A 115,343-nucleotide genomic window follows, 5' to 3' on the forward strand; every position below is an offset into this window, starting at 1 on the left:
TGTATATCCTATATAAATTTTTTTAAACTTAGAAGAGTAAAGTACATAAACTGTATACATAAAAAAATCCCTCAAGTAATTAAACAAAAGGGATGATTTTTAGTAGCGGGGAGCAGAATCGAACTGCAGTCCGCCAGCTGGCGGATATGAATCCTGCGCTCATGTCTTAAATTTACAATATTAATGGGTCTATTATTTACTTAGAATTAATAAGTTCCCAAATAAATAATCTCCCTTTAGCTGTTTTTAATTGTTTTTCCCTGATAATAGCCAAATTTTTAAGATCGAATATCTCAGTGTAAATCACATTCCATGGTCTGAATTTAGTAGTATATCCTTTATTTGCAATTAGATTATGAGATAATAACCTTTGTTGCAAGTTGCTTGTATATCCTATATAAATTTTTTTAAACTTAGAAGAGTAAAGTACATAAACTGTATACATAAAAAAATCCCTCAAGTAATTAAACAAAAGGGATGATTTTTAGTAGCGGGGAGCAGAATCGAACTGCCGACCTCAGGGTTATGAATCCTGCGCTCTAACCATCTGAGCTACCCCGCCTTTTTTTGGAGTTGCAAATATAGAAATAAGATTTAGATTTTAAAAAACCTTCATGATAATAATTAATAGTTTTTTACTTAAAATCTCTTATTTGAAGTTTTTTATTAAAACTGCTATTTCGTTGATAATTTATTATTCTCACAAAAAATCGTCTTTTTATACCATATTATAAACTGGTTTTCTATCAGATTTACAAAGAGTTGCAAATTTAGATTTAATTCACTTTCTTTAGGAATAAATCGTTCGATATGGCGGTTGGAATAAGAGCAAAGGAATAATGTCAGAAAAGAAAAAATTTAATTTAGAATACGCTTTGAGATCATCTCCACGTATTCTATTTAGCTTTATAAGCGAGCCTAATGGTTTAGCACAGTGGTTTGCAGATGATGTAAACGTAAGAGACCAAGTTTTTACTTTTACTTGGGATGGAGAAACTCAAAAAGCGAAACTGGTTTCGCTTAAAGAAAATAAATTGGTAAGATTTAAATGGGTAGACGACGATCCGCAGTACTTTTTTGAGATGGAAATCGTTCAGGATGAGCTAACCAACGATGTTGCACTCAATATCACCGATTTTGCTACCCCAGAAACTTTATCTGAAAGAATTTCAATTTGGGATAACCAAATCGACTATTTAATGAGTGTATTGGGTGGCGGATAGTATTTTACTAAAAATTTATATTTCATAAACTTCAAATTCAGTTCTGTTTGGCTTCTTTTTCTTAACTTTGAGTGTTGAAAAAGATTCATTTACTTATTATAAATGCTTTTATCAGGCCATTTATCGTCACTTTTTTGGTGGTGATGTTTATCCTGTTGATGTTTTTTTTATTTAAGTATGCCGATGATATTATTGGTAAAGGGTTTGAATGGTATGTTATTTTAGAACTGATGTTCTATTCGTCGGCAACAAATGTTGCGATGGCATTACCACTTTCAATTTTACTTTCTTCTATTATGACCTTTGGATCATTAGGAGAAAATTACGAATTGGTAGCCATAAAATCAGCAGGAATCTCTCTGAGGACGGCTATGATTCCTCTTTTTATTTTAATTCTTGCCATTTCGGTTTCTTCCTTTTTCTTTTCAGATTATATTTTACCTAAAGCCACTCAGAAATATGGGTCACTTCTTTACGACGTAAGGAATAAAAAGCTTTCATTTTTAATAAAGGAAGGTGTTTTTAATACCAGTATTCCAAATTATGCTATTAAAATTGATCGTAAAGATGAAAAGGCAGATTCATTGTTTGGGATTATGATTTATGATCATTCTGTAAATAATGGAATTTCTAGGATTATAATGGCCGAAAAGGGGAAGATGTATAAAACCGATGATGGCAATTATTTGATTTTAAAGCTAATTAATGGCATTCGGTACGAAGAAAGCAATGGTAGGTCGGGTTATGATCCTCGTCAGGTTTTCTCCAGAATGAGGTTTGCAGAAACGGAGCAAAATTTTGATTTTTCAAGTTTTCAGATGAGCCGTTCAAACGAGGAATCATTCGCTAATGTTACTGAAATGCTCAACCTTAAAGGACTTGAAAAGAAGCGAGATTCTTTAACCAAGGAATTAGATAGCGTTGTAAAAGCTAACAAAGTAAATGTTGAGAGTTATTATAAACAAACAACTATCGCTAAAGGTTATTCGAAAATTCCTTCCAAAACAATAGAGTTTAAAGATAATATTATAACGGAGCTTCCAAAAAATCAACGATTTGCAATTGCGCAGAATGCCTACCAGCAGGCTTCAAGTGTTAGACAAGTTGTGCTTAATCAATTAACGGATTTCGATTTAAGGATGAAAGATATTCTAAAAACAAAGATTGAATATCAGCGAAAATATACTTTATCGGTTTCCTGTTTGGTGCTTTTCTTTATTGGTGCTCCGTTGGGTGCAATTATTAGAAAAGGCGGTTTGGGCTTACCTGTGGTAATTTCTGTTTTATTTTTCCTGATTTATCATATCATTATAACAGTTTCTGAAAAATCTATTATGGATGGTGGATTAAGTGTTGGGTTGGGTATGTGGTTAGCTGCCATTATTTTATCGCCCGTTGGCGCATTCTTAACTTATAAAGCAAGTGTCGACTCAGCTTTATTTGATATAGATTATTACAAACAATTAATAGTAAGTAAATTTAAAAAGAAGGATTAATTTACAATCGTTACGTTGTAATGATGATGTAATTCAATATTTTAAAAGTGGTTGTGTACCTTTGCACCATCTTATCTAGATAAAAAAATGCAAATCGAATTGAATAAAATTGCTGATGCAATTGAAGATATAAAAGTTGGGAAAGTTGTAATTGTGGTTGACGATGAAGATCGCGAAAATGAAGGTGATTTTGTTGCTGCGGCAGAATATGCAACTCCAGAGGTTATAAACTTTATGGCTACTCATGGAAGAGGATTAATTTGTGCCTCTTTAACAGCTGAAAGATGTAAGGAATTAGACTTGAATTTAATGGTTGGAAACAATACAGCGGTTCATGAAACTAATTTTACGGTATCTATTGATTTAATTGGTCATGGATGTACTACAGGTATTTCGGCATCCGATAGATCTAAAACGGTTATGGCTTTAACTAATCCAGCAACTTTACCAGCTGATTTAGGTAGACCTGGTCATATTTTCCCGTTAAGAGCTCAAGAGGGAGGTGTTTTGAGAAGAGCTGGACATACCGAAGCTACTGTAGATTTGGCTCGTTTAGCCGGATTACAGCCAGCAGGTGTATTGGTTGAAATTCTTAAAGAAGATGGAGAAATGGCTCGTCTTCCAGATCTAATTGAGATAGCTAAACTACATAATCTTAAAATTGTATCCATTAAGGATTTAATAGCCTATAGGTTAGAAAAAGAATCTTTAATTAAGGAAGAAGTAACCGTTAATCTGCCAACAGAATGGGGAGATTTTAAAATGACTGCTTTTACTCAAGTAAATAATAAAGCGACTCATTTGGCGATTTTTAAAGGTACATGGGAAGAAAACGAACCTATTTTGGTTAGGGTACATAGTTCATGTGTTACAGGTGATATTTTTGGTTCATGCCGTTGCGATTGTGGTCCACAGTTACATAAATCTATGGAGATGATTCAAAAGGAGGGCAAAGGATTAATAGTATATATGAATCAAGAGGGTAGAGGCATTGGATTGATTAATAAGCTGAAATCTTATAATTTACAAGATGAAGGTTTTGATACAGTAGAAGCCAATTTAGAGCTTGGATTTAAAAGTGATGAGAGAGATTATGGTGTTGGAGCACAAATAATTAGAGCCCTAGGTGTTAGAAAGATGCGCTTGATGTCTAATAATCCTACAAAAAGAGCGGGTCTAATTGGCTATAATTTAGAAGTAGTGGAAAATATTCCGATAGAAATAGAAAGTAATCAACACAACGAATTTTATCTTAAAACAAAGCGAGATAAAATGGGACACCAGATTATGAAAGGATAAAATGATTACAAAAACCGAAATTTATTTCGGTTTTTGTTTTTTAAGCTCTGTTGGAGAAATTGTTGGTACTAACCTCGGAACTATGGGATCCGTTAATTTTCTTCGCTGATCTTTTTTATACTTGCCCGATATTTTATCCAGGAACTCCTTGAAATTATCAAACTGTTGGGTGTAAATTATTCCGAATGAAGTAACATTCGCATTTTGATCTATTCCGGGATTAGCAAATATATTCTGTTGGGTAGGCGGCTTATTGGCAAGTTTGCCAACTAAGGTACCATCTTTCTTAATTAAACCTAAAATCTCTACTTCTCTACCAATTGCTTTACTGTTTAAATCAAGTGGCGTGAAACTATTAGTTGTTCTGTTGTCAACAATACCTGCATTAATTACAATCCTATCGTTAAAGAAGTTAAAAGTAGCATTGGCCTCACTAAATGAGCGTACATTAATATCAACGAAGTTTAAGTTTAGTGAAGATAGGATATTGTTAAATTGATTAAAAAACAATTCTTGCGCAGTATTTTCTATTCCTGAAGTTAATTGTTTACCAATAGCTTCTTTCCCTGTTCCAGGAGCAAAACTTCTTCTAACAATTAAACTTACAGCCTGGACTTCTCTGTTTTGTTGGTCGCTAAAATAAACTTGAAATTCTTCCTTTACAGCGGGGTTGGCAGGGAAGAAAATGTCTAGTTTTATGTCGGGTTGTAATAGTGAACCCGATAAGCCCATTTCAACTTCTGTTAAAAGTGATGCATTGGCATTTGTTGTAGCTTCTCTGTTGGCAGCTGTATATAAATCGGTGAGATTTGCTCTTAAAGCATAAATAGCCTTTAAATTTATTTGTGCACCAGTTGGGTCGCCCGTCCAGCGGATGGTTCCACCTTGACGAATAGTAAATCGTTTGTTTATTACTTCTTGCGCTGTAAAATCAAAGTTTCCGCTTTCAATTATATAATCTCCTTTCATTTCAAAATCACCTAAACTATTAATGTTTAGTTCTAATTCTGCATTACCTCTTCCGCTCAAATTTCCGATTACTGTATAAATGTTTGCGGTGGTATTTGGATCAATTAATAATTTGAAATTTAGGGTCAACCCTTCAAAAGTCTGCTTTTTAACATTCTGAAGGGAATCTTTACTTACAAATCTGATAAAGTCTTTTTCTGAAACAGTTTCAGAGCTATTTAATGGAAGGTTAAATACGGTTCCTTTTTCAGTTTTGGCATTGATGTCTATATCCATTGCGCTGGTTGGTCCGCGAAATGTAAATCTTCCCGTAGCGTACGCTTTTCCAAAATAAATAGAGTTATCTCTAGATGTTGTGTTTAAAGCCATAAAATTATCAGCTTCAAGCTCTGCATCAATATAGGGGTCGTTTATATTGTTTAAATCAACTAATCCATTAGCAATTGCATAATGACCATCAGGGTCTACTAGTCTTACACCATCTAATTTAATTATACTGTTTTCTACACTTAATTTATCATTTAAGGTAATAGGTGTTTTTAAGTAATTAACGGTGAGCTGACCTTTGTCGAATGATATACTACCATCAATATCTGGTTTTTCGAACGGGCCTGTAACCTTTAAATCAGCACTTAATTCACCTTTTAAATTAGATACCAAGTTATTTAAGAAGGGTTCAATAATAGCAAGTTTACTTCGGTCTAAATCAATATCCACATCAAGCTGTTTTGTAGCTAAATCAACTAAACCCGTTGCGCTTAATGATTCCTTTCCAAAGTTTTCTACTTTGGTATAGATATTAATATGTTTTAATTCTCCATTGTAAGAAGAGGTATCTCTTAAATTTCCAATGAGATTATTGTTTAAAACTAATGAATCTATTGTGATATTGTCACTTATTTTGGGCGATTTAAATACTCCATAAATAGAAGTATTTCCGTTGAGGTTACCAGCCAATATTACCCCAAAATTTCGCGTAAATGGGTTAGCGGTTAGTAAATTGAAATTTTTAAATCCAACTTTTAATAAATCGGATTTATCGGCCGATAAAATTCCATTAAGGGTGAGCATTTGAGGCCCATTACTTAGTTCGAAATTATTAATTTCGGTTTTTCCTTCATTAAAATTAATCTGGACTTTGTCTTGTATTTTCCATTCTTCGCTATTAATTTTTACAATAGAAGGGAGAATACTAATTTTATAGATGTCGCCAAACTCCACCAATCCGTTTAAGTCTAATTGATTGTTTTCATCAATATTTGAAAGTTTAACGTTGAGTGCTAAGCTATCATTCCGTATTATATTGGAAATGTTGAGGTCTTTTAAAAACAAGCTGTCATTGAGCAAAATTTGACCTGATGTAATAACGGCTTGTAGTTCCGTAGGTGTAGTACTTTCGTCAATAATTATATCGTTTGCTGTAATATTGTCGTATTTCAACTTTTTAATAAAACCGTTTAGGGTGGCTGTATTATTTCTGGAGTCGAAATTGCCTATCAGTAAAGCTTGTTCTGGTATAGATAATGATGGATCTATGAGCTCTGCAATGGGCTCAAACTTTTTAACCCTAAGGTTGAATTGGAAAATTTGGGTATTGTGTTGGGCATTTTTAACCTTAATAGAAGGTACATAAGTTTTAGCTATGGCTTGATAATAATTAGCAATAGTATTTAAATCGTATTGTCCGGTTATACTCGCATCTAAAATATCTGATTTTATATTTAGGTTACGATCAATTCCGATTCCAGTAGCTTTTAACTGTACGCTATCTACCGTATAACTTCCTCTTAAATTGGTAAGTTTAACTTTGGATAATAAAAAATCTCCCTGAATATTATTTAAGTTTTTTCCTGAGAAGTTGGCACTTAGATCGGCATCAACCATTAAAGAATCTTTATAAACTTGCAGGGTTTTAAGTTTAGCTCCTCTAACATTAGCCTTGAAGTTAAAAACAGGTAATTCGGGATTTAAATTAACGCCACCTGTAAAGTTTAATTTGACATTTGGATCATTGATGTCTAAATTTCCATTGAAATTTTTCTTTTCAAATATGCCGTCGACTTTAACATTTGTATATCTATATCCGTTAAAGTCTAAATAATTAACATTACCTTCTAAAGACTCATATAATGAATTAAGTTCTATTCCTCTGCCTTTTATATTTAGTGTAGATGTAATTCTATTCAATAATGGTTCGTCTATCAATGAGCCGATATCAAAATCAAAAGTTTTAACATTTCCGGTATAAGAAGGAACGCCATTCTTATCAATTTTCATGTTAACATCGGAAACCAAACGACCTAACTTGGTTTTAAATTCACCAAATGCAACAAAATCGTTTTGAAAACCAGTGAAATTACCGTTAAAGTTTACATCACCAAATTTAGAAACGATATCAGGTATAACTTTAATATTGCTGCCAGTTGTATTTCCCAAAATTTCATCTAAATCTTGTTTGTTGGTTCCTGCCATTTCAATTTTCATATCAATGAAAGTTTCACTGATAACAGGTAAACCTTTTAAGGCAAGATCTCCTTTAATATAGGTTGCTTTTCCAGCTTTAATGGAGATTTTTCGGGCCTTAATATCATCTACAGTTCCAGAAACTGCACCATCTATATCAATATCTAGTTTCATTTTAGATAAATCTGATGCAAAGAATGCAATATCTGAAGAAGCTAAATATGAAGATTTAAAATTAACCTTCATTCTAACTTTATGTATGTAATCCTTAAAATCTTTAAATGATTTAAAACTCAGCTTCACATAATCACCAAGTTTACTTTTATTGGTTTCAAGTGTAAGGTTTTTTAATTCTATTGCATTCGAATCTATGGTTGTAGCGGCAGTAAGATTTCTTAAAATAAATCCACTTTTTTCTCTGAAACTTAAATTTTTGATTTGAGTTTTTACCAGATGATCTTTGGTGTCTAATCCTTCAAAAATTCCATTTAGATTAGTTAGTTCTACATCTTCGAAGTTTATGCCAGACATTATGGTATCTGGAAATTTGAAGTTTTTGTATTTAAAATTTAAATTATTTAAAATAACCCTATCAAATTCAATTTTAAAAGGTTCTTTTGTTTTTTTGGGTTTTTTAGGACTACCAGAATCAAAATAATTGATAATAAAATCTAAGTTGCTGGTATTGTCTTTATTTGTCTTCAGATAAATATTGCCATTATTTATTTGTACGGTATTTACATCAAGAATTCTTTTTTTAAGAGAGAATTGATTTATGTCGACAAGAAACTTAGGGGTATTTAATAGTGTATCTTTGTCAAGATCAAGTACCAACAAATCTTCTAATACTATAGATTTGAAAGGTTTTATGTAAAGACTTTTTATAGATATCGTGGTGTTTAATTCTTTGGAAAGGTATGCGGCAGCTTTTTTTGCAGCGTAAGTTTGTACAGATTTAAACTGTAATGAAAATATTATAACTGTGAATACTAGAATCACAGTTAATACCGCCCAAATGAATATTTTAAATAGTTTTTTAATAATTTTGTATCTTTAATTTACTATGAGTATTATCCTCGCAATTGAATCATCCTGTGATGAAACCTCTGTTTCTATTTGTAATAACGGCAAAATTACTGCCAATGTAATTGCAAATCAAACAATTCATCAAAATTATGGTGGTGTAATTCCGGAATTAGCTTCCAGAGTTCATCAACAAAATATTGTTCCGGCTGTTGAACAGGCATTATCTGATTCCAAAGTTAATAAAAAAGACATTGATGCAGTAGCATTTACTAGAGGTCCTGGATTATTAGGCTCTTTATTAGTTGGTGTTTCATTTGCAAAGGCATTTGCCTTGGCTCAAGATTTGCCATTGATAGCTGTAAATCACATGCATGCGCATATTTTAGCCCACTTTATTGGTGAAAAGAATCCTACTTTTCCTTTTATATGTTTAACTGTTTCGGGTGGACATACGCAATTGGTTTTGGTAAAGGATTTCAATAGTATGGAAATAATTGGCGAGACCATAGATGATGCTGCGGGTGAGGCATTTGATAAAACAGCGAAAATTTTGGATTTACCTTATCCAGGCGGGCCTATGATAGATAAATTTGCCAAAGAAGGGGATCTACTAAAATTTAAATTTGCTGTTCCAAAAATTGATGGGTTAAATTTTAGTTTTTCAGGGTTTAAGACTTCAATTTTATATTTTTTGAAATCAGAAATTGCTAAAAATCCGAATTTTATCACGGAGAATTTAAATGATTTATGTGCATCAGTTCAACATAATATCGTGAATATCCTTTTAAATAAACTAAAGAAGGCAGCTGATCAGTATAATATTAAAGAAATCGCAATTGCAGGTGGCGTTTCTGCAAATTCTGGTTTACGAGATGGATTAAATTCTATGGCTGCAGTAGAAGGTTGGGAAGTATATATTCCGGCTTTTGAGCATTGTACTGACAATGCGGCTATGGTTGCTATAACTGGTTATTATAAGTATCTTGCAGGGGATTTTGTAGATCAAACTATTACACCTGCAGCAAGAATGGAATTTTAATGTAGATTTTTTATGGGAACAATGAGTTATGTTTTTATGGGATTAATGGTTATTCCATTGGTTGCTTTTTTAATTTGGGTAGTAAAACAAGATAGGAAGAGATCTTATTTTGGATTAATTTTACTAGCCTTGGGAATAATTGCTGCTTCTTTTGTGATTATTAAGTACGATAGTAATTTTAGATTACCAGAAAATTTGCATCAAAAGGATAAAAAATAATAAATGAAATGCCCCTAATTTGATTTAACAACTTAGGGGCATTTTTATATAAAATAAGTTATAACGATTATTCTCCGCTCGTTAACTCTTCTAATTTCTCGCCGGTAACTTCAGCTCGTATTTTTGCTTCTATTTCATCTGCTAATTCTGGATTATCAGTTAACAATTGTTTTACCGCATCTCTACCTTGACCTAATTTAGTATCTCCGTAAGAGAACCAAGAGCCAGCTTTTTTAATGATATTAAAGTCAACTCCCAAATCTATAATTTCACCGTTCTTAGAAATTCCTTCGCCAAACATAATATCAAATTCAGCAATTCTAAAAGGAGGGGCAACTTTATTTTTTACGATTTTAACTTTAACTCTGTTTCCTGAAACTTCATCTGTATCCTTAATTTGCGATGTTCTACGAATATCTAAACGAACAGAAGCATAGAATTTTAAAGCATTTCCACCAGTTGTAGTTTCTGGATTTCCAAACATCACTCCAATTTTCTCTCTCAATTGGTTAATGAAAATACAGCAACATCCTGTTTTAGCAATTGTACCTGTTAATTTTCTTAGCGCCTGGCTCATTAATCTTGCTTGAAGCCCCATTCTGCTATCGCCCATTTCTCCTTCAATCTCAGCTTTTGGTACTAAAGCAGCTACTGAGTCGATCACAATTACATCTATCGCGCCAGAACGAATTAAATTATCAGCAATTTCTAAAGCTTGTTCTCCATTATCAGGTTGAGAAATTAATAGATTATCTGTATCTACACCTAATTTTTTAGCATAAAATTTATCGAAAGCATGCTCAGCATCTATAATTGCAGCCATGCCACCTGCTTTTTGTGCTTCTGCTATGATATGCGTTGCTAAAGTAGTTTTACCAGACGATTCTGGTCCGTAGATTTCAATAATTCTTCCCTTTGGAACCCCACCAATACCTAATGCAATATCTAAACTAATTGAACCTGTTGATATGGCTTCAATCTTTTCAACTGCATTATCACCTAGTTTCATAATGGTACCTTTACCATACGATTTTTCTAGTTTATCTAATGTTAACTGAAGTGCTTTTAATTTCTCTACGTTTGGATTCATATGCTAAATAATTTTTTATGATCGGCTAAATAATATACTAATATTTTTAGCAAATATACAATATGTTTTTAATTATACAAGTGTTTTTATTTTTTATTACTAATTGATTTAGTTTTTGTCAATTGAAGCTTGTTGTAAAACTTACAAATACTAGTTAAATGGCAAATATCACATTTTGGAGAACGGGCAACGCAAACATATCGCCCATGCAAAATTAACCAATGATGAGCTACATGTACATAATGTTCGGGTATGTATTTAACCAGATCTTTTTCTACAGCTAATGGTGTTTTACCATCACTTAATCCAATCCTTCTACTTACTCTAAATACATGTGTATCTACAGCCATAGCAGGAGCGTTATATACTACTGAGGCAATTACATTAGCTGTTTTTCTACCTACTCCAGGTAGTTTTTGTAAGTCGTTTATTTGTTCAGGTACTTTACTGTTAAAGTTATTGACCAGCATATTTGCCATACCAACCAAATGTTTTGCCTTATTATTTGGATAGCTTACTGTTCTTATATAATCGAATACTATATCTGAACTAACTTCTGCTAAACTTTCTGGTGTAGGAAATCTTTGAAATAAAGCGGGTGTTACTTGATTTATACGCTTGTCTGTACATTGTGCAGATAAAATTACTGCGATTAATAATTCAAAAGGATTATTGTAATGTAATTCGGTTTCAGCAAATGGTTGTGTCTTTGAGAAATGTTCTACAAAAAAGGAAAATCGGTCTTTTTTTCGCATCCCTAAAGATAGGTTTTAAAAGCAAAAGAAGCCTTTACATTTTGTAAAAGCTTCTTCAAATTTTAGTCCGATTTTTTACTAAAATCCAATATTTTCTCGATGGTTTCATCAGATGGATTTCGCATAAGTCGGTTTAATGGTTTTTTAATCGACTCGAAAAATAATTGATCCTGAATTGGGTCTGGGTCCAAAGTTTCTTCTTGTTCGATTAATAAATTGTTTGTAGAGGTTTTTATCATAAGCCTTTTATTTTACTTATTAATGTTAGAATAAAACGAACATTTAATTCATTTATTTTATTATTCTGTAAAAAAATAAAATTCTGTAAAATAAAAGTACCTGTCGCTTAATTATTTCTTAATCATGTTGTTAGATTCTTTTATTTTCATCATCTTTCTTAGGTTAGTTAAAGCATATCTCATTCTTCCCAATGCGGTATTTATGCTTACGCCTGTAATATCTGCAATGTCTTTAAAGCTTAAATCGCCATAATGGCGCATAATTAAAACTTCTTTCTGATCATCAGGTAAAAGATGTATTAAAGCCCTTAACTCGTTATTTTGTTGAGTTCTTAACAATTGATCTTCAATACTTTCTTCGTGTAGTTGGATGTAGTTAAGGATATCTGTCCCATCAGAACCGGTAATAATAGGATTTCTTTTTTCCTTTCTAAAATGGTCTATAACTAAATTATGAGCGATACGTAATACCCAAGGTAAAAATTTACCTTCTTCGTTATATCTGCCAGATTTTAGTGTTCTTATAACCTTTATAAAGGCTTCCTGAAAAATATCTTCGGCCAGGTAAGTGTCTTTTACCAATAAATAAATAGAGGTATAGATTCTAGATTTATGTCGTTTTAGTAATTCTTCAAGGGCAAATTCATTCCCATTGAGGTAATTAATTACCAATTCTTGATCGTTAATAGCGGTTAGTTTCATAGGAATTCCTATACTAAATTTTTTGATTAGAAAAATAATTAGTAAAAGTTTCTATCGATAGCTAATCTCCTGTCTTTTATAAAATTGGTTTGAATTATTGTGTGTATTAAAACCAAATTAAAGATTTTTAAAGTATATATCCAACTTATTAAATGTTAAATATTTTAAATTTTTAATATTCTGACACAAAAAAAAACTTATTATCAACTTAACAGCTTAATTTAGCGTAGAATTTAGCCAGGTTTTAGATGAATAAAATTTCCGATCAAGATCCACATAAAAATATATTGATTAAAGGGGCCAGAGTCCATAATTTAAAAAATATTGATGTTTCTATTCCCAAAAATAAATTGGTAGTAATAACAGGAATGTCGGGTTCTGGAAAATCATCGCTGGCATTTGATACATTATACGCAGAAGGCCAGCGTAGATATGTAGAAAGTTTATCGGCATATGCCCGCCAATTTATGGGGCGTATGAATAAGCCAGATGTAGATTATATAAAAGGAATAGCTCCTGCCATTGCAATAGAGCAAAAGGTAATAACCTCCAACCCACGTTCTACAGTGGGTACTTCGACCGAGATTTATGATTATTTAAAACTTTTATTTGCTAGGATTGGGGTTACTTATACGCCAGATACCAATCAAGTTGTAAAAAAAGATACAGTTTCTAATGTGGTAGATTTTGTGAAAAGTAAGGGTGATGGAGTTACTTCTACAATTTATTGTCCGCTTTTCCCTCATAACAATAGAACCATTAAGGAAGAACTGGCTGTTTTATTGCAAAAGGGCTTTATCCGAGTAAAATATAATAATCAAATTTTTAAAATTGAAGATATTTTAGAAGACAAGGATTTTAAAGATTTTGAGCTAAATGAGCACAATTTAGTGCAGATTTTGATAGATAGAATAGTTTTTTCGGACGATGAAGAAACGTTGAGTAGGCTGGCAGATTCTGTACAACTTGCATTTTTTGAAGGTAAGGGCGATTTATATATTGATGTGGAAGATTCTACTTTTCACTTCTGCGATAGGTTTGAATCGGATGGGGTAAGATATGAAGAGCCAACGCCTAATTTTTTCAGTTTTAACAATCCATACGGGGCTTGCAAGCGTTGCGAAGGTTATGGGAATGTAATTGGTATTGATGAAGATTTAGTTATTCCTGATAAGAGTAAAAGTGTTTACGATAATGCTATTGCTCCATGGCGTGGTGAAAAAATGCGTGATTATTTGACCAGGTTATTGCGCTCAGCTGATAAGTTTGATTTCCCAATTCACAGGCCATTTAAGGATCTTACTGAAAGTGAACAAAGGTTGTTGTGGACGGGAAATAAATATTTTACAGGCTTAGATGAGTTTTTTGTAGAACTAGAGCAGCAAACATATAAAATTCAGTATCGCGTGATGTTATCTAGATACAGAGGCAAAACGGTTTGTCCGGATTGTAAAGGATCTAGGTTACGCAAGGATGCTTCTTATGTTAAAATAAACGATAAAAGTATAATCGATATTGTTTTGATGCCAATATCTAGTTGTTTAGATTTTTTCGATAATTTGGAATTATCACCCACTCAACAGAAGATTGCATCTAGATTATTGTTAGAAATTAGAAATAGAATCTTGTTTTTAAATAATGTTGGCCTTGGTTATCTAACATTAAATAGGTTGTCTAATACTTTATCAGGCGGAGAAAGTCAACGAATAAATTTAGCTACTTCTTTAGGTAGTAGTTTAGTTGGTTCTATTTATGTTTTAGACGAACCGAGTATTGGTTTGCATCCCCGAGATACCCAAAAGTTAATTTCTGTTTTAACCGCTTTACGCGACGTCGGGAATTCTGTGTTGGTGGTAGAACATGAGGAGGAGATGATGCGTGCGGCAGATTATATAATTGATATAGGTCCTGAAGCGGGAACGCATGGTGGACAATTAGTTTTTAGTGGCGGCTTTGATGCTTTATTAAAATCTAAAGAGAGTTTAACAGGCGCATACCTTTCTGGAAGATTAAAAATTGAGACGCCTCAGAGCAGACGAAAATGGAAAGATCATATTTTTATTAAGGGTGCAAGAGAGAATAACTTAAAAAATATCGATGTAAAGTTTCCTTTAGGTGTATTTACTTGTGTTACCGGTGTTTCTGGTTCAGGAAAAACCAGTTTGGTAAAAAAGATATTGTATCCTGCTTTGCAAAAAGCGATCGGAAATTACAGTGGCGAGCAAACTGGAGCATTCGACGAGATTTTAGGGAATATAGACTTGGTCAGTCAGGTGGAGATGGTAGATCAAAACCCTATTGGAAGATCGTCGCGTTCTAATCCTGTTACGTATGTTAAGGCCTGGGATGATATAAGAGCATTGTTTTCTGCTCAAGCTGCTGCAAAAGCAAATGGATTGAAACCAGCTGCATTTTCTTTTAATGTTGAAGGAGGAAGATGTGATGTTTGTCAGGGAGAAGGAGAAGTTAAAATTGAAATGCAATTTATGGCGGATATATTTTTGCCATGTGAAACTTGCGAAGGAAAGAGATTTAAGCAACAGGTATTAGATGTAACTTACAAGGGTAAAAATGTTTCTGATATTTTAGATCTTACCATTGAGGAATCTGTTGAGTTTTTTAAGGATGAACCTAAAATTTTAGCCAAACTTAATCCTTTATTGGATGTTGGATTAGGTTATGTGCATTTGGGGCAGTCTAGCAATACCTTATCGGGAGGAGAGGCGCAACGTATAAAATTGGCTTCGTTTTTAATAAAGGGAAATCATACTCAAAAAACATTATTTATATTTGATGAGCCTACAACAGGATTACATTTTCACGATATTTTGAAACTGTTGAAGGCATTTAACACATTAATTGAGCAAGGAAATACGATTTTGGTAATAGAACATAATGTAGAGATGATTAAATCTGCGGACTGGGTAATTGATATTGGCCCTGAAGGAGGAAATAAAGGAGGTGAAATTGTATTTGAGGGAACTCCAGAAGAATTAGCAAAGTCGGGAAAAGGGTACACTTCTCAATTTTTAAAACCCCATTTAAGTTAATAAAGGATGTTGGTTTTAACATTTTTTCTTGGAGTAGTTTTAAATGCAATCGGTTATATTCCGCCAGGAAATATAAACTTAACTGTAGTTCAAATCACCATATCTAAAGGAATAAAGCAGGCTTATGCATTTATAATTGCTTTTTCTACAGTCGAAGTACTGTTTACATTTGCTATCATGCGGTTTGTACGCTGGTTAGAGAGTGAAATTCAATTTGGAAATGTCATCGATTTTCTAATGATCTTAATGTTTACCGTACTGGGTATCATTACGTTTAGAAGTAGAAAGAAATTGCCAAAGCCAGATACCAGTCATAAAGATAGTATAAAATATGGGGCATTTTTGGGCGCAGTAAATCCGATGCAAATTCCTTTTTGGTTGTTTGTGGGCACTTATTTAGTAACGCACGAATGGATAGAGATAACGTATCTATCGCTCATTATCTTTAGTTTGGGCTCTGGAATTGGAGCTGGTTTAGCGCTTTATGGTTTCGCTCATTTTGCGAAATTTATCCAAGAAAAATTTGAGTTGAGTAGTTATATTATAAGCAAGGCTATTGCCTATTTATTTTTTGCATTAGCCTTGTATCATATTGGGAAATTAATCTATATCTATTTTATAAAATAGGCTTATTTTACTGGGATTTGGATTAATTCGTTTATCCTCTTTTTATTACCTACTACCCAAATTACATCACCAGTGTCAAAAACAAATTCGGATGATGGATTTAAAATACGCTCATCTCCACGTTCTATTCCTACGACTAAAGCTTTTGCTTGCTCTCTAATTCCAGTATTTCTAATACTTTTACCGTAGACAGGTGAATCAGCATGAACCACAATTTTTTGAAGGTTCATATCTTTATCTGGGAAAATATTTTCACTTTCTTCCTCAGTATAATTTACCTCAAGCAGTGCTTTTACAGAGGCCAATTGGTCGTCGGTACCAATTAACAGTAATTTATCATTTGGAAATAATCTTACTTCTCGGCCTGGGGTGGGTATAATGCTTTTACCTCTTTCTATCATGACAATATTTACTCCGAATTTTTCTCTGAACATTAATTCAACCAAAGTTTTTCCTACAACTTCAGATTCTGGAGAAACTATAAGTTCAGTTAAGTGGGTATCCCATGGAAGAATATCTGGTTTACTTTCTTTAATTTCTCGAGCATTTAAATTAAGTAAGAAACGCTTTTCGAGTTTGTCATAAAATAATTGAAGTCTTCTAGAAAAGACAAACATCACCCCAATTATTAGAAAAAGTGCAATTCCTGATGCCACCCACGTGTCAAAAAACTTGTACATTAAGAATCCAACATAAAAAATACCCAAAGAAACTCTGAATAATTCCATTGCTATGAGTGGGCCACGGGTATATTTTTTATTTAGCCAAAGATGACCATAAGCAGTCTTTTGAATTCTTCTGATAGATAAAGCCCAAAGAAATGGCGCCATTAATAAAAATGATAATATAACACTAATAATTAGTCCTTGTTTGCCATCGATATGTTCAGATATAAAAGGTTGTAAGAATTCGGATGTTAAAATTACAATGGCAATTATTATTACTGAGTGAATAATGGTATTAAAAATATAAGATTTTAATAAAATTTTCCAATCACTTAGTTTTGTAATTCCTTCGGTACTTGAGCTATACCTGCTTAAGGAATCCAGCCATTTTTTAGGTAAAATTTTAACTAGAAATTCATAAAATGGTTCTGAATATTTAATAAGATAAGGCGTTGTAAAAGTTGTTATGGCAGAAACAGCTACGGTTATGGGGTATAGAAATCCACTTGTAACGTTTAAAGTTAATCCGAGTGTAGCAATAATGAACGAAAACTCTCCAATTTGGGTTAAACTTAAGCCTGTTTGAACCGAAGTTTTTAAAGGTTGCCCAGAAAGTAATGCTCCACCACCTGTAGTTACGAGTTTACCTACAATAGTTAATCCGGTTATAATTAATATTGGTTTCCAGTATTCGAGTATAATTTTAGGATCTATTAGCATACCTACAGAAACAAAGAATACTACTCCAAATAAGTCTTTAACTGATTTTGTAAGGTGTTCTATCTTCTCTGCTTGAGTAGTTTCTGCCAAAATAGAACCCATAATAAATGCGCCTAATGCAGGAGAAAAACCAACTTCTACAGCCAATAAAACCATAATTAAACATAATGCCAACGAAACGACCAATAAGGTTTCTTCGTTCATTAGTTTTTTTGTGAGCTTTAAAAATGTAGGAATAATAAATATTCCGCCTAAAAACCAAAGAATTAAAAAGAAGCTTAATTTTAGGATAGAGGTAATCATTTCTAAACCAGCAAACTGCTGACTTACTGCTATGGTTGTAAGCATTACCATAATTAATATGGCGGCTAAATCTTCCACAATTAAGGCTCCAAAAACCAGTCCTGCAAACTTTTTATGTTTTACACCGAGTTCATCAAATGCTCGGATAATAATGGTTGTAGAAGAAACAGATAATACTGCCCCGAGAAAAATACTATCCATTACTTTCCAACCCATAAGTTGTCCGGCTGCAAAACCTAGGATACTCATACCGATGATCTCCACTAATGCAGTAATAGAAGATGAGCCACCTACTTTAACTAATTTTTTAAAACTGAATTCTAGTCCTAAACTAAACAGAAGAAATATTACCCCAATTTCTGCCCAAATGGTAATGCTTTTTTGATCTACAACAGTAGGTAGAATATCAATGTGTGGGCCTACTAATAAACCAGCTACAATATAACCCAATACAAGAGGTTGTTTAATTTTTTTAAAAATTAAAGTAAATATCGCTGCTGCGGCAAGTATAAGTCCTAAATCGGCAATAAGAGGTGGTAAGTGAATCATTTTTTAGAATTAATTAAAGATATAGTAATGCTTGGTTTTTTAAAAGGCATTATTCATCTAAAAAAATGATCTGTAAAAAGTAACTTTTGAAGTGTTTTTCCATAGCTCAAAGGTTTTAAGCTGTTGGAAGGTAAATGTAAATTTAAATGGGTTGTCCAATTATTAAAATATGGGACACGAAAAATGGGTTGCGAAAGAAAAAATACTATTCGCGATTGGGCTGAAGATATTAAAGATAGTAATCTTGATAATAGATTAATCAGCTTATTCATATAGGTAAATATACGAAAAAAAACTAAATATTAATAGAATCGAGGCGGTTTTTGAACTCGGAAATCTAAAAAATTAACCTATATCAAGGGCTTTTTTTAAAGGCTTAATGGATTGTTCTTAAAATAACTTATGGTGTTTTCCTTATCTAACTTTAACTGTTCGGTCATAGTTTCTAGACTAGGGAATTTATAATCGGCTCTTAAAAACTCATGAAATTCCATAGTTAAGCGTTGCCCGTAAACCTCTTGGTTAAAATCAAAAATATTTACTTCAATATTTCTAGTCATCCCATTTATGGTTGGTCTTTGTCCAATATAGGCCATTCCGATATAGGTTTGGGAAATAGAATCTAAATTGTCTTCCTTGCTTAAATGTAAAGAAACGGCATAAATTCCATCTGCTGGAATAAGCTTATAACTTTCTTCAACAAATAAATTGGCTGTTGGGAATCCAATTGTTCTTCCAATTTTATCGCCTTTAATTACACTTCCTGTTAAAGAAAAATTATAGCCTAAATAATGCGAAGCTAGCTTTACATCTCCATTTAAAAGTGCTGTTCTAATTTTGGTAGAACTTACGGCAACATCATCAATATCTTGTTCTGCAATTTCCTGAACTTTGAAGCCATAAATTTCTCCGCCATCTATTAGTTCTTTTAATCCGCCCTTTCTGTCTTTACCAAATCTATGGTCGTAACCAATTATTAATTCCTTTGTTCCAATGGTATCAACCAATATTTGTTTGATGTATTGATCTGGACTTAGGTTAGAAAAATCTCTGGTAAAAGGGGTAATTATGAGGTGATCTACACCTAATTTTTCTAAAATTTGAGCTTTTTCATCGATCGTGTTAATCATTTTTAAAGCCGCATTTTCAGGATCTATAATCATCCTCGGGTGAGGAAAAAAGGTTAGGATTACACTTTCGGCATTTGCCAATTTAGCACGTTCTACTACGGTTTGTATTATTTTTTGATGGCCAAAATGAACCCCGTCAAATGTCCCAATAGTAACAACAGCATGTTCTATTTTATTAAATTCAGATATGTTATGGTAGATATTCACTGTAACTTAAATAGATTCTGGTCTATGAGGTTGATTAGCTCTAATATAATTAACAAGTTCCATTATTTCGTAGGCATCTTTTAAATGAAAGTCGCCACTTCTAGTTCTTGTAAGCGAAGATAGGTAGGCACCATTATTTAATTTCTTGCCTAGATCAGAAACCAACGAACGGATATATGTTCCTTTACTACAAACTATTCTAAAGTCAACTTCAGGAAGTTCAATTCTTGTGATTTCAAATTCAGGTACAGAAACATAACGTGGTTTTAATTCAACTTCTTCACCAAGTCTTGCTTTAACATACAGCCTTTCGCCATTAACTTTCACTGCAGAGTGTGCAGGAGGAAATTGAGTAATATCTCCGGTTAATTCTGACGCGGCTTTTAAAATGTCTTTTTCTGTTATATTTTCAATCGGGAAACTAGCATCAACTTCTGTTTCCATGTCAAATGAAGGCGTTGTAGCACCCAGAATTAATGTCCCAGTATATTCTTTTTCTTGTGCTTGAAAAGAATCTATTTGTTTGGTCATTTTGCCCGTACAAATTATTAATAAGCCTTTTGCTAGAGGATCTAAAGTTCCAGCATGTCCAACTTTTAATTTTAATGGTTTAAAGGCATTTCGCAGTTTTCCAACCACATCAAAAGAAGTCCACTTATAAGGTTTATTAATTAATAATAATGCACCTTCTACAAAATTTAATTGAGCTAATTTATTTTCTAAACTATGCTCATTTTTAGGTTCAGTATTCAATATTTTTATAATATTTCGAGTGTTTTGCCCGATAGAATTAAGATAATAAGAATTAATCCCACTACAATTCTATACCAGCCAAACATTTTAAAACCATACTTATTTAAAAATCCAATGAACGATTTTATGGCAAGCATGGCAACAATAAAGGCAATTATATTGCCAAAAGCCAGCACCTTTAATTGGTCGCTGGTAATGATATGTCCTTCTTGATAAAAGTCTAATAATTTTTTCGATGTAGCAGCCAACATTGTAGGTACAGCTAGGAAAAAAGAAAACTCTGCTGCAGCTTTACGGGTTAAATTTAAGCCCATACCACCAACAATACTTGCACCGCTTCTACTTACTCCAGGAATCATAGCTAAACATTGGAAAAAGCCAATTTTTAATGCAGTTACATAGCTAACTTCAGATTCATCTTTTAGTGTTCCTTTGTTAAACCATTTATCTACAAACAATAAAATAACACCACCAATAACTAACGATATTGCCACGGTTAAAGCACTTTCTAGCATCGTGTCTATTAAATCGCTTAATAATATACCTAGGCAGGCTGCAGGTAAAAATGCGACAAAAAGTTTAAGGTAGAAATCAAACGATTTAAAGAATCTTTTGAAATAGAGTACCACAACAGATAAAATTGCTCCAAGTTGAATAACAATAGTAAAAAGCTTCACAAATGGGTCTGCCTGGATACCCATAAACGACGAAGCAATTATCATGTGACCGGTACTTGAAACAGGAAGAAATTCTGTTATACCTTCAATTATGGCAAGAATAAATGCCTGAAAATAATCCATTTTACTTGGTTAGAATTTGTGCGAAAATTTATTTTTTTAAAATTGCGTAAATTCCAAAAGCGAAACCGGCTAATACCGTTACTGGAGCTATTAAGGTTTTACGAATATCATAAATATTCTCGTCCCCAATCATCAATAAAAAGCCTACAACCACAATGGCCATGCTGATCAATAATAATTGATAATTTTTGCGTGTAAACGCCATAGGCGATTTTGAATTGTCGGTTGGATTCTTTTTTACCATTATCTATATAAATTGTAACTTTTTAATCTTAAATATTTGCTTACCGCAAAGTAAGTGCTTAAGCAGGTAATAATTATTCCTATTGCTATCATGGCAATAAGTACTATTCCGAACTCAGAATAGCTTTGTAGAATTTTAATTTCCTCAATTTCTTGTTGAGCGAAATATAATGTAATCAATAAAATTATAATTGCAATAAATGCAGCGATTAAGCCATGCAATCCAGCATACAATAAAAATGGTTTCCTAATGAAGTTTTTAGTTGCACCAACCAATTGCATACTTTTTATTAAAAATCGTTGAGAATAAATAGCCAGTCTAATGGTGTTATTTATTAATGCAACAGATATTATGGTTAGGATAACAGCAAAGGCTAATATAATTAAGCCAATGGTATTTATGTTTTTATTCACCATATCAATTAATGATCGTTGGTAAATAACTTCTTTAACAAGCGGGTTGGTTTCAATGGTTTTCTTTAAAGAATCTACTCCAGCATTGTTTGCATATTCTGCTTTTAAGTAAACATCAACAGTACTTAATAGAGGATTATAACCTAGGAAGTTTACAAAATCTTCACCTAAATCTTTTGCTAAATTATGAGCAGCTTGTTCTTTATTAATGTATTGCGTTTGTTTTACCATCGCATTGGCGTTCAAAGTTTTTTGAAACGCAAGAATATCTGCTTCGTTAGCGCCTTCATCAACAATAATATTTAAGACAATATTCTCTTTTACATAGTTGCTTAAATTTTTTGCGTGAACAAGAATTAACCCTAACAACCCTAACATCAATAGAACTAGAGTGATGCTAAATATTGTTGAGATGTAAATGGTCTTGGTTTTTTTGGCCGCAGCGCTATCTTCAAATTCTTCCATAAAACAAGTTATCTGTCATTGCGAAATTAAGGATTAATGAATTAACTCACAATAGTAAAGCATATGATAAACAGGTATTATTAAAACAAGATTAAAATTATTACAAGAAATTATTCTAGCAAACTTGTTTTTGTTTTGTCTATAACGCTAGATAAGAATGCAATAGTATATTGAGTTTAGCGAAAATTGATCATAAAAATTCTCTCATTTTTGTTTAAATTCGCCATTTCACAAGAAACAAAATGGATTATCAGTTTAAAGATATTGAGGAGCGTTGGCAAAAGTTTTGGGCCAGTAATAAAACCTTTAAAACAAATACTACATCAGAAAAGCCAAAGTATTATGTGTTAGATATGTTTCCTTATCCTTCGGGAGCAGGATTACACGTAGGTCACCCGCTGGGGTATATTGCGTCAGATATTTTTGCAAGATATAAAAGACTAAAGGGATTTAATGTTTTACACCCTATGGGCTACGATTCTTTCGGTTTACCTGCCGAACAATATGCCATACAAACAGGTCAACATCCCGCTATTACAACCGAATCCAATATTAATACTTATCGTAAGCAATTAGATAGAATAGGTTTCTCATTTGATTGGGATAGGGAAGTGAGAACAAGTGATGCAGGGTATTATAAATGGACGCAATGGATATTCATGCAATTATTTAATTCATGGTACAACATTGATGCTGATAAAGCAGAACCTATTTCTACCTTAATTGAAAAGTTCTCAACCTCAGGTACTTTAAATGTAAATGCAGTTAGTGATGATGATACCATAGATTTTCAACCTTCAGATTGGGCTAATTATTCTGAAACACAAAAGCAGGAGATTTTATTAAAATATAGACTAACTTATTTAAAGGAAAGTACAGTAAACTGGTGTGCTGCATTGGGTACTGTTCTTGCCAATGATGAAGTTAAAGATGGGTTTTCTGAGCGTGGCGGTCATCCCGTTGAGCAAAAGAAAATGATGCAATGGAGTATGAGAATCACAGCATATGCTGATAGATTATTGCAAGGGTTAGATACGGTTGATTGGCCTGATCCTGTAAAGGAGATGCAGAAAAACTGGATTGGAAAAAGTGTAGGAGCATCGGTACGTTTCAAATTAAATGAAAATGATGCATTAAGTTCAGAATTATCAAGTCAGCAAATTGAAGTTTTTACTACACGAATTGATACCATTTATGGTGTGTCTTTCTTAGTACTTGCGCCTGAACACGAACTGGTTTCAAAAATTACTACGCCTGCACAGAAAGCTGATGTAGAAAATTATATTGAGCAAACAAAGAAAAAGTCTGAATTAGACCGTATGGCAGATACCAAATCTACCAGCGGAGCATTTACAGGTAGTTACGCAATAAACCCATTAAATGGGGAATTAGTTCCTATTTGGATTGCTGATTATGTATTGGCGGGATATGGTACGGGTGCCGTAATGGGCGTTCCAAGTGGAGATCAGCGCGATTGGCTTTTTGCAACAAAATTTAATTTACCTATTCAGCAAATTTCCGATGCACAGGTAGATTTAAATATTCAAGCAGATCCTACAAAGGAAGGAAAATATATAAATTCAGGGATTATTAATGGTATGGATTACAGTGCAGCTGTAGCTACACTAAATCAATGGATTGAAGAAAATAATGTTGGTAAAGCTAAGGTTAATTTTAGAATGCGCGATGCTATTTTTGGACGACAAAGATACTGGGGAGAACCAATCCCAGTGTACTTTAACGATGGCTTACCTTATTTAATTGATGAAGAGGAGTTACCTTTATTATTGCCAGAAGTTGATAAATATTTGCCAACTGAAACAGGCGAGCCTCCTTTAGCAAGAGCAAAAGACTGGAGTTATAGTGCCAATAAATATAGTTATGAGCTGTCTACCATGCCAGGTTGGGCAGGAAGTAGCTGGTATTGGTTTAGATATATGGATGCAGATAATAATCAAGCATTTGCTTCTAAGGAGGCGATTGATTATTGGAAGAATGTAGATTTATATATTGGTGGTTCTGAGCATGCTACAGGTCACTTATTGTACAGCAGATTTTGGAACAAGTTTTTAAAAGATTTAGGATATACCCAGGAAGAAGAGCCATTTAAAAAGCTAATCAACCAAGGGATGATTCAAGGTCGAAGTAATTTTGTGTACCGTGTTGCTGATGCAAATGGAAAACCAACCAATACTTATGTCTCACATGGCTTAAAGGCTCAGTACAATTGTACTGCTATTCATGTTGATGTTAATATGGTGGTTAACGATCAATTAAATATCCAACAGTTCCGTAATTGGAGAGAAGAATTTAAGACAGCCGAATTTATTTTAGAAGACGGGAAATACATTTGTGGGGTAGAAGTAGAGAAGATGTCTAAATCTAAATATAACGTTGTTAATCCGGATGATTTAATCGAACGTTATGGAGCAGATACTTTGCGTATGTATGAAATGTTCTTAGGACCATTAGAGCAAAGTAAGCCATGGAATACCAATGGTATTGAAGGTGTTTTTAAATTCTTACGTAAGTTTTGGAAATTATTCCACGATAATGAATTTAATTTTGTGGTAAGTAACCATGAACCTACTAAAGCAGAATTAAAAGCATTACATAAAATCATTAAAAAGGTACAAGATGATATTGAACGTTTTTCATTCAATACATCTGTTTCTAGCTTTATGATTGCGGTAAATGAACTTACCGATTTAAAATGTAATAAGAGAGCGATTCTAAAGGATTTAGTGGTTATTTTATCTCCTTACGCGCCACATATTTGTGAAGAACTTTGGGTGTTATTAGGTGAAGAAGCGGGTAAATTATCTTATGCACAATTCCCAATGTTTAATCCAGAATATTTAGTTGAAGATAGTTTTTCTTATCCTGTTTCTATTAATGGGAAAATGCGATTAAACTTAAATTTAAGTCTGAATTTAGATGCTAAAGAAGTAGAATCCATAGTTTTGGCTGATGAAAATGTTCAGAAATATTTAGAAGGAGCAATCCCAAAAAAGGTGATTTTTGTAAAGGGAAGAATTATAAATATTGTAATATAAATTTTGAGGGGCTTAATTGGCCCCTTTATAATTTACTTAAAAAGCGAAATGGATAGTCAAACCGAAAATACCAGTTTAGAAACCAAGAAAAAAGGCAAGACGGATATTCCGGTTTTGTTCATTTTAGCCTATATTTTAACGAGCATGACTAGACGGTTGGAATTAAACCCATTATTGTTTATAATTCCTGCTATTATTTACTTCTTTATTATCTATAAAAATATCCAAAACGTTAGTGCGGAATTAAAAAACAGAAAAAATCCTGACCATATTAAAGTGTCTTTTTTAAGTCAGATTATTTATTTTGCGCTTTGTATTTTAGGTTTGTCTGTGATAGTGAGCGATTTCTATCTTAGATTTCCTGAGGCAATTAATTTCAATTAAGCTGTAACAAACTTCTATATATAAATTCTAACTCAAAAGAAGGGAAATATTTTTCCTGAGATAAAAAATTGTTAGAAATATATATGAAAAGATTACTACTATTTACATTATTTATTTTCACGGTAATATTTGGGGCGAATGCTCAAAATGCAGTTGTTGGGCGCATATCGGCTACGGTTATTGATAGCTTAACCAAACAACCTGTTGAATATGCTGTGGTTGCGCTTTATCCTAAAGACAAAACCCAATCTATAAATGGAGGTGTTACAGACGAAAAAGGTAAATTTACTTTACAGAATGTAGCGCCTGGAGAATATAGGGTGGTAGTTGGATTTATGGGTTATAAATCTAAAACCATAGTTGCAATAACTACTGGTGCAAAATTAGATTTAAATCTAGGCAATGTAGAATTATTATCTACCGAAACAAAAATAGAAAGTGTTGAATTTGTTGGTACAAAGCCATTGGTAGAGAATAAAATTGATAAACTGGTTTATAATGCAGAACAAGATATTACCAATGTTGGCGGCGATGCATCTGATGTAATGCGTAAGGTACCTATGTTAACGGTAGATGCCGATGGTAATATACAGTTAAGAGGTAGTTCGGCGGTTAGGGTTTTAATTAATGGTAAACCTTCTGGTACTATGGCAAATAGTGTTGCCGATGCTTTAAAAATGATTCCTGCTGATGAGATTAAAAATGTTGAAGTTATAACTAGCCCTTCAGCGAAATACGATTCTGAAGGTGCGGGTGGTATAATAAATATCATCACCAAAAAGAAAACTGCTGAAGGAATTAATGGAAGTGCAACTGTATCTACAGGGACACGTCAAAATAACGGAAATTTTAGTTTAAATGGTAAAAAAGGAAGATTGGGTGTAACCAGTAATTTAGGTGTAATGTACTCAATTCCTCAAGACACTAGAATTATTTTAGAGAATATAACTACAACATCTAATATTACTCAAAACGGTTTAAACAGAGCAAATAGATGGGGTTTAAATGGTGGAGTTGGTGTGGATTATGATTTCAATAAATATCATAATTTTTCTACGAATGTTCGATTGAATAAGTTTTTAATGTCAACCGATGGTTCATTCCAAAGTACTACTGTTTTAAACGGAATAAGTACAGCTTTTACGCGTATCACTGATAACGAAACCCCGATTAATAATTTAGACTGGAGTGCTGATTATAGATTAACGACCGATAAACAAGGTGAAGAATTTAGTATCTCTGGTCAAGCTAGTTTTGGTAGAAACACCAATAGATTTACTTCATCTGTAGTACAACCTGGAGTGCCTACCTTTTCTACTATTGGCGATAACACAGGTAAGAACAACGAATATACTGTACAAACGGATTATGTTTTGCCAATTGGAGCAAAAATGAAATTCGAAACTGGATTAAAAGGTATTTTTAGAGATATTATGAGTAAATATCAGAATACCAACCAAGATTTCGATTATAGTCAGAATGTAGCCTCTGCTTATGTAGTATTTACGGCGCCAATTACTGAGAAAATTACGGCAAATGCTGGTTTACGTACTGAGTATACAGATATTAAAGGATTGTCAGGAAATTCTGTAAGTTACAAAAACGATTATTTTAACTTATTTCCAAGTGTAGTATTATCAAGAGCATTTAGTCCTTTTACTATGTTAAAGGTAAGTTATAATAAGCGTATGCAACGTCCTAGTTTATTTTACTTAAACCCATTCTTGAATGATTCAGATCCTCAAAACCAGTTGCAAGGTAATCCAAATCTTGCCCCAGAGATCAGTGATAATATAGAATTAGGCTATTCAACATTTATAAAAGGAACTGTGATTAATGCTTCAGTATTTTACAGAAATACCAAGGCTATTATTGAGCAATACTATTTTCCAGCTCAAAAACTAACCACCTACTTAAACTTAGGGAAAAGCGAGTCGTACGGAATGAACGTTTTTGCATCATATAGTCCAATTAAGAATTGGAATTTAATTACCAATATCGGTGTAAATAGTTATGAAGTTAAAGATCCATTAACCAATAAAAGTTCTGGTACGCATTTGAACTATAACATTATGGGACGTACTTCATTAATATTGAAAAAAGGTTGGAATACAGAAGCATTTATGGTGTTAAACTCTACACGTAGAACATTCCAAGGTGAGTCTGGCGGTATTAAAATTTATGGCGCTGCTTTAAAGAAAGAAATTTGGAATAAAATGGGTAGCGTAGGTATCAATGTTTTAAATCCATTTGGTAGAGATTTACACATTGTAAATAGAAATTCAGGAACTAATTTCGTTCAGAATATGGATATCTATTTCCCTATCAGATCATTTGGTGTTAATTTCAGCTATAAATTCGGTAAATTAAAATTTGCTGAAAACAAAGGAAAAATTAAAAATGACGACTTAAAAGCTGGTGAACAACAGCAAGGTGGAATGGGTGGAATTTAATTAAATCCTATAAAATAAAAGATGCCTCTCAATATAAATTGGGGGGCATTTTTTTTGAAATTAACTGGTTAAATTGTTTAGATTTTATTTCATCAACTCATGTTACCTTGTTTAATTTCCCCCTTTTCTACTTACCTTTGTTGCATGTCGCATGAAACTATATTACAAGGCGTAGATAACGCGGAATTAAGGGAAGTATTTACCGAGCGTTTAGAGCTTGTAGAGCATAAATTAAAGTTTATTGAATCGATGCCTGTTGCATTTGTAGGAATGTCTAATGAGGCGAATCTCGCATTGTTGCCTTATGTTGAAGCTGCGGGAGGTATGTTAGTAGATGCGGCAAATCTAGGCGTTTATGTGATTTATGGTGAAGAAGGTGCAGGGCTAAATAAATTAATGTCGCAAGTGCCTGCTTTGATAGATCAAGAATGGCAAGCTGTTAAGAACAACAGGGTAGCCTTAATAAATTTAGATTTTTATAATTTAGAAGAAGTAAAGGATAGAGTAAGTTTTGTGGAAGACTTAGCAGAAATTCTGCATCCCGGCTTTTTTATATTCGGCAACGAAGGAAATGCTTGGATAAGATTTGGAAACTAAAAATTAATGAATTTATCCATCTGCTGATGGGTAAATTTTACGGTATCTTCTTTAAACAAATCGCCTTGCTCATTTATCTCTGTTCTAATATTGGGAATGTGTAATTTTAGATTCATTACCTGAAGATGAATATAATGGCAAATACCGGTGAAGTGTTCTATTCCTCTAATATTTCCGTATTTTCCTGAAGATATGCCAACTAATGCGGCTTTTTTATCATAAAAACTTTGAGGAAAATCGCAGGCATCAATAAATGTTTTTAATACACCTGGGAAGCTTCCATTATATTCAGGAATTATAAAAATGAACTTTTCTGCTTGTGAAACTTTTGATTGAATGGATAAAAAATCTTCACTTCTTTTTCCATATAAATCTGTAGAAATTAAGTTTTCTGGTAATTCCTCTAAACTTAGAATAGAAGTGTCTAAGCCTTTGATTTTAAGTTGGTTTTGATAGTATTTGGCGATTTTAAGGCTATTACTGTCGGGTCTATTTGTTGCCGAAATAATTAAATTCATAAAAATTTGTTAATAAGATGTGCAAAACGCATTCATGAATGATAAAGTTTTCAGCATTTAGTTTGTATCTTAGCTTTTTGTAAAAAGCGCCTTTATGATTACAAATATACGCTTTTTAAGTTATAAAAATCTTTGCAAATAGATAAATATTCCTGAGATCAATGAGTAAAATAATTGCTTTAGCAAATCAAAAAGGTGGTGTGGGGAAAACTACTTCATCCATTAACTTAGCAGCAAGCCTTGCCGTTTTAGAGTATAAAACTTTATTGGTGGATGCAGATCCACAGGCTAATTCTACTTCAGGAATTGGCTTTGATCCAAGAAATATAAAGAACAGTATTTATGAATGCATTATTAATGACATTGATCCGTTAGATGCTATTCAGAAAACTGAAACTCCAAATTTAGATTTACTTCCTGCACATATAGATTTAGTTGGTGCGGAAATTGAGATGATTAATTTGGCAAACAGAGAATATAAAATGAAGACTGTATTGGAAAAAGTAAAAGACCAGTACGATTTCATTATAATAGATTGTTCTCCATCGTTAGGGTTGATTACAATTAATTCATTAACTGCTGCCGACTCAGTAATTATCCCTGTACAATGCGAATATTTTGCATTAGAAGGATTAGGGAAATTGTTGAATACCATAAAAATTGTTCAGAACCGTTTAAATACTGAATTAGAAATTGAAGGTATCCTTTTAACCATGTATGACGTTAGATTACGTTTAAGTAATCAGGTGGTAGAAGAAGTAAAAACTCATTTCCAGGATTTAGTGTTTGAAACAATTATTCAGAGAAATACCAGATTAAGTGAAGCTCCAAGTTATGGGGTATCGGTAATTATGCACGATGCGAATTGTAAAGGGGCTATTAATTATTTAAATCTGGCGAGAGAGATAGTTAAAAAAAATGGTTTGATAAAAGAATCTGAAGCAGCAACTTCAGCTCAAATATAAGTATTTCAATATGACATCATTTCACCGTAAAACAGGGTTGGGGAAGGGTTTAAGTGCGCTTTTAGATGATTCGGATGTGGTTCAGTCTACTAAATCTGAAATCCCCGCTCAGGAAATTAAGGCGCCAGCCGGTCAGTCTATTGGGGAAATTGAAATAAGTGCCATTGAGATAAATCCTTATCAACCACGTACAGAATTTGACCAAGTTGCCTTAAATGAATTGGCCGACAGTATTAAAGTTCATGGACTTATCCAGCCCATTACTGTAAGAAAGATGGATGGTGGGAAATTTCAGTTAATTTCTGGTGAGCGAAGATTTAGAGCTTCACAGTTGGCTGGCTTAACTCAAATTCCAGCTTATATTAGAACGGCCGATAATCAGCAGATGTTGGAAATGGCTTTAATTGAAAACATTCAAAGAGAAGATTTGAATGCAATTGAGGTAGCCTATAGTTTTCAACGTATGCTTGATGAGTGCGATATTAAACAAGAGCAATTGGGTGAGCGTGTGGGTAAAAATAGAACTACCGTTTCCAATTACCTGAGGTTGTTAAAATTACCCGCTTCTATACAAACTTCTATTCGTGATCAGAAAATTTCTATGGGTCATGCTCGTGCATTAGTTAATGTTGATGATTTAGAGAAGCAACTTTTTATTCATCAGGAAATTATTGATAAAGGGTTGTCGGTAAGGAAAGTGGAAGAATTGGTTAGAAATTTGCATGAAATTCCTGTAAAAAAGACTCAATCTAAAACTCCTTCTTTTGAAGTTAAAAAATTGCAAGACGATTTATCGTCAAAGTTTGCTTCTAAAGTACGTTTAAAGATTGGACAGCAAGGTAAAGGGGCCATCGAAATCCCATTCAGATCAGAAGACGATTTAAATAGAATTCTTGAACTTTTAGATTGGTAAATGAATAAATTTTTTGTTTTCCTGGGCGTTCTAATTTGCTTTTTTTTAAATAGCAGTGCTCAGGTTACACAGAGTTCTCGTCAAGATTCTTCAATAACTGATACCGTAAAGACTCAACCTTATGTAAATAAGGGTAAAATTGCTGCAAAAAGAGCCGCAATTCAATCGGCAATATTACCAGGATTAGGTCAGTTAACCAATAAGGTTTCTGTATGGAGCATTGGTAAAGTTGGATTAATTTATGGAGGTACAGCAGCTTTGGCAATATCTTATGCAGATAATACAAAAAAGTATAATCTGTTCTTAGATGAATTAAAATACAGACAGCAGAACAATAACGTTCCAAATCCTAATAGTCCGTATGCATCTTATCCTACACCAAGTTTAATTACGGCCAAAGATGTGTACCGTAGAAATAGGGAAATTATTATATTTTCGTATGTTGGTGTTTATGCCATCAATATTATTGATGCTTATGTGTCTGCACGATTAAAATATTTTGATGTTGGTGATAATTTATCGGTAAAAATATCACCAGCTGTTGTTATTCAAGAATATTACTTTGCACAACAATTCACACCAGCCCTAAAATTAACATTAAAACTATGAAGATAGCATTATTAGGTTACGGTAAAATGGGACAAATGATAGAAAAATTTGCTACCCAAAGAGGGCATTCTATTGTCTTAAAAATCGGAGCAGGAGAGGTATTTGAGTTAGATGAAACGATGTTGAAAGATGCTGATATGGCGATTGATTTCTCAGCGCCAGATGCTGTTTTAAAACATATAGATGTTTGTTTAAATGCTAATGTGCCTGTAGTAGTGGGTACAACAGGTTGGTATAGTCAGTTGCAAGAGGTAAAAGATAAGGTTATGGCGAGTAACAATTCGCTGCTTTACGGGTCTAATTTTAGTGTAGGGGTAAATTTGTTCTTTGCAGCAAATAAGTATCTAGCTAAGCTGATGAATAATTATCCAGTTTATGATGTTCAAATTGAAGAAATTCATCATACTCAAAAATTAGATTCGCCAAGTGGAACTGCAATTACGATTGCAGAAGGTATTATTGAGGAGATAGAAAGAAAAAACGAATGGGTAAACCACTTGGAAGATGAAATTCCTCAAAATGTAGTAAAACCAAATGAACTACTTATTCAAAGTTTAAGAATAGATGAAGTGCCGGGAACACATACCGTTATTTACAGTTCTGAGGTTGATGAAATAACCTTTCAACATACAGCGCATAATCGTGCCGGTTTTGCATTGGGAGCTGTTGTAGCTGCAGAATGGTTAGAAAACAAACAAGGATTCTATTCTGTGGAAGACGTATTTAATTTTAAATAAATGGTGTACATTGCCATAATAAATTATAAAAATGAATTTTAAATTCTGGAAAAAAAGAGATAATTCTAAAAAGAAGAAAAAATCTAAAGGAAGAGAATGGGTTGATGCTATTGTGTTTGCAGTTGTTGCAGCAACCTTAATTAGAGTGTTTTTTATTGAGGCTTATGTGATTCCTTCTGGCTCAATGGAAAGATCGTTATTGGTTGGCGATTACTTATTTGTGAGTAAAGTAAACTATGGAGCTAGAATTCCTATGACTCCAATTTCATTTCCATTTGCACATCATACCATGCCCATTTTAAATACAAAGGCTTATTATGATGGAGTTCAGTGGAAATATCGCCGTCTGCCAGGTTTGCAGGAGATTAAAAGAAACGATGTTGTGGTTTTTAATTTTCCTGAAGGTGATACCGTTGCACTGGAAAATCAGGTACCAAGTTATAGATCTTTAGTTAGAGCTAGCGGTAAAGAGGCAGTAGATAATATGTACACAATTGTTTATAGACCTGTTGATAAGCGCGAAAATTATATTAAAAGAGTTGTTGCTATAGGTGGCGATACTTTAAGTATGGTTGCTGGTTTGGTGATGATAAATGGAAAGCCTTCTCCGTTAATTGAAACTGGACAGATGCCTTATCGTGTGACTTTTAAAACTGCTGATGTAAATTTAGAAGCGGTGGAAGCTCTAGGATTTAGTATTCAACGAAATGAGATTTTCCAATATTCGGAAACAGAATATATGTTGAAGGGTTCTTCTAAAATGATTAATCAGTTGAAGGAATTGGATTTTGTAGCTACGGTTGATCCTCTAGTGACAAATGAACAATCTTTTAAAGAAGAAATTTTCCCGCACGATAAAAACAGACCTTGGAATGTAGATAATTTTGGACCTATCATTGTTCCTAAAAAAGGGTGGACAATTGCTCTAGATAGCGCTAATTTGGTTATGTACGGTAGAGCTATTCAGGCTTATGAGAAGAATACTTTAGAGAAAAAAGGTAATGATTATTATATAAATGGGAAGAAAGAAACCACTTTTACTTTCAAAATGAATTATTACTTTATGATGGGCGATAACCGCCATGAATCTGCTGATAGTAGATATTGGGGTTTTGTTCCAGAAGATCATATTGTTGGGAAGGCTTTATTTATTTGGATGAGCTGGGATAGTTTTGGTAGTTGGTTTAACAAAATAAGATGGAATAGATTATTTAGAGGAATTGATTAATCTAATTAATCCCTTTTTTAAATATTGAAATCCTCGAGCGCTTTGCTCGAGGATTTTTTTTTATAAATTATTTGCGAAATCAAATGATTGCATTTATATTAGCAATTAAATAGTTGCATATTGAAAACAAGAAGAGATATATTTCAGGCAATTGCCGACCCCACAAGGCGAGCGATTTTAACATTAATTGCCGTTCAGGCTTTAACGCCCAACGATATTGCGGAGCATTTTGAGGCTAGTCGACAATCTGTTTCTAAGCATTTACAAATTCTAACGGAGTGTGAATTAATTCGTCAAGAGCCTAAAGGAAGAGAAATTTACTATTCATTAGAGGTAGAAAAAATGAAAGCTTTAGATCAATGGCTACAGCAATTTAGAGTTATTTGGGAAAATCGCTTCAATCAATTAGATGATTTATTAACCACAATTAAACAATAAAATGAAAAATAAACTTTTGTTCGATTTTATAGTAAATAAGGAAAATAACACGATTTTAATAAAGCGAGAATTTAATGCACCATTAAAAACCGTTTGGAAAGCATGGTCTGAACCAGCATTATTAAATAAATGGTGGGGGCCAAAACCTTGGTATGTAGAAACCAAATCAATGGATTTTAAGACGGGTGGACATTGGTTATATGTTATGATTGGACCAGCTGGAGAGCAATTTTGGAGTAAAGTTCATTATCGCGAAATAAAAACAGAACAATCTATTACGGCAAGAGATGGATTTTGCGATGAGAATGGCGAAATGAATTCTAACTTTCCTCAAAACGACTGGGTAAATTTATTTAAACATGAAAATGGAATAACTACTATCGATTTAGTACTTACTTTTGACAATCTTGAAGATTTAGAACAGACTGTAGCCATGGGCTTTAAAGAAGGGTTTACAATTGGTTTAAATCAACTAGAAGAATTGTTGCCAGCTTTAATATAGTAGTTTATGAAAAATACTTCTCCCGAAATTCTGCAATACAACCAACAGCAATTAAATGATGATGTATTTATTTGCGACAAGTTAGCAGCAATAATTGATGAAGAACTTCCAAATGCTGAAAGTAAAATATGGCATAGTAATCCAGTTTGGTTTTTGGATGGTAATCCAATTGTTGGATATAGCAAACAAAAAAAGGGAATTAGGTTGATGTTCTGGAGTGGTGCAGATTTTGAAGAAGAAGAATTAAATCAACAGGGAAAGAAATTTAAAGATGCTTCAATATTTTATAATTCTGTTGCAGAAATAGATATTTCATCTTTAAAAAGATGGCTAAAAAAATCCCAAAGTATCCAATGGGATTATAAAAACTTAATAAAGCGTAAGGGAATTCTCGAAAGGATAAAATAGCTATGGGAAAAGTTATCGCTACATTTAATATGACATTGGATGGCGTATGCGATCATACCGCAGGTATTCCAGATCAAGAAATTCATGATTACTATGCTGATCTTCTAGAACAGGGAGATGCAATTTTATATGGTCGAATTACTTTTGAATTGATGGAATATTGGAGATCATTTTTAGAAACGCCTTCTGAAGATCATTCAATGAATACATTTGCATCTCGGATAAATAAAATTTCGAAAATTGTATTCTCTAATCACCCCTATACAATAGATTGGGAAACCGCTAGAGTGGCAGAACGGTCGCTAGAGGATGAAGTAATGGCGCTGAAAAAATCATTAAATCATATTTATGTAGGTTGTAAAAGTTTAATCCTACAGCTTTTAAATTTAAAACTATTAGATGAGTTGCAGTTATTAATTCATCCTGTAATTGAAGGCAAAGGCAGGAGGTTGTTTGAAGGCATTAATCAAACGACCAACTTGACGCTTATAAAAACTAAAAAATTTAAAGGAGGAGCTATTATTCTTTATTATGAAGTAAAGAAGTAACCGCTTTTATAAACCATTTATTTTTAATGTTGTTGCTAATTGATTTAAATCGTCTACTACCGGTTGTACTAATGGTATTCCTGATTGTTTACGTTCTTGTGTAAACAAATATTCTGGTTCGCCCGGAATTACTACTTTTTTATTAGGATTTACAGTTGTCGCATTTTTAAAAGTTAAAATCCAATTGTCTAAATGTTGTTTAAACTCATCAATCGGCCTAAATCCATCCACACGCATAGCACCTACAAAATGACCAATACCTTCTCCAACCGGATCAGATGGAGGGTCTAAAAACGCTACAAATGGTGGTACCCAAGGGCCATAATTGGCGCCTGAAAGAACAGCCGAAAAGATATCAACTGTAGCACTTAAACCAAATCCTTTATGACTTCCATGATCTTTATCGCTTCCCAACGGAAGTAACGAACCTCCATTTTTTAACGCATCGGGGTCTGTAGTAGAATTTCCTAATTTATCTTGGATCCATCCCTCTGGGACTTGTTTTTTTGCACGTTGGGCAATTTCTAGTTTTCCATTTGCTGCAGTTGCAGTAGCCATATCTACAACCACTGGCGGATAATTACCAGCAGGAAACGCGTAACACATAGGATTAGTACCCAACATACGTTCATTACTATAAGTAGGAGCAACCAGTGGACTAGCGTTGGTCATACTAATACCAATCATATCTTCTTCAACTGCCATTAAAGAATGGTAACCAGCAATTCCAAAATGGTTAGAATTTTTAACAGAAACCCATCCACTACCATAAATTTTTGCTTTTTCTATAGCAATTTTCATGGCAAATGGAGCAACCACTAAACCTAAGCCACTATCTCCATCAACCGTTGCAGTAGTTGGCGTTTCATGGATTATTCTAATATTAGGAGTGGTATTTATTCTTCCTTTACAACAAAGCCTGTAATAGCCACTTAAACGGGCAACACCATGACTATCTACCCCTCTTAAATCTGCCTGTATAAGAACATCAGTAGCTAATTCAGCATGTTCTTCCGAACATCCCATTTCAGTAAATACTTGCTTTGTAAAATTTCTTAAAGTTTCTTCTGAAAAATTTTTATGCATTTAATTCTGGTAATATTATTGTGAAATCGCCGTCAAGGGGATTGAAATTTTTTATTAATGAGCCTATAAAATCGTTACCATAATTAACATACATAGGGGCTAAGTTTAAAACTCTTTCTTGAAGTATGCCACTAGGGAATAATCTATTTTTGAGATTTGTTATTTTATTTAAAGATTCTTGGTGTCTTCTTTTTTCGGCTCTTAATAATTTTTTTTCTAGGTTGTTTAAGATGTTAGCTGTTTTTACAGAAGCTCCTTTTACGGTAGGTTCTAAAGTAGTATCTATACTTTTTGCTTGACCTTCAATATCCTTATAAAGCGCATCTAATTGATGTTTATATTTTTCTAAGGATAAGTTATTCGAAGTATTTTTAGATATCCATTTGTTTTCTAAATCAACATCTATTAAAAATAAGTCCTCGTAACTTATCCCTAAGCTTTTAAAATCTTTAAAGCTTCGTGGGTCTAATACCATGGCAGAATTTCTAAGCAATAAAACAGGGAAATTAATGCCATAGAAATCGAAATTTGCTTTTAATTGAAGCCAATAAGAAACTTCGGCACCACCACCAATATAAGCTAGATTAGGTAAAATATATTCTTGGTATAAGGGCCTCATAATCACATTCGGACTAAATAATTCGGGCTGTGATTGTATTTTTTCTATTATTTCTGACTTAGAAAATTTGATGGTAGAATTATTAACTTCAAAAAAACCATCCTTTTCAATAATTCTCTCACGAAATTTATCGCCCAGATAAAAGAAATTTATTGGTCTGCTAAATACCTGGATAGGGTAGTTATGCGCTTTCAGAAAACTGTTGGTATCTTGAATATTTTTATCGCTATTGCCTTCTAAAATATCTTTTTCAATAATCGGAGAAAACAATTTTTTCAGCTTAGCGTTATCTGCATCAATAATTACTAAGCCAAATTCTTTAAATAAACTATTTACTAAACAGCGTGTTGCGTCTGCTAAATTTGATTGTTTTAAATAGGCACTTTCAATTAATTCGGCTAATTTTTGTGCATTTTCGCTAATTCCTAAATAGGCTTTATAAGCATTTACTGCTTGAGCGATTGATTTTGTGTTTATCTTGCCAGTAACTCCACCTGCATCTTCCTGCCAACTTATCGTTTTGCCATCAAGGTCTATTTGATTTATCTCTTCAAAATCATGATCTTCAGTTGCCATCCAGTACACTGGAACAAAATTATAGGCAGGAAAATTATGCTTCAGTTCTTTCGCTAAATTAATAGTCGAAACTATTTTATAAATAAAATATAAAGGGCCAGTAAATATATTAAGCTGATGACCTGTTGTAACTGTAAAAGTATTTTCATTTAATAAAAGATCAATATTTTGTTCAACAATTTCATGTTTGTCGACATCGCTATATTGTTCCTTTAAAACTTTGTGAAGAACCGATCTATCGCCATGAAATTTATGGTTTTCGATGGTTTTTATGAGGCCATTTAGGTCTGGTCTTTCCTGATAAAGCTTTTTTAAAGCTGGATGATCATTAATATAATCCAAAACCAGCTTCGAAAAAGCGTGTGTATCTTGATAAGATATATATTTTGCCTTCATGTAGCTAATTTAGCTTATTTCAGGATAAATAATGTATTTCTTAATTATTTGACGATTTGTCCATAAAGATCAAAATCCTCAGCACGGTCAATTTTAACATTTATAAATCGGCCAACCGTTGCAAAATTATCTTTTGCATCAATTAGCACTTCATTATCAACTTCTGGCGAATCAAATTCAGTTCTTCCGATAAAGAAATCACCTTCTTTTCTGTCCACTAAAACTTTATAAGTATTTCCAACTTTTTCCTGATTAATTTCAAATGAAATACCTTGTTGTAATTCCATTATCGCGTCAACACGTTCTTGTTTTACTTCTTCAGGAACATCATCAATTAAAGTATGGGCATGAGTTTTTTCTTCATGAGAATAAGTAAAGCAGCCCAATCTATCAAACTTGGTTTCGGCAACCCAGTCGTACATTTCTTGGAAATCTTGCTCCGTTTCGCCAGGGTAACCACAAATTAGTGTAGTTCGCATAGCTATTCCGGGTACTTTAGCTCTAATTTCCTGAACAATTTCAGTAGTTTTTTGTTTAGTAATACCTCTTCTCATAGATTTCAGCATATTATCTGAAATGTGTTGAAGTGGCATATCCAAGTACTTACAAATATTTTCACGCTCATTCATAGCATCTAAAATTTCCATTGGGAATCCAGATGGATAAGCATATTGTAATCTAATCCATTCAATGCCCGGAACATCAGATAAGCGTCTAAGTAATTCGTCTAAATTTCTTTTGCCATATAAATCTAAGCCATAATATGTAAGATCTTGAGCAATTAGAATTAGTTCTTTAGTGCCATTTGCTGCTAATATTTTTGCTTCATTTACCAATTCTTCCCAAGGTCTTGAAACATGTTTGCCCCTCATTAATGGGATTGCACAAAAAGAGCAGGGTCTGTTACAACCTTCTGCAATTTTGAAATAAGCATAGTGAGAAGGGGTAGTCAGCAAGCGCTCCCCAATTAACTCATGTTTATAATTGGCGTTTAGATTATGCAATAAATTTTGTAAATCATTGGTGCCGAAATAAGCATCAACATTAGTAATCTCAGCTTCTAATTCTGGTTTATATCTTTCTGATAAACAGCCTGTAACTACAACTTTCCCTACTTTTCCTGCTTCTTTTAATGCGCTATACTGTAGAATAGTATCTATAGATTCTTGTTTAGCATTATCAATAAATCCGCAGGTATTGATTACCACTATATCATCTTTCCCTAATGAATTAGATTCATGCTCAACATTTAAATTATTGCCACGAAGCTGACCCATTAATACTTCTGAATCGTAAGTGTTTTTGGAACAACCCAGTGTAATTACATTAATTTTGGGTGTTTTTTCTTTATTTGATTTAACGCGCATGATTAGATTTTAGCTGAATAGACTATTTACAAACTCTTTTTTATCAAACAGTTGTAAATCATTAATTTTTTCGCCTACTCCTATATATTTTACTGGGATTTTAAATTGGTCTGAAATACCAATTACAACACCACCTTTTGCAGTACCGTCTAATTTGGTAATAGCTAAAGCATTTACATCAGTTGCTTCTGTAAATTGTTTGCATTGTTCAAATGCATTTTGACCAGTTGAACCATCCAATACCAATAGAATTTCGTGAGGGGCACCTGGAACCACACGTTCCATTACCTTTTTAATTTTACCCAATTCATTCATCAGGCCTACTTTATTGTGTAGTCGGCCAGCTGTATCTATAATTACAACATCTTCTTGGTTGGCAACGGCAGATTGTAGTGTATCGAATGCAACTGAAGCAGGGTCGGAACCCATAGCTTGTGCAACAACACGTACACCTACTCTTTCTCCCCAAAGTTTTATTTGATCAACTGCTGCAGCACGGAAAGTATCGGCAGCCCCAAGTACCACTTTTAAATTTTCTTGTTTTAATTTATGTGCTAATTTTCCAATAGTAGTTGTTTTTCCAACACCATTAACACCAACTACCATAATTACATAAGGTTTATGGTTTCCGTACTCGAAATTTCTGAAATCGTTACTGTTATTTTCAGCAAGAAGCAATTGAATTTCTTCTCTCAGCAACTGTTGAAGTTCATTAGTAGAAAGGTATTTGTCTTTAGCTACCCTGTCTTCAATACGCTCAATAATTTTAAGCGTGGTGGCGACTCCAACATCAGAAGTTACTAATATTTCTTCCAGGTTGTCTAGAACTTCAGCATCTATAGTAGATCTGCCGGCAACAGCTTTAGTGAGTTTACTAAAAAAACCTTGTTTGGTTTTTTCCAATCCACTATTTAGTGCTTCGGTGGTTTCCGGAGTAGTTTCCTTTTTTTTTAAAAAATCGAATAAGCCCATAATACAAAAAAAGCCCTCCCAATTGGTTGGGTGGGCTTAAATATTTTTAATCCAATGAAAATTATTTATTTTCTTGACTTGCTGCAATTGCATCTTTGATGTGATCATTGTGAACGATCGCTTCTTTGAATGAATATGCGCCAGTTTTAGGTGACTTAACCATGGTAATAACTTTTGAGTATTCTTTACCGGTTCCAGTCTTTAGTGTTGCAACTACTTTCTTAGCCATTTTAAATTTTATTTAAGAGTAAAATCAACCTTTATGTAAATAAAGGAGAGATTTTTACTTAATTTCTTTATGAACAGTTACTTTTTTCAATACCGGGTTGAATTTTTTTAATTCTAAACGCTCGGTTGTGTTTTTACGGTTTTTTGTAGAGATGTATCTAGACATACCAGGCATGCCGCTGGTTTTATGTTCTGTACATTCTAAAATTACCTGAACTCTATTTCCCTTTTTTGCCATCTTATTATTTATTTAGCTGATTAGAGCTGTTTTTTATAAAAATCCTTTTTTCATGAAACGGTTAATCGCTTCACTAATACCAATCTTGTTGATTGTTTTAATAGCTGAAGTTGAAACTTTTAGCGTTATCCAGCGGTTCTCCTCAGGGATATAAAATCTCTGAAGTTGTAGGTTCGGATAAAACTTACGTTTGGTTTTAACGTTTGAGTGTGAAACGTTATGACCTTTCATAGCCATTTTTCCGGTTAAATCACAAATTCTTGACATGACTTGCTATTTTGTGTTAAATTAAAGCTCTTGTTTTAAGAGTTTGCAAATATCAGAAATATTTTTTTAAATGACAAATAGAATTAGAGATAATTTTTATTGTTTTCTAATTTCTAGTTTTTCTTTAAATAAACCTACTTAAATTTACTGCTAAACTGAGGTTAGTTTTTTAATTTGCAAGGTACTCCCGTACCATCTCTTATGGCACTAAAGTGCAAATATACAAAATGATTTCTAATCCTTAAAGACTAGTTGTAAACTAATTGATATATGCAGAATTATAGCTGTAAAATCAATTTTCTAAATCATAATTTAAGTATTTTACTTTGTTTCAAATTTCCTTTTGTAAAAGGATTATGTATTTAGTTTGATTTTAGGTTTGAATCATTAAATTTAGAAAATTAATAGGAAGTAGTAATTAAGATAAAATAAAAGAATTATGAAGATCGAATCGTTCCAGGAATATCAGTCGGCTTACCAAAAAAGTGTTCAAGATCCCGCATCTTTTTGGTCGGATGTTGCCGATAATTTTCTCTGGATAAATAGATGGAATAAGGTGTTGGAATGGGATTTTAATGGTCCTGATATAAAATGGTTTGAAGGTGGTACTTTAAATATTACAGATAATTGTTTAGATAGGCATCTAATTACTCAACCTGATGATATAGCCTATATTTTTGAACCCAATGATCCTGAAAAAGAACATGTTACTTTAACTTATAAAGTGTTGCATGAGCGTGTTTGTAGAACCGCTAATATTTTAAAAAGAAATGGTGTTAAGAAGGGAGATAGGGTATGTATTTATATGCCAATGGTTCCCGAATTAACGATCGCTCTCTTGGCTTGCGCCAGAATTGGAGCTGTACACTCAGTTATATTTGGTGGTTTTTCTGCCCGCTCTATTGCCGATAGAATAAATGATGCGCTTTGTAAGTTTGTGATTACTGCCGATGGTGGTTTTAGAGGGGATAAACAAATTCCATTGAAGGAAGTAATAGATGATGCTTTAATGGGTTGCCCTACTGTAGAAAAGGTGATGGTTTTAACACATACCAGAATCCCGGTTTCTATGCTTAAAGGTAGGGATGTTTGGTGGGAGGATGAAGCAAAATTGGTAGATTCTTATTGTCCGTCTGAAGAGATGAATGCAGAAGATCCATTGTTTATTCTTTATACATCGGGTTCTACCGGAAAGCCAAAAGGTATAGTTCATACTTGCGGCGGATATATGGTTTATGCAGGCTATACATTTCAAAATGTTTTTAATTACAGAAAAGGGGAAGTTTTCTTTTGCACAGCAGATATAGGCTGGATTACTGGTCATACTTATATTACGTATGGGCCACTGCTTCAAGGAGCAACAACCGTAATTTTTGAAGGAGTTCCTACTTATCCAACGCCATCCAGATTTTGGGATATTGTTGAGCGCCATAAAGTAAATATTCTTTATACGGCTCCAACTGCAATTAGAAGTTTAATGAGTTTTGGTACAGATCCAGTTAAAGGTAAAGATTTATCTTCTATCAGGGTATTAGGGTCGGTAGGTGAGCCAATCAATGAAGAAGCATGGCATTGGTTTGATCAAAATATAGGTGGTGGAAATGCCCCAATTGTAGATACTTGGTGGCAAACAGAAACTGGAGGAATTCTAATTTCGCCATTGGCTGGAATTACACCTACAAAACCAGGATATGCAACGTTACCGCTTCCAGGAATTCAACCTGTTTTAATGGACGAAGCTGGAAATGAGATTGAAGGAAATGGCGTTACTGGAAATTTATGTATAAAATTCCCTTGGCCTGGTATGTTGCGTACTACTTATGGAGATCACGAAAGGTTTAAATCAACTTATTTCTCTGCTTATCCAGGGTATTATTTTACGGGTGATGGTTGTTTAAGGGATGAGGATGGATATTATAGAATTACGGGCAGGGTAGATGATGTTATAAATGTTTCTGGCCATAGAATAGGGACTGCTGAAGTAGAAAATGCAATTAATTTACATGCAGGTGTGGTAGAAAGTGCTGTGGTAGGTTATCCTCACCCAGTTAAAGGTCAGGGTATTTACGCTTATGTTATTTTCCCGAGAATAGATAAAGATGCTCAATTAACTCGATTAGATATTTTACAAACTGTAAGCAGGTATATAGGCGCAATAGCAAAGCCCGATAAAATTGTTTTTGTTCCCGGTTTGCCAAAAACGAGATCAGGAAAGATTATGAGAAGGATCTTAAGAAAAATTGCTGAAGGTGATATTTCTAATTTAGGTGATACTTCTACACTCTTAGACCCAACGGTTGTTCAAGAAATTATTAAAGCTGCTGAAGCAAAATAAATTTTTTTAGTAAAAAAGATTAGTAAAAAGCAAAAATAAGCAAAACGGTTAAAACCATTGCTATACAAAGCTTTATAAAAACAGTAGTCTTAGTTCGGAAGTCGGTGTCTGATAGGTTTTGGGCTTAAAATGACAAGGTTAGGTTACTAATTCGTTACCGATTGATAAAGGTGACTATATAGCTTAACCGATTATATTTCAGTCTTTTGCACCTCTTTTTACATTCCCTTGTAACTCAATGTAATTTAATTTTAAACGTTAAACATTTGAGTTATGGAACAAACAAAAAAATCGACGTTCAAACTGCTTTTCTACCTAAAAAAGAACGAATTGAAAAAGAACGGTAATGCTCCGATTATGGCACGTATTACCATTGACGGAACCCCTAAAACTTTCGGAACAAAGTTAGAAATTGACCCCAATAATTGGGATTTAATACACGGAAGAGTTCAGGGCAAAAGTGCGCAGGCATTAAGTATCAATAAAAAACTGGATAATATACGTGGGCGTATCGACAAGATTTATGAAGATATGTTGAAGCACGAGGGCTTTGCAACCGCCCAAAAAGTAAAGCTATCGTTTTTGGGTGTTGGCGTATTGGATGATGCAATACTTAAAGTCTTCAACGACCAAAATGAGGATTTTAAAAAATTGGTCGAAAAGGAAGAACGCTCACAAAGCACCTACAACAAGTATATCACAGTTTACAATCATCTTACCACGTTTATAAAGGAACGCTATCATCGTGACGATATGGCTTTTCGGGAATTGACTTCCGATTTTATCCGGGAGTTTGATTTTTACCTCCGGTATGATTTGCAGTCCTCCCACAATACAGTTTGGGTGTACACGATGCCTGTATTAGCCCTTGTGGAACTGGCTATTAAAAAAGGCTTGATACGTGATAATCCTTTTCAGGATTACGAAATCAATATGGAAGAAACCGACCGGGGCTATATCCTTAAAGAAGATGTTGAAAAGCTGATGATGTGCGTACCATCGCACCAACGGTATGAACTTGTAAAAGACCTGTTTATTTTCAGTTGCTTTACAGGACTTGCTTATGCGGATATTAAGAAACTGACAAGGAACAACATTCAATCATTCTTTGACAGTCATCAGTGGATTATCAGCAGGAGAAAGAAATCAGATATTGCTTCAAATGTTCGGTTAATGGAAATCCCTAAACGTATCATTGAGAAATATCAGGGTACGACAAGGAATGAATTTATCTTTCCAGTTCCGACCAATGCAACCTGCAATACTCACATAGGCAAACTGGTTGAAAAGGCAGAAATCATTACGGAGCAAAAAGTAACTTTTCACACGGCAAGGCATACTTTCGGAACAATGTTTTTGACCGAGGGCGTACCGCTTGAAAGTCTTAGCAAAATGATGGGGCATAAAAATATTTCCACTACACAGATTTACGCTAAAATCACAAGCCAAAAAATCAGTAAGGATATGGATTTAGTTACCCCTAAATTCAAGGCAATGGAAGAAGCGTTTATGATGGCAATCTAATCAGCTTTTATCTAATCTCAATGAGCAGAACTTAACGGTTCTGCTTTTTTTATGCCTATCTTTTTGTGTAGGTAAAGCACATTTATTTTCCTCTACGCAATCCAACGCTGTAAAAGAGCTTATTACCTACTTCAGAAATAGAAAATTGAAAAACGAAACCCTTATCTAACGCTCCCTGCTATTCCATTTTTCAAATCCCTATTACAGGCTATCATAGCCTGGTCATTAATGCCATAAAAATTTAGAACAGAAAATTTCCACAATCAACCGGTAAAAAGGCAGCTAAGTTATAGCGGGCAGCCACCTCACACGCCCAACCAAAAGACTACGGCATAATGGCAAGGCAAAATGCTGGCTTCGCCGAATTGCTGTGTGTTGCCTTGCCACCCTCCGGGACTTATTCCGTTTCCTTTCGGTTTTACGCTGTTGCCCGCTTGGATTATCTGCTTTCTTTTTTCCGGTTTTTCTTTTGGAAAAATTTATGCGAAGCGAAGCGGAGCAAACCACAACGGGAAGCGGGAAACGAGAAAAGCGAGTGAGTAAATAACATTTTTCAAACATCAAAATTTTAGCATTATGGCACACAACGTCAATTTCAACGAGCAAACAGGACGTCATTCATTCTTTAGCGTTCAACAAAAAGCGTGGCACGGTTTGGGGCAAATCGTAGAGCAATACCCAACAAGCGAGGAAGCAATAGTACACGCAGGTTTAGATTACGAGGTTATCAAATCCCCACTGTTTACACAGGGCAGAACAATGAGCATAGGCGAAAACGGAGAACTGATTGAAGCCAATGACATCTTAGTACCTAACAGTTTCGCCACCCTCCGCACCAACACCAATACACCGTTGGGTGTAGTAGGCAAAGACTACCATATTGTACAAAACCGTGAGGCGTTCAATTTCTTTGATGCTATTGTAGGCGGAGGCGAGGGAATATTGTACGAAACCGCAGGAGCATTGGGTAACGGGGAGCGTATTTTTATTACTGCCAAGCTGCCCGACTATATCCGTGTAGGTAACGGCGACGACGTAATAGAAAAGTACATCTTCTTAACCACAAGCCACGACGGTAGTGGAAGTATTACCGCAGCGTTTACACCTATCCGTATCGTATGTCAAAACACCCTGAACGCATCATTGCGGAGTATGACCAATGTAGTGCGTATCAAACACACGTCAGGAGCAAAACAACGCCTCGAAAATGCTCACAAGGTTATGGGGCTTGCCAACACACTAAGCACGCAGTTAGAGAACATCTTTAACGATTGGGCTAAAGTAAGGGTAACAGACCGAGAAGTAAGAAAGCTAATCCAGTTGGCACTTTGCCCGAACAAAGAAACGCTTAATCTGCTCAAAAAAGGTGCGGAAGATGAAGTTTCCACCGTGTTTAAAAACACCGTAGATGATGCCTTTGAATATGCTATGATAAGCGACACCCAACAAATGGCAACTACCAAAGGCACATTATTCGGGGCTTACAATGCTGTTACAGGTTACTTTCAGAATGTACGCAATTACAGTGATGGCGAAGCCAAACTACAATCCATTGTAATGGGCGGTACAGCACAGCTAAAGACCCAAAAAGCCTTTGAACTGTGTACAGACTTTGCCTATTCAGGAGCAGTGATTTTCAACTTCAATTAATCATCAAAGGCGACTACCTGCAAAGGTGGTCGCCTACTAAAAACAAAAGATATGAAAGCATTAGATAAAATGGATAACCTCGATAAAGCGGGCTTGTTGTGCAAACTGTTTCCCGCAGAACTGGAGAACCTGCAAAACGCAATAAAAAAGCAATGCGATTATTTTCTGCAAAATGAAACCGCCTTTCGAGAAGGTTGGCATCAAAAAGGATTTTTTACTGCTGAATTTTGGTACAGGCTTGTGCAGAATGCACAAAAAGGAATAGACAAAAATGAACTACTTTGGAAACGCCCGAACTGGTTTACAGACAATTTTTTTGACGGACACAATTCAATCTTCGCTATTCACTGCCTGATTGAATATACAGACGTAGCTCAATGCGACCCGCAACTAAAACATGCAATACACCTGCTTTTCGGAAGCGACAAATTTTTACAGATAACCTTAAACGATAAATAATTATGGCTAATTGGTGCAACAACTGGGTTGTTTTTGAGGGAACAGCCGAAGCAATAGAACAGATAACACAGCTATTCAAATCAATGGCTGAACAGGAACAGAAAGACAACTGCGGGCAATTGCCCGATTTCGTACAAGACACGCACGGAGATTATTTCTACAATATCAGTCAGGACAATGCAAGTGCGGGTGTATTCCATTATGAAACAAAATGGTCGCCAAACACGGATGCCGTTAAGCAGATAGCCGAACATTTCAAAGTGAATTTCATACAGGACTATGAGGAATTAGGATGCTTAGTATATGGTCAGGCAATATTTGAAGACCGCATACTAACGGACACCTGTTTAGATAGCCAGGACTTTGACAGCTATGAATTAGACGAGGAAACAGACACCTACCATTTTGAGGGCAAGGAGTACGACAGCGAATGGGAAATACTCGACACTTTGTTAGAGCGTAAACTCGAAAATCAATTTAACAACATCCAGAAGTAAGAATAATGAAAATCAGAGATAAAAAAGGTAATTGGATTGAAGTTACTGACCTTAAAAAAGCTATTCAGCAAACTGGGTGGTACAAAGAATATCAGCATAATCCACCCGTTGAAAGTGATAAGGAAAGACAGGCATATTGGGCAGATATACACGAGAAATTATTAGCTTTAAAAGTAATGTTAAGTAAACCGAAAAATTAACATTCCGCCTGACCCGAAAAGTCGGGCGGCAAAAAGACAGATCCTCCCGATGGTCGGGCAGTCTTTTTGCTTTAAATTGGTGCAATCCCCCTTTAGCAAAATGCACCGCTTCACAATTCCCTTTCTTTTCCATTTTACCAAACAGGTTGCAGCGTTATTGCGTGGGATATTCGTTATCCCATAATTAGATTTGATAATAACTTCTTTTCTTTCCACATAAGCGACCAAAGAAAAGAAGCAAAAGAACGTCACTTGATTAGAACAGACATTTTATGTTCTTATGATTAGACGGTCAGTTATTGCTGAAATATTCTTTAGCAATTCCAGCTACTTCCATACTAAAATATCTCTTGCCATTAATAACAACTTCAATGGCTTTTCTAAAATCATCTGCATCGCTGCCAATAAGCAGATAACCTGCAAAACCAATCTCTAAAAGAGATTTTACTGTTTTTTCTGTATCAATATCACTATGGGCAATCAGCTTAATGTTTGGATATTGCGTTCTTAATTTTTGAAGCTGCACAAGCACATTCTTGTTGTAAAAATCAAGGTCGATAATGCAAACTTTGGGAAGCTGTTTTAATGTTGATAATTGAGATAATCCTTCTTCAATGTTTTCCGAACGAAATAATACTTCAAGCCTTGAAACAGGATATTGAAAGCAATTACAAACAGATAAAATCAGACATCTTGAATATTGTTGTAAGTGAAATAGCGCGCATTAAGAATGACCCGAACTTGCAGCATTTGGTACAACAAGAATGATTATACCAAATATTTTTGTGCTGTTTCTATTAATATATTGTTAGAAGAATTAAAAGAAACAGCACCATTACATCAACATATAAAATGCCAAATTTTAATACTTATACTTTAGCATTTGCTTAAATAAACAAATTAGCTATATTTACATTATGGATAATACTTCTTGTATACGACAACAGGCTGACATTAAACAAATCAATCGCTGTAAAGAACGAGTTTCAGAACTCCACAGCTCGTTTGACTATTTGTCGAACGGACTTGAATTGACGGGAAATAATGTAAGGCTGAAAATTCTGTTTCTTCTTTATGAAGAAAAACGACTTTGTGTTTGTGATGTGAGTGAAATTCTTGGAATGACAATTTCAGCAATTTCTCAGCACTTGAGAAAACTTAAAGACCGAAAGCTTATTGAAACCGAAAGAGAGGCGCAAACCATTTTTTACTCGTTGACGAAAGAGTATGAAAAAATGTTGGAACCATTTTTTAAAATACTTGACGATAACAAAATTTTAGAAACAATATGAAAACGGACAACAAATTAGTCGGGACTGGACTTTTGACAGCAATTGCAGCTTCATTGTGTTGCATTACACCTGTTTTAGCTCTCATAGCAGGGACGAGTGGACTTGCTTCAAACTTTTCCTGGCTCGAACCTTTCCGACCATATTTTATCGGTTTAACAATTTTAGTCATTGGTTTTGCTTGGTATCAAAAGTTGAAACCGCAAAAGAAAATTGACTGTAAATGTGAAACAACTGAAAAAACAAATTTTATGCAAACAAAATCATTTTTAGGAATTATTACCCTTGTGGCGGCTTTACTTTTATCATTTCCAATTTACGCTCACATCTTTTTTCCAAAGCCCGAAAACAAAACAATTATTACCCAAAGTTCCAAAATTCAGAAAGTTGAGTTTACAATTAAAGGAATGACTTGTTCAGGTTGTGAACATCATATTAAAACAGAGATTAGCAAACTAAAAGGAATTATCGAAGTTGTCGTTTCCTATGAGAAAAGCAACGCTATTGTCAAGTTTGATAATAAGCAAACCAGTATTGCTGAAATCGAAAAAGCTATCAATTCGACAGGTTATAAATCACTAAAAAGTAAAATTATATCATAATGGAAATTAAATTACAATCAATAATAACTTGCCCAAAATGTGGGCACAAAAAAGAGGAAACAATGCCAACTGATACTTGTCAGTATTTTTATGAATGTAAAAATTGCAAAACAAGGTTAAAACCACTACAAGGCGACTGCTGTGTGTATTGTAGTTATGCCAGTGTTCCTTGTCCACCAATACAAAAGGAAAAAAAATGTTGCTAAATAGAACGCATTTTATATAAATCACATAAAAAATCAGTAGGTTTTACTAATTATTTTTAAACAATTGTAAGAATAACTTATGGCATCAACAGAAAAAACATTATCAGAGGTAATTGAAATATTAAGACTAAGAGGTTATACTGAAGATTTTAACCTATTGGAAGAAAATATCTCATACAAAATAGGAGGCGAAAAGGTCAATTTAAGTGACATAGTTATTGATAAAATTTATCGTTTTACAGGACTGAATGACTTGGAAGATGAAGCTATCTTGTATGCGATGAGAAACCAAAAAGACGGAGCAAAAGGGATTTTCGTAAATGGCTATGGCACGTACTCCGACAGTGTATCGAACAGCATCATAGAGCAAATAGCAGTTAACGAAGATGACAAGGATGATTGGACAATAGAAATTTGAATTAGAATGACTGAATTAGAAAATGTTTTACAACAAAGAAATATAAAACCTACCGCAATGCGCTTGTTGGTGGCAGAAAAATTGATGCAGCAACAATACGCCATCAGTCATAAAGAATTGGCAGAACAGTTCGAAAATGCAGATAATGTCACTTTGTTTAGAACTTTAAAAACATTTTTAGAGCACAAACTTATCCATACAATCGATGATGGAACGGGTGTTGTAAAATATGCACTTTGCCAATCCGGCTGCAGTTGTAATCCTTCGGAGCAGCACACGCATTTCCATTGCTCACAATGCAAACGAACTTTTTGCCTTACAGATGCAGAAATTCCCAACATCAATATTCCTCTAAACTTCAAATTAGAAGGTATCAATTTGGTGCTTAAAGGAAGGTGTGACAGATGCAATTAAAATAATCTGAAACTTTGCAATCCGATTGCACAAATTATTTTTCTATATTTGTACCCTAATGAAATGGTTTCTCACAATATGGACTTTTTACCTGATGGTACTCGCAGCGTTGCCTTGCAGCGATGCAAGCAATCAGTGTGAAGATACCGTTCCTAAATTTGAAACCGCCCAATCTCACGACCATAACCAGGATAGCAACGACAATTGTAGTCCTTTTTGCTATTGCAGTTGTTGCAGTGTAAGCATCGGGTCTTTTAATTTCAAGCCTTTTGAAATCAAGCAACCTAAACTTGCTTTCGTTACTAAAAAAATCACAATCCGTGATTACACCTTAATTTCCCGCTACCAAGGAAATATCTGGAACCCACCCAAGTTTAATGTTTAATTTTTACAGATTTTCCAAATGCTGTTGATGGCTGATGTTTAGCCTTAACTGATGATGCTCCTGTCATTCATTTTATAATGATATGTGCAATCCATTTAAGTTTTCCTGTTTGTTTCAGATAAATCCATAAAGCTTTTGCTTTTGTGATAATAGGCAAATAGTACGTTTTCCATTCCATAGACATTCATAAATCTGTTGGCTGCTTACCACAAGTGGCAAGTATATTTTTTGTAAAATATTAAACAGAAATACGTGTTAGATAACATTATAAAATTCAGTATCAAGAACAAGCTTGTCGTTGGTATAATGACCTTGTTGCTCATTATTTGGGGAGTGTGGAGCGCCACAAAATTACCCATTGATGCCGTACCCGATATTACTAATAATCAGGTACAAATAATTACGGTTTGTCCCACATTGGCGGGGCAAGAAGTAGAACAATTAGTAACTTTTCCTATTGAACAAAGTATTGCCAATATTCCAGATTTAGAAGAAACACGGAGCATTTCGAGGTTTGGTTTGTCGGTAATTACGGTTGTATTTAAAGACAATGTAGATATTTATTTTGCCCGGCAATTAATCAATGAAAAATTAAAAGAAGCCGAAGAGAAAATCCCGAAAGGAATTGGTACGCCGGAACTGGCTCCCGTAAGTACAGGTTTGGGCGAAGTGTATCAATACATCATCCATCCCAAAAAAGGAAGCGAGAAAAAATACGATGCCAAAGAATTGCGCACAATGCAGGATTGGATTGTAGCCCGACAATTGTACGGAACACCAGGAATTGCCGAAGTCAATAGCTTCGGTGGCGAGCTGAAACAATATGAAGTAGCCGTGAACCCGAACCGCCTTAGAGCAATGGGTGTAAGTGTTACTGATATTTTTACGGCATTAGAAAAAAACAATCAAAATACAGGCGGTGCCTACATTGATAAAAAACCAAATGCTTATTTCATTCGTGGAATTGGCTTGGTTACTTCTTTAGATGATGTAAAAAATATCAGTGTAAAAAATGACGGTGGCAGTATTCCTATTTTTATTAAAGATGTAGCCGATGTAAGATTTGGAAGTGCGGTAAGATATGGCGCAATGACTTATAACGGCGAAGTAGATGCAGTGGGCGGTGTGGTAATGATGCTGAAAGGCGAAAACAGTAACGAGGTTGTCAATCGTATCAAAGAAAAACTACCCGTTATTCAAAAATCTTTACCCGATGATATTATCATTGAACCTTATTTAGACCGCACCGATTTAGTAGGCAGAGCAATGAGTACCGTAGAAAAAAACCTGATAGAGGGTGCATTGATTGTCATCTTTGTATTGGTTATTTTCTTGGGAAATTTCAGAGCGGGATTGATTGTCGCTTCCGCTATTCCTTTAGCGATGCTATTTGCTTTAGCCTTGATGAATGTCTTTGGCGTGAGTGCCAATTTAATGAGTTTGGGTGCGATAGATTTTGGTTTAATTGTAGATGGTGCGGTAATTATTGTAGAAGCCACTTTGCATCATTTGGGTTTAAGAAAATCTAAGCAAAAACTTACACAATTGGAAATGGATAACGAAGTTTTTACATCCGCTTCTAAAATCCGTAGCAGTGCAGCTTTTGGCGAAATCATTATCTTAATCGTTTACATTCCTATCTTGACGTTGGTAGGTGTTGAAGGAAAAATGTTCCGTCCGATGGCGCAAACAGTAGGTTTTGCAATATTTGGCGCATTGATTTTATCCCTTACTTATATTCCGATGATGTGTGCTTTGTTTTTATCTAAAAAGCCGATGCACAAAGAAACCATTTCAGATAAAATGATGAATTGGTTGCAAAAAATGTATCAGCCTTTATTAGAAAAAGCCATCAAAATAAAATATTGGTTAGTGGGCATAACCGTTGCTGTATTTGCTTTTACACTATTTCTATTTGGCAGAATGGGTGGCGAATTTATACCACAATTGCAGGAAGGCGATTTTGCCTTTCACTGCATTTTACCACAAGGAAGTTCATTAAGCCAAAGTATCGAAACATCAATGCAAGCTTCAAGAATTATTAAAGAATTTGATGAAGTAAAAATGGTGGTCGGTAAAACAGGAGCAGCAGAAGTACCCACCGACCCAATGCCACCCGAGGCAACCGATATGATGATTTTGCTGAAACCTCAAAGCGAATGGAAAAGTGGCAGAACTTACGATGAATTAGCAGATGCCATTAATGAAAAATTAGAAGCAATACCTGGAGTATTTTTTGAAAAAAACCAACCGATACAAATGCGTTTCAATGAATTGATGACAGGCATTCGACAAGATGTGGCAGTAAAAATATTCGGAGAAAATTTAGATACATTGGCGTTGAATGCCGATAAAGTAAGCAAAGTTATTCAAACCGTAGAAGGTGCTACAGCTCCACAAGTAGAACGTGTAAGCGGATTACCACAAATTAATGTAGAATATGACCGAACTCGTTTAGCCAATTACGGCATTAATGTAGAAGACGTAAACAACGTTGTAAGTACCGCCTTTGCAGGGAAAAGTGCAGGTGTGGTTTTCGAAAATGAAAGAAGATTTGATTTGGTGGTTCGGTTAGATAGTATTCACAGAAGCAGTATTGAAGATGTAAATAATTTAATGATACCAACTTCCACAGGCAATCAAATTCCGTTATCACAAGTTGCTACGATTGATTATAAATTAGGTCCGGCGCAAATAAGTCGTGAAGCAGGAAAAAGAAGAATTGTAATCGGGTTCAACGTTGCAGGCAGAGATGTGCAAAGTGTGGTTGAAGAAATTCAACAAAAATTAAATGCACAGGTAAAATTACCACCAGGTTATTATTTCACTTACGGCGGTCAGTTTGAAAATCTGAAAGAAGCCAGCAATAGATTAATGATAGCCGTTCCTATTTCCTTGTTATTAATTTTTGTGTTGCTCTATTTCACGTTCCGTTCCTTTAAGCAAGCAGGTTTAATATTTACCGCAATTCCGATGAGCGCCATTGGTGGCGTATTGGCTTTAATGCTTCGTGGAATGCCTTTCAGCATCAGTGCAGGAATTGGTTTTATCGCCTTGTTTGGTGTAGCCGTTCTTAACGGAATTGTATTGATAGGCACTTTCAACCAATTGGAAAAAGAAGGAATAAAAGATGTTTTCAAACGAGTAATCGAAGGAACAAAAATAAGACTTCGACCTGTATTGATGACGGCAACCGTTGCGAGCTTAGGATTTTTACCGATGGCACTAAGTAGCAGTGCAGGTGCAGAAGTTCAAAAACCTTTAGCAACCGTAGTAATCGGTGGTTTGGTTACGGCAACTTTCCTTACGCTGTTCGTTCTGCCTTTACTCTACATCATTTTCAATTCAAAAATTAATTTAAAAAGAAAACCCAAAGTGAAACCTATTGCAACTATCATTGTATTGCTTCTGTCATTAACAGGCTTTACAGCAAATGCACAAACACAGCATTTATCAAGTGTTGATGATGCGATAAATATTGCGCTTCAAAATAATCAAGCCATTAAAGCTTCAGATTTAGAAATTGATGCCAGCAAAGTGTTGAAAAAAACAGCCGGAGAATTACCTAAGTTGGATATTAATGCACAGTTGGGACAGTACAACAGCACCAAATTCGACCAGTCTTTTCAGGTGTCACAAACCATTCCTTTTCCGTCATTATTCGGAGCAAAAAAGCAATTGATTAACGCAGAGATAAAAGGGAAAGAATTGCAAAAAAACCTTAGCGTTTTGGAGTTAAAAAATCAGGTGCGAACTTATTATTATCAAATTCTGTATTTGCAACACAATCAAAAAAAATTGCAAGAATTAGATAGTTTGTATAATAATTTCATAAGTATTGCAAAGCTTCGATACAAAACTGGCGATACCAAAAAAGTGGACATCAGTACAGCAGAAGCTAAGAAAGGGGAAATCCATTTATTGTTAAAACAGAATGAAGTATTTTTAAATAATGCAGTTGCCAGCCTGAAAACATTGATGAATACGAAAGAAGATTTTACCATTGCAGAAAATGGAATTTTTCAGCCTTTACAAATCAGTAATTTGTTGGATAATGATGCAGTGGCAAATCATCCCGCCATTCAATCCTTATATCAGGATGCTGTTATTGCAGAACAGACCAAAAAGGTAGAGCGTTCGCAAGGTTTACCCGATTTTACAATTGGCTTTACAAATCAGTCTTTAATAGGTTTTCATACTGTAAATGGTGCGGAAAAATATTTTAATTCTGGTAACCGTTTCAATTCTGTAAATATTGGCATTGCAATTCCCATCACTTACGGTGCTACCAAAGCAAGGATAAAATCTTTGGATTACAGAAAACAGGCAGCCGAAGCTAACGCACAACAGCAGCAAAAAGTATTAGCAACGCAAATGCAGAATGCCTTGCAACAATACCAACAGGATATGCATCAATTCAATTATTTTCAGCAGGAAGCATTACCTAACGCTAAGGAGATTGTAGCGGCAGCTCAATTAGGTTACAAAACAGGCGACATCGGTTATGTAGAATATCTTTTTGCCTTGCAAACCGCAACCGATATTCAGTTGAATTACCTCAAAAGTATTCAGCAGGTCAACCAATCTGTAATCAATATTTATTCATTCATCAATCAATAAGTACAAATGAAATTCAATATAAAAAAAATCACGTTGATGACAGCCATAGCTGTTTTACTATTTGCTTTTTCTGCCTGTAAAAATGATAAGAAAGCAGAAGATAAATCTGCCGAAACCAAAACTGCAGGAAAAGAAGAAGCACCACACGAGGAAGAAACGCCAACCATTGCCACACTTACCGAAGAACAAATAAAAACGGTAGGCATACAATTAGGCACCATTGAACACAAGGAATTAACAGCAACCATCAAAGCAAACGGAAATCTGAAAGTTCCCAATAACAATAAAGCCAACGCCACTTCTTTGTATGGCGGTGTGATAAGAACACTGAAAGTTCAAATTGGAGATTATGTAAGAAAAGGTCAGGTTATTGCAACCATTGCCAATCCGCAGTTCATCCAATTGCAGGAAGAATATTTGAGTACAGCAAGCAGAATTACGTTTGCAGAACAGGAATTAGCAAGGCAAAAAGAACTGAATGAAGGCAATGCAGGTGCAAAGAAAAATCTGCAAAGTGCTACTGCCGAATTAAGCAGTTTAAGAACCCGCAGAGCTTCCTTGCAACAGCAGATACAATTAATGGGCATCAATCCAGGTTCGGTATCAAACGGAAATTTAAAATCCGCATTGGTCGTAACCAGTCCGCTGAATGGTACGGTTAGCAACGTTTTTGCCAAAATTGGAAGTTATGTAGATGTTTCTTCGCCGGTTATCGAAATTGTAGATAACAGTTCATTGCATTTAGATTTACAGGTGTTTGAAAAAGATTTACCACAGGTAAAAGTTGGACAAACTATTCATTTTACTTTAACCAATAATCCTACTGCTGAGTATGATGCTACAGTTTTCAGCATTGGTTCATCCTTTGAAAACGAGAGCAAAACCATCGCCGTTCATTGTCGTGTAAATGGTAATAAAAGTGGTTTAATTGATGGAATGAATATCACAGGAATTGTAAGCCTTAATAATGTAACAACGCCTGCTGTACCAACTGATGCGATTGTAAATGCCGATGGCAAATACTACATTTTTGTACAAACCAATAAAGAAGCAGAAGCCCATCACGAAGAAGGCGAAAAAGAAGGCGACCACAAAGAGGGCGAAGAAAAAGACCATAAAGAAGATAAAACTGCTAAGAATTTTGAAAAGGTAGAAGTGCTGAAAGGCGTATCTGATATGGGTTACACCGCTGTAACTTTTGTAAATGAAATTCCTGCCAATGCTAAAATTGTAGTTAAAGGTGCGTTTTTCGTCAATGCAAAACTAAGCAATGCAGGTGGTCACGAACATTAAAAATTGAACGCTATGGTTTGGTTAAAATTTTATTTGCCGGTGTATTTGGTGTTGTATATTATGGTAGCTTTTGTGCTACCATAATACCGAACCTACAAGCAAACGGGCATCAATCCCATAACTTTTGGCAAAACAGATATTGCACACGACTATATCGGTTTTGTGATGAAAGTATTGATAGCATTGCTTTTCGTTGCGGTATTCATCTATTCGTTCAGCGATAAAATGTATCAATATTTAGTACCGATTTCTTATTTAATGAAAGACGTGTTTTTAATCATTGCATTAATACTGATACACCTTTCATTACTATGGATTTCAGTAGCGCAATATCAAATGAGTAACAGTTGGCGTGTCGGTATTGATGAAAATAACAAAACCGAATTAATCACAAAAGGATTATTCTCTTACAGCCGGAACCCGATTTTTTTGGGAATGATAATCAGTGTTGCAGGAATATTTTTTATACTACCCAATACACTTACATTTTTCCTGATGCTTACTACCTATATCGTTATTCAAATTCAGATAAGACTGGAAGAAGAGTTTTTGGAAAAACAACACGGAGAACAATATTTAATTTATAAAAAAACAACTAAAAGACTACTCTAATGGAACACAAACATAAATACGATGCACAAGGCAAACAGCTTTGCTGCACACCACAGGAAGAAAAAATATATACCGATGCTAATGCTAAAAAATTATTAGAAAAGCATCACAACAATGACGGTCACAACCACGAACACAGCGATGATGACGGTCACAACCACGGAAGTACCGACAAATCTACCTTTCAAATGTTTTTACCTGCCATTATCAGTTTTGTTTTACTGATGATTGCTATTGCTTTTGATAATTGGCTACCGCAATCCTGGTTTACAGGTTGGGTAAGAATTATTTGGTATGCAATAGCCTATTTACCTGTTGGATTTCCTGTAATTAAAGAAGCATTTGAGAGCATCCGCAAAAGCGATGTATTTTCAGAGTTTTTATTGATGAGCATTGCCACTATCGGAGCTTTCGCCATTGGCGAATATCCCGAAGGTGTTGCCGTTATGCTGTTTTACGCCGTTGGCGAAGTGTTCCAAACATTAGCCGTAACAAGAGCCAAAGCCAACATTAAAACCCTGCTCGACCAAAGACCCGATGAAGTAACGATTTTAGAAAATAACCAACCTAAAACTGTAAAAGCAGCAACTGTAAGCATCGGCAATATCATTCAATTAAAACCCGGAGAGAAATTAGGATTAGATGGCGAATTATTATCCGAAACGGCAGCATTCAACACCGCAGCATTAACTGGCGAAAGCAAACCCGACACCAAAACCAAAGGCGAAACTGTTTTAGCAGGAATGATAAATTTAAACACAGTTGCACAGGTAAAAGTAACCACGGCATATACCGATAGCAAGCTTTCAAAGATTTTGGAATTGGTTCAGAATGCTACTGCACAAAAAGCACCAACAGAGTTATTCATCAGAAAATTCGCAAAAATCTATACACCAATTGTTGTGTTATTAGCAGTGCTTATTACTGTTGTTCCTTACTTTTTTGTTGATAATTATTTGTTCAGTCAATGGTTATACAGAGCATTAGTGTTTTTGGTTATTTCTTGTCCGTGTGCTTTGGTTATCAGTATTCCTTTAGGGTATTTTGGTGGAATTGGTGCCGCTTCAAAAAATGGGATTTTATTCAAAGGAAGTAACTTTTTAGATGTGATTGCAGGTATTCAGAATGTTGTGATGGATAAAACCGGAACAATGACCGAAGGCGTTTTCAAAGTACAGGAAGTTAATTTGAAACCTGAATTAAATAAAGACGAAATTCTGAAATTGGTAAATGCCTTAGAAAGTCAAAGTACACATCCTGTTGCCACAGCCATTCATCAATATGTAGGAGAAATTGACAATTCCCTAAAATTAGAAAACACAGAAGAAATAGCAGGTCACGGTTTAAAAGCCAACGTAAACGGAAAAGAATTATTGGTAGGTAATTTCAAATTGATGGACAAGTTCAATATCAGTTATGATTTAGACCCAAGTACGATTGTTTACACTTTAATCGCCATTGCTTACGATGGAAAATTTGCAGGCTACATTACCATTGCCGACAGTATTAAAGAAGATGCACAGATTACAATTGACAAACTAAAAGCATTAGGCGTAAAAACTACAATGTTGAGCGGAGATAAAAGCACCGTGGTAAAATTTGTTGCCGATAAATTAGGAATTAATAATGCCTTTGGCGATTTATTGCCGGAAGACAAAGTAAATAAAGTAAAAGAAATCAAAGCCAAAAACGAAACCGTAGCATTTGTTGGCGATGGCGTGAATGATGCGCCTGTAGTAGCTTTGAGCGATGTAGGAATTGCAATGGGTGGTTTAGGAAGCGATGCCACTATTGAAACTGCAGATGTTGTAATTCAGGATGATAAACCAAGTAAAATCCCAATGGCAATCAATATCGGAAAGCAAACCAAGAAAATAGTTTGGCAGAATATCATTTTAGCATTTGGTGTAAAAGCTGTCGTTCTCGTTTTAGGAGCAGGTGGTTTAGCCACAATGTGGGAAGCTGTTTTTGCAGATGTAGGTGTAGCATTATTGGCAATTTTGAATGCTGTAAGAATACAGAGGATGAAATTTTAGAATTAAGCTTATTCTAATAATGAATAAAACTAACAATGCATAGGAAAGGCAAAAGTTATCAAAAAGTACCTCCGTACAAAAGATACAAAGCTTCTAAACCCTCAAATGGTAATTTGTTGAAGTCGAAAAAACCTTCGCTCTTTATGATACTTTTTGGGATATTTTTAGCTGTGTGCCTTATTGCTTTGATATACATAAAAATTAGACACTATTATATCTATCACTATCACTAAAAGTGGAATTATAAGTTATCAAGCAAAAACCAAAGTTTCAAAAGAGAAGCCTGAAAATGTAAATTCTTTTCAAATATTACAGTATTTAGGCTTCTCAATTATTTTTTTAATAGATTTAAGATAAGGAATGGACAAATTCTACAAAGAAACACTCTCTAAACTGGAATTAGAAATTAGCGAATTGGAGGTTGAAGTCGATTGCTCCTTACAACGTATTGAAGCTGCCATACACCTTATTCTCGAATGCCTTTCGGAATTAAAGGAATACGTTTTGAAAAAAGGATTTAAGAATACTAATGAAGAAATCCGCTTTTTCAAATATCAGAAACCTGTTATTGTTTCAAAGCTCATCTACTACAACGCCATTTATAAAATAGAAACGAGAAGACCGTATGGGAATAAGCGCATCAGGAAATATTTTATCAAAGAACTGAAAAAGCTAAAAAGGTTCTTTGATAACAACCTTGATTTTTATAAGTATTACCGAAGCAATAATTCTTTTGTGGATGAAAAAATATTTGTACGGGGAAAACACGATATAAGGCTATGGTTAGATACCTTTTATTTTGAGGCAGACCATACTTTTTCTACTTCGCACGATTATAAGGTTGCCAAGATAATTGCCAATGATCTGATACAGGTTTATTTGGAAGACAAGTTGAATAACCTTAATCTAAAAAAGACTTCAGAAAATTCGTTGAAATGGACGGCAAGCAAAACAGCACTGACGGAACTTATTTATGCACTATATTCCCAAAGTGTATTTAACAATGGGAATACAGACATAAAATTGATAGCCAAAACGTTTGAAGATGCCTTCAATATTGAGTTAGGCGACTTTTACCATACGTTTATGGAACTTAAAGCCCGCAAAATAAACCGAACGAAATTCCTCGACAGGCTGTGTGAAGCACTGATAAAGAAAATGGACGAACAAGATGAAAAACAGTAAGTATATATGTACACAGGCTTTATTCCTCTTGGCAAGAAGTCAGAGTAATTAAACTTAAATTGTAAATTTGTTTATTGCTTATGTATTAAATACTAAACGTAGTCAGTAAATAAATATGAATACAATCTTTATTAAAAATATGGTTTGCGACCGTTGCATTATGGTGGTACAAAACGAATTGGAAAAACTGGGATTAGATGCTAAAAATATAAAACTGGGCGAAGTTATTCTTTCCAAAGAAATAACATCTCTGGAAAAAGAGAATTTGTCCAAAACTTTAGAGCCATTAGGATTTGAAGTAATTGACGATAAAAAAGGCAGGATAATAGAAAAGATAAAGAACATTATCATTGACCTGGTACACCATCAGGATAGTGATGTAAAAACCAACCTTTCCGATGTATTGAGTGACAAATTGCATCACGATTACAATTACCTGTCCAATCTGTTTTCAGAGGTAGAGGGTACAACCATTGAAAAATACTTTATCGCCCAAAAGGTGGAGAAAGTCAAAGAATTGTTGGTGTATGATGAGTTGTCATTAAGTGAGATTGCGAACCGCCTAAATTATTCGAGCGTGGCATATTTGAGTAACCAGTTTAAAAAAGTTACCGGGCTAACACCAAGCCATTTCAAACAGATTAAAGAGGATAAAAGAAAACCGTTGGATAAAGTGTAAGTAAATCTTACAAATCAAATCCAAAATTTCACAACAGTACCCATAAATATAATAGCCAATTTTGTATTGTAAATTAAAGCAGGCAAATATGGCGACAAACAGAGAAAATATATACATTCCATTGGAGGATGTAGAAAGCGAACACTGTGCATTAATCGTTGAAAAGGGATTGGCACAGGTAAAAGGCGTAGAAACCCATAAAGTAGAGCTGAACAACCGAAGGGCAGCGATTACTGTAGTTAGCAATGAAACCGTAGGCGAGGCTGTTAAGGCAATTAAAGATTTAGGTTACGGAGTTCCTACGGTTAAAAGTGCTTTTCCGGTATTGGGCATGACCTGTGCATCCTGTGCGGGCAGTGCCGAAAGCATTGTGAAATACCAACCGGGAGTAGTTAATGCTTCCGTGAACTTTGCAACGGGCAATCTTACCGTGGAATATCTGCCCAATATGACCGATGCCTCCACCCTGCAAAAAGCGGTTCAGGGAGTAGGTTACGACCTATTGATTGAAGACGAAACCAAGCAGCAGGAAACGCTCGAAGCCATCCACGAAAAGAAATTCCGAACCTTGAAAAACAAGACCATTTGGGCAATTATCCTTTCCCTGCCCGTGGTAATCATAGGAATGTTCTTTATGGATATGCCCTATGCAGACCCGATAATGTGGCTCTTTTCCACGCCCGTTGTAATATGGTTGGGCAGGGATTTTTTTGTAAACGCTTGGAAGCAGGCAAAGCACCGTTCCGCCAATATGGATACGCTGGTGGCATTGAGTACAGGTATTGCCTACCTGTTCAGTGTTTTCAATATGCTGTTTGCCGACTTTTGGCATCAACGGGGACTGCACGCCCACGTATATTTTGAAGCGGCAGCCGTTATTATCGCATTCATCCTGTTAGGGAAACTGCTGGAAGAAAGAGCCAAAGGCAACACCTCTTCTGCCATTAAGAAGCTGATGGGCTTGCAGCCAAAAACGGTCATCGTGGTACAGGCGGATGGAACGGAAAAGCAGACCGCTATCGAAGACGTAAGCGCAGGCGATGTGATACTCGTAAAGCCCGGTGAAAAGATTGCGGTAGACGGCATGGTCATATCGGGCAATTCGTATGTGGACGAAAGCATGTTAAGCGGTGAGCCTGTACCTGTATTGAAAAAAGAAAAAGAAAAAGTATTTGCAGGAACGATTAACCAAAAAGGCAGCTTCCGGTTCAAGGCGGTAAAAGTGGGCAGAGAAACCATGCTTGCCCACATCATCAAAATGGTGCAGGATGCACAGGGAAGCAAAGCACCCGTACAGAAACTGGTCGATAGGATTGCGGGCATCTTTGTTCCCACAGTGATAGGCATTGCCATCCTGACATTTACACTATGGTTGATTTTGGGAGGCGAAAACGGGGTTGTTCAAGGTCTGTTGGCAGCCGTTACGGTATTGGTCATTGCCTGCCCCTGTGCTTTAGGCTTAGCGACACCCACCGCTATTATGGTAGGCGTTGGTAAAGGTGCGGAGAAAGGCATTTTGATAAAGGATGCCGAAAGTTTGGAACTGGCCAAAAAAGTAAATGCCATCGTTTTGGACAAAACCGGAACCATCACCGAGGGAAGACCACAGGTAACGGGCATTAAATGGCTGAACAATGAGGACACTGCAAAAGAAATCCTTTTGAGCATCGAAAAGCAATCCGAGCATCCATTGGCAGAAGCCGTAGTGAAGCATCTTGACGATGTAGCGACCACCTCTTTATCCATGTTCGACAGCATTACGGGCAAAGGCGCAAAAGCAGACCATGACAACGAAACCTATTATGTAGGCAACAAAAAGCTATTGGCAGAAAACAACATTGCCATTGCCGGCGAATTACAAGACCAGGCCGAAGAATGGGGCAAACAGTCCAAAACCGTTATCTGGTTTGCAAACAGCAAACAGGCTCTTGCTGTAATCGCTATCGCCGATAAGATTAAGGAAACATCGGTGCAGGCTATCCGGGAAATGCAGGAAATGGGCATTGACCTGTATATGCTGACCGGAGATAATGAAGCTACCGCTAAAGCCATTGCGGAGCAGACAGGCATCAAGCATTACAAAGCCGAAGTTTTGCCACAGCATAAAGCCGACTTTGTGAAAGAACTGCAAAGTAAAGGAAAGGTAGTGGCAATGGTGGGCGATGGTATCAACGACAGCACCGCATTGGCAACAGCCGATGTAAGTATCGCAATGGGCAAAGGCAGCGACATCGCAATGGACGTAGCCAAGATGACCATCATTTCGTCCGACCTGACCAAGATACCGCAGGCAATACGCTTGTCCAAACAGACCGTAGCCACCATCAAGCAAAACCTGTTCTGGGCGTTTATCTACAACGTAATCGGCATTCCGGTAGCGGCAGGCATCCTTTACCCTGTTAACGGCTTCCTGCTCAACCCGATGATTGCGGGTGCGGCAATGGCATTGAGCAGCGTGAGCGTGGTCAGTAACAGCCTGCGGTTGAAGTGGAAGAAATAAAACAGTAAATCTCACAAATCAAACAAGAAATTACACAACAATAACTAACTGAATAGTACGGAAATTTGCATTATCAGATAACTCTAAAATTTGTAAACAATGGAAAATAAACAATTTCAATTCAAGACGAACATCAATTGCGGCGGTTGTATCGCATCTGTAAAGCCGCACTTGGACAAGGCAGAGGGCATCTGCCATTGGGAAGTGGACACGGCCAACAAGGACAAGGTACTTACCGTGAAGTCCGAGGGCATTACCGAGCAGGAAGTAATATCGACCGTGCAAAAGGCAGGCTTCAAAATAGAACCTTTGGATGCCTAAGCCAGCACCTTTTTGAAATGCCCTTTTTCCGACCGAATTTCCATGAGGTTGGGTTGATGAAAAAGGGCATTTTATCAATTCTGAAAAAAGGCGATAGGTTATTGCGTATATGGCATTATTTTTCCATATAGCAAAAAAAACGTAAAACGATATAAAAAACCAATCTAATTTGTAACTTTGTTGCGTTGAAAAATTATAGAATACATATAGGCATTTTGACATTGTTCTGTTTGGTTTTCTTTATGATGCCAAGTCAGAGCTATGCCTGTTCCAAAAATTCAACAAAGACCGAGCAGTCTTCCTGCTCAAAGGAGAAATCCAAAAAATCAGAACATAAAAAAGGTTGCAAGAGCAAATCCTGTAAAAAATGCAAAAGTGACAAATGCGGGGGCGGTTGTTCACGCAGCTCTTGCAGGTGCGGTGCTTCAACCACTTCCCTAAATGTCCCAACCGTAATCGAATTAAAGGCAAAAAATCACTTAGCAGCGGCTAAAAAGCACAAATTCGGTTTCAAAGAAGCCTACTATTCTTCGGGCTTTTTCTCCATTTGGCTACCGCCTAAAATAAGCTAAAACTATGGCCTGATAGCCATAGGTGTGTCCTGTCAGAAGCTGTTCCGGCTTTTGCAAATCCCCTATTTGTATCATTTATTCAAAATTTAAAACAGAAATGGGTTTATCAATCCCCCGTTTCTCAAAATGTAATTATTATGAAATCATTATCAAAAATAGTGATGGTAATCGCCGTATTACTATCATCAATAAACGGCTTCGCACAAATCAAGAATGCGAAAACAGAAACCGTAAAGATTTACGGCAATTGTGGTATATGCAAAACCACCATCGAAAAAGCAGGTAACGTAAAAAAGGTAGCCAGTGTTGACTGGAACAAAGATACTAAGATGGCTACGCTCACCTATGACGGCGACAAAACAAATCAGGATGAAATCCTGAAACGTATCGCTTTGGCTGGTTATGACAGTGAGAAGTTCCGTGCGCCGGATGACGTATATGCTAAACTGGCTGGTTGCTGCCAGTATGATAGACCAGTGAAGACGGTTGCCAAAAACAAGGAGGCGGGAATGGACATGAATGCCGGACATGGCAATCACGACCATAGCCAAATGGCAGCTAACAAAGATGCAGCCCAAAACCAATCACAGCTAAAGGCTGTATTTGACAACTACTTTTCAGTGAAAGATGCTTTGATAAAAACCGATGCGGCGACCGCATCTGCCAAAGCCGCTGAATTGGCTGCATCCCTTAAAGCAGTCGATATGAATAAGCTATCGGCAGAGGAACATACGGCTTGGATGAAAGTGATGCAGGACTTGACGGCCAATGCGGAAAGCATTTCAAAATCAAAAGATGTTGCAAAACAAAGAAGTGCTTTTGCGGCACTTTCGGGAAGCATCTACACACTGGCCAAAGTGTCTAAACAGGATACTCCCGTTTATTACCAGCACTGCCCTATGTACAACGGAGGTAAGGGAGCCAATTGGCTAAGTAAAGAGAATGCTGTTAAAAACCCATATTACGGCTCACAGATGCTTACCTGCGGCAGTACGGTCGAAACCATTAAATAACAGGTCTGAAAGCTATGGTACAGTACAATGACATGGTGCAGGCGCTTAAAGACCTAAGACAGCGTGGATACAGTATGGACTTTAGTCTGTTGCCGGACTGCCTGTTCTGTGCGTCAAGGAGCCTGAAACTAAAACCGGAGGATTTTACGGTTACGGAAACCCATAGGTTTGAAAGCCTCGACAGCAGTCCTGATAACAATGCCGTGATTTATGCCATATCGTCCAATGATGGTAAGAATAAAGGCGTACTTGTTGATGCCTATGGTGCTTATGCCGAAGAAATGACCCATGAGATGGCAAAAAAATTAAGTGCAACATAACTTTTAAAACCCCTTGTTATGAAGAACAGGACAAATTGGTATGTCATTACGGGAGGCCCATCAACAGGTAAAACTACGGTTGTGAACCTCTTGGCTGAAAAAGGATATAATACAGCCATAGAACATGCCCGGCATTACATAGAAACGATGAGCATCGGCGGAAAGACCGTAGCGGAAATCAGGGAAAATAAGCTGGAATTTCAACAAGGCGTACTGAAAATGCAGATTGAACAGGAAGCAAAGCTCGACCCGGAGGAAGCGGTATTTTTGGATAGGGCTATACCCGATGCCCTTGCCTACTATCGTTTTTTAAGGCTTGAACCGGATGCCCTGCTGAATGCTGCTTTAGCGCATGTTGATTATAAGAAAGTATTTATACTTGACAGGCTCCCGCTTGTAAAGGATTATGCGAGAACCGAAAATGAAAGTGAACAACGCCATATACATTCTCTTATAATCGAAGTTTATAAATCCCTGTCTTTTCCGATTGTACACGTGCCTGTGCTGCCACCGGAAGAAAGGGTTCAGTTCATTCTTAACAATCTATAATATTTAATGGGATTATGAATAAATACACGTGTCCTATGCACCCACAGGTGCTAAAAGACGAACCGGGAAAATGCCCGCTCTGTGGCATGGCATTGGTTCCCGTTGGCGGTGCGTCAGCTTCTCATGAACACACATCAGGACATGGGCATTCCGGGCATTCTCAACATGGCCATGCTGACGAAAACTTTAATAAACATGAGGGGCATCATACAGGCGATTTCCTCACACGTTTTTGGATAAGCCTTGTCATTACAATCCCTATCCTGCTCCTGTCACACATGATACAGCAATGGTTGGGTTTCTCCCTTGCTTTCAATGGCGATAAATATGTGCTGCTGGCATTGGGTACGGTGATTTATTGCTATGGAGGCTTACCGTTCCTAAAGGGAATGATTGGCGAGGTGAAAGCCAAAGCCATAGGGATGATGACACTTGTTGCCATTGCCATATCCGTAGCCTATGTTTATTCCGTAGCCGTTGTATTTGGCTTGCAGGGTATGGACTTCTTTTGGGAACTGGCAACCCTAATTGACATCATGCTGTTAGGGCATTGGCTGGAAATGCGTTCCCAAATGGCTGCTTCACGGGCATTACAGTCATTGGTGGCTTTGCTGCCCAACGATGTTACCGTGGAACGTGGCGGAGAAGCTGTAAAGATAAAGCTCGAAGACCTGCAAAGCGGTGAAACGGCTATCATAAAACCGGGAGAAAAAATTCCAGCCGATGGATTGGTACTGGAGGGGCTTTCGTATATCAACGAGAGTATGCTTACCGGGGAAAGTGTTCCCGTAAAAAAGGAAAAGGACGGAAAGGTCATCGCAGGCTCTATCAATGGCGATGGTGCGCTGAAAGTTAAGGTAACAGCCGTGGGAAAAGACAGCTACCTGAACAGGGTTATCAATCTTGTGCAGGAAGCGCAGGCTACTAAGTCTAATACACAGAACCTTGCGGACAAAGTTGCCAAATGGCTCACCTTTATTGCCATTGCCGTGGGCATAGGCACATTTGCCTATTGGTATGCAAGCAGTGGAGATATTGCCTTTGCGCTTGAAAGAATGGTGACGGTAATGGTAACGGCCTGCCCGCACGCATTGGGCGTGGCTATCCCGTTGGTGGTCGCCATTTCCACAACGCTTTCGGCGACCAATGGCCTGCTCATCCGCAACCGTACGGCATTTGAAACCACCCGAAAACTTTCCACCGTCATTTTTGATAAGACCGGAACGCTCACCAAAGGTTCCCATGCCGTAGAAAAGGTTATACCGTTAACAGACGAATATAATGCCGATGAGGTTATCCAGTATGCTGCCGCAGTACAGCAAAATTCGGAACACCATATCGCCAAAGGCATTATGGCTACATTGAAAGAAAAGAGCCTTGCCTTATGGAAGTCTGAAAACTTCAGCTATATGCAGGGCATAGGTGTTAAAGGTGTTGTGAACGGGAAAAATGTCGTAGCTGGCGGCCCGAATTATTTCACCGAAAACCACCTTTCCCTGCCGGAAATACCAAGCGAAATCAATCAGGAAGCCGAAACGGTCAACTTTGTCCTCATTGATGACCGGGTAATCGGCATCATTACTTTGGCAGACAGCATCCGTGAGGGTTCGGCACAGGCGATTGAGGAACTCAAAAAAATGGGCATCAAGTCCTTTCTGCTCACCGGGGACAACGACAGGATTGCTGCTGCCGTAGCCGGAAAATTGGGTATGGACGGGTATTTGGCTAATGTGCTTCCGCACAACAAGCAGGAGAAAGTAAAGGAGTTTCAGGCAAAAGGCGAAATCGTAGCAATGACTGGTGATGGTGTAAATGATGCACCTGCACTGGCACAGGCAGATGTGGGCATTGCCGTGGGTTCCGGTACGGACGTGGCTGCCGAAACAGCGGATATCATATTGGTAGACAGCGACCCGAGGGATGTGGTCAAACTGATTGACTTCGGCAAACTTACCTACAAAAAGATGGTACAGAACCTGATATGGGCGGTTGGCTACAACGTGGTGGCAATACCGCTTGCGGCAGGCGTACTCTATCCGAATTTTGTTTTAAGTCCCGCTATGGGTGCTGTGCTGATGAGTGTAAGCACCATTGTAGTGGCTATTAACGCAAGTTTTTTAAAAATCAAAAAATAAATAAAAATGAAAAATCTAACATTATCAATCATTGCTGTTATCATGGCATTTGTAACAGTATCATGCAATCAGGCATCCAACAAAAACGAGCAGTCTTCAAGTGATACTGCTGTTGTATCACAAGAACAGTCAGCTTCCCAACCAAAAGAGGATGATACGGTAGCTGCGCCCGTTGTGAGTGAAACTCCGAGCGGTCAGGAAGCAAAAGCAACAGGAAAAGAAGAAGCAAAAAACTTTTCTATTGCGCCCATAGTTACCGATTATCTGTCCTTAAAGAACGCCCTTGTTTCGGACGATGACAAAGCTGCCGCCAGTTCAGGGAAAAAGCTGTTAGCTACCCTGAATAAAGTGGACATGAAAGCCGTTCCTGCCGATAAGCACAAAAAGTACATGGACATAGCGGACGATGCTAAAGAACACGCAGAACATATCGGGGAAAATGTCGGCAACATCCACCACCAGCGGGAACATTTGGCCTCGCTTGGCGAAGATTTGAAAGACCTGATTGATTTGTTCGGTACATCGCAAACATTGTATCAGGACCATTGCCCGATGTTCAATGACGGTAAGGGTGCTGTTTGGTTCAGCGAAAACAAGGAAATCAAAAACCCTTACTACGGTTCTAAAATGCTGACCTGCGGTAAGGTGGAAAAAACAATTAACAGCAAATAAATTTCGGGTTATGGAAAATATGCAAAACAATCACAATGCGGGTCATGCCTCGGAGCATGGCACGCACAATACAAAACATGCTTCGGCCATGTACAAACGCTTTGCGGTGATGGCTGTCGCCATGTTCGCAGTGATGTATTTTATCATGTACGCCATGATTGACGAGTGGCAGAACCTGATACCCAATATCAATAACCTGTACATGACCCTGCTGATGACCTCGGCAATGCTGCTTATCGAATTAGCGATAATGAAAGTGATGTACCCCAACAGGAAGATGAATTGGGCGATAGCCATCATCTCGGTTGCCGTTGGCATCTTTTCATGGTTTGGTATCAGGGAACAAATCAATGTCGGGGACAAGCAGTTTGCAAAGGGTATGATACCCCATCACGCAGCAGCCATATTGATGTCCGAAAAGGCACACCTGACCGACCCGGAACTGATAGAGCTGCAAAAAAACATACTTAAAACCCAAGCGGAAGAAATTGAACTGATGAAGCGCAAGCTAAAAGAGTTTGAAGAAAGTAAATAATAAAATTTAAAAAACAGTTTCGACATGAGCAAAATAATAATCGGCTTTATTTCCTTATCAGCCCTGCTATTCACCGCTTGCGGACAGGTAGGGTCAAATAAGGATGAAGCGACACAGCATTCGCAGGCAACTCCGGAAAGCCACGGGCATAGTAACCAAATAGGTGAATTGGTTCCATCGGATGAAGTCTGCATGGTCAACGATGCCTATATGGGCAAAAGGCAGTTTGACGTAAAATTTGATGGTAAAACCTATTACGGATGTTGCGAAATGTGTAAGGAACGTATTCCAAAAGATGCGACCGTGCGGATGGCGATAGACCCCTATTCCCATAAGCAGGTAGATAAAGCTAATGCGGTGATTGCTGTGACAGGAAATAACGGTGAAGTTTCTTATTTTGAAAACAAGGAGAATTATGCCAAGTATGTGAAAAAACAGTAGACACAAAAAGATGAAGCCACAATAAAATAATTATGACCATAAAGAAGAAAATCATATTGGGGCTGGCTGTCGTCCTGATTGCCATACAGTTCTTTCAGCCCTTACGGAACCAGGCGGTTGAAGTGCCAGCCACCCATATCGAAAGGGTGTACACCGTACCCCAAAATGTAAAGGCTATCCTTGTTCAGTCCTGTTATGACTGCCATAGCAACAATACCCATTATCCGTGGTACAGCCGTATCCAGCCCGGCGCATGGTACATGGCAGAGCATATAAAAAAGGGGAAAGAGGAACTCAACTTTAGCGAATTTGGCGACTATTCTGTCCGCAGGCAGCGAAACAAGTTCAGGGCTATGGCCGGGCAGGTTAAGGACGGGGAAATGCCGTTGTCATCATACACACTAATTCATCGCAATGCAGTATTGTCACCGGAGGATAAGCAGGTTTTGATAGCGTGGTTTAGCACAATGGAAGACAGCATTAAATAAAATTTTTCAAATCATGAACAGATATAATAAAATACCTATAAGAATTTTGCAAACAGTGCTGATACTGCTTTGCACGCAAACGCTGTTTGCACAGAGAGTGGTGCATTACGAGCTGTATGTAAAAGATACGCTTGTCAACTATGCAGGTAAGCAAAAAAGGGCAATTGCCGTAAACGGGCAAATCCCCATGCCCACCCTTACCTTTACCGAGGGCGACACTGCCGAAATAGTGGTGCACAACCAATTGAAAGAAAGCACATCACTTCACTGGCATGGTGTGTTCCTGCCCAATAAAGAAGACGGTGTGCCCTGGCTTACACAAAAACCCATCGCACCGGGCACAACCTACACCTACCGTTTTCCGATTATCCAGCATGGTACGCACTGGTACCATTCCCACTCAGGATTGCAGGAGCAGATTGGCATGTACGGAAGTTTTATCATGAAGAAAAGAAGCGATGATAAGACATTCAGAAAAGGAATTGACGATTTGCCGACCGTTCCAATTATATTAAGTGAGTGGACAAATCTTAACCCCGATAATATCAACCGTATGCTACACAATGCAAATGATTGGGCGGCCATTAAGAAAGGCGCAACACAATCATATGTTGAAGCTATTAAGGAGGGAAAATTAGGGGTAAAGGTAAAAAACGAGTGGAAGCGGATGCTGGCGATGGATGTCAGTGACGTTTACTATGATAAAATCCTAATAAATGGTAGCCATAGCACCGATTTGAAAACAATTGATGGTAAAAAGCTAAAAGCAGGCGACAAAGTCAGATTGCGTGTTTCCAATGGAGGGGCGTCTTCATATTTCTGGCTACGGTATGCTGGAGGAAAAATTACAGTAGTAGCGAATGATGGGAATGATGTTGAGCCTGTAGAGGTGGACAGGTTAATCATTGCCGTTTCTGAAACTTACGATATTGTAGTGACTATCCCTCAAGATGGTTTGGCTTACGAGTTCTTAGCAACAACCGAAGACAGGACACAATCTGCGAGTTACTTTATAGGTGATGGGGTCAAACAGCTTATTTCTCCACTCCCACGATTGAAGTATTTCGAGGGGATGAAGATGATGAACGATATGATGAAAATGAATGGCGATTTGGACGATATGGGCATGAAGATGAGCCTTAACCAAATGGACATGAATGTAGTGATGTATCCCGAAATTACCGGAGATGCAACAAAAAAAGCAGACCACAGTAAGCATGAGGGTATGGATATGGATAACGACGCTAACCGTTACAACGCTAATGCCTTGGGAGACATCAAAACATTAAATTATGCTATGTTGCAATCACCTTATAACACCTCTCTTCCAAATGATGCGCCTGTAAAAGAGTTGAAATTCACACTTACTGGCAACATGAACCGCTATGTATGGAGCATGGATAATAAAATACTTTCGGAAACTGACAAAATACCTGTAAAAAAAGGAGAAATTCTACGGATTACCATTTATAATAATTCAATGATGCGGCATCCAATGCATCTTCACGGATTTGATTTCAGGGTGATAAACGGAAAAGGCGAAAAATCGCCGCTTAAAAATGTGTTGGATATCATGCCTATGGAAACAGATACCATTGAGTTTTTAGCAAATGAGGAAGGTGATTGGTTCTTTCATTGCCATATATTATATCACATGATGGCGGGAATGAACAGGGTCTTTGAAGTTGGAGACTACAATAACCCCTATCTACCCGACAAGGCAAAAGCCTATAAAGAATTGCAAAGAGAAAGTAATATGCCTCATTTTATGGCACAAAACGATTTTGCAACCAATGGTAATGATGGAGAAGCTATGCTAATGAATGCACGCTACCAATTAGGAACAGAATGGCGTTTAGGCTATAATAGTATGCACGGTTATGAAGTAGAAACCCATTTAGGTAGATACATTGGAAAGATGCAATGGTTCATGCCCTTTGTAGGTTTTGATTACCGCTACCGTAAAATGGGAGAAGATGAACACGAAAAGAACATATTTGGACAAACCAACAAGAAAGACACCCGCAGGGCGTTCAGTTTAGGGTTTATGTATACGTTACCTATGCTGGTCAATTTTCAGGCAGAAGTATATCATGATGGAATTGTGAGATTGCAGTTAATGCGTGAAGATATACCAATTTCAAAAAGACTAAGAGGTGGTTTTATGGTGAATACCGACTTAGAGTATATGGGAGAACTTAGGTATATCATTAATAAGAATATAGGGATACGTACCCACTATGATAGCGATATGGGCTTTGGTGTGGGGCTGGCATTGACTTATTAAAATTAAATAACTAAGGGTTGTAAACTGCATAACCGTAAAAAAATATCGGTAAAAAAAAGGAGGTGATGCAGGTGTAATTCGCAAAGACTAACCTGCATCATACTACAACCCTTTAAAGTATGCAACAAAAATCTATCTATCGTTCCATCATCAATACGGTAGAGGTTGAATTTTTTTAAGCAGTAATTGCATCATAAGCTAATACGAACAGTGTTAGCTTTTCTGTATTAACCAATAATATATTACATCAAAATGAAGCGAATGGATAAATTTTACAATGAAACATATCTTAAATTGGAAACTGCAATCCAGGAACTGGAGATTGAAACCGACTGCCCCATAAAAAGAATTGAAGCCGTTATACACCATATCATACAAAGCCTTGCCGACTTAAAGGACTTTGTACTGAAAAATGACTTTAAGAATATGGAAGAAGAAATCCATTTTTTCAAGTATCAGAAACCTGTTATTGTTTCAAAGCTCATCTACTACAATGCCATCTATAAAATCGAAACAAGAAGACCCTACGGGAACAAGCGTACCAAGAAATATTTTACCAAAGAACTGAAAAAGCTAAAAAGGTTCTTTGAAAACAACCTTGATTTTTACAAGTATTACCGCAGCAATAATTCTTTCGTTGACGAAAAATTCTTTGTGCGTGGCATGCACGATATAAGGCTGTGGTTAGACACATTTTATTTTGAAGCAGACCATCGTTTTTCTACTTCACACGATTATAAGGTTGCCAAGATTATTGCCAATGACCTGATACAAGTTTATTTGGAAGACAGGCTCAATAACATCAATGTGAAAAGGGGTTCGGACAATTCATTGAAATGGACGGCAAGTAAAACGGCACTGACTGAACTCATATATGCACTGTACTCCCACGGTGTATTTAACAATGAGAATACAGATATAAAATTGATTGCTAAAGCATTTGAAGATGCCTTTAATATTGAATTGGGCGATTTTTACCATACGTTTATGGAACTGAAAGCCCGTAAGATAAACCGAACCAAATTCCTTGACAGCCTGTGTGAAGCCCTAATAAAAAAAATGGACGAAAAGGACGAAAAGTAACGACTATTATAATACGCCACGAGGTGAATGAACGCCTTTTGTTCGTATAATGCTTTCCTGCACCTTTGGGGCTTCATTCTGCTTTTCTGCCTGCTCCGAAGCATCTTGTTTGGTTTCCGGCGTAATAGATAGCTGTATCTTTCTTTCTACGGCAGCCAGTTCCGTTTTAAGCTCACTCAATCGACTTTCCTTAGCCCAAGTACCGTTAACCACTTCCTGAAGTATCGGCAGGTCTTTTTGTATTTCAGCGATTTTCTCCTGCTCCTGCTTCACAAAGCCCGGCAGTTTTTCCAAAGCCCTTAAAAAATTCATTGCGGCGGTTTCGGGGTCTTTTGCCATCAGACCGTTATTGTAGGTGTACTTGATATTGCCCTCGCCAGTTATAAAAAATCTATTGACCCTTTCGAGTGTTGAATTATCCTTTGGAAGTTCTGTTTTAACCAATAATTGAAACCCGTAGAGGTTGCCTATTTCACGATAGTCGCCTGCCGTGCGGGCTTTGTTCGCTATCTCGTTCAGTTTTGCGCCTATTTGTTTCGGATTTGCATTGGGCGGCAAGCCATCTAACAGCACAGGGTTTTCGATTGTACCGTCCGAACGCTTTTGCAGGCGTTGCTGTAAGTTTTCCCAGTCGGTACTCATCCGGCTCAAACGGGATTGAGTGCTTTGCAACATTTCCATATAATCCTGTACCTTAAATTTGGCACTGGATTTAGAGCGGTTGAACGCCTGCTTTTCGCTTTCCAGTCCGGCAATCTGTTTTTCCAGTTTGGCTTTATCCAACAGGTCTGTATTTCCTGACAGGATTGCCACATATTCCGAAAAGTTCATTCCCCAAGGCATTGGAGTAAAAGGAACGGTCAACGGAAAAGAAATTGTTGCGGCGGGGCCAAATTATTTTACGGAAAACGAGATTGATAAACCAGCCGTCCCTTCTGAAATTGATCAGGATAGAGAAACTATAAATTATGTATTTATTGAAGGTAAGGTAATAGGTATTATCACGCTTGCGGATCGAATAAGAGAGGGCTCTCAAGAGGCTATCCATAAACTTAAGGAAATGGGGATTAAATCATTTCTTTTAACAGGTGACAATGAGAAAATTGCAGCCTCGGTTTCTAAAAAATTAGGAATGGATGGGTTTTTAGCTAACGTCCTTCCACATAACAAACAAGAAAAAGTAAAAGAATATCAGGCGAAGGGTGAAATCGTTGCTATGACGGGCGATGGCGTAAATGATGCCCCTGCATTAGCGCAAGCGGATGTTGGGATTGCTGTTGGCTCCGGAACGGACGTGGCCGCCGAAACAGCTGATATTATCCTGGTAAACAGTGACCCAAGAGATGTTGTAAAAATGATAGATTTTGGAAAGCGGACTTATCAAAAAATGATTCAAAATCTCGTTTGGGCAGTCGGTTACAATGTGGTTGCTATCCCATTAGCAGCTGGAGTATTGTATCCAAATTTTGTATTGAGCCCGGCTATGGGTGCAGTTTTAATGAGCGTTAGTACCATCGTTGTCGCATTTAATGCAACCTTACTAAAGCTTAATAAAAATAGAATCTAAACTTATATGCATTAGAATGGAAAACGCCCTATCCCAAACAATGGTTACCAAAAGTGATGGACGGATTGTATCTTTTGATCCTAACAAGATCATAAAGACTCTACGCAAAGTGGGAGCAGACGAACAGGCTATCTCCTTAGTTCTACAGCAAACGTATAAAGTTCTTCATGAAGGTATTTCAACAAAGAAAATCTACGAAAGTGTATTTCGAAACCTTAAAAAGATGGACAAATCCTTGGCTGGCAGATATAATTTAAAGAAAGCAATCTTTGCACTGGGACCATCGGGGTTTCCATTTGAGAAATATGTTGGTTCCCTTTTTATAGCGGAAGAATATTCTGTAAAAACAGGAATAACTGTATCTGGTAAATGTGTAAATCATGAAGTTGATATAGTAGCAGAGAACACGTCCGAGATGAATATGATGGAATGTAAATTTCACTCAAACCAAAAGTCCTATTGTAGTGTACAGCACTCGTTGTATGTTCGGGCAAGATTTTGGGATATAGAGCGAAAATCCGAACAAGATGATACTTGTTTGCCAAGGAAGTTTTTCGGATGGCTGGTTACTAACACAAGGTTTTCTACCGATGCAATTACTTATGGCACCTGTTCGGGCTTAAGAATGATGTCTTGGGATTTTCCACTTAATAGTAGTCTGAAAGACAGAATAGACAGATTGGGATTACATCCGGTAACATCAATCATCTCACTTTCACAAAAAGAGAAAAGAGAACTGTTAGCCAGAAATATTGTGCTTTGTCAAAGTTTAAATGCAGAAATATTAGAGAGCTTGGGTATTACCGGAACTAGAATACCTGATATCATTAGGGAGTCTGCTAGTTTATGCAGACGAATAAATGAAACACATATTAAGTAAAAGATATTATTAAGAAAAAACATATTGAAATGAAAACTAAAAAAAATATAATCCTATCGGCATTGATATTGATGCACCTAGGAATGTATGCTCAAACAGGGCATCTACCAGACGTTTCAAACCAGAAAAACAGTGATCACTCTCATAATAAGGGCGAGGAAAGCAAAGATCAGCAGTCGTATACGTGTCCTATGCACCCTGAAGTTAAATCCGACAAGCCAGGAAACTGTCCTAAATGCGGAATGAAACTAGTCCCAAAAGAAAACGGTGAAATGCACAATACCCATGGAAAAATGGATATGAATGTAAAAGACCAAAAAGTGATTCCGGTTCTTCCTAAAAAGAATATTAAGGGAGGGAAAGTAGTGAAATATGACCTTTTTGTAAAAGATACTATTGTTAATTATGGAGGAAAGCCAAAACGGGCTATCGCCGTTAATGGGCAAATTCCAATGCCTACACTCACTTTCACAGAGGGCGATACGGCTGAAATCGTTGTACATAATATGTTGGATGAAGAAACCGCTTTACATTGGCATGGCGTGTGGTTACCTAACAAAGAGGATGGTGTGCCTTGGCTTACACAGAAACCTATCCAGCCAGGTACAACGTATACCTACAGCTTTCCAATTATGCAGAATGGCACCCATTTTTATCATTCTCATTCCGGTTTTCAAGAACAAATCGGGATGTATGGTTCGTTTATTATGAAAAAGCGATTGGATGACCCAACTTTCAGAAAAGGTATTGATGACCTTCCCACTGTTCCTATAGTACTTAGTGAGTGGACTAACTTAGACCCAAATAATGTTCACCGGATGTTGCGTAATGCAAATGACTGGTCCGCTATTAAAAAAGGATCAACACAGAGCTATTTGGAAGCTATAGAGGAAGGGCATTTCAAAATTAAGGTGACGAATGAATGGAAACTTATGCTTGCCATGGATGTAAGCGATGTGTATTACGATAAATTTTTAATCAATGGAGGAGATGGACAACAACTTTCGCAATTTAAAGCGGGCGATAAAGTTAGATTAAGATTATCAAATGGTGGGGCTTCATCCTACTTTTGGGTGAACTATGCCGGGGGAAGCTCTAAGCTGGTCTAAAAATGCAGTTCGGGAACCGCTTCGGGTTTTCATTCGGTGGAAAGAGTGATGTATATCGTTTAAGGGAGTTCGGAATAACACCTGAAAAATCAAAGCTAATTTTCGGATGCCTACTTTTCCGTTTGCAATAGAATTTGAAGCATAAAGGGCATATATCAGTTCGATAAGCGCATTTTGAGAATTTGTCCACGAAATATCCTTGTTAGCATCCAAATTCTGCAAAATTGTATCGGGATTTTCTTCGGGATTGATTTTAGTAAGTACATAGGTATAAAGTAATTCATTCGCTACAATGTGGGCTATTTTGTTATCAAAATATGTTGAAAAGCTGAGATCAATTTCAAATACGGCACTCTTTAAACCATCATGATAGTTGATTTGTCCGAGCCTGAAATAACTGTGGTCACGGTCTGTTCTGCCAGCACGATAATACCTATAGAAATCCTCATTGCAAATACTTTCTTTATATTCTGATTTGAGACCTTTTAATAGATTTTCATAATAACTTTGATGTATTTTGCCATTGCTCACGGGGCAGGTTGTTTCGATGCGGAAGATTTTGTTATAGTAAATAAGCTTCCCTAAAATGTTTGGTTTAATGTTCTTGAAAAAATCAATCTCTTGTTGCTCATTTGCAAATCCATCCCGTAAGATTTGAGATTTTATTTCACATAGCATTTCCTTTAGAAATAAGGTCATTTGATAAGCCTCTTCCGGCATCTGCATCATTTGAGAAGAAAGTTTATCTTCCTGATACTGAATTTGCACTAATATTTTATTCAACACGATTTCCATAGCATAGTCTTTTAGAAGTTCTCACTATTTGTTCAGAGTTGGAACTATTGTTAACATGCCAAAATTTGGAAATAATAATGAGACCAATATCACAGATTACCCCCTATGGGGGAATTTTATTTATGGAAAGGGAACAAAAAAGGGTAAAGTAATAATATACCTTACCCAATTATTTAGTAGATTTGCATTAATGATTTACAAGGTAATCAAATGAAAGCGAGTGCAGTAAGCACCATTACTAAATCGTTACCGATAGTGTTTTTCACTCTTGTAAACTACTCATTATTAGCCGCTTTGGGCTATATTAATCTTTTTTAATAAAAATAATAAATATAAGCAAGCAGCGTTTGGCTTTTTCATAGGGAGATTAAATGTTAAAATTATGTTGCTCAAATTCGAGTGCATCTAATTGTAATGTGGGGAATTTACTGAACAAATATTACAGATATAATAATGTCAAGTAAAATACTTTTAAGAAGTGTTTTACCGATAATGTTCATGAGATTTAATTTTTTAAGAAATATCAGAAGCGATTTTCACTCATCAAGTAAGTTTAAGCTGTTGTATAAGGGCTTTTTAAAGCAAAATTAAAAATACTTAATTTCTGTTTGGTGTATTTTTTTTCAATATATACATTTTGTTAATTTAAAAGATTATTTATCGCAAAATCATCAAATCGATGTTTTTGAATTTGTGTCCAGTTATTATGATCCAAAGATTGCAGCAATGGGAGCTATTGCAATCAGACTTGATTATTTATATACTCAAGGTAAAGTTCTAGACTCGAACTCAATAGATTTAATAGGGATACAGCCTTTAGATCCTATAGCCAAGGGTGGATTAATAAATAATACCGAAAATATTGGTGTTTAAAGAATAATGTATGCGCAACCCGACCTTTGGGACTGTGCAATTAGAGCATTCGGAATAGCAGCTATTGCTGAGTACTGCTCTGGTAATTTGGATGAATAAGCTAAGAAGAAGGCTTTAAAGGGCACAATGAAAAAGACTTTATTTAAGGTAGCTTCGAGAACAATCTCATGGGTGGGTTGGGGAATTGCTTTATATGAATTTGGTGTTTGTATGGAGACATGGTAGAATTTAAATTTCGTTTAATATGAGTTATCTAGTTTATTATTTTATATTAATTTTGGGTGTGGGTTTTGCGATAATGAATCTTTTTACGCTCATTTCTATGCCACAAGAGTTTTTCTTAGAAATTAAAAATATAAGGTTGCTTTCAGTTATAAAATTATTATTAGTGATACTGATTGTTGTAGCCTCATTTTTAAAAGTCGTTGATGTAATATAGGAAAGTTAAGAAAGTCTGGAAAGATAACGACGATTAACCTTAGAGTTGGATGTGTACAAATCTGAAGTGTTGTCTCGTTTGTTCGATCGAACTTTCGACGTCTAGTTTCAGGCTCACAGATCTAGACATTTCTTAATTTAATAGGTTCTTCTGTCGGGTTCACAATTGGATTGAGTCGATTTTCTTTATCTTCTTCGCAAATCAAGGGATTTGTAATGTACCCTTCCAATTTTAAAAACATACTTGCTATTTTCTTGTTTTTAATTTACATCAAAACTTATAATTATGGATAAATTAGAAATTAAAGGAAAGTGGAATGAGCTTAAGGGAAAACTGAAAGCAGCTTACGGAGAACTTACAGACGATGATTTGAAATATGAAGAAGGAAAAGATGAAGAACTTCTTGGGAAAATCCAGCAGAAGACAGGGAAAGGAAGAGATGAGTTGGTAAAGTGGATCAAATCGTTATAGTATCACTAAATAAAAGAATCCCGAGCGTATAGCTCGGGATTTTTTGTTGGGGGTGTTATCCTGGAGTTGGCATATAAGCTTGTGGTTCCCTATGGAAGTACGCTCTCCGCCCTACGGCGAGATCCTTCGCATAGCTTCCCGAAGGGTCGGGATTTCGCTTCGCTCAACAGGATGACGGTCGGGTGGTGTTTTGCAAGATTTCCCGATTAGTCATCCTGAGGCCTAGCGTAGCGGCTGAAGGATCTCGCGGTAGCGCGATAGAAATTTTTTAAAAGGCACTTATTCTGTGATCTTAAGTTTTTCTTGATTTTTTCTACCCTCAAAAGTGTATTTATAAACCTATATTTTGTTTTTCTTAGTTTCTGGTGAAATTTACATATGAGTACAGAAGGATTTATCTATATTTTGACTAACAAAAGTAAAAGAGTATTGTATGTGGGAGTTACTTCTGATTTAAGAAGTAGAATTTGGGAACATTACAATAAAGTTTATGAGGGGTTCACCCGTAGATATAAAATAAAATTTCTGATTTATTATGAATTTCATGAAACTATTGAAGGAGCAATAGAAAGAGAAAAAGAAATAAAAGGGTGGAAACGAGATAGAAAGTTTAGTTTAGTAAAAGAGAAAAACAAGGAGTTACTCTTTTTAAATGATGAGATTAGTGATGATGTATATTCTTTGATAGAGGATTAAGGAATCTATTTTATTGTTCTTTGTTAGACTTATCTCGAGACGAGATACTTTCACCGCCCTAAGGCGAGATCTTTCGCTTTGCTTCCCGAGGGGTCGGGATTTCGCTACGTTCAACAGGTATAATGACCGGAGAGAATATTCACGAAATTTTCCTCGAATAACCCAGAACTCGTCATTCTGAGCACTAACGCAGTGTGCGAATGAATCTAGCGGTAGCGCGATAAGGAATATTATGAGTGCCAATTGAGCAGGGAGTATAATTCGGCCTACGCTTTTGCTGCGCAAGGCTTTCCACCCGCTCGTCGCCGCGGGATGGCTCCTTCTTTTGTCTTGATACAAAAGAAGCAAAAACTCAAGGCTGCCTAAAAATTACCTAAAAAATGTGCGTATTATACAACAGAAAAAGAACTCAGTTGCTGCGCTCCCTCAAACAGCTTTTTCTGAAAGAAAATTATTCAAAAGCACATTTTTCTTAACGGTATTTTTAGAAGGCCGTATAGCAGGGTACAGAGGAATTCTAGTAAGTATTTCTGGGTAGGTAAAAATCTAGCGTCCTTCGACGAGATCATTCGATCTACTTCCCGAAGAGTCGGGATTTCGCTTCCCACAATTTCTGCCCTCTGCTTTCCGCAGCTATATAAAAAAAACCTTGAACAAGTTGTCGCTTGTCCAAGGTTTTTTAAATTATAGAAACTTACGACTAACTAATAGCCAAAAATCTCTTTTAGACTTAAAACGGTTAACGGCCCAATTTTTTCAAGATCTTCTTTCTTAATTCTGTTTTCAGATCCAATTATAGAATAGGCATAAGGTTTGCCAGCAATATTTTCTTTGTAAAAATTATTAATGTCTGAGAAATTAAGCGTTTTTGCACGCTCATAAGTTGCTTTTCTCGAATCTACATTAGAGCCTAATTTTTTTTCTGCAAAGTAAGCAGAAAATATAGCATCTTTCTCAATTCTTGCACTTTCAAAGTTTTTAATCACATTCGATTTTGCACCGATAAACGATTTTTCATTATTTGGAAGTTCTGTTAAAAGCTCATTCATACCAGCAATGGCTTCGTTCATTTTGTCGGCCTGACTTCCAACATAAGCAATCATGGTATAAGGCTCATTCGCTTTTGCTGGTGAAGCATAAACAGCTTGTGTAGAATAGGCTAATGCTTTAGATTCTCTGATAACTTGGAATACTACAGATCCCATTCCGGCACCAAAATAAGCGTTAAACAAATCTATTTCAGCTTTTTTATTCGGGTCGTAGCGACTAGAATTTCTAGACCAATAGATCTCGGATTGTACCATGTCGTAGTTGGCAAAATAAACCTTGTTTTCTGTAGTAGGCTGATGCGTAAACTGAATAGCAGGTTCAAATGGAGTGAATTCTGTTGGAGTAAAGTGTAATTTGGCTATATCCTGACTAATTACATTTACTTCTTTAGGACCAAAATAAGTGATGGTATGTTCGTAATTGAACAGATTTTTTAGCAATTTAATTAAATCCTCACTTTTTACAGCCTTAATTTCTTCATCAGATAAAGTATAGTTGAAAGGATTTTTTGCGCCATAAATCGCATACGATCTTAAGCCCGACATGATACTGCTTTTATTTAATTTTGCATTTTCACGTTCTTTAAGCAAATTGTTTTTTAACGATTGAAGTGCAGTTTCGTTAGGTTGTAAGTTCTGAAAGATATGTTCAACCAAGCTCACAGCCTCATCAAAGTTCTCTTGTAATCCAGATATAGATATGCTGGTGTTTTCTGTTCCTACACTTAAATTATAGTTGCTGGCAATATTATAAAACTTTTTACTTAACTCTTCAGAGCTGTATTTATCAGTACCTAGGAATGGTAAATACCTAGATGCCAGCGATAAAAGTTTATAGTTATAAGTTCCAAATTCAAATCTATAGTTCATTCTATAGATGTTGTTATCCTGATTTTTAATGGCTAAAACTTGTGCATTTCTAGCTTTTCCTTTAGAAATATCTTTGTTAAAGTCTAAAAACTTAGGTTGAATTGGAGCAACCGGTGCTTCAATATTTTTTAAGGTAAACGCTGATGAATGATCTGCATTTGGGTTGATAGGGGTAATCTCAGGTTTTTCAACTTTTACAGATTCCTCATCCACGCCTTTTACTTTATAACCCACAATATAATTATCAGCAAAGAATTTATTGGCGAAAGCTACAATTTCTGCTTTGGTGATTTTACTTTGTGTATTTATTTCATTTAAAGCAGCGTCCCATTTTTCACCCTTATTGCTTACAAAAGATTCCATCAGGTAATCTGCTCTACTCGAGTTAAAATCAAAAGCCTGAATAAAGGATAGTTTTTTGTTGGCAATAGTGGCGCGCAATAATTGTTCGTCAAATTCTCCTTTTTTTAGTTTAGCAATTTCATCTAAAAGCAGTTTTTCTACATCTTGTAAAGTTTGACCTTGTTTTGGACGTGCATTTAAAGAGAAAATACCATAATCTTTTTGTGCGCTATACGAAGCAGATGCGCCTAAAGCTTTTTGTTGTTTGTTGATGTTTATATCAATTAATCCTGCTTTTCCATTATAAAGTATTGCAGCAATTAAATCAAGGATATGATTTTCTTTAGATAAATCTGCATAACCTCTATAGGCAATAATCATGCTTTCTGCCGAAGGACCTTTAACTTCTACACGTTGAATACCAACTAAAGGCTTTTCTGGAGCTGGGTTATAAGTTTGTAATTTTGGGTCGGGCTTCATATAGCTAAATGCTGCATCCACCTTTTTAATCATCTCATCAGGATTAAAATCGCCCGCAAATATTGCGGCCATGTTATTAGGAACATAGTACTTATTGTAATAGTTTCTAATTTCAACTAATGAAGGATTTTTTAAATGCTCAATGGTTCCGATAGTGGTTTGTTGACCATAATTATGAGTTGGAAATAATAAACTTCTAACTTTCTCTCCCAATTTACCATTATCGTTATCTAAACTTCTGTTTTTCTCTTCATATACGGCTTCTAATTCGGTATGGAAAATTCTAAACACCGGGTTTCTGAATCTTTCAGATTGTAAGGCTAAAAATTTATCGATAGAGTTTGAAGGAAAGTCTTCCATGTACACGGTTAACTCTGTTCCTGTTCCTGCATTGGTAGAATTTCCACCCATGGCGGTCATCATTTTATCGTATTCATTGGCAATAGAATAATTTGATGCTTCGAACGATACTTTATCTATCTCTTTGTAAATCTCTTTACGTTTTTCTGGGTCAGTAGTTTTATTATATTGCTCATAAAGCGCATCAATTTTATCTAAAAGAGGCTTCTCTTTAGCATAATCTAAGGTTCCAAATTTATCGGTTCCTTTAAATAACAAATGCTCCAAATAATGCGCTAAACCTGTTGCGTTTCTAGGGTCGGTATTGCTTCCTGCCCTTACCGTCATTCTATATTCTACTTCCGGTTTAGAATTGTTGGGAGAAAGAATAACTGTTAATCCATTTTTTAAAGTGTAAAATCTGGATTTAGAAGGGTCGTTGGTTACATATTTGTAAGTGTAGCCGCCAGATGTTGCTGTTTTCCATTGGTAACCCGTTTGGGCATACACCTGTTGGAAAGATAAAAACAGCAATAAGAAAGATAATAGTTGCTTTTTTTTCATCGTTAAATAATTTAGGTTGGATGTTGGGTGCGTTCTTTTTGACTGATAAACAGCATTAATATTGAAATTGGAAGCGCACGCTAGTCAAATATAGGATGTTATTTCGTATTTTTATACGCAATGAAAAAAGATATGAACAAACCAGTTATTTTAGTCGTAAACGACGATGGCATTACCGCTCCGGGTATTAAAAATTTAATTGAGGTGATGCAGCCTTTGGGTAGAGTTGTAGTGGTGGCACCAGACGGACCGCAGTCGGGTATGGGACATGCAATTACCATTGGTAAGCCATTGAGATTTGACCGGGTTGATTTATATCCAGGAGTAGAAATGTATAAATGCAGCGGTACTCCTGTTGATTGTGTGAAATTGGCTGTAAATAAGATTTTTAAAGGCAAGAAACCTGATATTTGTGTTTCTGGAATAAATCACGGCTTAAATAATTCTATCAATGTAATTTATTCTGGAACTATGTCGGCAGCTGTTGAAGGTGCAATAGAAGGAATTCCATCCATTGGCTTTTCATTAGACGATTTTAGTCAACAAGCAGATTTTTCATTTACGAAGCCTTTTATAAAAACCATTACAGAGCAAGTTTTGAAAAACGGGTTACCAGAGGCGACCTTATTAAACGTAAACTTTCCGAAGGGTGATGGATTAAAAGGAATTAAAATTTGTCGCCAGGCCAATGCCAAATGGTCAGAAGAATTCGAAGAGCGTTCAGATCCATATAATAGACCTTATTATTGGTTAACGGGTTACTTTCAAAATAACGATAAAGGAGAAGATACCGATGTTTGGGCCTTAGATAACGGTTATGTTTCTGTAGTTCCGGTTCAGTTTGATTTAACCGCTCACCATGCTATTCCAATTTTAAACCGATATGATTTTAAGGTTGAAGGCGTTAAGTCAACTCAAAATACACCCCCAACAACGCATCATTCATTAGACGGTAGTTCATTGGGCTAGTTTATGGCAAAATATTTTTTAGTAGCAGGTGAAGCATCAGGAGATTTGCATGGCGCCAATTTAATAAAGGCGATTAAAGCAAAAGATCCGCAGGCCGACATACAATTCTATGGTGGAGAGAAAATGCAAGCTCAAGGTGGGGTACTGTTAAAGCATTATGCCGACATGGCATTTATGGGCTTTACTGAAGTACTTATGAATCTTCGCACTATTTTTAAGAATATGGACAAATGCAAAAATGATATTGTGGCATTTGCTCCCGATGTGTTGGTGCTCATAGATTTTCCTGGTTTTAACTTAAAAATAGCCGAATTTGCAAAAAAGAAGGGCATAAAAACTTGTTATTATATTTCCCCAAAAGTGTGGGCTTGGAACCAAAAACGAGTTTTAAAAATTAAGCGAATTGTAGATAGAATGCTTTGTATTTTGCCTTTCGAAGTAGATTTTTATAAAGAATGGGGTTATGCTGTAGATTATGTAGGGAATCCGTTGATGGACGAAATTGAAGCCTTTAAAAAGGATCCTCATTTTGCAGATAAGCATAAAATCAATAAACCTATAATTGCCTTACTTCCTGGAAGTAGGAAGCAAGAAATAGAGCGCTTATTGCCCGAAATGTTAAAATTAGTTGAGCATTATCCAACATACGAATTTGTGATTTCAGGTGCTCCATCATTCGAGCCTAGTTATTATGATCAGTTTATAAATGGTAAACCCATTAAATTGGTATTTAATAATACTTATAATTTGGTAGCATCGGCAGACGCTGCTATTGTTGCTTCGGGAACCGCCACTTTGGAAACCGCATTATTAAAAACACCTCAAATTGTAGTCTATAAAGGCGGTGCTATCAGCATTGCAATCGCAAGAATGGTTGTAAAGATTCGTTTTATTTCGTTGGTGAATTTAATTGTAGATCGCAAAATAGTAACTGAATTAATCCAGCAAGATTTTAATCTTGCCAATACCACCGAAGAATTGGATTTGATATTGCAAGGAGCGGGACGTAAGCAGATGCTAGACGATTATGAAGCGTTGGCGCAACGTGTTGGTCCTGCTGGAGCTTCGGAGCGTGCGGCAAATATTATTGTTAGAGCGGCTTTAAATATTTCAATATGAATAAAAATGAGTAAGGGTGTACTTTAATTGAAAATATACCTTTAGATGGTTCTTATTCATTTGTTGGACTTAAGTTTATAATTTTATCGTTAATTAGTTTTACCTGTTAGATATTGTTATTTCTTTTTTATACCTTGTGTTAAAATTAATGTACAAAAATGAAAATTTTATCTACTTTCTCTCTAATGTGTTCAGGTTTATTAGCTTATGGGCAAAATAATTTCCCTGCAACAGGTAATGTTTATTTAGTGGATTATAAGAATTACTAAGTGCTAAATGTTTATGTTTAAGTATCAACCGACAGACTTGTAACCCTGCTGTATTACGATGATCAGGGTAGAATGGTTGAGTCGGTGGCAGGAAACACTCTGGGAGGAATGGACCGGATTAGAAACACCTATAACTTCGCCTCAGAGCTTATCTCCGCTGTACGTACCCATCAGCTTTTAGCAACACTACAACCATTGCTAATGCTTATCAGTACGACCACATGGGTAGAAGTTTAGCGGTAAAAGAGAAGATTAATGCTCAGGATGATATATGGCTCAACAGAATGGAGTACAATGGCATTGGTCAGTTAAAGCAGAAGCATCTGCATAGCACTAATGGAAGCTTCTTTTTACAAAACACCAAATATGCTTACAATGAACGCGGTTGGTTAAAAAGTAATGTGAGTAATGAATTTAGCTTTAAGCTGGGATATGACACACTTTCTACCCCTCAATACAATGGCAATATACGAGCCCAATTATGGGGAAGTGCTAACAGCTACCCAAATCAGTTTTTGTACAGCTATGATCAAATAAACCGCTTAACCAATGGTACCAGTACAGGTATTGTAATGAGTGAGGTGCTGAGTTACGACAGGATGGGTAATATTGCTAGCTTAAACAGAGATGCTGCAGGGGCAAGTACTTACAGCTATACAGGAAACCGCTTAAATGGTATTAGTGGAGGGAGCCTTACTACCGGTGCCTACAGCTATGATAATAATGGTAATGCAATAGTTGAGGGCAGATTAGGGGTAAGCATAACCTACAACTATTTAAACTTGCCAGTTACAGCTAGCAAATCTGGGCTAAGCATTGTTTATACCTATGATGCTACAGGCAACAAGCTAGCTAAAACAAGCACTGTTTCGCCTTCTACTACAGTAACTACGCATTATATAAGCGGAATACAATATACAGGCAGTACCATAGACTTTATTCAAAACGCAGAAGGCAGAGCCCTAAATAATGGAGGCAGTTTTGTGTATCAGTACAATTTGATAGACCACCTGGGTAATGTTAGATACAGCTTTGAAAACAATGGAGGAGCTATTAGAAAACTACAGCAAGACGACTACTATTCGTTTGGTTTAAGAAGAATTGTAAGTTCTGGAACAAATCTTTATCTTTATAACGGAAAGGAGTTGCAGGAGGAGTTAGGGCAATACGACTATGGCGCAAGGTTCTATGATCCGGTGATTGGGCGTTTTAATACGATAGACCCACTTGCTGAGCAAGGTAGAAGGTGGTCGCCTTATGCTTACGGAAAGAACAATCCCATTAAATATATTGATCCCGATGGGATGAGGCCTTTGGATTGGTACAGATCTAAAGACAAGTCAACTATACAATGGTTTGAGGGTAGTGGAGAGCAAGAAGGTTTTGATCACTTATTTGCGGCGGGAAAAGTAACTTCTTCCAGCGATCTTATGAGAAACAACGGTGTCAATTTAAATTCAGATGGAACAGCGACCGATGCTATTACGAATGAAGCTACTAATATTTCTAAAAGTGGTCAAACTACTATTATTTCTAAAAACAACGAAGCCATTGGAGCTGGATTATCTCTAAATGCAGGAATTGGTCTCTTTTATCAAGGGTTACAAATATCTGTAGGTCTTTTCGGTCCCCCAGGTAAGTTTGGGCAAGGCTATGTTTCAATTGCAACGCCTCGAAATCCGCTTTTTTTCGACGCTTCTGTATCTGCGCAAGTTTTAGTCGGATCTTCTACAACAGATCAATTAGATCTTTCAGGGAATGGAAGATCTTACGGTGCTGGTGTAGGGCCTATATCTGGCACATTTAATCAAGGACTTAATAGGCAAGGCGAAGTAACTAGTAATATATATGGTTTTGGCCCCTCTATAGGTGCTAAATATACTGGCGGAGGTTCGCAGACTAAAACTTTTACTTTTCCAATATTTATACCGAAGCTTTTTAATCCGGTAGGGGCTAGATTTTAATTATGAAAAAGAATTTTAAATATTTGTTATTTTTCTTAGGAATGGTTTTCACTTTATATCTTTTAATTCCTTTTAGAAATGAGAGGTGTTTTTGGCAGAAAAAGTTTGACTCAAAAGGAATAAATGGAAGAGTAGTCAAAAAAAAAATTGATAAGTCTGATCATTCAACTCCTATTTTAGAGCTTGAGAATTTAGAGACAGGTAAAGTGGATACCATTAGTTTTTTAGGAGAAAGATCCACAGTATTCAAGATTATAAAAGAATCAGACACGCTTTATAAAGCTATTGGTAGTAATCGTCTATATTTTATTAGAGGGAATGAAAAAAAAGTAATTGGAACAGTGAATTTTGGTTGTGACGGAAGAGAGTAAGTACAGAGGAATGACTGTTAATGAGCGACTATTTGTAGCTAAGTTATTTGATAAGTTTTATAATGCAGTTAGAGAAAAATATGTTGAAAAAGCCATTGCAATACTTAAAAAAGTGGAACTTACTGATGAATCAATAGATCCAATTCTAGAAAGTGTTGGATTGATAAATAAGTAGTCGTTCATATTATAGTACTTAATCCCATAAACACCCTAGAACTAAATTGGTCGGCGTGTTTTTGTTATGATCCTTTCTCTTTCCAAAATCTACGACCAGTTGTTTTTCAGTTACAGAGAAAAGTATTTCGTCGCTTATATAAAAGCCTGTGTTGCGTTACCATTCGCCCTGTAGCATGATTACGGGCACTTGATTTTAGTCAGTAGAATACTTGCTATAAACTTTTAGCTTATCGCTTTCCCTTTTCAAATTTATTCCATATAATAGTAAAATAATTATTTTTTTTATGCGCCAGTTATTATTAATTTTAATAGGTATCCTGTTTTATAAAACATCACATGCCCAACTTGTCTCCAAAGTAGAAGATCCTGTAGAATGGGTAAACCCGTTGATGGGTACCAACTCCAAACCAGAACTGTCTAATGGCAACACCTATCCCGCCATAGCAGTGCCTTGGGGCATGAATTTTTGGACACCGCAGACCGGTAAAATGGGCAATGGTTGGGCTTATAGATACGATGCCGATAAAATAAGAGGTTTTAAACAAACGCACCAACCATCGCCTTGGATGAACGATTATGGACAGTTTGTAATTATGCCAGTTACCGGAAAGCTTAAATTTAATGAAGACGATAGAGCCAGTTGGTTCAGCCATAAATCGGAAATTTCCAAACCTTATTATTATAGTGTTTATTTGGCAGATGCCGATGTAACCGCAGAAATTACACCCACAGAGCGTGCCGCACAATTTAGATTTACTTTCCCAAAAACCGACAGTGCTTTTGTGGTTGTAGATGCCCTAGATAAAGGGTCTTATATTAAGATTTTGCCTAAAGAGCGAAAAATTATTGGCTATACTTCAAAGTTTGCACGTGGTCCGCTTCCAAAGAATTTTAAAAATTATTTTATAATAGAATTTAGTAAATCATTTACCTTATCTAAAACCTGGAGAAAAAATACTCTGGTAAAGGATAGTTTAGAATTACTAAGCGATCATACTGGTGCTGTGATAGGTTTTAAAACGGCTAAAGCGGAGCAAGTAACCGCAAGAGTAGCTTCTTCATTTATTAGTTTTGAACAAGCGCAATTAAATTTAGATAGAGAACTGGCGAAAGATTCTTTTGATCAGACAAGAGAAAAAGCTAAGGCTGTATGGAATAAAACTTTATCGGCAATTTCTGTTGAAGGCGGTACAGTTGAGCAAACCAAAACTTTTTACTCTAGTTTTTATAGAACAGTTATGTTTCCGCACAAGATGTATGAGTTAGATGCTCAAAATAAAATTGTGCATTGGAGTCCATATAACGGACAAGTTTTACCTGGTTATATGTTTGCGGGAACAGGATTTTGGGATACATTTAGAGCATTATACCCATTTTTAAACCTATTGTACCCAAGTATAAACAAGGAAATGCAGGAAGGTTTATTAAATGCCTATAAAGAGGGAGGTTGGTTGCCCGAATGGAGTAGTCCGGCTTATGCCAATATTATGATTGGAAACAATTCTGCTTCTGTTGTATCTGAGGCTTATTTAAAAGGCTTGAGGGGATATGATATAGAAAAATTATATGAAGCCTTAATACACGGCGCCAATAATGAAGGGCCTATGACAGCCGTTGGTAGGGCTGGGGTAAAATACTATAATGAATTGGGCTATGTACCTTATGACGTTAAAATTAACGAGAATGCAGCCAGAACTTTAGAATATGCTTATGATGATTTTGCTATTTACCAATTAGGAAAAGCACTGGGTAAACCAAAATCGGAGACAGATTTATACCTACAAAGAAGCATGAACTACAAGAATTTGTTTGATCCTGCTACTGGATTAATGCGAGGTAAGAATAAAGACGGTTCGTTTCAATCGCCATTTAACCCGTTTAAATGGGGTGATGCATTTACTGAAGGAAATAGCTGGCATTATAGCTGGTCGGTTTTTCACGATGTAGAGGGATTGGCGCAACTTATGGGTGGACATAAGCAATTTGTGAATAAATTGGATAGTGTTTTTACCTTGCCGCCGATTTATGATGAATCTTATTATGGTGGAGTTATTCATGAGATCAGAGAAATGCAAATCGCCAACATGGGGCAATACGCTCATGGCAACCAACCCATACAGCATATGATTTACTTGTACAACTATGCAGGTGCGCCTTGGAAAGCGCAGTATTGGGTTAGGGAGACTATGGATAGAATGTATAATTCATCGCCAGATGGTTATTGCGGTGATGAAGACAACGGTCAGACCTCTGCCTGGTATATATTCTCTGCTATGGGATTTTATCCGGTTACACCAGCTTCAGATCAATATGTTCTAGGCGCTCCATTGTTTAAAAAAGTGACTGTAAATCTTGAAAACGGGAAAAAGATTGAAATAGATGCAGCTCAGAATTCTGCCACCAATAAATATGTTAAAGATTTATTGTACAATGGAAAAAGTTACCCAAATACTTGGTTAAGTCATAAGGAATTGATGAAAGGTGCGAAGTTAAATTTTGTATTGCAAGATCAACCGAATGAAAAGCGCGGTGTTGATCCGAATACTTTCCCATATAGTGTGAGTACTGATAAAAGCATTAAATAAATGGTTGTTTTAATAATTTGTTAAATTTAAAAGTTGGAAAAAAATTAATGGTTTGTTAATGAGTGGATTTATAACTCTGGTATTGGCAACTATATTTTAATTTATAAATTTGGACAAATTATGGGGGATTAGCTCATTTGGCTAGAGCGCTTGCCTGGCAGGCAAGAGGTGACCGGTTCGAATCCGGTATTCTCCACTGCTATAAAGCTCTTATACGTTGGTTTGAGGGCTTTTTTTGTGATTAATCCTATATGTGTAATCCATTCCCGCAATCGGGAGATCCTATGGCGTATTCCCTCATGATGATTTTTCCTGCTATAGTGGAATGAACTGAAGTAGTAGAATCTAACAAAACAAATCATTTAAACATGATTCGATAATGTTTATGCTATTCCAAAATTTTGAAAATTGATAATTAGAATTATTTAATCAATTACTATTTTGTTTTAATAACATATTTTAAAATGTAAAAAAGTTAAGTTCTTTTAATCCTATTAATTTTTAAACAATTATCATTAAATTACAAGCATCAAACAAAATATAAAATTCATGAAAACTTTAAAACTTTCCTTTTTAATGTTGTTGCTATCTAGCATCACTTTTGCTCAAAAGTTCAATCCAGAAATCAAAGATGGAAGTACCATGGGGGCATATGCCATTATGGGAGGTGATGAAATAGAAGTAGTTTTTACTTTATCTAAGAGTGATAATGGCCTGGGTATGAAATGGGCTGTTTTGGGATATGGTGAAGGCGTTTTTCAAATGTCGAAAGCGGCAGTAGAAAATGGGAAAAGTATTTTTGCCGGACAACCAGCGCCAGGAGTGGTTACATTAGGTGACCATGAAACTTTTGGATTGGTTTCTAAATCAGCATTTAAGCAGCTTAAAGAACAAAATACATTTGAATACAATAGTTTTAAGTTTTTAAACAAAGTGCCTTCAGAAACTTTTAAATTAAACGGCAAGGAAGCCGATGTTATGCATGTGGTATCTGAAAATGGCGCTATGAAATTATGGATTTTAAATAATCCAGATTTTCCATTAATTGTACAATCGAGCGGTATGCCCATTGATATCATCGTAACAGATATTAAGTAATTAGTAATTAGCCTTTTTAACTAAAATATAGGTTATTGCCAAATTATAATTAATTTTGTTTTTAATGAGAGACGAAAAAGATCTGCTTTTTGAAGGTATAGAACAAGGTTTAAGTCAAGAAGGATTTTCTATTGTTGAGAAAAATTTAAGGAAGCCTTGGGGTGGTTATTTCGTTATCGAAGAGCAGCAGGCACAACAATTTGCAGATAAATATTTTGATGGGTTAAGTATAGACGATTTAAAAATCGGAAATAAACTTAGTCCAAAAATATTAGTTGTTGCACCACAAAAAAGGCTTTCCTGGCAATATCACCATAGACGTGCTGAAATTTGGCAGGTAGTAACTGGTAAAGTGGGTATTTCTGTAAGTAATACCGATATAGAGGGCGAAATAAAAGTATATGGTCCAAAAGATCAGATTAAATTGAAACAAGGTGAGCGTCATCGTCTAATAGGTTTAGAAGACTGGGGCGTTGTAGCCGAGATTTGGCAACATACCGATGTTAATCATCCTTCCGATGAAGAAGATATTATAAGGCTTCAAGACGATTTCGGGAGATAATAAAATTCAAGTAACACATAAATTAATAAATAATACATCTCAGGAAACATTCCTGTTTCCTTTCTACACACTAAATGACAATTCTAATTTTCTTTCTGGCGCATTGGTTCTTATCCTTGTTTTGCCAAACTTTTTTCTTGCACAGGTATGCATCACACAAAATGTTTAAAATGCATCCTTTCTGGGAGAGGTTCTTTTACTTATTAACCTTCATTTCTCAAGGGTCATCATTTTTAAATCCACGCGCTTATGCTATTATGCACAGAATGCATCATGCTTATAGCGATACAGAAAAAGATCCACATTCGCCTCATTTTATAAAAGACGTATATGGGTTGATGATGAAGACAAAAAATATTTATCTAGATTATAGAAAATATAAAATAGAACCTGAACCTCAATTTATTGACCGTTATCCAAATTGGCCGTTTCTAGATAGATTTGCTGATGCTTGGCCTACCAGAATTGTTTTTATCGTATTATATAGTCTGTTTTACGTTCAATTTGCTACAGCTTGGTGGATGTGGTTATTATTGCCTATTCATTTTATTATGGGGCCTTTACATGGGGCTATCGTAAATTGGTGTGGACATAAATACGGTTATAGTAATCATGATAATGGTGATCATAGTAAAAATACCTTGCCTTTAGATTTTTTAATGTTAGGTGAATTGTTCCAAAACAATCACCATAAGAAACCTAATAATGCCAATTTTGCCTCCAAATGGTATGAGTTTGATCCAACTTATCCGGTGATGAAGGTGTTGCATTGGATGCGCATTATTACCATGAGGAAGATGTAAATTCGAAGTTTTTGATATAGAGGACCCTTAGTTTTAAGGGTCTTTTTTTGTTTTGTGGAGTTTGGTAGAGGATGACAGCAAGAAGGGTATTTTGCAAGATTCTTCGATTAGTCATTCTGAGCACCAACGCAGCGTGCGAATGAATCTCGCGGCAGCGCGATAAGAGCATCCTTTGTTAATGCTATACAAGTTACCTTCATCGCCCTTAGGCGAGATCCTCCGCTGTACTCTAGAATTATATTAAGAAGAGTCCGTCATCCTGAGGCCAACGCTTTTGCTACGCAAGGCTTTCCACCCGCTCGCCGCCGCGGGATGGCTCCTTCTTTTATCTTGATACAAAAGAAGCAAAAACTCAAGGCTGCCTAAAAATTACCTAAAAAATGTGCGTATTATACAACAGAAAAAGAACTCAGTTGCTGCGCTCCCTCAAACAGCTTTTTCTGAAAGAAAATTATTCAAAAGCACATTTTTCTTAACGGTATTTTTATAAGGCCGTATAGCAGGGTGCAGAGGTATTATGGAAGATAAAGTTTGTAATATTTTATGAGCGATAAAGCGGAGTCCGGACACTTCTAGAAAGTTATTCGACAATATCCTTTTGTTCGTCATTCTGAGCACCAACGCAGTGTGCGAATGAATCTCGCGGTAGCGCGATAAGGAAATCCTTTGTTAATGCTATACAAGTTACCTTCATCGCCCTTCGGCCAGATCCTTCGCATAGCTTCCCGAATGGTCGGGATTTCGCTTCGCTCAACAGGATGACAGCAGGAAGGGTATTTTGCAAGATTCTTCGATTAGTCATCCTGAGGCCTAGCTTAGCGGCTGAAGGATCCCGCGGCAGCGCAATACCTAAATTTATATTATTTCAAGAAAGTACATGACAAAAAAAGGCATCCTTTTGAGATGCCTTACATTTACCTTTTCTTAAAGGGCTTGCGCGGTTTCCCCGACAAATTCTCTCCCTTGCCTTTAGAAGGTCGTTGAGGTTTCCGCTTTACTTCCTTTTTAGCCAACATATTTTGCCAGTTTAAAGGGTAGGGGTGGTTGTCTACAATAGGAATAACCATCTTAATGGTTTTTTGGATGTCTAATAAATATTCGTTTTCTTCGGCATCGCAAAAAGAAATAGCAATACCAGCCGATCCAGCTCTTCCTGTACGCCCAATTCTATGCACATAACTTTCTGGGATATTAGGTAGATCATAATTTATAACATGTGTTAATTCATCTATGTCTATACCTCTAGCAGCAATATCTGTAGCTATTAAAACCTGAATACTTCTGTTTTTAAAATTAGTTAGTGCTCGTTGACGAGCGTTTTGCGATTTATCGCCATGTATGGCTTCAGTTTTAACACCAGCTTTATTCAAATCTCTAGCAATGCGATCTGCTCCATGTTTGGTTCTGGTAAAAACCAATACAGCAGGTACATTTAGTTCTTTTAATAAATGTAGTAATAGTTTCTTTTTGTCGGGTTTGTCAACAAAATAAACCGATTGCTGAATAGTTTCAGCGGTGGTTGCAGCTGGAGTAACTTCTACTTTTATTGGATTGTTTAAAATGGAATCTGCAAGTTTTTGTATTTCTGCAGGCATGGTAGCCGAGAAAAATAAAGTTTGCCTTTTAACAGGTAGCTTGCTGATTACTTTTTTAACATCGTGAATGAAACCCATATCTAGCATACGATCGGCTTCATCGAGTACAAAAAACTCTATATCTTTTAAATTTATAAATCCTTGATTTATTAAATCTAATAATCTTCCAGGTGTTGCAACTAAAATATCAACACCTCTTTTAAGTGCATCTGTTTGGGCTTGCTGACCAACCCCACCAAAAATAACCAGGTGCTTTAAATTTAGGTTACGGCCATACGCCACAAAACTTTCTTCTATTTGTATAGCAAGTTCTCTTGTTGGAGTAAGAACAAGGGCTTTTATTCCTCGTTTAGATTTGGTGTTTAAATGTTTTTCGTGTAGCAACTGCAACATTGGAATTGCAAATGCTGCGGTTTTTCCTGTTCCGGTTTGTGCACAACCTAATAAATCTTTTCCTTTAAGTATAGATGGAATAGATTGTTCTTGAATAGGAGTAGGGTTTGTATATCCTTCCTTTTTGAGCGATTCTAAAATCGGGTCAATTAGGTTTAAATCTTGAAATAGCAAATTATATGAGCTTGTTTTTAAATGAATTAATTAAAAGCCTAAATGATTAAAAGTTTTGAATATTGTTTTTATTTAGGCGCAATAATATTTACAAAAGTACAATAAATTTAGCAGATAGATATTTATTTAAAACTATATGACTTTAAAGGCACGCTCTAAGTCTTTAATTAGATACTCAGGCTCTTCTAATCCAATATAAATTCTGATTAATTTATGGCGCTCATTTGAAGGGTTAAATTCAGCGCGTTTTATACCAGCAACCGCTGGAATAATTAAGCTCTCGTGTCCACCCCAACTTACAGCCATCATTATATGCTTAAGCTGATTGCAGAATTCTTCAATTTGATTTGCATCTGCATTTTTTAAAATAATGCTGAATAGTCCACCCATACCTTTCATTTGTTTTTTAGCTATGGCATACGATGGGAGGGCAGGGTTAAATGGATAAAGTACCTTTTCTATTTTCGGGTGATTTTCTAGCCATTTGATTATGATCTCAGCATTTTTGGATATTTTTTCCATCCTAGTTGGAAAAGTTCTTAAACTTCTAATAAGCAACCAGGCATTTTGAGGTGCCATAGAAGCGCCAATATTCATATAATCTTTATCGAATATTCTTTTTATCAAATCTTTAGAACCTGTTACCACACCCGCTACCACATCGCTATGTCCGCCAAGATATTTTGTGGCAGATTGAGCCACTAAATCGATCCCAAGTGCAATCGGTTGCTGGTACAATGGAGAACAATAACTATTGTCGATCATAGTTAAAATGCCCCTCTTTTTAGCCATTTTAGAAATACTTTCTAAGTCTTGAACTTCAAAACTAAAAGTATTTGGACTCTCTAAATAGATAAGGCGGGTATTCGATTGAATAGCATTTTCAATTGCATCTGGTTGACTGCCATCTACAAACGTACAGTTTACACCAAATCTTGGTAAAAGCTCAGTAAACAATTTTATTGTCCAGCTGTATGGATTTTCAACACAAATAACATGATCTCCAGCTTTTAGTAAAGCAATAACTGGAATTGCAATTGCAGCAATACCGCTTCCAAATACTAAGGCATCTTCTGCTCCGTCTAAAGCTGCCAATTTTTTCCTCAGGATATCTATTGTAGGATTCATCCCTCTGGAATATAAATTCCCTTTAAACTCGTCTTCGAAAGCTGTTCTTAATTTATCTACTGTATCGAATTTAAAATTACTTGTCTGAATAATAGGTGGAGCTATTGCATTAAAATAGTTTTCTCTTTCTTCACCTAATTCATTAAGAATGTACGATAAATCCATTATGCAGTCGTATTTTTTTTGCTGTTGAAATATTTAGAGATAAAGTAAATGACAATAAAAATTAAGAAAATTAATATGCCATTTAATGCCGCTTTAGGATCGTCATTATAAATACTTACTGCAACAAATAGATAGGCACTAATAAATATAATGGGTAATAATGGATATAATTTCATTGAATAGATTGTGTTTTTATCTAAATGAGCAGTTTTTTTGCGCAAATAAAAGATAGAAGCGGCAGAGAACATCATGCCAACACCGTCTAAAAATATTGTATAATTAAGAATTTGGTCGAATGTTTTGGCATAAAATAATGTTAAAATAGAAAGCAATGTGAAAAGCGTTAAACTAACAATCATTACATCGTGTTTTTTAGTCTTTTTTGTGAAAATAGCAGGTAGTGCTTTTTCTTCGCCCATGGCATACATAACCCTAGGATTGCTTAATAAATTAACATTTACATAGCCTAAAACAGATAAGAAAATTAATACAGATAGAACCGTAAATCCTATTTCGCCAAAAATTGCACCTGCTAAGATTGCTGCAATACTTTCTGCAGATTTTAATTGTTCGAAACCAATAACATGTACATAAGCGTAATTTATTGCCATATAAAGTGCAATGATGATAATTAACCCCACGATTATAGACCTAGGCATTACTTTTTTTGCATCTTTTACCTCTCCGCCAAAATTTATAGTTTGCTGGTAGCCACCAAAACTAAATGAAACAGCAATTAAACAAAGTCCTAATGCCTTTCCGTAATCACTCCAAATAGGAGCACTACCATCGGTAGTAGAAAATAAGGGTGTAATATTAGTAGTTTGTTCACCAAAAAACACAGATCCAATTAATGTAATTACCATAACTAATTTAATTATGGTTAGTATATTTTGAGTTTTAGAACTGGTTTTTAAACCTAGAAGGTTAATGGTATAAAAGATAATTATGCTCACGGCCGCGATTAAAATGCGGTATTCCTGCGTTTGCATTTCCGGACTTAGTATAACTTTACTAAGGTATTCTGCTCCAATTAAGGAAACACCGGCAACAGATGCAGCGTTCGAAACAACTATTATACAGTTAATTCCAAATGCTATAGAAGGGTGATAGCAGACAGAAAATATTTTATAATATCCACCAGTTACTGGATATCTAGAGCCAATTTCGGCATAAGTTAAAGCCCCACAAAGTGCGATAAAGCCACCTATTATCCATGCTAAGAAAAATAACTCTGGGATTTGAGCCTTTGCGGCCACATTTACGGGAGTTCTGAAAATCCCCATTCCAATAACAAGACTTACTACGATCATAGAAAGATCGAATAAGGAAAGCTGTTTCTTTTGTTCCATTTTGCGAGTAACCGTGAATTTTGTTGAAAAGTAGGAAATTTTTCGATTAAAATTTCATCATTATAAAGAAATATAGCAGAGCTGAAGTAAATAAATTACTTCTTAATTGCTTTTCTGTTTTTTCGTAATAAATGATGTTTTGGGATTTCGATGGGAATATTCATGACTTCCATTGGTTGTACTTCTAAAGCTTTGCAAACAGCTATTAAATTTTTAATAGACATGTTATTGTTGCCTCGCATTATTCTGTAAACCTGGCTATAACTTAGGCCTGTACGATCTTGGATATCTTCAAGGGTTATTTTCTTTGAATTACTAATTGCCCACAAATTGGCTCTTAATAATTTAAGGAAGTTATCTTCGAAGTTTTGTTCGCCCATTGAACAAAAAGAAGATTTATTTAGGATTTTTATTATTCCATATTTGGCATATTTATGCTAAAAATAACCTTTCGCAGTGAATTGGATGCTTACTTATTTTTGTCTTTATTATTCCTTGCCAATTTAAATTTTACACCTCCGTTATCATTATCAATAGCTCTTAATTTTATAACCAACCCTTTTAAACGTTGTTCTTTTTTTTCCTTCTCGGTTAAACCTAAATCTTTCTCTGGATTGCGAAGTGGTATTTCTAAAAATAGGTCTGTTCCATTTTTTAAACCATAAGTCCCTTCAACATTCATGTTTATAACACTTGAACTGATTTCCATTGGGTTGATTTTAATTTTATCCCCATTTATATTTAGGCTACCGTCAAGTTTTTTCATTCTAATATTAGAAAAATCTCTGTTTGCAAATGCAAATTTTCCAGCTTTAATCATAGGTTCAAAATTTAAAAGGGCAGCATTTCTTAGATTAAAATTTACATTTCCTGATAATGATTTGGGTAATATGATTCCATTGTTGGTAATTGATCCAAAAATTTGAGTTTGAGCGGATAGAAATCCGCTTATGTTCTTTTCGGTAATTGAAGTTTGACCAAAATTATCGAATGCATGGAAAAACTCTTTTATGTTGACATTTTTTATTTGGGATTTTATATTGAATCTATTGTTTTTTCCGGTGTTTTTTAAATCACCGATAACTATTATTGAGCCACCCGCATGTCCTACGCTAACATTATTTAAATAAACCGCTGTACCCACCATAGAAATATTTGCCTTTAAATTCTTGGCTATAAACTTTTTATAGATGGCTTTATTTACATTTATATTGAGCTGTATTTTAGATTGCTCTAGAACATCCATCAATTGATTTATAAAATGGTTTTGTTGGAGTGTTGATTTCTTAACTGATTTTTTATTTCTTGGGTTTAAAACAGGTAATAGTTCATTTAAATGTAAGTGCGGACTGTTTAATTGTGCTGAAACTATAATATTCTCAGGGTCAGTATAATAGAAATTCAGGAAGTTTTTTATGTTTAAATCTAAACTAACCTGGCTCTTTCCTAACTGCAATTTACTATTACTAAAAAACAAGTCTTTATTGTTAAAGGTTAAAGTTAAAGCGGGATTTATAATTTTTGTTTTGGTTGGAATATGAATTAAATGAACGTTCTTAAGTTCAATTTTGCCATTAATTTCGGGTTTGATAAATTTAAAATTATCTATATCGGCTTTACAAAACAGACTAAAACTTACCTCACCTTTCTTAAAATCTAAGGTTTTACTATCCATACCTTTATTAAGTCGGTCAATAGGAAATTTAGATTTTACTCTACCAATTGCAATTGGTTGTTCTAAATTTTTAATTAAAAAAGTATCAATTGAAATTGGAATATTAAAGTAGTTAGCACTTAATTTATTAAACTCTATAACTGAATTTGCGTCGCCAATAGGTAAATTTCTATTCTGTTGATTGGTGAACTTTCCTATAAAATTTGCGCTTTCTAATTGACCGGAAGGGAATTTAACGATTGAATTTTGAGTTTCAATAATTACTTTAATTAATGGATCATTGTTTTTTCCACTACCATCGTCAATAATATTTCCATTTACGGAAATTGGTTTATTGACATTAAATTTTGCTAATTTTTTAGAGATATTTGGGGAAAGAAGATTAGCTATTTCGCTGAAAAGTACAGATTTGGATTTAATACCGATGTTAAATCCTCCTTTTTCAATATTTATTAAAGCACCTATAGTGAACTTATTGTTTCCGATTGCTAGTAAATTGGGTTGTACTTGAATTTGCTTACTTAGCTTATTGTATTCAAATTCTATAGTGCCACTTAAATTTTTGTTTTTTAGAAAACTACCTTTATCTGTATTAAATGAAAAGCTATTTACTATCGTGTTTAGCTCTATTTTTCCTTTAAATCCACTTAAGGGATATTTAATATTTCCAAAGAGTTTTTGAATATTGAAATCGAAATTTTTTCGTTTTGCTAAATTTTGAAGCTTAAAATGTACGTTCTTAAAATCAATATTTTTGATTTCAAAATCTTCATTTTTATTAGAATTTGTTGTTTTTTCTTTTTCCGCTTTATCGAATGTAGAGAGGTTGCTGTAACCGAGATTATCTGTAAAAATATTTATTTCGGCATCATGGATTAGAATTCTATTGAGATTTGTTTTTCCTGTTAGAAATGAAAATAAATTAAGCGTGAGGTGAATTTTTTTTGCATGGATTAGGTCGTGTTGATGATTCTTCCATAAACTATCTCTGAGGACTACCTCATTAAGCGTAATAGATACTGAGGGAAATCCTCTAAATAAATTAGGTTCCATACTTTTTACAGCTATAGAACCATTAATGTTTTTATTGATTTGATTAATGATTTGGCTTAATATCTTCTCTTTGTTTTTGGAAATATAAACACCACCACCTACCCATATTATAATTAAAAAAATTACACCAAAAATTAATGTTTTAAAGGTTATTGATAGCCATTTGTTCATATTCTAAGTAATAATGGAAGTAGGAATTTAGTCTTTAGAATTAGGTGTGTTTTATGTAAAACGTTACTGATCACTGAGTTAACGGTAATTAAATATAAGTATTTTATGTAATAAAAATCCGCAATACAATTTATTTTAGGCTGTTTTTGTTGAAATGTTAAAAACTTTAGACTAAAAAATCAAAAAATAATTGATTTTGTGTAAAAAATCTCACAACTTTGTGTAATGAAATAGGCGATTCATGTAAAACGACTATTATTTAAAGATTGTAAAATTGAAATTATGAAAAAATTATTAGCTCTATGTGGTGTTTTATTTAGCTTGTCAACTTTTGCACAGAGTGCACAAGATAATAAAGATATAGTAAACTATGAATACATGCCTAGAATTAATGATGTTAAATTAACTGGTGCTATTCAACAAAAGTTTACTGCCTATAAAAATGGTAACCCTGTGAACTTTATTGTTGTTAAGAAAAAGAATATTACAGTTTGGGATGTTCATACTTTTAACAGCATGAAAGTTGGCGCTAAAGTAAGTTTAGAAGGATTAGTTCCTTTAAGATGGAGTCCAGATGATGGTGCTCCGATTAGTACTTCAAGAGAAGTGGTTGCAAAAAGTGTAAACTAAAAAATTTTACTAAAACACATATTTAAGCCTCCGTAATATTTACGGAGGCTTTTTTTATACCAAATGGCCAAATATTTGGGCGTGCCAGCTTTCTTTGAAAGGTACTTCCCACTTAGTTTCAAACTCTTCTAAAGTTTGAACCATATTATTGAAAACAATAGTATTTTCGTCTACTTTTTTTATACTTATTAACGATTCAAAATCTTCTTTATTTACGATAATAATTTTGTCGTCTAATTTATAAGCCATATTAAATCTATTTAAAAGATCAAGATTATAATCAGCTTCTATTTTTTTAATAATTTTCACAGAGCTGTCAATAGAACAACCAGTTGCCCCATATCCGCTTTCATCTACTGTAAGAATAATAAATACATTATATAGAATACTTGCTTTGGCTTTTAGCTCATTTCCATGAGCCAGCCAATTTTCACAAAAATTATCTAATTCTTGCTGAATAGATTTTACTTCAGCATCTGTTAAAATTCTATTGCTTTGGTAAACCCAAACCCTTGATTGTGGAGAAAATTTCATACTCAAATTTAACATTTTATTTAAATTCGGCTGTTAATTAAACAATGAGATGAAAAATAAGACACTAAGATTAAAAAACTGTGCTATTTTAAGTGTTTTCGTCGTTTTTATGAGTTTTACCTATCCATTTAAGGTAAACGATCAAATGGTAATTTTACAGTCTACTTTAAATAAATTTCACGATGCCGCCGGTATTTCTGGAGGATTAAAAAGATTTGAATTAGAGGTTACTAACACTGGATTAATACGCTATCGCAAGACCTATTCCAATAATAAAATTGAGTTTATGGCCTTGCATATAAGTAAAATTAAAGAGGTTTTATATTTGGGCAATGTGCAATCTGGGAAGTTGTTGTTCACAACTATTAACGACGATGTAATAGTGCAAACTTTTAATGATAAAAAAGGGGATATAGATAGCATGGCTAATTCCTTAGTTATACCGCTCAAATCTTTGGATGTAGATGATATAAATTCTATTTGCGAAAGAGTAGAAGCTATAAAAAAAGGAACAACTTTTAAAAAATAGTTGCTCCTTTAAATATTTTTAAAGAATAGAATTAAAGTCCATTTGCTCTAGCGGTAAGTTCGGCTACATCTAAAACTTTTACTTCCTGATCCATATCTTTTAGCTTAACGCCATCACTTAACATCGTCATGCAAAATGGACATCCAGCGGCAATAATATTAGGTTTTAGAGCTAAAGCTTCTTCAGCACGCTCAATATTTACATCCTTATTTCCAGCTTCTGGTTCTTTAAACATTTGAGCACCTCCAGCGCCACAGCAAAAACCATTTGTTTTACAACGCTTCATTTCTACTAGATCTGCATCTAGCGCTTCAAGGGCTTTTCTAGGTGCTTCGTAAACTCCATTTGCGCGACCTAAATAACAAGGGTCGTGAAAAGTTATTTTCTTACCTTTAAAGCTTTCGCCGCCAGCTGATTTTAACTTTCCTTCGCTAATTAAATCTTGAATGAGTTGTGTATGGTGAATTACTTCGTAAGTACCACCTAATCCTGGATATTCGTTTTTGATGGTGTTAAAGCAATGCGGACATCCGGTTACAATCTTTTTAATGTGATAGGCATTCAATACTTCTATATTTGCCATAGCTTGCATCTGAAATAAGAATTCGTTTCCAGCACGCTTAGCCGGATCGCCTGTACAGCTTTCTTCGGTGCCTAAAACTGCATATTTTATTCCTACATGATGTAGAATTTTACAGATATCGCGGGTAATACGTTGTGCTCTTTCATCATAACTGCCTGCGCAGCCTACCCAAAATAAAATTTCAGGCTCTTCTCCTGCAGCAAGCATTTCTGCCATTGTTGGAACTTTAAAATCCATATATATAGCTTATTTATAAGTTGTATTAATTGTTTTGTGTTTCACTCCAGTTAAAGCGATCTGATGGCGCATATTTCCATGGAGCTCCATTATTTTCTACATTACCGAACATTGCATTTATGCTTGCGGGCGATTGACTTTCCTCCATTACAGCATATCTTCTAAGCTCTGTAATAATTTCCAGCGGATCTATATTTACCGGACAAGCTTCTGTACAAGCATTACAGCTTGTACAAGCCCAAATTTCTTCTCTAGTAATATAATTATCTATCAATGATTTTCCGTCATCGTAATCCTTACCATGTTTGTCAATATTTCTGCCAACCTCTTCCATTCTATCTCTAGTGTCCATCATAATTTTTCGTGGCGACAATAACTTACCAGTAATATTGGCTGGACAAACAGAAGTACATCTACCGCATTCGGTACAGGTATATGCGTTTAATAAATTAACTTTAGTTAAATCTTGAACATCTTTAGCGCCAAATCTTCCTGCGGCAGCTGGTTCTGGAACAAATGATGGATCTAACATCGCTTTTACCTCATTCGTTACACTTTGCATATTAGAAAACTCGCCCTTTGGTTGTAATTTAGAATACCAGGTATTAGGGAAGGCAAATAAGATGTGGAAATGTTTTGAGTAAGGTAGGTAATTTAAAAAGGCAAAAATACCTACAATATGAAACCACCAACTAGCGCGCTCTATCATTACCAACGACTCAGGATTACTTGGTAACCAATTTTGGATAAATGAACTGATTGGAAAAGAACCAGCAGTTACATAATGTCCAAAACCTATTGATTGTAATTTGGCGTCTGCAGCGTTCATAATTAGGAATGCCGACATCAATAAGATTTCTGTAAATAGAATATAATTAGCGTCAGATTTTGGCCAAGACTTCATTTCTACACCTGTGAAGCGTTTTAATTTTAAAACATTTCTTCTGATTAAGAAAATCACACAAGCTAGCCAAACACCAGCAGCTAAGAATTCGAATGAGCCGATTAAAAAATTATAAGATCCGCCCATAAATGAAAGTACCCTGTGCGTACCAAAAATACCATCGATAACAATTTCGATAACTTCAATATTAATGATTACGAATCCAAGATAGACCACCAAGTGCAATAAAAAGGGGATAGGACGTTTAGCCATTTTGGTTTGACCAAAAGCTACTTTAAGCATTACCATCCAGCGTTTGCCGGGTTGGTCATTTCTAGAAACATCTCTACCGATTTGGATATTGCGAATTACTTTGCGGAAATTCCAGGCAAATAAGCCAGCTCCAGCAATTAAAAGTAGAATAAATAATATTTGTGATAGCATTAGTTCAGTTTTGTATGAGCGAATATAATAGAAAATGATAAAATCATGGCGTTTTGAGTTAAATAACCTGTAATATTTTGAAATTTGGAAATGTTCTAAGTAATTATTGTTTAAAATATAGGCGGATTAAGTGCTTGAAAAACAGTGTGTATATGTCTAAATGTGCAATAATTTGAATAATTTCTGCGTTTTTTTTCAAAAAAAATTTTTCTAATTAAAAAAAGAAACTACCTTTGCAATCCCCAACAAGGGGTAAATGGTGCGGTAGCTCAGTCGGTAGAGCAATGGACTGAAAATCCATGTGTCGCCGGTTCGATCCCGGCCCACACCACAGCAAAAGGCTTAGAGAAATCTAAGCCTTTTTGCATTTTGGGGATATTTTCGACGGTATTCTGGCAATTTTTGGGGATCATGTTCAAAAGTTGTGGAGGCGGGTAAGAACTTGGGATCAATAAGTACATCATTGCGAGTAAGCACCGAAGAATTCTCAATGATTATTTCATTCTGAGCTAGTGTCGACTTCACAAATTGACTCTCTTGGAGCTACTATCTCTAATTTAGTTTAATAATACTTGGCTCTATTTCTATATCTAACAAAAAAGCCGAAGTGCAAATGCATCGATTTCGCATGAATTAAATGCGTTAAATCGGTTAAAGTTTAGATAAATATCTTACAAATTTTTCCTCCTAGATATACTAAGTTCTAATAAAAGGTGTACCCATAAGGGTATATTTTTATATGTTTTTTGATTTATTATACCTGAAAGGGTGTAAATAATATAAGAAATATTTACATTGTACCCTTTAGGGTGTTGTTATGAAGTCAATTTCCACTTTTATTAAAAATTCCAGAAAAAAACACAAGCTAACTCAAGAAGAACTTGCATTTAAGGCAGGTGTTGGGCTTCGTTTTCTGCGTGAACTGGAAAGAGGCAAGGAAACCGTACGTCTTGACAAAGTAAACGTCGTGCTGAATATGTTTGGAAAAGAACTTGGTGTAACTGATATACAGGCAGAAGATAAAAAATAAGGCATAAGTACTGTACAGTAATCAGCTGGCAGGCTATATTGAAAAAACAGATCAGGGATACAGATTTAAATACGACTCGGACTATTTAAAAAGTGAAAATCCAAAGCCAATTAGTCAAACCCTACCACTAGGACCGAATGCCCAAAGCAGCCGCACATTATTTTCTTTCTTCGATGGGCTTATACCCGAAGGATGGTTATTGAATATTGCCAGTAATCATTGGAAGATATATAGAACTGATAGATTCCAGTTCTTAATCACTCTATGTAGAGATACTATTGGTGCTGTTACTGTTGAACCAATAGAAGAGGAGGTAACAAATGGCTAATTGTTTATTCTGTTATCAACCAATGGCTCCAGGATTGATTTATCACGCTAAGTGTTGCAAAAAGTTTTTTCAAACAGAGCAGCTTCCTGATCTGGCGCTTGATAAGGCTATGATAGATAGTTTGGTAGAAGAGACAGTAAACAAAAGAATTGCTGTGACTGGTGTTCAGCAAAAATTGTCTCTTAGCCTAGAAATAAATGGAAACGATAGTCGACTCACGATTGTCGGGCTTTGGGGAAGGTATATTTTGAAACCGCAAAGCGCCGAGATTCCCGCCATGCCCGAAGTCGAAGATCTTACTATGCACCTAGCAAAGCTATTTAAAATCTCAACTTGCCAGCATGCTCTTTTGCTAACAGTAGATGGTAGTCTTGCTTATATTGCCAAAAGGTTTGATCGGGAAGGCGACGCTAAGATTCATATGGAAGATTTTTGTCAACTAGGCGGCTTCATGACAGAGCAGAAGTATGACAGTTCCTATGAGCGCTGTGGTAAGCTGATCAGTGCTTATTGCACCAATAAAGGACTCGATCTGCTAAATTATTATGAATTGCTTGTCTTCTGTTTCCTCAGTGGTAATAGTAATATGCATATGAAGAATTTTTCAATTCTTTACAAGGGAGACGAAATATTGTTGTCGCCGGCATACGATCTAATCAATTCTGCCTTGGTTTTTCCACAAGATAAAGACGACATGGCTATGTTTCTAAGCGGACGTAAAAGAAAAATTCAGTTAAAAGATTTCGAAAATTTAGCAAAATCGTTGGGCTTGTCAGAAAAAGTGTTTAAGAGAGTAATAGCCAAGTATACTGGAACTCAAGATAAAGTATTTGCCTTAATAGACCAGTCTTTCCTTTCGGAGGAATATAATGAAGATTACAAAAAGATTTGGGAAGAGCGGAGGACAAGGTTAACACAACCTGTGGAATAAATTGATATTAAAACCTCCAAACTCTCTTCATACATTAGAAAACTTGCCATATCCCATCTCTTAACTGCTCGCTTTCAGCTTTGCCCTTTTTCCTTATTATGAATTCAAATGCTCTCTATCTTTTTTTGAACTTTTTCTTGAAATGATTTTAGATGGGGTATTCCCCTTATAGAACGCATAAAACACGATTCCAAGTAAGATTATGCCGATTATCCACGCTAACGAACTTTGAGTAGAAGTAGTTTTTGTGAAGTAATTTGAAAATGAGCCACTTCCTGTAGCAGTAGCAGTCGTATTTTGAGCTAATGCTGTAGCAGTTAAGAATCCATTAAAGAAAAATGCAAAAATAAATAACAAATTTCTCATTGCAGAAAAGTGTTTTATGAGTTGTTTTTATAGGAAATTATTAAATGTTCAAGTTACTAAACAAATGCCTAAAGTAAAAATATATATGTTCAATTATTTTATTTGAAGGTCAGTTTAACAATAATTTAACTTTTGAAAAAGGTGATAATTTAAAAAAGAATAAAATAACATCAACCAGTAGTGTTACTTACTTGATAATATCTTATTTAAATCAATGTTTTTTTTAATATTTATATAGCCTGGATATTTGAAAGTGCTTTTTCCTAACTGAAAGGTTGGCTTTAATTTAACGGTTAATTCTCCTAGACTAGTATCTGTTTTTCTATTTCTATAAACTTCAAGTACTTGATTAAGTAATTCTTTGTTGGTTACCAATCTATGGATATTGGTGTTTATTTTAACAGGAATAGTGATTGAGCTTCCCGGCTGAACATTTAAAGGGGTTTCTACTGTTCCATTAACCAATTCTTCCTTGCTTAGTTGAACTATGTAATCAAATTGGTTGATTGCAGCAGGGTTTTGTGTAGGATTATTGATTTCTATTAATACTGTAGATCTTAATGGTACATCCTTAGTTAATAAGCCAAAGGCTAGACTTGGGATGGCAGCTAAATTAATTTCATCGTTTTTAAAAATTTTATCAAAGTCTACTCCAGCAACGGTTACATTTTGAATATCTACAATTCTATATGTACATTTTTCTAGTGCCTTAATTTGTCGTGCTTGGTTGTTTATTCCGCATCCAGTTAAAACGACTGTGAATAATAAGGTGAATCCTAAAAAAAGTTTCGAAATTTTTTTCATCGTTGTGCTTGTGTTTTAATAATCTTTAAAGTTATAGCCTAACAACTTTCAGTCCAATTTTACGCATATGGATATATTTTGTCAACGCTTGTTAGGAACTTTACATTTTAGGTTGATATCCTTTGAAACGAGCTTTGTATATTTGTATGATAGAGTTTTTATATAAAAAGAGTACTTTTTTAATGTGTAAACTTTGTTTAAATTGAACTCGAATTCTACAAGGATATAACAATGGCAGATGTAATTTATAACGATGATAGTATTAGGTCGCTGGATTGGAAAGAGCACATCCGACTAAGACCTGGTATGTATATTGGGAAATTGGGGGATGGTTCAGCGCAGGACGATGGTATCTATGTATTATTAAAAGAGATTGTTGACAACTCTATTGATGAGTTTGTAATGGGGTCGGGTAAAACGATTGATATTTCTTTATCTGAACAAAAGGTAAGTGTGCGAGATTATGGTAGAGGAATTCCGTTAGGTAAGGTTATAGATTGTGTAAGTAAAATTAATACAGGAGGAAAGTATGATAGTAATGCTTTCCAAAAATCTGTTGGATTAAACGGGGTAGGTACCAAAGCTGTAAACGCACTTTCAACTTTTTTTTCTGTTCAAAGTTACCGCGATGGTAAAACGAAAAGGGTAGAGTTTAGCAAAGGTGAGATTACAGATGAACAACCTATTATAGATACTACACAAAGAAATGGTACAGCAATTACTTTCTATCCCGATGAAAGTATTTTTAGAAATTACCATTTTATTCCAGATTTTGTTGAGTCTATGATCTGGAATTATGTGTTTTTAAATACTGGTTTAACGATTAATTTTAATAATCAAAAGTATTTTTCGGACAGAGGACTTTACGATTTATTGAATAAAGTTGCCGATGTAGAACATATCCGTTATCCGATAATTCATTTAATTGGTCAAGATATAGAAATTGCTTTAACGCATGGACAACAATATGGTGAAGATTACCATTCTTTTGTAAACGGTCAGCATACCACTCAAGGTGGTACCCACCAAGCAGCATTTAGAGAAGCATTGGTAAAAACAATAAGAGAGTTTTATAAAAAGGAGTTTGACGCATCAGACGTTAGATCATCTGTTATTGCTGCTATCTCTGTGCGTGTTCAAGAGCCTGTTTTTGAGTCCCAAACTAAAACAAAGTTGGGTTCACAAAATATGGGACCAGAGGGACCAACCGTTAGAACTTTTATTAATGATTTCGTAAAGAAAGAATTGGATGATTATTTACATAAACATCCAGATGTTGCTGATGCGCTTTTGAAAAGAATTTTACAATCAGAGCGAGAGCGTAAAGATATTGCTGGAATAAAAAAACTGGCAAACGATAGAGCCAAAAAGGCATCTTTACACAATAAAAAACTTAGAGATTGTAAGTTAAAGTTTAATAGTAATCATGAACGTAGATACGAAACCACTTTGTTTATTACCGAGGGAGATTCGGCTTCTGGTTCAATTACAAAATCGAGAGATGTAGAAACTCAGGCTGTTTTTAGTTTGAAAGGTAAACCCCTAAATTGTTATGAACTCACTAAAAAAGTGGTTTACGAAAATGAAGAGTTTAATTTATTGCAACATGCGCTTAATATTGAAGATGGTTTAGAGGGGTTGCATTATAATAATATCGTTATTGCAACAGATGCTGATGTTGATGGAATGCACATTCGTTTGTTAATGATGACTTTCTTCTTGCAGTTTTTCCCTGATTTAGTTCGTGCTGGTCATGTTTATATTTTACAAACTCCTCTCTTTAGGGTTAGAAATAAAAAAGAAACGATTTATTGCTACAGCGAAGAGGAACGCAAAAACGCTATAATAAAATTAGGAAATAAACCAGAAATTACTCGATTTAAAGGTTTAGGGGAAATTTCTCCAGAAGAGTTCGGATTGTTTATTGGTAAGGATATTAGATTAGATCCAGTTATTTTAAAAGAGCAAACCATAAAGAATTTACTGGAATATTATATGGGTAAAAATACACCCGACCGTCAACAACATATTATTAGAAATCTAAGAATAGAAAAAGACGAACTCGAAAAGATAGAAGAGATTCTAGTAGAATCTGAAGTAGAAGATTCTATCGAAGAAGTAGCTTAAATTATTAACTCCAACTATTAAAAAGTTGGAGTTTTTTTATTCTATTTTTTTTCTGAATGTTGGTCTGGTAAGACATCCACTTTCTTTTGTATAATAATGGTTTCTAAATGGACAGCATACTTGGATGGTTCTATTCCATTGTCCATTTTCTCAGCATAGGCTTGTGTAAATTCAGCCCCAAAATAGAGTATTACCGCAGTATAATAAATCCAAACTAAGATTATAACGATAGAACCCGCTGATCCAAATGCTGATCCCGGATCGCTCATTTCAATATAAATTCCAATTAAATACTTGCCCAGAGAAAATAATAAGGCAGTAAACAATGCCCCAATTATTGCAGTTTTCCATTTTAATATTACATCTGGTAATACCTTAAAAATTATTGTAAATATTACTGTAACTACACTTAAGGTGATGGCATTGTTAATCAAGATAAGTATATATGAATTTATATTAGGAAATACTTGCTCTAGTTTGGCGCCTAATCCAATTACAATGCTGTTTATAATTAGAGAGACTAATAGCAAAAATCCTAATGAAACAATTAGAGAGAAGGAAACCAATCTGTTTAAAATCAATTTTACCCATCCTTTTTTGGGGATCGCTTTAACCTTCCAAATAAGATTTATGCTGTCTTGAATTTCAATAAATATGGTGGTTCCACCAACTATGAGTAAAATTATACCTACAGTAAGCGCAAAATTACTTTTGCCAGATAAGCTGGCGTTAGCTACAAGACCTTCAATAGCATTTGCGCCATTCTGACCAATTAATTCATTAATTTCTCCGAATAATTGTTTTTGGACCGTAATGTTTTCACCATATAAAATGCCCGCAGCAGAAATAACAATAATTATTAATGGCGTTATAGAGAATAGGGTATAATAAGCTAGGGCAGCACTTAATTTCATTATTCTATCTTCCTGAAATCCTTTGAAGGCTGCCATCAAAATCTGTCCAGTTATCTTAAAAAATGATTTAATTTTATTCATATCACTAAAAAGGATATCCTATTCCAATATTTAAAATTAAGTTGTTTTTACGCCATACTTTACTTCCAAAGTCAATGTCTTTGATTACCCATCGTTGGTTTTCTGGTAAGTAAGGAACTCTAAATGGCATGGCCAAATCAAATCTAACTACGAATATTTGGGCATCTATTCTTAGTCCAACTCCTCCTCCCACTGCCATTTCTTTTAAAATATTACTTCCTTTAAAACCAGAGCCTGGTCGAGTAGGATCTTCTTTTCTAAGCCATATATTGCCAGCATCTGCAAATAATGCCCCATGAATTATACTGAATATTTTAAATCTCAATTCTGAGTTAAGCATTAATTTAATGTCGCCACCTTGGTCGGCATAAAATTGGCTAGTAGATGAATTATAGCTTCCTGGGCCAATAGATCTTGCTGGAAATGCTCTAACATCATTACTTCCACCAGCAAAAAACTGGCGGACAAATGGCAGTGAGGTACTGTTTCCAAAAGCATGTCCATAGCCCATTACAAGCCTATTTGCCCATGTTATTTCTTTGCGTATTTTGAAGTAGTCTCTAAAATCTACTTCCAATCTATAGAATTTAGAAAGTGGAGTTTTGGCAAATATTTTTTGTCCTGCCGCATTTGTATTTGCAAATAAGCTCACTAAATTTCCCGCTGTTTCTGCTGTACCTGTGAAAAAAATATTGTTTTTTCTCTCCGTGTTTAGTTGATTATTGAAAGAGAAGCTATAATTACTTCCAATAATAAATACCTTTTCTAAGTTGGTTTCTAAACCAGGAAATCTGATAATATTGTCTTTGTAAGTTTGCTTACTTGTGTCTGGTGGCAGTACGTAAGTTATTGAAATAGGGTTGAGTATATGTTCTTTATAAATATTCTCCTTCCATATATAACCAATTTCAGATTTTATGGAGTTCATTGAATAAAAATCTCCTTTTTTAATGGTCTGAAAGGCCAACGAAATATTGGTTTTAGGAACAAAAGCACTGGTGCTATTTACCTTTAAAAAAGGTACTACAAAGCGAGGGAAGGAAAGTTTTGTTTCGGCAGAAAATGAAGTGGAATTAATCTTTATTCCTTGTGTTCCGCCTACTTGAGTTTCCATACCACCACTCACAGAAATCGATAATTGTTCTGCTCCTTTAAATACATTTCTGAAAAGTTGATTAATACGAATTTCGGAGCCTACAAAATTGTTTGACTTGTTGGTTACTGTTGTTTGAAAGCTTAAAGAATTTTTTTTCAGCGGGGTGAGATAGAAATTTAAATCCAGATGATTACTTTTTAAGGAATCTATAGGAGTAAAATCTGCTTTTACAAATTTAAACATACCCACATTTACAATTCTATTGAGCGATAAATTATGATCTTTTCTATTATAAGTTTCTCCGGGTTTAAAAAATATCAAACGATCGAAAACTTGAGGTTTAAAAGTTGCTCGACGATCTATTATCCTTAATCCTTTATATTCTATTGGAGGGGCGGATCTAATTATACTGTCGCGTTGTAATATGTAGTTAGGGTAAATATTAATTTTATTAATTTTATAAGGTTGGAGGGCTTCTATAGGGGCAATGGGTTTAACGATTACCTGAATATTGACTAAGTTTTTACCGATTGTACTATCAGCTTGAATTAATAAATAATCTGGATTAAAATAGAAATATCCATTTTCTTTTAAATCGTTATCAATTCTTATCCGTTCATTCTTAAAAACTTCTAAGTCATAGAATTGGCCTCTTTTTATTAATGAATTTTCTTTAAAACGTTGTAATATTTTATTAACTGAGGTAGTATCTTCAGGAAATTTTACTTCATCAATTTTATATCGAATTCCTGTATTTGCAATATAAATGGCTTTAGTTTTTCTTTTCTTAGTTAAAGTATCTCCAATTACTTCTGCTTGTAAATAACCGGTACTAATGAGGTTACTAGTTAAGATGTC

General features: G+C 35.5%; 107 protein-coding genes, 3 tRNA genes and 2 pseudogenes (1 of these 112 only partly in view). 75 read left to right on the forward strand and 37 right to left on the reverse strand.

Annotated features, from left to right (window positions below):
- Positions 1-196: 196 nt before the first annotated feature.
- Both VRU49_RS06015 and VRU49_RS06020 read right to left on the reverse strand, forming a co-directional pair.
- Positions 197-445 (reverse strand): GIY-YIG nuclease family protein, encoded by a 249-nt coding sequence (locus VRU49_RS06015; protein WP_330145897.1) that lies wholly within the window; start codon positions 443-445, stop codon positions 197-199.
- Between the two features lie 43 nt (positions 446-488).
- Positions 489-562: transfer RNA gene (locus tag VRU49_RS06020), tRNA-Met, on the reverse strand.
- 277 nt (positions 563-839) lie between these two features.
- Here VRU49_RS06020 and VRU49_RS06025 point away from each other — a divergent pair.
- From VRU49_RS06025 to VRU49_RS06035, 3 genes are all read left to right on the forward strand, one after another.
- Positions 840-1,223 carry an START-like domain-containing protein gene (locus tag VRU49_RS06025; RefSeq protein WP_330145898.1) on the forward strand — a complete coding sequence of 128 codons (384 nt, stop codon included), beginning with the start codon at positions 840-842 and terminating at the stop codon, positions 1,221-1,223.
- Between the two features lie 74 nt (positions 1,224-1,297).
- A complete protein-coding gene (locus VRU49_RS06030) occupies positions 1,298-2,719 on the forward strand; it encodes an LptF/LptG family permease (protein ID WP_330145899.1) in 1,422 nt (473 codons plus the stop codon).
- 87 nt (positions 2,720-2,806) lie between these two features.
- On the forward strand, positions 2,807-4,018 hold the full coding sequence (locus VRU49_RS06035) for a bifunctional 3,4-dihydroxy-2-butanone-4-phosphate synthase/GTP cyclohydrolase II (RefSeq protein WP_330145900.1): 1,212 nt from the start codon (positions 2,807-2,809) through the stop codon (positions 4,016-4,018).
- A 21-nt stretch (positions 4,019-4,039) separates the two neighbouring features.
- Here the strand turns inward: VRU49_RS06035 and VRU49_RS06040 are convergent, their stop codons facing one another.
- Positions 4,040-8,449, reverse strand: a complete 4,410-nt coding sequence (locus VRU49_RS06040) for a translocation/assembly module TamB domain-containing protein (protein ID WP_330145901.1) — start codon at positions 8,447-8,449, stop codon at positions 4,040-4,042.
- A 64-nt stretch (positions 8,450-8,513) separates the two neighbouring features.
- Between VRU49_RS06040 and tsaD the strand changes: the two genes are divergently transcribed.
- Together tsaD and VRU49_RS06050 are read left to right on the forward strand one after the other, a co-directional pair.
- Positions 8,514-9,515 (forward strand): tRNA (adenosine(37)-N6)-threonylcarbamoyltransferase complex transferase subunit TsaD, encoded by a 1,002-nt coding sequence (gene tsaD, locus VRU49_RS06045; RefSeq protein WP_330145902.1) that lies wholly within the window; start codon positions 8,514-8,516, stop codon positions 9,513-9,515.
- A 12-nt stretch (positions 9,516-9,527) separates the two neighbouring features.
- Positions 9,528-9,734 (forward strand): hypothetical protein, encoded by a 207-nt coding sequence (locus VRU49_RS06050; RefSeq protein WP_330145903.1) that lies wholly within the window; start codon positions 9,528-9,530, stop codon positions 9,732-9,734.
- A gap of 67 nt (positions 9,735-9,801) precedes the next feature.
- Here the strand turns inward: VRU49_RS06050 and recA are convergent, their stop codons facing one another.
- The 4 genes and pseudogenes from recA to VRU49_RS06070 form a co-directional block, all read right to left on the reverse strand.
- Positions 9,802-10,824 (reverse strand): recombinase RecA, encoded by a 1,023-nt coding sequence (gene recA / locus VRU49_RS06055; RefSeq protein WP_330145904.1) that lies wholly within the window; start codon positions 10,822-10,824, stop codon positions 9,802-9,804.
- A 230-nt stretch (positions 10,825-11,054) separates the two neighbouring features.
- A pseudogene (locus VRU49_RS06060) lies at positions 11,055-11,579 on the reverse strand (endonuclease III domain-containing protein); the annotation flags it as partial.
- 62 nt (positions 11,580-11,641) lie between these two features.
- A complete protein-coding gene (locus tag VRU49_RS06065) occupies positions 11,642-11,818 on the reverse strand; it encodes a hypothetical protein (RefSeq protein ID WP_330145906.1) in 177 nt (58 codons plus the stop codon).
- A gap of 111 nt (positions 11,819-11,929) precedes the next feature.
- Positions 11,930-12,520 (reverse strand): RNA polymerase sigma factor, encoded by a 591-nt coding sequence (locus VRU49_RS06070; protein ID WP_330145907.1) that lies wholly within the window; start codon positions 12,518-12,520, stop codon positions 11,930-11,932.
- Between the two features lie 248 nt (positions 12,521-12,768).
- Between VRU49_RS06070 and uvrA the strand changes: the two genes are divergently transcribed.
- Positions 12,769-15,570, forward strand: a complete 2,802-nt coding sequence (uvrA, locus tag VRU49_RS06075) for an excinuclease ABC subunit UvrA (RefSeq protein ID WP_330145908.1) — start codon at positions 12,769-12,771, stop codon at positions 15,568-15,570.
- Between the two features lie 6 nt (positions 15,571-15,576).
- A complete protein-coding gene (locus VRU49_RS06080; protein WP_330145909.1) occupies positions 15,577-16,197 on the forward strand; it encodes a LysE family transporter in 621 nt (206 codons plus the stop codon).
- Between the two features lie 2 nt (positions 16,198-16,199).
- On the opposite strand, the gene VRU49_RS06085 is transcribed toward VRU49_RS06080, so the two are convergent.
- The 6 genes from VRU49_RS06085 to VRU49_RS06110 form a co-directional block, all read right to left on the reverse strand.
- The gene (locus VRU49_RS06085) at positions 16,200-18,434 is read right to left on the reverse strand and encodes a monovalent cation:proton antiporter family protein (RefSeq protein ID WP_330145910.1); all 2,235 of its coding nucleotides are present in this window, start codon (positions 18,432-18,434) and stop codon (positions 16,200-16,202) included.
- 368 nt (positions 18,435-18,802) lie between these two features.
- On the reverse strand, positions 18,803-19,771 hold the full coding sequence (locus VRU49_RS06090) for a bifunctional riboflavin kinase/FAD synthetase (protein WP_330145911.1): 969 nt from the start codon (positions 19,769-19,771) through the stop codon (positions 18,803-18,805).
- 6 nt (positions 19,772-19,777) lie between these two features.
- Positions 19,778-20,524, reverse strand: a complete 747-nt coding sequence (gene truB, locus VRU49_RS06095; protein ID WP_330145912.1) for a tRNA pseudouridine(55) synthase TruB — start codon at positions 20,522-20,524, stop codon at positions 19,778-19,780.
- A gap of 5 nt (positions 20,525-20,529) precedes the next feature.
- The gene (locus VRU49_RS06100) at positions 20,530-21,324 is read right to left on the reverse strand and encodes an undecaprenyl-diphosphate phosphatase (protein ID WP_330145913.1); all 795 of its coding nucleotides are present in this window, start codon (positions 21,322-21,324) and stop codon (positions 20,530-20,532) included.
- A 28-nt stretch (positions 21,325-21,352) separates the two neighbouring features.
- Positions 21,353-21,568 (reverse strand): DUF3098 domain-containing protein, encoded by a 216-nt coding sequence (locus VRU49_RS06105; RefSeq protein WP_330145914.1) that lies wholly within the window; start codon positions 21,566-21,568, stop codon positions 21,353-21,355.
- Positions 21,568-22,446, reverse strand: coding sequence for a cell division protein FtsX (locus VRU49_RS06110; RefSeq protein WP_330145915.1), 879 nt, complete (start codon positions 22,444-22,446; stop codon positions 21,568-21,570). Before VRU49_RS06110 ends, VRU49_RS06105 begins: the two co-directional genes overlap by 1 nt.
- A 242-nt stretch (positions 22,447-22,688) precedes the next feature.
- Here VRU49_RS06110 and leuS point away from each other — a divergent pair, with 242 nt between their 5' ends.
- The 4 genes from leuS to VRU49_RS06130 all read left to right on the forward strand — a co-directional run bounded on the left by leuS (position 22,689) and on the right by VRU49_RS06130 (position 28,936).
- On the forward strand, positions 22,689-25,502 hold the full coding sequence (leuS, locus tag VRU49_RS06115; protein ID WP_330145916.1) for a leucine--tRNA ligase: 2,814 nt from the start codon (positions 22,689-22,691) through the stop codon (positions 25,500-25,502).
- Between the two features lie 48 nt (positions 25,503-25,550).
- Positions 25,551-25,886 (forward strand): hypothetical protein, encoded by a 336-nt coding sequence (locus VRU49_RS06120; protein WP_330145917.1) that lies wholly within the window; start codon positions 25,551-25,553, stop codon positions 25,884-25,886.
- A gap of 83 nt (positions 25,887-25,969) precedes the next feature.
- Entirely contained in the window at positions 25,970-28,339 is a 2,370-nt protein-coding gene (locus tag VRU49_RS06125) for a TonB-dependent receptor (RefSeq protein WP_330145918.1), read from the forward strand.
- A 144-nt stretch (positions 28,340-28,483) separates the two neighbouring features.
- On the forward strand, positions 28,484-28,936 hold the full coding sequence (locus VRU49_RS06130) for a hypothetical protein (protein ID WP_330145919.1): 453 nt from the start codon (positions 28,484-28,486) through the stop codon (positions 28,934-28,936).
- On the opposite strand, the gene VRU49_RS06135 is transcribed toward VRU49_RS06130, so the two are convergent.
- Positions 28,933-29,454, reverse strand: a complete 522-nt coding sequence (locus VRU49_RS06135) for an NADPH-dependent FMN reductase (protein ID WP_330145920.1) — start codon at positions 29,452-29,454, stop codon at positions 28,933-28,935. The two genes, VRU49_RS06130 and VRU49_RS06135, sit on opposite strands and share 4 nt — an antisense overlap.
- A gap of 161 nt (positions 29,455-29,615) precedes the next feature.
- On the opposite strand from VRU49_RS06135, the gene VRU49_RS06140 reads away from it, so the two are divergent.
- The 9 genes from VRU49_RS06140 to VRU49_RS06180 all read left to right on the forward strand — a co-directional run bounded on the left by VRU49_RS06140 (position 29,616) and on the right by VRU49_RS06180 (position 35,802).
- Positions 29,616-30,419, forward strand: coding sequence for a ParA family protein (locus VRU49_RS06140; protein WP_330145921.1), 804 nt, complete (start codon positions 29,616-29,618; stop codon positions 30,417-30,419).
- 10 nt (positions 30,420-30,429) lie between these two features.
- A complete protein-coding gene (locus VRU49_RS06145; protein ID WP_330145922.1) occupies positions 30,430-31,332 on the forward strand; it encodes a ParB/RepB/Spo0J family partition protein in 903 nt (300 codons plus the stop codon).
- Positions 31,333-31,941 (forward strand): DUF5683 domain-containing protein, encoded by a 609-nt coding sequence (locus VRU49_RS06150; RefSeq protein ID WP_330145923.1) that lies wholly within the window; start codon positions 31,333-31,335, stop codon positions 31,939-31,941.
- A complete protein-coding gene (gene dapB / locus VRU49_RS06155; RefSeq protein ID WP_330145924.1) occupies positions 31,938-32,678 on the forward strand; it encodes a 4-hydroxy-tetrahydrodipicolinate reductase in 741 nt (246 codons plus the stop codon). The genes VRU49_RS06150 and dapB overlap by 4 nt, the downstream gene beginning before the upstream one ends.
- A 31-nt stretch (positions 32,679-32,709) precedes the next feature.
- The gene (lepB, locus tag VRU49_RS06160) at positions 32,710-33,906 is read left to right on the forward strand and encodes a signal peptidase I (RefSeq protein ID WP_330145925.1); all 1,197 of its coding nucleotides are present in this window, start codon (positions 32,710-32,712) and stop codon (positions 33,904-33,906) included.
- Positions 33,907-34,026: 120 nt separating this feature from the next.
- Positions 34,027-34,344: an ArsR/SmtB family transcription factor gene (locus tag VRU49_RS06165; protein WP_330145926.1), complete on the forward strand. Its 318-nt coding sequence runs from the start codon at positions 34,027-34,029 to the stop codon at positions 34,342-34,344.
- A 1-nt stretch (position 34,345) separates the two neighbouring features.
- Positions 34,346-34,846, forward strand: a complete 501-nt coding sequence (locus VRU49_RS06170) for an SRPBCC family protein (RefSeq protein WP_330145927.1) — start codon at positions 34,346-34,348, stop codon at positions 34,844-34,846.
- Between the two features lie 6 nt (positions 34,847-34,852).
- Positions 34,853-35,254 (forward strand): DUF1801 domain-containing protein, encoded by a 402-nt coding sequence (locus VRU49_RS06175; protein WP_330145928.1) that lies wholly within the window; start codon positions 34,853-34,855, stop codon positions 35,252-35,254.
- A gap of 2 nt (positions 35,255-35,256) precedes the next feature.
- Positions 35,257-35,802 (forward strand): dihydrofolate reductase family protein, encoded by a 546-nt coding sequence (locus tag VRU49_RS06180; RefSeq protein WP_330145929.1) that lies wholly within the window; start codon positions 35,257-35,259, stop codon positions 35,800-35,802.
- 6 nt (positions 35,803-35,808) lie between these two features.
- Here the strand turns inward: VRU49_RS06180 and VRU49_RS06185 are convergent, their stop codons facing one another.
- From VRU49_RS06185 to rpmB, 7 genes are all read right to left on the reverse strand, one after another.
- Positions 35,809-36,888, reverse strand: coding sequence for an Ldh family oxidoreductase (locus VRU49_RS06185; RefSeq protein WP_330145930.1), 1,080 nt, complete (start codon positions 36,886-36,888; stop codon positions 35,809-35,811).
- A complete protein-coding gene (bshC, locus tag VRU49_RS06190) occupies positions 36,881-38,479 on the reverse strand; it encodes a bacillithiol biosynthesis cysteine-adding enzyme BshC (RefSeq protein ID WP_330145931.1) in 1,599 nt (532 codons plus the stop codon). Before bshC ends, VRU49_RS06185 begins: the two co-directional genes overlap by 8 nt.
- Positions 38,480-38,523: 44 nt before the next feature.
- Positions 38,524-39,846 (reverse strand): 30S ribosomal protein S12 methylthiotransferase RimO, encoded by a 1,323-nt coding sequence (gene rimO, locus VRU49_RS06195; RefSeq protein WP_330145932.1) that lies wholly within the window; start codon positions 39,844-39,846, stop codon positions 38,524-38,526.
- 9 nt (positions 39,847-39,855) lie between these two features.
- Entirely contained in the window at positions 39,856-40,818 is a 963-nt protein-coding gene (ftsY, locus tag VRU49_RS06200) for a signal recognition particle-docking protein FtsY (protein ID WP_330145933.1), read from the reverse strand.
- A gap of 61 nt (positions 40,819-40,879) precedes the next feature.
- Complete coding sequence (locus VRU49_RS06205; RefSeq protein WP_330145934.1) at positions 40,880-41,047, reverse strand: DUF4295 domain-containing protein; 168 nt, start codon at positions 41,045-41,047, stop codon at positions 40,880-40,882.
- Positions 41,048-41,101: 54 nt separating this feature from the next.
- On the reverse strand, positions 41,102-41,284 hold the full coding sequence (rpmG, locus tag VRU49_RS06210; protein WP_008242799.1) for a 50S ribosomal protein L33: 183 nt from the start codon (positions 41,282-41,284) through the stop codon (positions 41,102-41,104).
- A gap of 33 nt (positions 41,285-41,317) precedes the next feature.
- Positions 41,318-41,551 carry a 50S ribosomal protein L28 gene (gene rpmB / locus VRU49_RS06215; RefSeq protein ID WP_330145935.1) on the reverse strand — a complete coding sequence of 78 codons (234 nt, stop codon included), beginning with the start codon at positions 41,549-41,551 and terminating at the stop codon, positions 41,318-41,320.
- A gap of 439 nt (positions 41,552-41,990) precedes the next feature.
- Between rpmB and acs the strand changes: the two genes are divergently transcribed.
- From acs to VRU49_RS06245, 6 genes are all read left to right on the forward strand, one after another.
- Positions 41,991-43,886, forward strand: coding sequence for an acetate--CoA ligase (gene acs, locus VRU49_RS06220; protein WP_330145936.1), 1,896 nt, complete (start codon positions 41,991-41,993; stop codon positions 43,884-43,886).
- Between the two features lie 273 nt (positions 43,887-44,159).
- A complete protein-coding gene (locus VRU49_RS06225; protein WP_330145937.1) occupies positions 44,160-45,410 on the forward strand; it encodes a site-specific integrase in 1,251 nt (416 codons plus the stop codon).
- A 576-nt stretch (positions 45,411-45,986) separates the two neighbouring features.
- Positions 45,987-47,060 carry a DUF932 domain-containing protein gene (locus tag VRU49_RS06230; protein ID WP_330145938.1) on the forward strand — a complete coding sequence of 358 codons (1,074 nt, stop codon included), beginning with the start codon at positions 45,987-45,989 and terminating at the stop codon, positions 47,058-47,060.
- A gap of 51 nt (positions 47,061-47,111) precedes the next feature.
- Entirely contained in the window at positions 47,112-47,519 is a 408-nt protein-coding gene (locus VRU49_RS06235) for a hypothetical protein (RefSeq protein ID WP_330145939.1), read from the forward strand.
- Between the two features lie 2 nt (positions 47,520-47,521).
- Positions 47,522-48,016, forward strand: a complete 495-nt coding sequence (locus VRU49_RS06240) for a DUF1281 family ferredoxin-like fold protein (RefSeq protein WP_330145940.1) — start codon at positions 47,522-47,524, stop codon at positions 48,014-48,016.
- Between the two features lie 5 nt (positions 48,017-48,021).
- Complete coding sequence (locus VRU49_RS06245) at positions 48,022-48,216, forward strand: 3-isopropylmalate dehydratase (protein WP_330145941.1); 195 nt, start codon at positions 48,022-48,024, stop codon at positions 48,214-48,216.
- A gap of 292 nt (positions 48,217-48,508) precedes the next feature.
- Here the strand turns inward: VRU49_RS06245 and VRU49_RS06250 are convergent, their stop codons facing one another.
- The gene (locus VRU49_RS06250) at positions 48,509-48,748 is read right to left on the reverse strand and encodes a response regulator (RefSeq protein ID WP_330145942.1); all 240 of its coding nucleotides are present in this window, start codon (positions 48,746-48,748) and stop codon (positions 48,509-48,511) included.
- Positions 48,749-49,133: 385 nt separating this feature from the next.
- Here VRU49_RS06250 and VRU49_RS06255 point away from each other — a divergent pair, with 385 nt between their 5' ends.
- The 25 genes from VRU49_RS06255 to VRU49_RS06370 all read left to right on the forward strand — a co-directional run bounded on the left by VRU49_RS06255 (position 49,134) and on the right by VRU49_RS06370 (position 74,871).
- Positions 49,134-49,508, forward strand: a complete 375-nt coding sequence (locus tag VRU49_RS06255; protein ID WP_185229392.1) for an ArsR/SmtB family transcription factor — start codon at positions 49,134-49,136, stop codon at positions 49,506-49,508.
- A complete protein-coding gene (gene merTP / locus VRU49_RS06260; RefSeq protein ID WP_330145943.1) occupies positions 49,505-50,107 on the forward strand; it encodes a mercuric transport protein MerTP in 603 nt (200 codons plus the stop codon). The genes VRU49_RS06255 and merTP overlap by 4 nt, the downstream gene beginning before the upstream one ends.
- Complete coding sequence (locus VRU49_RS06265) at positions 50,107-50,313, forward strand: GDCCVxC domain-containing (seleno)protein (RefSeq protein ID WP_081457773.1); 207 nt, start codon at positions 50,107-50,109, stop codon at positions 50,311-50,313. The genes merTP and VRU49_RS06265 overlap by 1 nt, the downstream gene beginning before the upstream one ends.
- Before the next feature lie 79 nt (positions 50,314-50,392).
- A complete protein-coding gene (locus VRU49_RS06270) occupies positions 50,393-50,731 on the forward strand; it encodes a phosphoribosylpyrophosphate synthetase (protein WP_330145944.1) in 339 nt (112 codons plus the stop codon).
- A gap of 6 nt (positions 50,732-50,737) precedes the next feature.
- Complete coding sequence (locus VRU49_RS06275; RefSeq protein ID WP_084019000.1) at positions 50,738-51,145, forward strand: Fur family transcriptional regulator; 408 nt, start codon at positions 50,738-50,740, stop codon at positions 51,143-51,145.
- Positions 51,146-51,203: 58 nt separating this feature from the next.
- On the forward strand, positions 51,204-51,530 hold the full coding sequence (locus VRU49_RS11480; protein WP_431311600.1) for a DUF6660 family protein: 327 nt from the start codon (positions 51,204-51,206) through the stop codon (positions 51,528-51,530).
- 252 nt (positions 51,531-51,782) lie between these two features.
- Complete coding sequence (locus tag VRU49_RS06280; RefSeq protein ID WP_330145945.1) at positions 51,783-56,150, forward strand: CusA/CzcA family heavy metal efflux RND transporter; 4,368 nt, start codon at positions 51,783-51,785, stop codon at positions 56,148-56,150.
- Positions 56,151-56,156: 6 nt separating this feature from the next.
- The gene (locus VRU49_RS06285; protein WP_084018997.1) at positions 56,157-57,443 is read left to right on the forward strand and encodes an efflux RND transporter periplasmic adaptor subunit; all 1,287 of its coding nucleotides are present in this window, start codon (positions 56,157-56,159) and stop codon (positions 57,441-57,443) included.
- A gap of 165 nt (positions 57,444-57,608) precedes the next feature.
- Complete coding sequence (locus tag VRU49_RS06290; RefSeq protein ID WP_198418292.1) at positions 57,609-58,055, forward strand: methyltransferase family protein; 447 nt, start codon at positions 57,609-57,611, stop codon at positions 58,053-58,055.
- Positions 58,055-60,091 carry a heavy metal translocating P-type ATPase gene (locus VRU49_RS06295; protein ID WP_084018996.1) on the forward strand — a complete coding sequence of 679 codons (2,037 nt, stop codon included), beginning with the start codon at positions 58,055-58,057 and terminating at the stop codon, positions 60,089-60,091. Before VRU49_RS06290 ends, VRU49_RS06295 begins: the two co-directional genes overlap by 1 nt.
- Before the next feature lie 360 nt (positions 60,092-60,451).
- A complete protein-coding gene (locus VRU49_RS06300) occupies positions 60,452-61,276 on the forward strand; it encodes an RteC domain-containing protein (RefSeq protein WP_330145946.1) in 825 nt (274 codons plus the stop codon).
- Between the two features lie 115 nt (positions 61,277-61,391).
- Positions 61,392-61,955 (forward strand): helix-turn-helix domain-containing protein, encoded by a 564-nt coding sequence (locus VRU49_RS06305; RefSeq protein WP_024566623.1) that lies wholly within the window; start codon positions 61,392-61,394, stop codon positions 61,953-61,955.
- Between the two features lie 88 nt (positions 61,956-62,043).
- On the forward strand, positions 62,044-64,455 hold the full coding sequence (locus VRU49_RS06310) for a heavy metal translocating P-type ATPase (RefSeq protein WP_330145947.1): 2,412 nt from the start codon (positions 62,044-62,046) through the stop codon (positions 64,453-64,455).
- A gap of 99 nt (positions 64,456-64,554) precedes the next feature.
- A complete protein-coding gene (locus VRU49_RS06315) occupies positions 64,555-64,776 on the forward strand; it encodes a heavy-metal-associated domain-containing protein (RefSeq protein WP_002981097.1) in 222 nt (73 codons plus the stop codon).
- Between the two features lie 261 nt (positions 64,777-65,037).
- Positions 65,038-65,217 carry a hypothetical protein gene (locus tag VRU49_RS06320; protein WP_330145948.1) on the forward strand — a complete coding sequence of 60 codons (180 nt, stop codon included), beginning with the start codon at positions 65,038-65,040 and terminating at the stop codon, positions 65,215-65,217.
- A 268-nt stretch (positions 65,218-65,485) separates the two neighbouring features.
- Positions 65,486-66,361 carry a DUF3347 domain-containing protein gene (locus VRU49_RS06325; protein WP_034735069.1) on the forward strand — a complete coding sequence of 292 codons (876 nt, stop codon included), beginning with the start codon at positions 65,486-65,488 and terminating at the stop codon, positions 66,359-66,361.
- A gap of 14 nt (positions 66,362-66,375) precedes the next feature.
- A complete protein-coding gene (locus VRU49_RS06330) occupies positions 66,376-66,681 on the forward strand; it encodes a phosphoribosylpyrophosphate synthetase (RefSeq protein ID WP_072885940.1) in 306 nt (101 codons plus the stop codon).
- A gap of 18 nt (positions 66,682-66,699) precedes the next feature.
- Positions 66,700-67,230 (forward strand): AAA family ATPase, encoded by a 531-nt coding sequence (locus VRU49_RS06335; RefSeq protein WP_091098856.1) that lies wholly within the window; start codon positions 66,700-66,702, stop codon positions 67,228-67,230.
- Positions 67,231-67,244: 14 nt separating this feature from the next.
- Complete coding sequence (locus VRU49_RS06340) at positions 67,245-69,365, forward strand: heavy metal translocating P-type ATPase (protein ID WP_091098859.1); 2,121 nt, start codon at positions 67,245-67,247, stop codon at positions 69,363-69,365.
- A gap of 6 nt (positions 69,366-69,371) precedes the next feature.
- A complete protein-coding gene (locus tag VRU49_RS06345) occupies positions 69,372-70,037 on the forward strand; it encodes a DUF3347 domain-containing protein (protein ID WP_002993266.1) in 666 nt (221 codons plus the stop codon).
- A gap of 10 nt (positions 70,038-70,047) precedes the next feature.
- On the forward strand, positions 70,048-70,572 hold the full coding sequence (locus VRU49_RS06350; protein WP_330145949.1) for a DUF305 domain-containing protein: 525 nt from the start codon (positions 70,048-70,050) through the stop codon (positions 70,570-70,572).
- A 24-nt stretch (positions 70,573-70,596) separates the two neighbouring features.
- Positions 70,597-71,013, forward strand: a complete 417-nt coding sequence (locus tag VRU49_RS06355) for a hypothetical protein (RefSeq protein ID WP_078797523.1) — start codon at positions 70,597-70,599, stop codon at positions 71,011-71,013.
- A gap of 32 nt (positions 71,014-71,045) precedes the next feature.
- Positions 71,046-71,501, forward strand: coding sequence for a heme-binding domain-containing protein (locus VRU49_RS06360; RefSeq protein WP_072885944.1), 456 nt, complete (start codon positions 71,046-71,048; stop codon positions 71,499-71,501).
- A gap of 13 nt (positions 71,502-71,514) precedes the next feature.
- Positions 71,515-73,788, forward strand: coding sequence for a multicopper oxidase family protein (locus VRU49_RS06365; RefSeq protein ID WP_028069432.1), 2,274 nt, complete (start codon positions 71,515-71,517; stop codon positions 73,786-73,788).
- 261 nt (positions 73,789-74,049) lie between these two features.
- A complete protein-coding gene (locus VRU49_RS06370; protein WP_330145950.1) occupies positions 74,050-74,871 on the forward strand; it encodes an RteC domain-containing protein in 822 nt (273 codons plus the stop codon).
- Between the two features lie 6 nt (positions 74,872-74,877).
- On the opposite strand, the gene VRU49_RS06375 is transcribed toward VRU49_RS06370, so the two are convergent.
- Entirely contained in the window at positions 74,878-75,654 is a 777-nt protein-coding gene (locus VRU49_RS06375; RefSeq protein ID WP_330145951.1) for a hypothetical protein, read from the reverse strand.
- A 52-nt stretch (positions 75,655-75,706) separates the two neighbouring features.
- Between VRU49_RS06375 and VRU49_RS06380 the strand changes: the two are divergent.
- From VRU49_RS06380 to VRU49_RS06390, 3 genes and pseudogenes are all read left to right on the forward strand, one after another.
- A pseudogene (locus tag VRU49_RS06380) lies at positions 75,707-76,438 on the forward strand (HAD-IC family P-type ATPase); the annotation flags it as partial.
- A 16-nt stretch (positions 76,439-76,454) separates the two neighbouring features.
- The gene (locus tag VRU49_RS06385) at positions 76,455-77,318 is read left to right on the forward strand and encodes an ATP cone domain-containing protein (RefSeq protein WP_330145952.1); all 864 of its coding nucleotides are present in this window, start codon (positions 76,455-76,457) and stop codon (positions 77,316-77,318) included.
- A gap of 29 nt (positions 77,319-77,347) precedes the next feature.
- Complete coding sequence (locus VRU49_RS06390) at positions 77,348-78,427, forward strand: multicopper oxidase domain-containing protein (protein WP_330145953.1); 1,080 nt, start codon at positions 77,348-77,350, stop codon at positions 78,425-78,427.
- Here VRU49_RS06390 and VRU49_RS06395 read toward each other — a convergent pair.
- Positions 78,377-79,222 (reverse strand): RteC domain-containing protein, encoded by an 846-nt coding sequence (locus VRU49_RS06395; protein ID WP_330145954.1) that lies wholly within the window; start codon positions 79,220-79,222, stop codon positions 78,377-78,379. The genes VRU49_RS06390 and VRU49_RS06395 overlap by 51 nt on opposite strands.
- A 693-nt stretch (positions 79,223-79,915) precedes the next feature.
- On the opposite strand from VRU49_RS06395, the gene VRU49_RS06400 reads away from it, so the two are divergent.
- The 4 genes from VRU49_RS06400 (at position 79,916) to VRU49_RS06415 (ending at position 82,239) form a co-directional block, all read left to right on the forward strand.
- Positions 79,916-80,095: a hypothetical protein gene (locus VRU49_RS06400; protein ID WP_330145955.1), complete on the forward strand. Its 180-nt coding sequence runs from the start codon at positions 79,916-79,918 to the stop codon at positions 80,093-80,095.
- Between the two features lie 724 nt (positions 80,096-80,819).
- Entirely contained in the window at positions 80,820-81,005 is a 186-nt protein-coding gene (locus tag VRU49_RS06405; RefSeq protein ID WP_330145956.1) for a CsbD family protein, read from the forward strand.
- 378 nt (positions 81,006-81,383) lie between these two features.
- A complete protein-coding gene (locus VRU49_RS06410) occupies positions 81,384-81,701 on the forward strand; it encodes a GIY-YIG nuclease family protein (RefSeq protein WP_330145957.1) in 318 nt (105 codons plus the stop codon).
- A 382-nt stretch (positions 81,702-82,083) separates the two neighbouring features.
- Positions 82,084-82,239: a hypothetical protein gene (locus VRU49_RS06415; protein ID WP_330145958.1), complete on the forward strand. Its 156-nt coding sequence runs from the start codon at positions 82,084-82,086 to the stop codon at positions 82,237-82,239.
- A gap of 166 nt (positions 82,240-82,405) precedes the next feature.
- Here the strand turns inward: VRU49_RS06415 and VRU49_RS06420 are convergent, their stop codons facing one another.
- Positions 82,406-85,345 carry a M16 family metallopeptidase gene (locus VRU49_RS06420; protein ID WP_330145959.1) on the reverse strand — a complete coding sequence of 980 codons (2,940 nt, stop codon included), beginning with the start codon at positions 85,343-85,345 and terminating at the stop codon, positions 82,406-82,408.
- 120 nt (positions 85,346-85,465) lie between these two features.
- Here VRU49_RS06420 and surE point away from each other — a divergent pair, with 120 nt between their 5' ends.
- The 10 genes from surE to VRU49_RS06470 all read left to right on the forward strand — a co-directional run bounded on the left by surE (position 85,466) and on the right by VRU49_RS06470 (position 95,262).
- Complete coding sequence (gene surE / locus VRU49_RS06425) at positions 85,466-86,314, forward strand: 5'/3'-nucleotidase SurE (RefSeq protein ID WP_330145960.1); 849 nt, start codon at positions 85,466-85,468, stop codon at positions 86,312-86,314.
- Between the two features lie 3 nt (positions 86,315-86,317).
- Positions 86,318-87,433 (forward strand): lipid-A-disaccharide synthase, encoded by a 1,116-nt coding sequence (gene lpxB, locus VRU49_RS06430; protein WP_330145961.1) that lies wholly within the window; start codon positions 86,318-86,320, stop codon positions 87,431-87,433.
- 490 nt (positions 87,434-87,923) lie between these two features.
- Positions 87,924-89,666 (forward strand): RHS repeat domain-containing protein, encoded by a 1,743-nt coding sequence (locus VRU49_RS06435; RefSeq protein ID WP_330145962.1) that lies wholly within the window; start codon positions 87,924-87,926, stop codon positions 89,664-89,666.
- 2 nt (positions 89,667-89,668) lie between these two features.
- Entirely contained in the window at positions 89,669-90,037 is a 369-nt protein-coding gene (locus tag VRU49_RS06440; protein WP_330145963.1) for a hypothetical protein, read from the forward strand.
- Positions 90,021-90,212 carry a hypothetical protein gene (locus VRU49_RS06445; RefSeq protein WP_330145964.1) on the forward strand — a complete coding sequence of 64 codons (192 nt, stop codon included), beginning with the start codon at positions 90,021-90,023 and terminating at the stop codon, positions 90,210-90,212. The genes VRU49_RS06440 and VRU49_RS06445 overlap by 17 nt, the downstream gene beginning before the upstream one ends.
- Positions 90,213-90,498: 286 nt before the next feature.
- Positions 90,499-92,799, forward strand: a complete 2,301-nt coding sequence (locus tag VRU49_RS06450; RefSeq protein WP_330145965.1) for a GH92 family glycosyl hydrolase — start codon at positions 90,499-90,501, stop codon at positions 92,797-92,799.
- Positions 92,800-92,921: 122 nt separating this feature from the next.
- Positions 92,922-92,995: transfer RNA gene (locus VRU49_RS06455), tRNA-Ala, on the forward strand.
- 353 nt (positions 92,996-93,348) lie between these two features.
- On the forward strand, positions 93,349-93,897 hold the full coding sequence (locus tag VRU49_RS06460) for a hypothetical protein (RefSeq protein ID WP_330145966.1): 549 nt from the start codon (positions 93,349-93,351) through the stop codon (positions 93,895-93,897).
- Positions 93,898-93,961: 64 nt separating this feature from the next.
- Entirely contained in the window at positions 93,962-94,459 is a 498-nt protein-coding gene (locus tag VRU49_RS06465) for a cupin domain-containing protein (RefSeq protein WP_330145967.1), read from the forward strand.
- 74 nt (positions 94,460-94,533) lie between these two features.
- The gene (locus VRU49_RS06470) at positions 94,534-95,262 is read left to right on the forward strand and encodes an acyl-CoA desaturase (protein WP_330145968.1); all 729 of its coding nucleotides are present in this window, start codon (positions 94,534-94,536) and stop codon (positions 95,260-95,262) included.
- A 914-nt stretch (positions 95,263-96,176) separates the two neighbouring features.
- On the opposite strand, the gene VRU49_RS06475 is transcribed toward VRU49_RS06470, so the two are convergent.
- The 5 genes from VRU49_RS06475 to VRU49_RS06495 all read right to left on the reverse strand — a co-directional run bounded on the left by VRU49_RS06475 (position 96,177) and on the right by VRU49_RS06495 (position 102,968).
- A complete protein-coding gene (locus VRU49_RS06475; RefSeq protein ID WP_330145969.1) occupies positions 96,177-97,424 on the reverse strand; it encodes a DEAD/DEAH box helicase in 1,248 nt (415 codons plus the stop codon).
- A gap of 132 nt (positions 97,425-97,556) precedes the next feature.
- A complete protein-coding gene (locus VRU49_RS06480) occupies positions 97,557-98,717 on the reverse strand; it encodes a trans-sulfuration enzyme family protein (RefSeq protein WP_330145970.1) in 1,161 nt (386 codons plus the stop codon).
- Positions 98,717-100,069: an APC family permease gene (locus VRU49_RS06485; protein WP_330145971.1), complete on the reverse strand. Its 1,353-nt coding sequence runs from the start codon at positions 100,067-100,069 to the stop codon at positions 98,717-98,719. The genes VRU49_RS06480 and VRU49_RS06485 overlap by 1 nt, the downstream gene beginning before the upstream one ends.
- 95 nt (positions 100,070-100,164) lie before the next feature.
- Entirely contained in the window at positions 100,165-100,449 is a 285-nt protein-coding gene (locus VRU49_RS06490; RefSeq protein ID WP_330145972.1) for a helix-turn-helix domain-containing protein, read from the reverse strand.
- An 89-nt stretch (positions 100,450-100,538) separates the two neighbouring features.
- Positions 100,539-102,968: an AsmA family protein gene (locus VRU49_RS06495; protein WP_330145973.1), complete on the reverse strand. Its 2,430-nt coding sequence runs from the start codon at positions 102,966-102,968 to the stop codon at positions 100,539-100,541.
- 282 nt (positions 102,969-103,250) lie between these two features.
- On the opposite strand from VRU49_RS06495, the gene VRU49_RS06500 reads away from it, so the two are divergent.
- Positions 103,251-103,598, forward strand: a complete 348-nt coding sequence (locus VRU49_RS06500) for a hypothetical protein (protein ID WP_330145974.1) — start codon at positions 103,251-103,253, stop codon at positions 103,596-103,598.
- A gap of 54 nt (positions 103,599-103,652) precedes the next feature.
- Here VRU49_RS06500 and VRU49_RS06505 read toward each other — a convergent pair whose 3' ends face one another.
- The gene (locus VRU49_RS06505; protein WP_330145975.1) at positions 103,653-104,132 is read right to left on the reverse strand and encodes an ABC transporter ATPase; all 480 of its coding nucleotides are present in this window, start codon (positions 104,130-104,132) and stop codon (positions 103,653-103,655) included.
- A gap of 49 nt (positions 104,133-104,181) precedes the next feature.
- Between VRU49_RS06505 and VRU49_RS06510 the strand changes: the two genes are divergently transcribed.
- Entirely contained in the window at positions 104,182-104,661 is a 480-nt protein-coding gene (locus VRU49_RS06510; protein ID WP_330145976.1) for a hypothetical protein, read from the forward strand.
- A gap of 31 nt (positions 104,662-104,692) precedes the next feature.
- Here the strand turns inward: VRU49_RS06510 and VRU49_RS06515 are convergent, their stop codons facing one another.
- Both VRU49_RS06515 and VRU49_RS06520 read right to left on the reverse strand, forming a co-directional pair.
- Positions 104,693-105,481 (reverse strand): (Fe-S)-binding protein, encoded by a 789-nt coding sequence (locus tag VRU49_RS06515; protein WP_330145977.1) that lies wholly within the window; start codon positions 105,479-105,481, stop codon positions 104,693-104,695.
- A gap of 25 nt (positions 105,482-105,506) precedes the next feature.
- Entirely contained in the window at positions 105,507-106,808 is a 1,302-nt protein-coding gene (locus VRU49_RS06520) for a 4Fe-4S dicluster domain-containing protein (RefSeq protein ID WP_330145978.1), read from the reverse strand.
- A 258-nt stretch (positions 106,809-107,066) separates the two neighbouring features.
- Here VRU49_RS06520 and VRU49_RS06525 point away from each other — a divergent pair.
- The 4 genes from VRU49_RS06525 to VRU49_RS06540 all read left to right on the forward strand — a co-directional run bounded on the left by VRU49_RS06525 (position 107,067) and on the right by VRU49_RS06540 (position 109,097).
- A tRNA-Phe gene (locus tag VRU49_RS06525) sits at positions 107,067-107,139 on the forward strand.
- Positions 107,140-107,625: 486 nt separating this feature from the next.
- The gene (locus tag VRU49_RS06530) at positions 107,626-107,838 is read left to right on the forward strand and encodes a helix-turn-helix transcriptional regulator (protein ID WP_330145979.1); all 213 of its coding nucleotides are present in this window, start codon (positions 107,626-107,628) and stop codon (positions 107,836-107,838) included.
- A gap of 10 nt (positions 107,839-107,848) precedes the next feature.
- Positions 107,849-108,166, forward strand: coding sequence for a HipA N-terminal domain-containing protein (locus VRU49_RS06535; protein WP_330146917.1), 318 nt, complete (start codon positions 107,849-107,851; stop codon positions 108,164-108,166).
- Positions 108,159-109,097, forward strand: a complete 939-nt coding sequence (locus VRU49_RS06540) for a HipA domain-containing protein (protein WP_330145980.1) — start codon at positions 108,159-108,161, stop codon at positions 109,095-109,097. The genes VRU49_RS06535 and VRU49_RS06540 overlap by 8 nt, the downstream gene beginning before the upstream one ends.
- A gap of 96 nt (positions 109,098-109,193) precedes the next feature.
- Here VRU49_RS06540 and VRU49_RS06545 read toward each other — a convergent pair whose 3' ends face one another.
- Both VRU49_RS06545 and VRU49_RS06550 read right to left on the reverse strand, forming a co-directional pair.
- On the reverse strand, positions 109,194-109,463 hold the full coding sequence (locus VRU49_RS06545; protein ID WP_330145981.1) for a hypothetical protein: 270 nt from the start codon (positions 109,461-109,463) through the stop codon (positions 109,194-109,196).
- Positions 109,464-109,646: 183 nt separating this feature from the next.
- Positions 109,647-110,267 (reverse strand): hypothetical protein, encoded by a 621-nt coding sequence (locus VRU49_RS06550; protein WP_330145982.1) that lies wholly within the window; start codon positions 110,265-110,267, stop codon positions 109,647-109,649.
- A gap of 231 nt (positions 110,268-110,498) precedes the next feature.
- Here VRU49_RS06550 and VRU49_RS06555 point away from each other — a divergent pair, with 231 nt between their 5' ends.
- Positions 110,499-112,394 (forward strand): DNA topoisomerase IV subunit B, encoded by a 1,896-nt coding sequence (locus VRU49_RS06555; protein WP_330145983.1) that lies wholly within the window; start codon positions 110,499-110,501, stop codon positions 112,392-112,394.
- A gap of 41 nt (positions 112,395-112,435) precedes the next feature.
- On the opposite strand, the gene VRU49_RS06560 is transcribed toward VRU49_RS06555, so the two are convergent.
- Both VRU49_RS06560 and tamL read right to left on the reverse strand, forming a co-directional pair.
- On the reverse strand, positions 112,436-113,389 hold the full coding sequence (locus tag VRU49_RS06560; protein WP_330145984.1) for a YihY/virulence factor BrkB family protein: 954 nt from the start codon (positions 113,387-113,389) through the stop codon (positions 112,436-112,438).
- Between the two features lie 4 nt (positions 113,390-113,393).
- A protein-coding gene (gene tamL / locus VRU49_RS06565; protein WP_330145985.1) for a translocation and assembly module lipoprotein TamL crosses the window boundary here: on the reverse strand, positions 113,394-115,343 show its 3' portion. The gene runs 360 nt beyond the window's last position; the window shows 1,950 of its 2,310 coding nt (coding positions 361-2,310); its start codon lies off the right edge, out of view — the gene reads right to left on this strand; its stop codon occupies positions 113,394-113,396.

This window comes from Pedobacter flavus, assembly GCF_036324285.1.
Lineage (GTDB): Bacteria > Bacteroidota > Bacteroidia > Sphingobacteriales > Sphingobacteriaceae > Pedobacter > Pedobacter flavus.

What these genes read in the sequence shown, in the direction of transcription:
- VRU49_RS06015 (WP_330145897.1), bottom strand. Translation starts at nt 445, where the DNA reads ATGTATACAGTTTATGTACTTTACTCTTCTAAGTTTAAAAAAATTTAT.
- VRU49_RS06025 (WP_330145898.1), top strand. Translation starts at nt 840, where the DNA reads ATGTCAGAAAAGAAAAAATTTAATTTAGAATACGCTTTGAGATCATCT.
- VRU49_RS06035 (WP_330145900.1), top strand. Translation starts at nt 2,807, where the DNA reads ATGCAAATCGAATTGAATAAAATTGCTGATGCAATTGAAGATATAAAA.
- tsaD (WP_330145902.1), top strand. Translation starts at nt 8,514, where the DNA reads ATGAGTATTATCCTCGCAATTGAATCATCCTGTGATGAAACCTCTGTT.
- VRU49_RS06050 (WP_330145903.1), top strand. Translation starts at nt 9,528, where the DNA reads ATGGGAACAATGAGTTATGTTTTTATGGGATTAATGGTTATTCCATTG.
- recA (WP_330145904.1), bottom strand. Translation starts at nt 10,824, where the DNA reads ATGAATCCAAACGTAGAGAAATTAAAAGCACTTCAGTTAACATTAGAT.
- VRU49_RS06065 (WP_330145906.1), bottom strand. Translation starts at nt 11,818, where the DNA reads ATGATAAAAACCTCTACAAACAATTTATTAATCGAACAAGAAGAAACT.
- VRU49_RS06070 (WP_330145907.1), bottom strand. Translation starts at nt 12,520, where the DNA reads ATGAAACTAACCGCTATTAACGATCAAGAATTGGTAATTAATTACCTC.
- uvrA (WP_330145908.1), top strand. Translation starts at nt 12,769, where the DNA reads ATGAATAAAATTTCCGATCAAGATCCACATAAAAATATATTGATTAAA.
- VRU49_RS06080 (WP_330145909.1), top strand. Translation starts at nt 15,577, where the DNA reads ATGTTGGTTTTAACATTTTTTCTTGGAGTAGTTTTAAATGCAATCGGT.
- VRU49_RS06085 (WP_330145910.1), bottom strand. Translation starts at nt 18,434, where the DNA reads ATGATTCACTTACCACCTCTTATTGCCGATTTAGGACTTATACTTGCC.
- VRU49_RS06100 (WP_330145913.1), bottom strand. Translation starts at nt 21,324, where the DNA reads ATGGATTATTTTCAGGCATTTATTCTTGCCATAATTGAAGGTATAACA.
- VRU49_RS06105 (WP_330145914.1), bottom strand. Translation starts at nt 21,568, where the DNA reads ATGGTAAAAAAGAATCCAACCGACAATTCAAAATCGCCTATGGCGTTT.
- VRU49_RS06110 (WP_330145915.1), bottom strand. Translation starts at nt 22,446, where the DNA reads ATGGAAGAATTTGAAGATAGCGCTGCGGCCAAAAAAACCAAGACCATT.
- leuS (WP_330145916.1), top strand. Translation starts at nt 22,689, where the DNA reads ATGGATTATCAGTTTAAAGATATTGAGGAGCGTTGGCAAAAGTTTTGG.
- VRU49_RS06120 (WP_330145917.1), top strand. Translation starts at nt 25,551, where the DNA reads ATGGATAGTCAAACCGAAAATACCAGTTTAGAAACCAAGAAAAAAGGC.
- VRU49_RS06125 (WP_330145918.1), top strand. Translation starts at nt 25,970, where the DNA reads ATGAAAAGATTACTACTATTTACATTATTTATTTTCACGGTAATATTT.
- VRU49_RS06130 (WP_330145919.1), top strand. Translation starts at nt 28,484, where the DNA reads ATGTCGCATGAAACTATATTACAAGGCGTAGATAACGCGGAATTAAGG.
- VRU49_RS06135 (WP_330145920.1), bottom strand. Translation starts at nt 29,454, where the DNA reads ATGAATTTAATTATTTCGGCAACAAATAGACCCGACAGTAATAGCCTT.
- VRU49_RS06140 (WP_330145921.1), top strand. Translation starts at nt 29,616, where the DNA reads ATGAGTAAAATAATTGCTTTAGCAAATCAAAAAGGTGGTGTGGGGAAA.
- VRU49_RS06145 (WP_330145922.1), top strand. Translation starts at nt 30,430, where the DNA reads ATGACATCATTTCACCGTAAAACAGGGTTGGGGAAGGGTTTAAGTGCG.
- VRU49_RS06150 (WP_330145923.1), top strand. Translation starts at nt 31,333, where the DNA reads ATGAATAAATTTTTTGTTTTCCTGGGCGTTCTAATTTGCTTTTTTTTA.
- dapB (WP_330145924.1), top strand. Translation starts at nt 31,938, where the DNA reads ATGAAGATAGCATTATTAGGTTACGGTAAAATGGGACAAATGATAGAA.
- lepB (WP_330145925.1), top strand. Translation starts at nt 32,710, where the DNA reads ATGAATTTTAAATTCTGGAAAAAAAGAGATAATTCTAAAAAGAAGAAA.
- VRU49_RS06170 (WP_330145927.1), top strand. Translation starts at nt 34,346, where the DNA reads ATGAAAAATAAACTTTTGTTCGATTTTATAGTAAATAAGGAAAATAAC.
- VRU49_RS06175 (WP_330145928.1), top strand. Translation starts at nt 34,853, where the DNA reads ATGAAAAATACTTCTCCCGAAATTCTGCAATACAACCAACAGCAATTA.
- VRU49_RS06180 (WP_330145929.1), top strand. Translation starts at nt 35,257, where the DNA reads ATGGGAAAAGTTATCGCTACATTTAATATGACATTGGATGGCGTATGC.
- VRU49_RS06185 (WP_330145930.1), bottom strand. Translation starts at nt 36,888, where the DNA reads ATGCATAAAAATTTTTCAGAAGAAACTTTAAGAAATTTTACAAAGCAA.
- bshC (WP_330145931.1), bottom strand. Translation starts at nt 38,479, where the DNA reads ATGAAGGCAAAATATATATCTTATCAAGATACACACGCTTTTTCGAAG.
- rimO (WP_330145932.1), bottom strand. Translation starts at nt 39,846, where the DNA reads ATGCGCGTTAAATCAAATAAAGAAAAAACACCCAAAATTAATGTAATT.
- ftsY (WP_330145933.1), bottom strand. Translation starts at nt 40,818, where the DNA reads ATGGGCTTATTCGATTTTTTAAAAAAAAAGGAAACTACTCCGGAAACC.
- VRU49_RS06205 (WP_330145934.1), bottom strand. Translation starts at nt 41,047, where the DNA reads ATGGCTAAGAAAGTAGTTGCAACACTAAAGACTGGAACCGGTAAAGAA.
- rpmG (WP_008242799.1), bottom strand. Translation starts at nt 41,284, where the DNA reads ATGGCAAAAAAGGGAAATAGAGTTCAGGTAATTTTAGAATGTACAGAA.
- rpmB (WP_330145935.1), bottom strand. Translation starts at nt 41,551, where the DNA reads ATGTCAAGAATTTGTGATTTAACCGGAAAAATGGCTATGAAAGGTCAT.
- acs (WP_330145936.1), top strand. Translation starts at nt 41,991, where the DNA reads ATGAAGATCGAATCGTTCCAGGAATATCAGTCGGCTTACCAAAAAAGT.
- VRU49_RS06225 (WP_330145937.1), top strand. Translation starts at nt 44,160, where the DNA reads ATGGAACAAACAAAAAAATCGACGTTCAAACTGCTTTTCTACCTAAAA.
- VRU49_RS06230 (WP_330145938.1), top strand. Translation starts at nt 45,987, where the DNA reads ATGGCACACAACGTCAATTTCAACGAGCAAACAGGACGTCATTCATTC.
- VRU49_RS06235 (WP_330145939.1), top strand. Translation starts at nt 47,112, where the DNA reads ATGAAAGCATTAGATAAAATGGATAACCTCGATAAAGCGGGCTTGTTG.
- VRU49_RS06240 (WP_330145940.1), top strand. Translation starts at nt 47,522, where the DNA reads ATGGCTAATTGGTGCAACAACTGGGTTGTTTTTGAGGGAACAGCCGAA.
- VRU49_RS06245 (WP_330145941.1), top strand. Translation starts at nt 48,022, where the DNA reads ATGAAAATCAGAGATAAAAAAGGTAATTGGATTGAAGTTACTGACCTT.
- VRU49_RS06255 (WP_185229392.1), top strand. Translation starts at nt 49,134, where the DNA reads ATGGATAATACTTCTTGTATACGACAACAGGCTGACATTAAACAAATC.
- merTP (WP_330145943.1), top strand. Translation starts at nt 49,505, where the DNA reads ATGAAAACGGACAACAAATTAGTCGGGACTGGACTTTTGACAGCAATT.
- VRU49_RS06265 (WP_081457773.1), top strand. Translation starts at nt 50,107, where the DNA reads ATGGAAATTAAATTACAATCAATAATAACTTGCCCAAAATGTGGGCAC.
- VRU49_RS06270 (WP_330145944.1), top strand. Translation starts at nt 50,393, where the DNA reads ATGGCATCAACAGAAAAAACATTATCAGAGGTAATTGAAATATTAAGA.
- VRU49_RS06275 (WP_084019000.1), top strand. Translation starts at nt 50,738, where the DNA reads ATGACTGAATTAGAAAATGTTTTACAACAAAGAAATATAAAACCTACC.
- VRU49_RS11480 (WP_431311600.1), top strand. Translation starts at nt 51,204, where the DNA reads ATGAAATGGTTTCTCACAATATGGACTTTTTACCTGATGGTACTCGCA.
- VRU49_RS06285 (WP_084018997.1), top strand. Translation starts at nt 56,157, where the DNA reads ATGAAATTCAATATAAAAAAAATCACGTTGATGACAGCCATAGCTGTT.
- VRU49_RS06290 (WP_198418292.1), top strand. Translation starts at nt 57,609, where the DNA reads ATGAAAGTATTGATAGCATTGCTTTTCGTTGCGGTATTCATCTATTCG.
- VRU49_RS06295 (WP_084018996.1), top strand. Translation starts at nt 58,055, where the DNA reads ATGGAACACAAACATAAATACGATGCACAAGGCAAACAGCTTTGCTGC.
- VRU49_RS06300 (WP_330145946.1), top strand. Translation starts at nt 60,452, where the DNA reads ATGGACAAATTCTACAAAGAAACACTCTCTAAACTGGAATTAGAAATT.
- VRU49_RS06305 (WP_024566623.1), top strand. Translation starts at nt 61,392, where the DNA reads ATGAATACAATCTTTATTAAAAATATGGTTTGCGACCGTTGCATTATG.
- VRU49_RS06310 (WP_330145947.1), top strand. Translation starts at nt 62,044, where the DNA reads ATGGCGACAAACAGAGAAAATATATACATTCCATTGGAGGATGTAGAA.
- VRU49_RS06315 (WP_002981097.1), top strand. Translation starts at nt 64,555, where the DNA reads ATGGAAAATAAACAATTTCAATTCAAGACGAACATCAATTGCGGCGGT.
- VRU49_RS06320 (WP_330145948.1), top strand. Translation starts at nt 65,038, where the DNA reads ATGCCTGTTCCAAAAATTCAACAAAGACCGAGCAGTCTTCCTGCTCAA.
- VRU49_RS06325 (WP_034735069.1), top strand. Translation starts at nt 65,486, where the DNA reads ATGAAATCATTATCAAAAATAGTGATGGTAATCGCCGTATTACTATCA.
- VRU49_RS06330 (WP_072885940.1), top strand. Translation starts at nt 66,376, where the DNA reads ATGGTACAGTACAATGACATGGTGCAGGCGCTTAAAGACCTAAGACAG.
- VRU49_RS06335 (WP_091098856.1), top strand. Translation starts at nt 66,700, where the DNA reads ATGAAGAACAGGACAAATTGGTATGTCATTACGGGAGGCCCATCAACA.
- VRU49_RS06340 (WP_091098859.1), top strand. Translation starts at nt 67,245, where the DNA reads ATGAATAAATACACGTGTCCTATGCACCCACAGGTGCTAAAAGACGAA.
- VRU49_RS06345 (WP_002993266.1), top strand. Translation starts at nt 69,372, where the DNA reads ATGAAAAATCTAACATTATCAATCATTGCTGTTATCATGGCATTTGTA.
- VRU49_RS06350 (WP_330145949.1), top strand. Translation starts at nt 70,048, where the DNA reads ATGGAAAATATGCAAAACAATCACAATGCGGGTCATGCCTCGGAGCAT.
- VRU49_RS06355 (WP_078797523.1), top strand. Translation starts at nt 70,597, where the DNA reads ATGAGCAAAATAATAATCGGCTTTATTTCCTTATCAGCCCTGCTATTC.
- VRU49_RS06360 (WP_072885944.1), top strand. Translation starts at nt 71,046, where the DNA reads ATGACCATAAAGAAGAAAATCATATTGGGGCTGGCTGTCGTCCTGATT.
- VRU49_RS06365 (WP_028069432.1), top strand. Translation starts at nt 71,515, where the DNA reads ATGAACAGATATAATAAAATACCTATAAGAATTTTGCAAACAGTGCTG.
- VRU49_RS06370 (WP_330145950.1), top strand. Translation starts at nt 74,050, where the DNA reads ATGGATAAATTTTACAATGAAACATATCTTAAATTGGAAACTGCAATC.
- VRU49_RS06385 (WP_330145952.1), top strand. Translation starts at nt 76,455, where the DNA reads ATGGAAAACGCCCTATCCCAAACAATGGTTACCAAAAGTGATGGACGG.
- VRU49_RS06390 (WP_330145953.1), top strand. Translation starts at nt 77,348, where the DNA reads ATGAAAACTAAAAAAAATATAATCCTATCGGCATTGATATTGATGCAC.
- VRU49_RS06395 (WP_330145954.1), bottom strand. Translation starts at nt 79,222, where the DNA reads ATGGAAATCGTGTTGAATAAAATATTAGTGCAAATTCAGTATCAGGAA.
- VRU49_RS06405 (WP_330145956.1), top strand. Translation starts at nt 80,820, where the DNA reads ATGGATAAATTAGAAATTAAAGGAAAGTGGAATGAGCTTAAGGGAAAA.
- VRU49_RS06410 (WP_330145957.1), top strand. Translation starts at nt 81,384, where the DNA reads ATGAGTACAGAAGGATTTATCTATATTTTGACTAACAAAAGTAAAAGA.
- VRU49_RS06420 (WP_330145959.1), bottom strand. Translation starts at nt 85,345, where the DNA reads ATGAAAAAAAAGCAACTATTATCTTTCTTATTGCTGTTTTTATCTTTC.
- surE (WP_330145960.1), top strand. Translation starts at nt 85,466, where the DNA reads ATGAAAAAAGATATGAACAAACCAGTTATTTTAGTCGTAAACGACGAT.
- lpxB (WP_330145961.1), top strand. Translation starts at nt 86,318, where the DNA reads ATGGCAAAATATTTTTTAGTAGCAGGTGAAGCATCAGGAGATTTGCAT.
- VRU49_RS06435 (WP_330145962.1), top strand. Translation starts at nt 87,924, where the DNA reads ATGGGTAGAAGTTTAGCGGTAAAAGAGAAGATTAATGCTCAGGATGAT.
- VRU49_RS06440 (WP_330145963.1), top strand. Translation starts at nt 89,669, where the DNA reads ATGAAAAAGAATTTTAAATATTTGTTATTTTTCTTAGGAATGGTTTTC.
- VRU49_RS06450 (WP_330145965.1), top strand. Translation starts at nt 90,499, where the DNA reads ATGCGCCAGTTATTATTAATTTTAATAGGTATCCTGTTTTATAAAACA.
- VRU49_RS06460 (WP_330145966.1), top strand. Translation starts at nt 93,349, where the DNA reads ATGAAAACTTTAAAACTTTCCTTTTTAATGTTGTTGCTATCTAGCATC.
- VRU49_RS06465 (WP_330145967.1), top strand. Translation starts at nt 93,962, where the DNA reads ATGAGAGACGAAAAAGATCTGCTTTTTGAAGGTATAGAACAAGGTTTA.
- VRU49_RS06470 (WP_330145968.1), top strand. Translation starts at nt 94,534, where the DNA reads ATGACAATTCTAATTTTCTTTCTGGCGCATTGGTTCTTATCCTTGTTT.
- VRU49_RS06480 (WP_330145970.1), bottom strand. Translation starts at nt 98,717, where the DNA reads ATGGATTTATCGTACATTCTTAATGAATTAGGTGAAGAAAGAGAAAAC.
- VRU49_RS06485 (WP_330145971.1), bottom strand. Translation starts at nt 100,069, where the DNA reads ATGGAACAAAAGAAACAGCTTTCCTTATTCGATCTTTCTATGATCGTA.
- VRU49_RS06490 (WP_330145972.1), bottom strand. Translation starts at nt 100,449, where the DNA reads ATGGGCGAACAAAACTTCGAAGATAACTTCCTTAAATTATTAAGAGCC.
- VRU49_RS06495 (WP_330145973.1), bottom strand. Translation starts at nt 102,968, where the DNA reads ATGAACAAATGGCTATCAATAACCTTTAAAACATTAATTTTTGGTGTA.
- VRU49_RS06500 (WP_330145974.1), top strand. Translation starts at nt 103,251, where the DNA reads ATGAAAAAATTATTAGCTCTATGTGGTGTTTTATTTAGCTTGTCAACT.
- VRU49_RS06505 (WP_330145975.1), bottom strand. Translation starts at nt 104,132, where the DNA reads ATGAAATTTTCTCCACAATCAAGGGTTTGGGTTTACCAAAGCAATAGA.
- VRU49_RS06510 (WP_330145976.1), top strand. Translation starts at nt 104,182, where the DNA reads ATGAAAAATAAGACACTAAGATTAAAAAACTGTGCTATTTTAAGTGTT.
- VRU49_RS06515 (WP_330145977.1), bottom strand. Translation starts at nt 105,481, where the DNA reads ATGGATTTTAAAGTTCCAACAATGGCAGAAATGCTTGCTGCAGGAGAA.
- VRU49_RS06520 (WP_330145978.1), bottom strand. Translation starts at nt 106,808, where the DNA reads ATGCTATCACAAATATTATTTATTCTACTTTTAATTGCTGGAGCTGGC.
- VRU49_RS06530 (WP_330145979.1), top strand. Translation starts at nt 107,626, where the DNA reads ATGAAGTCAATTTCCACTTTTATTAAAAATTCCAGAAAAAAACACAAG.
- VRU49_RS06540 (WP_330145980.1), top strand. Translation starts at nt 108,159, where the DNA reads ATGGCTAATTGTTTATTCTGTTATCAACCAATGGCTCCAGGATTGATT.
- VRU49_RS06545 (WP_330145981.1), bottom strand. Translation starts at nt 109,463, where the DNA reads ATGAGAAATTTGTTATTTATTTTTGCATTTTTCTTTAATGGATTCTTA.
- VRU49_RS06550 (WP_330145982.1), bottom strand. Translation starts at nt 110,267, where the DNA reads ATGAAAAAAATTTCGAAACTTTTTTTAGGATTCACCTTATTATTCACA.
- VRU49_RS06555 (WP_330145983.1), top strand. Translation starts at nt 110,499, where the DNA reads ATGGCAGATGTAATTTATAACGATGATAGTATTAGGTCGCTGGATTGG.
- VRU49_RS06560 (WP_330145984.1), bottom strand. Translation starts at nt 113,389, where the DNA reads ATGAATAAAATTAAATCATTTTTTAAGATAACTGGACAGATTTTGATG.